Genomic DNA, 112817 nt, shown 5'->3' with positions numbered 1-112817 from the left:
CTCCTCGGGCCGGAGCACGGCGGCGGTCATGAGCGGCGCGGTCGGGAAGGCGTCGGCCATGGGGGTGACGGTCGAGCCCGCCGGAGGGTCGAAGGCCCCGACGAGCGATCCGCTGGTCCTGTTGACGTTCCCCTCGGCGTGAGCGGACGACACCGGGCGTTGTCAGGCGTTATCGGATGACATCGGGCGTCATCGGGTGACATGGGGCGCCGAGCCGCCGGTCCACGGGGCCTGGTGGGGTAAGGGAGAGGGATGAGCACGTCCCTCTCCGTCTTCACCTCCGATCTGCGGCTGTCCGACAACCCCGTGCTGCGCGGCGCGCTGCGCTCCGCCGAGCGGGTCGTGCCGCTGTTCGTCGTGGACCGTGGCCTGGCCGGGACGGGGTTCGCGGTCCCCAACCGGGTGGCGTTCCTCGCGGACGCGCTGGCCGATCTCGACGCGGGGCTGCGCGAGCGCGGCGGGCGGCTGGTGGTCCGCCGGGGGGACGCGGTGGCGGAGATCCTGCGGGCGGCGCGGCAGGCGGACGCGGACGAGGTGCACATCGCGGGCAGGGTGAGCGGCTACGCCACCCGCCGCGAGCGGCGGCTGCGCGAGGCGCTGGGGGCGGACGGACGGCGGCTGCGGGTGCACGGCGCGGTGGTGACGGCGGTTGAGCCGGGCGAGGTGACCCCGGCGGGCAAGGACCACTTCGCGGTCTTCACCCCGTACTTCCGCGCCTGGCGGCGGGCCGGGGTGCGGAAGCCGCTGAGCGCACCGCGCACGGTGAGCGTGCCGTCCGGGCCGCGCTCGGAGCCGGTGGCGGCGGTCGCCTCGCTCGCCTCCGGCAGCCCCTCCCCCGGGCTGCCCGAGGGCGGGGAGACGGCGGGCCGCCGCCGCATGCGCTCCTGGTGGCGGTCGGGCTTGAGGAGCTACGCCGACCGGCAGGACGATCTGGCGGGCGACGCCACCTCCCGGCTCTCCCCGTATCTGCACTTCGGCTGTCTGTCACCGGTGGAGCTGGTGCACCGGGCGCGGGAGGCGGGCGGCGCGGGCGCCGACGCCTTCGTACGGCAGCTGGCCTGGCGGGACTTCCACCACCAGGTGCTGGCCGCCCGGCCGGACGCCTCGTACGCCGACTACCGGCCGCGGGGCGACCGGTGGCGCGAGGACGCGGCCGAGGTCGCGGCCTGGAAGGCGGGGCGCACCGGCTATCCGCTGGTGGACGCGGGGATGCGGCAGCTGCGCCACGAGGGCTGGATGCACAACCGGGCGCGGCTGCTGGTGGCGAGCTTCCTCACCAAGACGCTCTACCAGGACTGGCGGATCGGCGCCCGGTACTTCCTGGAGCTGCTGGTGGACGGGGACGTGGCCAACAACCAGCTGAACTGGCAGTGGGCGGCGGGCACCGGCACCGACACCCGCCCGAACCGGGTCCTCAATCCGCTGGCGCAGGCCCGGCGGTTCGACCCGGACGGCGCGTATGTGCGGCGCTGGGTGCCGGAGCTGGCCGGGGTGACCGGCTCCGGCGTCCATACGCCCTGGCGGCTGCCGGAGGCCGAGCGGGACCGGCTGGACTACCCGGATCCGATCGTGGACCTCCAGGAGGGGCTGGCCCGCTTCCGGCACGCCCGGGGGTGACCTCGGGACCGTCGGCCGGTCTACGGGGTGTCCGACGGACCACGCGGGGCTCCGCCCCAGACCCCGGGGTCCAGGGGCGAAGCCCCTGCCACGCGGCGGAGCCGCATATCGAGGCTGCGGGAAGGGGCGGGGAGGGGGAAGCACCGATATGCGGCTCCGCCGCGTGGCCCGCCGCAGGCGCCAAGATCCGCCGGACACCCCTTAGTCGGCGCGGGCGCCGTGCCGCGGGGCGATCTCCTCGATCCGGCCGGCCAGCTCGAAGTCGAGCGCGGTCACCTTGCCGCCGACGCTGTGGGTGTTCACCGTGACGCCCACCTTGTTGTAGCCGAGGTTGAGGTCGGAGTGGTGGTCGAGCTCCTCCTGGATGGTGGCGATCTCCGCCACCAGCCCGGCCGCCTGTGGATGGCCCTTGAAGACATACGTCCGGGAAAGCCGGTCGTCCGCGAACGACCAGCCGGGAAGCTGCTCCAGACGTCGCTGGATCTCCTGGTCGGTGAGCGGCTCGACTGCCATGACACATCCCTTCGTCGCGGGTGACCGGTGGCCCTGCGCGGGTGACCGGTGGCCCTTCCACCCTGCCATGGCCCCCGCCCGGCGTCGGCTACCTTCGGGTCATGACGACTGCCGCGCCGCCCCGGGTGGGCACACTGCTGCGCGAGTGGCGGGACCGCCGCCGGATCAGCCAGCTGGAGCTCGCGCTGCGCGCCGACTCCTCGGCCCGCCACATCAGCTTCATCGAGACCGGCCGGTCGCGGCCCAGCCAGGAGATGGTGCTCCGGCTCGCCGACCACCTCGACGTCCCCGTCCGCGAGCGCAACGCCCTGCTGATCGCCGCCGGTTACGCCCCGCACTATCCGGAGCGGTCGGTGGACGACCCGTCGATGAGCGCCCTGCGCGACTCCCTGGAGCGGCTGCTGACCGGCTATGAGCCGTATCCGGCGCTCGTGGTGGACGGCACCTATGAGGTGCTGGCGGCCAACCGGGGCATCGCGGCGCTCCTGGAGGGGGTGGCGGAGCATCTGCTGCGGCCCCCGCTGAACGCGATGCGCCTCACCCTCCACCCCGAGGGGCTCGCCCCGCGCATCCGCAACCTCCGCGAATGGCGTGGCCATCTGCTGGACCAGATGGACCGGCAGCTGGCGCTGATGCGCTCCTCGCCGCTGCGTGCGCTGTACGACGAGGTGGCGGCCTATCCGCTGGCCGAGACCGGCGGCCGGGAGACGGCGACCGCCGGTGACACCCCGCCCTTCGCGCTGCCGATGATGATCGAGCACGGCGGGCGGGTGCTGTCGTTCATCTCGACGATCGCGACCTTCAACACCCCCATGGACGTCACGGTCTCCGAGCTGGCCATCGAGACCTTCCTCCCGGCCGACCCGGAGACCGCCGCCGCCCTGGGCCGGTTCAGCCGGCCGTAGGGACGCGGTTTCAGCCGGTCGTGGGAACCCGGTTTCAGCCGGTCGTGGGGACCCGGTCCAGGAAGCCGAGGACGGAGCGGATCCGGCCGTCCTCGGCCAGGGTGATCACATCGGTCGCGGCGACCGGGGCGGAGCCGTCGGCCGTGGAGACCAGCTCCCAGGTGAAGCGGGCCATGTCGTGATGGCCGTCCACGGCGCCGGTGAGCCGGAACTCATGGCCGGGGAACTGCTCCCGGGCCCCGGCGATGACGGCGGCCAGCTGCTCATGGCCGCGGGCCTCCGCCAGCGGGTCGGTGTAGCCGCCGTCCTCGGTCCAGGCGGCGGCCACGGCCTTGGCGATGGCCTCGGGGCCGGTGGCGTTCCACGCCTCGAAGTAGCGGGCGACGGCGGTGTCGTACTGCGTCATCTGGTCACTCCTCCATGAAATCCCCTGGTGGGAACGGATCCCGGACCGGAGGGCGCCGGCCCGGAACCCGATGCCTCAACCCTGCCGCCGCCGCGTGCGGGGGTCGATTACCGCCGAGGTAATGGGGGCGGGATGACTCAGGACCGCTGGGACTCCACGAGCGCGATGGCCTCCTCCTTGGTGGCCACGGCGGGCGGCGAGCCCTCCAGCGGCTTACGGGCCGTCTCCTTCATCACCGCCGCGGCGATGATGCCGACGACCGCCGCGAGCATCGTGTAGTAGGCGGGCATCAGATCGTCCCCGGTGCCGCTGATCAGGCCCTCGGTCACCAGCGGCGTGGTGCCGCCGAAGAGCGAGACGGAGATGTTGAAGGCGATGGAGAGCGAGCCATAGCGCACATTCGTCGGGAAGAGCGCGGGCAGCGAGGCGGACATCACGCTCACATACGGCAGCAGACACAGCCCCAGGAGCAGCAGCCCGGCGAAGACCGGGACGATCCCGCCCTGCTTGATGAGCAGGAAGGAGGGCACGGCGAGCACCAGGAAGCCGACCGAACCGGCCATCAGCACGGGCTTGCGGCCGACGCGGTCGGAGAACCGGCCGACGAAGGTGATGGCCGCCATCAGCACCACCATCACGATGATGATCGAGACCAGGGCGCTGGTACTGCTGTAGTGGAGGGTGTCCGACAGATACGTCGGCATGTAGGACAGCAGCATGTAGTCGGTGATGTTGTACGCGGCGACCAGCGCGATGCACAGCGCCATCGCACGCCACTGGGTGCGGAACACCTGCCAGAACGGCAGGCTTTCGCGCTCGGACGCGTTGGTGGAGCCCTCTTCCTCCAGCTTCTGGAACGCGGGGGTGTCATCCAGCTTCAGCCGCAGATACAGACCGACAAGACCGATCGGCGCGGCGACCAGGAACGGAATGCGCCAGCCCCAGGAATCCATCGAGGAGTCGGCGAGCGTCACGGTCAGGATGGTCACCAGTCCGGCCGCCGAGGTATAGCCGATCAGCGTGCCGAACTCCAGAAAGCTGCCGAAGTAGCCACGGCGCTTGTCCGGCGCGTATTCGGCGATGAAGGTCGAGGCGCCGCCATATTCCCCGCCGGTGGAGAAACCCTGGAGCATACGGAACAGGATGAGCAGCGCGGGCGACCAGAAGCCGATGGCGGCATAGCCGGGGATGAGTCCGATGGCGAGCGTGCTGGACGCCATCATGATCATGGTGAAGGACAGCACCTTCTTACGGCCGATCCGGTCACCCAGCGGCCCGAAGAACAAACCTCCCACCGGACGGACCAGAAACGCCACCGCGAAAGTCGCCAGGGAGGAGAGCACCTGCGCCGTGCCATTGCCGGACGGGAAGAACACTTTGCCGATGGTGACCGCGAGATAGCTGTAGATCCCGAAGTCGAACCATTCCATGGCGTTTCCCAGCGCGGCGGCCTTCACCGCTTTCCGGACGGTCCTCTCCTCGGTGACCGTGATGTCGCTCCGACGCAGTGGAGGGTTCTTGCGTCGCTGGACGGCACGCCAGAGCAGGCGGTGCCGGGAGGGCGCGGACACGGAGGCTTCGACATCGGATTGGACAGGCACAAGCAACTCTTTTCAGTGGACAGGCTTGTTGCGCATACCCGGCGATCGCCGTGGCATGCCCGGCGTGTCGCAGACCATCCAAGACGAGGGCCCCGGCGCTCAAGGAACGTTCGACCCCGACCCGAGCCGAGGCAGGCATCTTCAGGGAAAACCCGGCGGGTTGCTTTACCGATTCTTGGCCTTCGCCAGACCTATCCACCCAATCGCACAACCCGTCACACAGCGCCGAAAGGCGCCGAACTCAAGGGGACATCATGCTCTACGGCAATGCCCTCCGAAAGTCCGTCAGTTCCTCCCCCACCACTCCCCTCATCGGCATCTACGACATGTACTCGGCGTCCATCGCCGCACAGCACTACAACGGCTTCTTCGTATCCGGTTTCGGGTTCGCCGCATCGCATTACGGGCTCCCCGATATCGGCTTCATCGCCTGGCCCGACATGCTCGCCTTCGTGGAGCGGCTGCGGCTGGCCTTCCCCGAACACCATCTGCTCGTGGACATCGACGACGGCTATGTGGACCCCGAGGTCGCCTGCCATGTGGTGCAGCGGCTGGAGCGCACCGGGGCCTCCGGGGTGATCCTGGAGGACCAGCGGCGCCCGCGCCGCTGCGGCCACGCCGACGGCAAGCTGATCCTGCCGCTCGAGGAGTACCTCGAGAAGCTGCAGCTGGTGCTGAGCAGCAGGACGGACCTGGTGGTGGTGGCGCGTACGGACGCCACCGAGGAGTCCGAGATCCTGCGGCGGGCGGCCGCGCTGGCGGAGACCGACGCGGATGTCGTCCTCGTCGACGGGGTGCGCAGCGTGGAGTGGATCCGCAAGGTCCGTAAGGTCATCGGCGACAAGCCGCTGCTGTTCAATCAGATCGCCGGCGGGAAGTCGCCGAGGCTCTCCCTGTCTGAGCTGTCCGAACTCGGGGTGGACGTCGCCATCTACAGCACTCCGTGCCTGTTCGCCGCCCATGGCGCGATCGACGGTGCGCTGAGCGATCTCAAGACGGCGGACGGGCGACTGCCGGACAACCGTAAGACCGGGGCCATCGGGGTCAAGGGCGCCACGGAGCTGCTGGAGAGGAACATCAGCAGGCACCACGGGGACCGTCAGCCCGCCAGGGTCGGATGACGAGGGCCACGCGCATGCCCTCGGCCTTCCTCGGGCCCGGCCCCGGCCGGCGCCGTAAGCCCCGCAAGGACATCCTTGCGATCCGTCCGTCCACGGCGGGGCTCCTCCTCGCGGCCACCGCGAGCGTGCTGTGTGCGGGCCCCGCGGCCCCCGCCAGGGCGACGCCGCCGCCCGCGGGCACCCCGCACGACGAGGACCGCGAACCGGAGGACTCCGCACCGGTCTCCGACCAGCACAACGGCCTCGTGGTCATCGACAACTCCGGCGCCGACTCCTGGCTTGAGGTCGACCGGACCCTCAACACCCTGCTGCTGAGCCGTGGCACGGCGGGCAGCGACCACGACGGGGGCGGCGGCGCCATCGATGTCGTGGCACGCGGCATCCCCGGCGCGGATCGGGTGCTGCCGCAGATCGGCCATCCGCCGTGGCAGGCCGGAGGCGGTGATTGATGTGAGATGGAGGTCCTGGCCGCTGTCATGGCCGGGCCGGCTCGGGAGGGCGGTGGACCCCTATGTCGCCGCCCTCCTCGGGACGGTCGCGCTGGCGGCGCTACTGCCCGCGAGCGGGGCGGCGGCCACGGCCGTCGGCGACGCCGCGGACATCGCGATCGGGCTGCTCTTCTTCCTCTACGGTTCGCGGCTGTCCACCCGGGAGGCGCTGAACGGGCTGCGGCAGTGGCGGCTGCACCTGGTGGTGGGCGGGAGCACCTTCGTACTCTTCCCGCTGCTGGGGCTGGCCGCGGGCGGCCTCGCCCCGTTCCTCCTCACCGATCAGCTCTACACCGGTCTGCTCTTCCTGTGTGTGGTGCCCTCGACCGTCCAGTCCTCGGTCGCCCTCACCTCCACCGCCCGGGGCAATGTCCCGGCCGCGATCTGCGCGGGGACGTACTCCAGCCTGCTCGGCATGATCGTCACCCCGCTGCTCGCGGCGTGGCTGATCGGCTCGGACGTCCGCTTCTCGGCCGATGGGCTGCTGGCCATCGCCACCCAGCTGCTGCTCCCCTTCCTCGCCGGGCAGGCGCTGCGCCGCTGGACCGCGCCGTTCATCGGCCGCCACAAGAAGGTGCTCGCCCTGCTGGACCGGGGTTCGATCCTGCTCGTGGTCTATACGGCGTTCAGCCGGGGCATGACGGAGGGCATCTGGAACCAGATCACCCCGGCCCGGCTGCTCGCGCTGCTGGGGCTGGCCGCGGCCCTGCTGGGGCTGGCCCTCACCACAACGTCGTTCGCCGCGCGGCGGCTGGGCTTCCGCCGGGAGGACCGCGTCACCATCGTCTTCTGCGGCTCCAACAAGTCCCTGGCCACGGGGCTGCCCATGGCCGCGGTGCTGTTCGGGGACGCGGCCGGACCGGTGATCCTGCCGCTGATGCTCTTCCATCAGCTGCAGCTGATGGTGTGCGCGATCATCGCGGGCCGGTGGTCCCGGCGGGTGCCTGAGGCCGCCTCCGCACAGGGGGAGCGCGTCCAGATCACGGAGGCGAGGGGGTAGACCGGGGAGCGGGCGGCGGCTCGGCCGTGGCGGCTCGGGTGCAGCGGGCGATCACCACGATGGCGGCGTCGTCGTTGACACCACCGCCGGTGTGCCGGAGCAGATCGGCGTGGAGATGGTCCACCAGCGACTGCGGGCTGCCGCCCCTCCAGGCCGCGAGCCGTTCCGGGAGCGGATAGAAGGCGCCGCTCTCGCTCCGGGCCTCGACGACGCCGTCGGTGTGCAGCACCAGAAGGTCGCCGTACTCGAAGCGGAACGTCTCGACCTGGTAGTCCCCCTCCTTCGGCTCCTCAAGGCCCAGCGGCACCGCGGGCTCGTCCACCTCCAGCGTGGCGATCGCGCCCTTGTGGAGCAGGAGTGGTGGGGGGTGGCCGCAGTTCACCATCCCCGCCACCGAGCCGTCGTCGTAGACGTCGAGCACCACGGCGGTCACGAAGGACTCCAGGAAATACCGCTCCTCACCTCCGACGTGGCGCCAGTTCCAGCACATGGCGTTGCCCAGGTGGGCGGCGATGCCCGGCAGCGAGAGATTGCGGTAGGCGGCCCCCTGGAAGGCCCCGATCAGCACGGCGGCGTCACCGATCGCGGCCAGCCCCTTTCCCCGTACGTCCCCGATGACCAGCCGGGTCGCGTCCTGGGTGCGGACGGCCGCGTACAGATCACCGCCGATCTGCGCCTCCTCATCGGCCGCGAGATACAGCGAGGCGATCCTCAGCTCCCCGATCCGTTCGGGCAGCGGCCGCAGCAGGACCTCCTGCGCGGCCACGGCCACGGAGCGCACCTGGCTCAGTCGGCGCCGGTGCCGGTCGGTGGCGTAGCGGAAGCTGGTCACCAGTCCCGAGATCACGATCAGGGCGACGATCTGCGCCTGGTGGTTGGCGGTCGTCAGACCGCCGTGGAACACACCGATGATGATCTGAGCCCCCACGGCGAGGGCTCCGATCACGGCTGTTCCACCCGCACCCGCGAAGGACGCGGTGATCGCGGGTGCCGCGATCAGAAAGGGGCCGAGGTGGACGGTCGGCGGCGAGTTGAGGTCGATCACCGTGACCGCCAGGATGAGCACGAGCGGGACGGCGAACAGCGCCCTGCTCGACCGCGTTTCCCCACCGATGCGGGTGAGGTCGGGCGAAACGCGCATACCTCCTGCTTACACCTGATAAGGGCGCGGTGCGTTCAGACGGTGGTGTCGGCTGCGACGGCGGGATCCGCCGCCGTGACGTCGGCGGCCGACGCCCGGACAGCAGGAAGTACAGCTGCCCGAAAGTCACCGGGATTTGTTCGGCACGACCCGGCTGACCACGGTAAATGGTGCGGCGGGGGCGCCGTCCCACCGGGAATCCCGCGCGGTGCGCGCGGCGTCGGACGCCTTGGCCGGCTGCGGCTCGGCGGGCACCTCGGCCTCCGCCGGGGCCTGCGCCGCCGACGCCTCCGGTGCGGCCGGGGCGGCCAGGGCGGCCGGGGCCTCTGCCGCCGCGACCTCCACAGCGGCGGGCACCGCCTCCTGCTCCGGCACCTGGGGCCCGTCCGCCTCCTCCAGCCAGCGCCGCAGCACCTGGTGCACCCGCTCCGCCCCGACCAGCTCCTCCCCCGCCGCCACCGGCGGGGTCAGCCCGGCCGGCCACAGCAGAAAGGGGTGCCCCTGCTCCCCGCCGAGCCCGCCGTGCGAGCCGATCTGCTCCTCGAACGCGTGCACCGTGCCGCGCACCGGGTCGTAGGCGGAGTTGACCATGATGTCGGGGGTGTTCCGGAAGTGCGCGGTGCGCCGTACGGCGCTCTCGGCGCCCGGCCCGAAGACCGTAAGCGGGCTCGTCCCGAAGACCTCCCCGGTGTCCAGCCGGTGCTCGGCCCCGTCCGCGCCCAGCACCACCGCGCCGTGCGCCTCGGACCGTACGAGCACGAAGCCCACGCCGGGGTGGTCGGCGAGGGTGCGCAGCAGCGCGGGGTGGCGGGCGTCGATCTGCTCGCGGCTCATCCGCCCCGGTACGTCGGGGAAGGAGATCAGGCCGAGATTCCCGGAGGCGAGCACGATGGGATCGGAAACGGCGGTGTCACCGGCGCTACCGGCACTACCGGCACTACCGGCACTACCGCCACTACCGCCACTACCGCCACTACCGGCATCGGCGGAGGTCTCCCGCCCGCCACACCACCCGTCCCCGTCCACACCGGGCTTCTCCGGCCGGCGCAGCGCCGCCCGCCCCGCCTCGCGCGCCTCCGCCCCGCTCGGGGTCCGCCCGGCCCGCCGCGAGACGGGCAGACCGCAACCGGCCCGCACCAGGTCCTCCAGCCTCAGCCCGTACGCCCCCGCGAAGGTCTCGCCGGGGCTCTGCCCATGGTCGGACAGCAGCACGACGCGGTAGTCGCGCGGGGCGTGCTCGGCGACCTTGGCGATCAGCGCGATGGAGCGGTCGAGCCGGGCGAGCACCTGCCGGGCGTCCCGGCTGCGCGGCCCCGAGTGGTGGGCCACCTCGTCGTACGCCACGAGGTCGGCGTAGATCGCGGTACGGCCGGAGAGGATGTCCCCCATCACCGCCGTCACCACGACGTCCCGCTCCACGACGGTGGCGAACGCCCGGATGAACGGATACAGCCCGCCCCGCTTCACCCGGGGCGCCTCGCGGCGCAGCTTGGCACGCGTGGACTGGCAGATCTCCCGGACGACCTCGGCGAGGAACGACACGGCGGTGCGGGTGGCGTTGGCGGGGTCGGCGAAGTACGCGAAGTAGCCGGAGCGGGAGCGGTTGTGCTTACCGCGCCGCGCCGCGACCGAGAGGACCAGGGCCAGCTGGTCGGCGCCGCCGGTGAAGAGGTTGCCCCGGCTGGCCCCGTCCACCGTGAGGAGTCCGTCGTGTCTCGCCCGTGCGGCGGCGCGGCGCTGGAGCACCGCCGCGCTGGTCGGCCGGTTGCTCACCATCACCTCCCCGGTCTTCTTCTCGTACCAGCGGAAGGCGGGCACGTCCTCGTTGGAGCCGTGCAGGATGCCGAGTTGACTGGCGCCGGTCTGGCTGGACCAGTCGGTGCGCCAGGGCGTGACCTTGTGGGTGCTCTGGAGCCAGCCCGCGACGGTGGGCATCACCGGTGGCCGGTTCTCGCGCTCCCGCAGCGCCTCCCGGAGCACCGCGTGCCCCACCCCGTCGAGCTGCAGGAACACCGTCCCCGGGGGCTCGTCGCTCCCCCCGTCCTCACCGAGCCGCCGCCGGCGCCGCACGGCCAGCCGCGCCAGCCGCCGCCGGTAGGCGCCGTCGTCCCGCACGGTCAGAAAGGTGCTCGTGGCCGACGACGCGGCGGACATCACGGCCGCCACCACGACGGCGGTCTCCGGCTCGGCGGCGCCGCGCCCGCCCGGGTTCACACTGAGGGCGATCAGCAGCATCGAGCCGTTGAGTACGAACACCAGGAGCCCCAGCACCAACGCGGGCATCAGCAGCAACGCCCGTACGAGCAGCGGCCACACCAGCGCGCTGAGCACCCCGAAGGCCCCCGCGCCGCTGGCGGCCGTGACGGCGATCTGCGTCGCGCTGTCACCGTCACCCGACTTCAGGGAGAAGTCGGGGAGGATCCCGGCGAGCGCCAGCATCGTGAGCGTGGACACCGCCCACACCGCCGCCACCCGCAGCAGGGTTCCCCCCACGGTCTTCCATCGGGGCATCTGCACGCCGCGCCCTCACTTCGCATCACCGGCCCGCACCATGCGCGCGAACCGGCTTCAAGCGTGGCACAGCGCCCCCGCGACCCGGCGGCCGGCGGGTTACCAGGACGGATCGATTCCGCATCGTCCAGCCACCCCCGCTGACCGGCGGGCGCACGGCCCTCAGCTCGTCTGGGTCACACCGCACCATTCGGCGATGAAGAGGGCCATCGTCTTGGTGACCTTCCTCAAGGACTCCAGGTGAGTGCGCTCGTCGTAGCCGTGGATCTCTTCTGTCCGGGGTCCGTAGACCAGGGTGGGCAGTCCCGAGTAGAGGACGAAGAGCCGCGAGTCGATGTAGCCAGGTGTGGTGAAGGAGTCCAATGGCGAGCCGAACACCTTCTCGTGCTGCTCGCCGAGGGTGTGCTCCGCGTCCGAGCCCTCTTCGAGAACATAACCTTCCGCGTAGAACCCGGTCTTTTCGGCAGTGACACGGGCATCGCCGACCGGCAGAGCCGCCTCCGCGATCTTCAGATGGCGCATGATCTGCTCCCACGCCTCGTCCGCCGTGGTTCCCGGGTACAGGGCGGCTCGCAGGTCGAACTCGCACCAGGCGGGGACACTCGACGGCCAGTCGCCGCCCCTGATCTGTCCGATGTTGAAGTTGATCGGGTGGTCGAGGTCCTCGAAGTGGCGATGCCGACCGCGCTCAGCGTTCCATTCGGCTTCGAGGAGCCGGAGCTGGTTGACGACCGCGACCGCGGCGTCGATCGCGTTGAATCCGGATGTCATCTCGCGCGGATGCGTCGGTTTTCCGCCAACGCGGATCTTTGCCCAGATGACCCCTACGTTCGCACGGACCAGCATGTTCTCCTCGGGCTCGGGGATGAGCACCGCTTCTGCCGTGTATCCCCTCTGGATCGCGGCGAGCGTGCCGTTGCCGGTGCTCTCCTCCTCCACCACGGACTGGAAGTGGAGCGGCGCGGTGATCTCCAGCCCCGCGGCGCGGATGGCGTCGATGGCGAAGAGACCACCGGCCAGGCCCGCCTTCATGTCCCCGCAGCCGCGGCCGTAGAGCCAGCCGTCTTCCACGTGCGGATCCCAGGGCGACCTGGACCACTGCTCGCGGGGGCCGACGGGCACGACATCGATGTGCCCGTTGAGGATGAGTGAGCGTCCCGTGTGTTGAGCCGGCTGGAAGGTGCCGACCACGTTGGTCATTCCCTCGTAGGAGACGTTGATCCGTCCATGGCCGACATGCTCGCTCAGCTCGGCCGGGTCGAGCTGCCAGCGGTCGATCGTGAAGCCCCGCTCCTTCAGCGCCCGCTCCATGACGTCCTGTGCGGACGCTTCCCGGGTGCGGACGGAGGGATGCCTGATGAGCTCCTGGGTGAAGGCGATCTGCTGGTCGAACGCTTCGTCCACCCCATCGACGATGGCGGCGCGTTGGGTGTTCTTGAGCATGCTGTTCATTTCTCCGTGTAGGTGCTTTCCGTGACAGTGAAGGGGCCGATGCGGCGTGCGATCAGTCCACCCGCCGCGGTGATGGCCGAGATGCCGACCAGCACCAGGGCCGGAGCCCAGGAGTGGTTTCCCGCCGCCTTCAGTACGGCGAGGGACAGCAGCGGCATGAAGCCGGACAGTGCTCCGGCGAGGTTGTAGCCCAGGGAGACACCGGTGTAGCGGAGATTGGCGGGGAACAGGTCGGCCAGCGCCGACCCGGTGCCGGCGTACCCGATCGTCATGAGGACGATGCCGAGGACGATGGCGGCAACGACGGCGGCCGGGGCCTTGCTCTCCAGAAGCCAGAAGATGGGGAACGTGGCGAGTGCGGTGGTGGCACCGCCCAGGAACACCGTGAGGGCGGGCCCCCAAGCCACGGCCAGCTTCCCGGCGATCAGCGTCGCCAGGATCTGCACACCGGAGGCGATCAGCGTCGCGTTCACCATCAGTCCCCGGTCGAGACCGAGGACGCCGGTGCCGTATCCGATGGCGAAGGTGGTCATCATGTAGAACCCACCCACCGCGAGGAAAGCACACATCACGGCGACCATGAGTCGGCCACCGGTGCGGCGGAACACCTCCACGACCGGGACCTTTACCCGCTCTTCGTCCTCCAGCAGCTCTGCGAACACCGGAGACTCCTCAAGCTTCAGCCGCAGATACAGGGCGAGCCCCAGGAGAGGGAAGGCGGCGAGGAAGGGCAGCCGCCAGCCCCACGCGTCGAACTGCTCGCTCGGCAGCAGAAGCACCAGCGCGAACGCGCCGGAGGAGAACAGGGTGCCGACCGGTGAGCCGATCTGCACGAGCGCGGCATACCAGGCCCGCTTGCCCGGAGGCGCGTGCTCCACGGCGATGGTCATGGCACCGCCCCATTCACCGCCCACGGCCAGCCCCTGAATCAGACGCAGGATCGCGAGCGCGACCGGTGCCGCCAGACCGATGGCGTGATAAGTCGGCAAGAAGCCGACCAGCCCCGTCGCGATACCGATGGCCATGATCGTGATCAGCAGCGCCGGGCGGCGTCCGTAGCGGTCACCGACGTATCCGAACAGCGCGGCGCCGAGCGGGCGCGCGAGAAACCCCACGCCGAACGTGGCCAACGCGGCGAGCGCCGCCGCTGTCGCATTGAGCGACGTGAAGATCAGCCGGTCGAAGACCAAGGCGGCGGCGGTGCCGAAGAGAAAGTAGTCGTACCACTCGAGCGCCGTGCCGACGAACGCGGCGCGGGTGACCTGACCGGCCTGGCGTACGTCTAGAGGTGCGTGGGTGCTGCTTTGCAGGGTGCTCATACGGGGTCCTCTGGAGGGCGCGGTGTGCATTTGCTGCCGATAGGAGGTCCCCCCGAGCGCGCTTCACCATGGACCGCTACGGGCTTCGGGCTGACCTGCGTCGGATTCAGTATCTGCTCGCCAGGGCTCGCCTGCTAGGTACGTTGACTCCGTCTATGGTGTGCATATGCACACTCAAAGCGCCGAGGTGCCACCACCGCCAGAGCTGCGGGAGCTCGTCGGCTGGTGTCTGGGCAACATGGAGACCCTCGCCCAGGGATACCTGGATCAGCTCAGGGCCATCGAGGGGTACACACACGTGGACATCCCGGAGGACGACCTGCACGACACCACGACCGAGGCGCTGGAACTCATCCTCCGCAAGGTGGCGGGCCTGCCGGTCTCCACCCACCTCGAGACGGTCTCGGAGTCGATCGGACGCAGGCGCGCCGTCCAGGGCGTACCGCTTGAAGTCCTCCTCCAAGCGGTACGCATGGTTTTCCGCCTGCTGTGGACCACACTGCGCGGTCAGGCTGACACCGCCCAGCGGAATGCCCTCAACGATTCCGCCGTCCGGCTCTGGGAGGCGATCGAGTACCACACCGTCCGCGTTCACGCCGGCTACCTCAACGAGGTGTCACAGATGGCCAGGAACCGCGAGACACACATCGCTGTCATGCTCTCCGGATTCCTGGACCGGGAGCGGCCCGGTCCGGCGCTGACGATGCAGCTGAGCCACACGCTCGGCCTCCCCGGAGAGAGCCCCTACCTGGTCATGGCCGCGCCCTTGACGGCCATGTCCGATGTACGTCATCGCATCGCGAACGCGGGCAGCAGGGCACAGGTCCACGCGAGGGCGGACTCGGCCGTGATCCTCGTGCCGAATCCGCGTCCCCAGCGGCTTCTCCCCCACTGGGCGGAGGGGCTTCCGGTAACCATCGCGCCCGTTGCCCCGAGGCTGGCTGACGTTCCAGGCGCATGGCGCCTCGCCCATGACCTCTTCGTCACCGCGGCGCCCCGAGGGCCGCTTCCGCTGACCCTGTCCGAAGGATGGCCCGCGCTGGTGGCGGCATCCCTTCCCGAGCTCACCGCCGCCATCAGATCGGACGCCCTCGGAGGCATGGGAGTCCTGTCGGAGACCGGGCGCGGTCAGCTCTTCCAGACCGTGGAGACCTACCTGCGGTCGGGCTCGCTGTCCGGTACGGCGGAGGCCCTTGTCTGCCACCGCAATACCGTCCTCAAGCGCCTGTCCCGCTTCAAAGATCTGACGGGGCTCGACCCGGCCACGCCGTGGGACGCGGCGACCGTCCGTATCGCTTTGGCGGCACCCGATGGATACCAAGATCAGGGCGAAGCCGGGGAGTAGGCGAGGCCGGGAGTAGGCGAAGCCGGGAGTAGGGCCTGAACGGCGGGGGGATGCCTTCGTGTCTCGGCGCGGCGGAACTTACGGTTTGTGGGTTACCCAGAGCAGTTCCGCCGGCCAGCGGTGTGCCCAGTCGGGTGGGTCGGTTTCGTTGTAGCCGTTGGGTGTTCCGAGTTCGGGCCGCGGCTCGATGAGGTCGTCGATGATGAGACCCGCGCCGCGCAGGACCTTGACCCAGTCGCCGTAGGTGAGCTGATAGCTGGTCGCGCCGTCGCCTTCGGCGATGGTGTTCAGCCCGAAGTAGTCCTGCTGCAGCGTCGTGGTCACGCGGCCGGCGGCTTCGTCGTAGCAAGCTTCGAACCATGGGCTGGCGACGTTGAACACCAGGCGCCCGCCTCGGTCCAAGACGCGTGCGGCCTGCGGGACGGCCAGGTGCGGGGGCGCCCAGCTGAGCCCACCGAAGTCGCAGAACACCAGGTCGAAGCTATCGGCGGCGAAGGGGAGTTGTTCGGCGGCGCCTTGCACCAGCGGGTAGCGGGCCGCTCCCATCGCGCCGGCTGCTGCGGCGAGTTGGGCTTCGGACAGGTCGAGCCCGACCACGGTGGCGCCCTCGGCGGCGAGCGCCCTGGACCACTGGCCGGCGCCGCAGCCGAGTTCGAGGACGCGCTTGCCGGTGACGTCGCCCAGGGCGTGCAGGTGCGCGTCAGGGATGGAGTACATGCCCCACAGCCGGGGTGTGGCGCCGATTTGCGGGTCGTGCTTGTGCTGGTAGGCGCTGCTGATCTGGTTCCAGAGCCGCCGGTTGGCCGGGATGCTGTCCACGTGCCGACTCCAGCACTGCCTGTCGGGGCGGTCAACACGGTTAGGGGCTGGGGATTAGGTTGTGGGTTGTCTGCGGCGCCGTTTCGCGCCTTCGGCGCATTTGAGCATGGGGGCGGCAGGTGGGGGGCGCGGGTCCCGTCGCCGGCCGCCGGGCCGGTGGGAGGCTGGGCCCGGTGGCGGCTTCTGCGGACGGGGCTTGGGCCGACGCCGGACAGCTCTGCCGGGGGTGGGGTACCCGTCTGGAGGTTGCTTGACTTATTAGTTGCGATAGGTCAAGCGTTTTTAGAGGGGTGTCTGGGAGGGGCCAGGATGCCGCCACTCGCGCCGCGAAATGCGCATGCGCGGCCCGTCGGGATTGCGATACAACCTGGCCATGGAGGAGGAACGTCTGGCTGGTGGCCGGACCGTAGGTGCGGTGCGTATCGGTGATGCGGTCCATCGGCCCGCCCAGCCCTGGACGCCTGCCGTGCACGCGGTGCTGCGTCATCTGGAGGCCGCGGGCTTCGACGGGGCGCCCCGGGTGCTGGGGACTGACGGGCAAGGGCGTGAGGTCTTGACCCATCTCGTGGGCGAGACCACTGGTGAGGCGCTTCCCTGGCCTGCGTGGGTGTATTCGGACACCGCGCTGGTGGGCGTTGGCAAGTGGGCCCGTCGGCTGCACGATGCTACGGAGTCGTTTGTGCCGCCACCGGGCGTGCGCTGGCTCGCCGGGCAGACGTGGCGGCCGGGGCTGATCGTCGGGCACCATGACGCCGCCCCGTGGAACGCGGTGTGGCGCGACGGCGATCTGGCCGGGTTCTTCGACTGGGACACCGCTGGGCCCTCGTCGCGCGAGTTCGATCTGGCATTCATGGTGTTGACCTGGGTGCCGTTGCAGGCACGTCAATTGGTTGAGCGGACTGGATTCACCGCGTTCGAGGACCGGTCCCGGCGTCTGCACCTGCTGCTCGACGCCTATGGCTACGACGGCGACCGGTCGGCATTCGCGGACGTGGTGCCCGCACGGGCGCGGACCAACGCCGACGTCATCGACCGCCTGGCCGGTGGCGGCGACCCGGTGTACGCCGCGCTGCTGCCGGTTGCCGCCTACCTACGCCAAGCCGCCATCGAGGTCGAGGCGTTGCCCGCCTCCTTTTGGACGCCATGAGAGACTCGGGCGATGATTATCGAACGTGCGTACGCACACATTGACCCGGGGTCGCGTGAGGAGGGGTGGCCCTGGTCGGTGCCATGCGTGCGGGGGTTGCTGGCGGACGGGCTGCGGTTCACCGCGCCCGTGACGTTTCTCGTCGGGGAGAACGGGTCGGGCAAGTCGACGCTGGTCGAGGGCCTCGCGGAGGGGTTCGGGCTGGACTCGTACGGCGGCTCGCACGATTGGCGTTACGCCAGCCACCGGCCCAAGTCGGCGCTGGGCGAGCGGATCCGTTTCGACGCGGCGCCGCGCGGGCGGCGGATGCTGGGCAGTTGGGCGGCGCGCAAGGGGTTCTTCCTGCGCGCCGAGACCGCGCTGGACGCACTGGACCGGGAGGGTTTCGCCCCGCATTCGGTCAGCCACGGCGAGGGGTTTCTCGCGGCGTTCCGGGATAAGTTCCTCCAGCCCGGACTGTATGTCATGGACGAGCCCGAGGCGGCGCTCTCCTTCGCCTCCTGCCTTGAACTCATCGGCCATCTTGATGAGTTGGTGAAGAACGGCGCCCAGGTCATCTGCGCGACGCATTCGCCCCTGCTGACCGCGCTGCCCGGTGCGGACATCGTGGAGGTCGGCGAGCACGGGATGCGGCGGGTGGCCTGGAGCGAGCTGACCCTGGTCGACCACTGGCGCCGCTACCTCGCCGATCCGCGGAGCTATCTGCGGCATGTCCTGGACTAACAGCGTGTCCTCTGTGGTGAGGCGGCAGGAACCGCGTCGACTCGGCGCATCGTCCATTCCTGTAACGGGAGACGCGTGAGGAGCCGTACGATGCGGAGGGAAAGCGACGATGTGGGTGCTGTGGCTGTTTCTACTGATAGGTCTCGTCATCATCGGGCTCGGTATCCGCGAGGCCGCGCTCCAACGCCGCCTCCTACGCGAGGGGATCCGCACCGATGGCCTGGTGGTCCGCCACCGCGTCACACACAGCGTGGGCAAGAAGCCCGTCTACTTCGCGGTGGTCAACTTCAATGACGCACAGGGCCATCAGCACGAGTTCGAGTCCAACCTCTCCGGAGTCGGGGGCCTGCCCGTGAGCGGCCGGGCCCCGGTGTTCTACCTCCCCGGCGCCCCGAAGAGCGCACGACTCGACCTCTCCTCGAAACGGATAGGGGGCATCGTGCTCGTCCTCGCGATCGGCATCGTGTGGACGGCCCTCCCGATCTGGTTGCTCTCCCGCTAGAGGCGGCCAGGCCGCGTCCGGACTCGTCGTGGCGCGGACGTAATGCGGGCCCAGCTCAGGCATCTCATCGAGTGCGCCAAGCTACCGAACGTGACGATCCAGGTTATACCGCTGAGTCACGCCGAACACGCTGGCCTTCGCGGGCCATTTACAGTGCTCGAGACTGCCGACCAGACTGCCCTCGTCTACATGGAGAGCAACGGACGCAGGCTCTCGGGCCGAAGGAAGAGCGACTTGATGTGGTTCAAGAGCAGCTACAGCGACAACACGGGCGGCGAGTGCATCGAGGTCGCCACCACCCCCACCACCGTCCACATACGGGACTCCAAGAACCCCGACGGCCCCCACCTCCGCATACCCGCTACCGCCTGGACCGACTTCCTGACGACCTTCGCGAGGGCTTGAGAAGGGCCGTCGGCAGGAACACCGCGTCGCAGACGACCATCGCGGCCGACAGGAAGGGCAGGCCGAGCAGGACGGCGATTCCGACGTGTTCGAGGATCATTACCGCCAGCAGCGCGGTCTTGAGGCGTCGGTAGGCGAGCAGGAAGGGGAACGCAACCTGCATCACGACGGTCCCATAGCTCAGCAGGACGATCAGGAGCATATGGCTCGCGAGCAGGCTGCCGAGGCCGGGCCAGGGGCTGAAGTAGTCGAGGTGCAGGGCGTAGTGGAGCCCGCTGCCGTCCTGCCAGCGGGTGCCTTGGATCTTGTACCAGCCCGCTGTGGCGTAGATGAGACAGACCTGGGCCGCGATCACGAGCATCGCGCAGTTGTGCAGCATCGTGGCGGCCGCGTCGAGCAGTTCGCGCGACCACGCTCCCCGTGACCATCGGCGGGCCGCGTACCAGAGGCCCTGGCAGACCCAAGCCGTCCACAGGACCGCCGCCCAGGCGGTTCCCTGGAAGCCGTCCGACACCCACAGGAGGGCCACTCCGAGGATCTGCCACATCACGAACCCGGCCCTTTCGACCCGGCCGGCCCGGCGGTTGTGACGGGTGCGGCGGGCGTCGAGGGACCAGACGGCTCCGCATTGGGTGAAGGCGAGGTAGATGGCCATCACGCCGATCACGTTGTCCCCGCCGTCCCCGATGAGCGGGTTGCGGTTCTGGAGCGAGAGAACGGCGACCAGGAAGAGGACCGAGGTGGCCCGGGTGCGCCAGCCGAGCATCAGCAGGGCCGCCACCAGGATCGCGCCGTGGTAGACGCATTCGAACCACCAGCGTCCGGCGCTCCAGGTCAGCACGGTGAAGGCGTGGTTCTCCGTGACCAGGCGGGCCGCCAGGTCCAGCGCCCAGGGGCTGCGGTCCCCGTAGAGCACCCGCCGGTGCGGCCATTCCCGCAGCAGATAGGCCAGGACGAGTCCGCTCAGGCCGATTCGGAACAGGGCGCACTGATACCGCGCATGCGCATCGCAGGCGAAGGCGATCAGTCTCGCCGCCGCCTCCCGCCATCGCCCACGGGCGGCACCCGGCAAAGGAGCGGTGGCGGGCCGCGTCGTGGGGTGGGTGAGGTGGTCGATGCTCATGTCACAGTCCCCTGCGGTCCCGGTCCTTCACCGACCACCACGGCAATGTGCGGTGGCGGGTGCTCTGGGCGGATGCCCGGTCGCTCCAGCGGGGCGGGGGCACCGGCCTGGCGAGGACGCGCACCTGCACGGCGACGGCCCGCTCACCGCCGAGTCGCCCCTCGATGCGCTGGAGGGCAATCCGCTTGACATATTCGGCGAAGAGAATTCCCCGGGTGCCGAACGGAACGTCCCGCCGACTGTGGGAATTCTGGTAGAAGTCCCATGCCAGCCGGAGCATGTTCTGATGTGCGTGGCTGGGAACGGGATTGTGCCGGATAGCGGCGACATCCTGGGTCGTCAGGTTGATCCATTGCCCAGCGCGGGACTTTCCGGAATCCCGGTCGGTGCGCACCCTGGCCTCCACGACGACGTTCTCATGGAGCGGCTCGGGCGCGAACAGCTGCCAGCCCTGAGTGAATTCCGGATAGACATGCTCGTTGATCATATGTGCATACCGGCTCTTGACCGGGTTGTCCGGCGTAACGGCGAGAAAGAGCGTGGCGAGGTGCCAGCACGCGGCGCCGAGCAGCACCGCGGCGGTCACCGCCAGAACGACGAGGGACGGGAGGGACCGGCCAGGGCCGGGCCCTCCCGCGTCGGCGACGGTCACGCTCCCCCTAGCCGCGGACGTTCTGGCAGGTGGACCCCAGGCCGCCGGCCGGGACTGATTGGGCCGGGGCGTTGCTGCTGCCTCCGCCGCTCGTCCCGGGAGACCCCAGTGCCCCGAAACCGGAGCGGCACTCATTGTTCTGATTCGTCCCCGAGCCGGAGACGCCACCGAAGAACTCCTTGGGAAGGACTGGCCACTTCTGGGCCTGCGCCACGTTGACCCCACCGAAAACCAGGGCGCAGGCAACGGAAACACCCAGCACCACTACGCGAATGACCTTCTTCACCACACCACCTTTCTCGAAAAACTCGATAAATCCGCAGCCTGCCCAACGGCCGCGATCAGCGGCAAGAACGACACGACGGCTTAGTGCGAATGGACCCGCACCGGAATTCAGGCCCGGCCGTGGGCCCGCTGCGCTCGGCGGGAGAGGGTGTCGATCACGACGGCCAGCAGCAGCACACCGCCGGTGATCATGAACTGGACGGCGGTCTGGATGTCCATGAGGGCGACGCCCGAGGCGATCGACTGGATGACCAGCACGCCCAGCAGGGCGGACCAGGTGCTGCCGCGGCCGCCGAAGAGGCTGGTGCCGCCGATGACGGCCGCGGCGATGGCGTTCATCAGCAGGTCGGTGGAGACCGACGTCTGGCTGACCGAGTTGATCCGGGAGGCCAGGAAGAGGCCGCCGATGGCGGCCATCGTGCTCGACATCATGAACGCGGAGGTGCGCACCCAGGCCACGTTGATCCCGGCGCGGCGGGCCGCTTCGACGCCGCCGCCCAGGGCGAAGATCATCCGGCCGTAGGCCGTGCGGCGCAGGACGTAGTCGAGGATGACGAGGACGGCCAAGAAGATCAGGAGGGCGAGCGGCAGGCCCTGGAACTGGTTGAGCACATACGCGGCGGCGAAGGCGAGCACCGCGAGCACCCCCGTGCGGACGGCGATCCAGACCGGGGCGCGGGTGGGCACTCCGGCGGCGCGGCGGCGCTTGACGTCGCGCCAGGCGATGAGGAAGTACCCGGAGGTGCCGAGCGCCGCCAGGGCGTAGGCGGCGGCCACGTCGGAGAAGTAGTAGTTGGTCAGCTGGGCGACCAGGCCCTGATCGTCCAGGTTGATGGTGCCGTAGGCGCCCATGATGGAGAGCATCAGGCCGTACCACCCCAGCAGTCCGGCGAGGGTGACCACGAACGCGGGGACGCCCACCACCGCCGTGAAGAAGCCGTGGACGAAGCCGACCGCCGTACCGCAGAGGGCGCCCAGGACGATGGCGGGCGGTTCGGGCATGCCGAAGTTGACGTTCAACACGGCGAACAGGGCGGAGGCCAGGCCGCTCACCGAGCCCACCGACAGATCGATCTCGCCGATCAGCAGCACGAAGATCACGCCGACCGCGATCATGCCGGTGCCGACGATGTCCACGCTGAGGTTGGAGAGGTTGCGCGGGGAGAGGAAGTGCGGGTTGAGGATCTGAAAGGTGATCCAGATCGCGAGCAGCCCGAGCAGGACCGGGACGGCGCCGAACGTACCGCCGCCCACTCGGCGCCCGAACGCGCTGGTGAAGCGTTCGGCACCGTGGGCGCTGGAGCCGCCGGGGATGCTCACAGCTCCCCCTCCCGCGCCGCGCGCCGCGTGACCGCGTTGTCGGACGCGCCGGTGATGGAGGAGACGATCTGCTCCTGGGAGGTGGTGGTCACGTCGAAGAACCCGTTGTTGCGGCCGAGGCGCAGCACCGCGACCCAGTCCGCGACGGCCTTGACGTCGCCCAGGTTGTGGCTGATCAGCAGCACCCCGAGCCCGCGTTCACGGAGCCGTTCCACCAGGTCGAGGACTTGGGCGGTCTGCTCGATGCCGAGGGCGGCGGTGGGCTCGTCCAGCATCACCAGGCTCGGTGCGCCGAGCAGCGCCCGGGAGATGGCGACGGTCTGCCGCTGGCCTCCGGACAGGGACGCGACGGGCCTGTGGACGTCGGGGATGCGGATGGAGAGGGTGGCCAGCAGATCGCGAGTGCGGCGCTCCATCTCCACCTCGTTCAGGACGCCGATCCGGGTGATCTCGCGGCCGAGGAAGAGATTGCCGACGACGTCGAGGTTGTCGCAGAGCGCGAGGTCCTGGTAGACGGTGGCGATCCCCAGGTGCTGGGCGTCGTGCGGGCGGCCGATGTGGATGGGGCGGCCCTGCCATTCGAGGGTGCCCGTGTCGGCCGGTTCGACGCCCGCGATCACCTTGACCAGGGTGGACTTCCCCGCGCCGTTGTCGCCCACCAGGGCGATGACCTCACCGGCGTGGATCTCCAGCTCGACGTCCGTGAGCGCCTGGACCGCGCCGAAGCGCTTGAAGACGCCACTCAGCGCCAGCAGGGGCGGGGCCGACGGTCGGGCCATCCGCGCCTCCCTTCATTCCGCGTCGTGCGGTGCGCCGTCCCGGTCGATGAGCCCGGCCTTGCGGCAGTCATCCGCGTAGTTCTTGGTGCATATCTGATCGACGCGATACAGACCGTCCTTGATGACGGTGCTCTTGATGTTGTGCACGGTCACGGCCACCGGCTCGAGCAGCACCGCGGGGATGCCACGGGTGGTGGAGTTGTTGACCCGCTGCGTCGCGATCCCGTTGAGCGATCTGCCGTGTCCCACCGCGATGGCCATCTCCGCGGCGGTGTACGCCTCGGGCTTGAACGGCTTGTAGACGGTCATGTACTGCTCGCCCGCGAGGATCCGCTGAACGCCCGCGACCTCGGCGTCCTGGCCGGTGACCGGGGGGAGCGGATGGATCCGGGCCGCCTTGAGGGCGGTGATGACGCCCGAGGCCAGGCCGTCGTTGGCGGCGAGGACGCCGTCGATGCCGTAGGGGCCCAGGGCGGCGATGGCGGCGGACATGTTGCGGTTGGCGTTCTCCGGGCGCCAGCCGACGGTCTCGTAGGACTTGGCGATCTTGACCTTGCCCCGGAGGACGGACAGCGCGCCCCGCTCGAACCAGCCCGCGTTGGGGTCGGTCGACGAGCCGTTCATCATGACGATCTGGCTGCTCCTGGCCTTCGGGCCGAGTGCCCTCAGCAGCGCCTCGCCCTGGAGCCTGCCGACGCTTCCGCCGTCGAAGGAGACGTAGCCGGAGATGGGCCCCTCCGCGATGCGGTCGTAGGCGATGACCGGGACATGGGCCCGGTGGGCCTGGACCACGGAGTGACGGACGGCCTTGGTGTCCACCGCGTCCAGGATGAGCACGTCGATCCCGTTGGTGATCATGGCTTCGATCTGGAAGCGCTGGGCGGCCGGATCGTGCTGGGCGCTGGAGTAGCTCACCGTGCAGCGCGGGCACAGCTCCTTGACCCGCTGCAGGATCAAGGGCCTGTCGAAGCGCTCGAAACGGACGATCTCGTTCTCCGGGAGCAGCAGGCCGATCCGCAGCGGCCCGTGGTGGCGGGTCCCGGCCACGCTCATCGTCTCGCCGAGCTGGGCCGCCTTGCCGCAGGCGGCGAGGGACACGGCCAGGACGAGGCCCAGCGCGACGGCGACGGCCGCACGGAGGCGGTCGCGCGTACGGGAACGGCTCACCGTCCAGCGCGTACAAGAACGGCTCATCGCCTCGTCCTCCTCCTTCTCGGCCCCCTCCTCCCCGTGGCCCCCTCGTCCCCCTCCGCCCGCTCCCCGGGTCCCGCGTCGGGCGCCCCCTCCGGGAGCTCCGCCGGGGGCGAGGGCCCGTCCGGGGGCCCGCCCCCGGCACCCCCGGGCTCCTCCCGCGGGGCCGACAAGTTGATCTCGCCCCAGACCTGCTTGCCCCCGCTCAGCGGCACCGAGCCCCAGGTCTGCGACATCGCCTCGATCAGCAGCAGCCCCCGCCCGCCGGTGGCCTCCCAGTCCACGGTCGCCGGTTTGACGGGGGTACGCGGCGAGGGGTCGTTCACCGCGATCCGCAGCCGGTCGGCGGTCAGCGTCAGATTCAGCCGCACCTCGCCGCGGGTGTGCACCAGCGCGTTGGTGACCAGTTCGGAGGTGACCAGCAGGGCCACGTCCAACTCGTCCTCCAGCCCCCAGTTGCGCAGCGTGCGCGCGGTGAAGCGGCGGGCGTGCATCACCGCGTCGGGCAGCCGCCACACCGTCCAGCTCGCCCGGGTGGGCCGCACCCGCATCCCGTCGTAGCGCAGCAACAGCAGCGCCACGTCGTCGTCCCGGCGGCTGTCCCCGCCGAGCAGCGCGTCCGCGACCCCGCCGGGGTCGGACGGGTCGGCGCGGGCGAGCGCCTGGCAGGCCCGGCGCACCCCGTCGTCCAGGTCGAGCCGGGCGGACTCGACCAGGCCGTCGGTGACCAGGGCGATCAGGGTGCCGGAGGACAGCCCGGCCGCGGTCATCGGGAACTCGGCGTCCGCGACCACGCCCAGCGGCGGGCCGCCCTCGACGTCGAGCTCCGCGGTGGTGCCGTCCGGGTGGCGCAGCAGCGGCTGGATGTGTCCGGCCCGGACGAACCACGCCTCGCCCTCCTCCATGTCGAGGTCGGCGTAGCAGCAGGTCGCGAAGAGATCGGTCTCCATGCCGACGAGGAGGCGGTTGGCGTGCGCCACGACCACGTCGGGCGGATGGCCCTCCACCGCGTAGGCCCGGATGGCGGTGCGCATCTGGCCCATGATCGTGGCGGCGGCGGCGCTGTGGCCCTGCACATCGCCGATGACCAGCGCCACATGGCCGTCCGGCAGCGGGATGACGTCGTACCAGTCGCCGCCCACCTCCAGGCCCATCGTCGCGGGCAGATAGCGGGTGACGGCCACCCCGCCGGGCAGCTCCGGCAGCTTCCGGGGCAGCAGGCTCCGCTGGAGCATGGTGGCCAGCTCGTGCTCGGCGTCGAGGGCGTGGGCGCGCACCAGGGCCTGGCCCACCAGACCGGCGGTCGCGGTCAGCAGCGAGCGCTCCTCCGGGCCGAACTCATGCCGCTCCTCCCAGCCGATCAGGCATACGCCGACGATCCGGCCGTCCGCCGGGAGCGGGAGGACGGCGAGGCCGCCGGGGCCGATACCGGCGAGCCCGGGTTCGAGATCGGCGCCCTCGGGCCAGAGGCTGACCTGCCCCTCCCGCAGCGCCTCCGCCAGCGTGGGCAGCGCATGGCTGGGCGGCTCGGGCCATTCGGAGCGCCAGGCGGCCCGCCACACCTCGGGCCAGGCGGCGGGTTCGGCGGGGGCGAGGATGCCGACCACCAGCTGATCGGCCTGGAGTTCGGCGACCGCGAGCCGGCCCGCCCCCAGCGGATCGCGCAGTGCGCCGACCACGGCCCGGCCCACGTCGCGGACGGTGGTGGCCCCGGCCAGGGCGGCGGACAGCCGCTGCACCAGGGACACCTCGTCGGCGGTGGGCCGCAGGTACGAGGTCTCCGCGATCACGCCGAGCATGCGCCGGGGCGTGCCGTCCGCCCCCGTCTCGACCCGGGCGCGCAGGCCCAGCCAGCGCAGCTCCCCGTTGGGCCGGCGGATCCGGAACTCCAGCTGTGCGGTGCCGGAGGTCAGCAGGTCGGGCTCGAGGACCGACATCAGGGCGGGGATGTCGTCCGGGACGGCGACCGCCAGCAGGGTCTCCACCCGCCCGTCGAAGTCCGCCCCGGGGATGCCGAAGAGGTCGAGCACCTGGGTGTCGGCGGTCATCCGCCCGCTGTCGAGATGCAGCACGAACGAGCCGACCCGCAGCCGGTCCAGGGTGAGGCCGGGCAGTTCGGGTCTCCGCTGGGTGAGCGCCCGCGGCCCGGCCGCCTCGAACCCGGCGGCCACGTGGTGGGCGTAGAGCTCGATGAAGCCGCGGCGGTCGGCGTCGATTCCGTCGGGTGCCTCGTCCACTACCACCAGACACCCCAGCCCCTTGCCGTCCCCGCCGAGCGGCAGCGCCCCGAGCGAGACGCCGGGCGTGGTGGGGGTTTCGGGCGTGGTGGGCCCGATGGGGCCGTAGGCGGCGAGTTCGGTGGGGGTCAGCCACAGGGGGCGCCCGGCGCGGAAGGCGTCGGCGACGGGCGAGCGCCCGGACACGGGGTAGCGAGCCGGCAGCGCGTACGACCGTCCGGCGCCGCGCACCGTCTCGGCCAACCGCAGCTCGGCACCCTCCGCGTCCAGCACATAGACAGCCACCAACGCGGTCCCCGTGAACGTCAGCACATGCCCGGTCACAGCCCGCCTGCACCGCCTCCGTGCGTGGACCGCCGGTCTCGTGGGCGTACCCGGGCCCTTGATCGGCCTCCGCGCGGCGACCGGTCACGACCACCGGCGGGGCCTTCGCTGCCGCGCCCCCTCGAAAGGGATGGCGCCTCTCCTCAAAGCATGGCACAGCGGGGTGAACCCGGCCATCTCCCCTCGGGGCGACGGCGCTCGGCCGCGACCCGGCGGTGCGGGAGACTGGGCGGCATGGTGCGGCTGCGAGTGATCACGACGGACGACTGGCCACTGTGGCGGGACGTCCGCCGGACCGCGCTGGCCGAGGCGCCGCACGCCTTCAAGTCCCGGCTCGCCGACTGGCACCGCGGCGGCGAGGAGCGGTGGCGCGCCCGGCTGGAGGTCCCGGGCGCCTACCACGTCGTGGCCCTGCTGGACGGCCGTGCGGTCGGGATGGCGGGCGGCATGCCCGGGGGCGATGGCGGGGACGGGGGCGGGGATGGGGGCAGCGGCGGGGACGGGGACGGGCGGCCGCCGGAGCTGAGGTCGGTCTGGGTCAGCCCCGAGGCGCGCGGCCACGGCGTCGGCGCCCGGCTGATCACGGCGGTCGAGAACTGGGCGCTGCGGACGGGCGCCACGGCGCTGCGGCTGGCGGTGATCCCGGGCAACGCACCGGCGATCGCCCTCTACGAGCGGCATGGTTTCGCCGCCACCCGGGAGCCGGGGGAGCTGCTGGCCGACGGCGTGACCAGGGAGCTGGTCATGGTGAAGGCGCTGCGGCGGAGTTGACCCGACCAGCCACACCCGCCACCACAGTCGTGAATTCCGTTCATTGATATGGACACCCTATCGACTCTGCCCTACCTTGACTCTTGGTCTAGACCATGATCCAACAAGGGAACGGAACAGACCGGAGGTGGGTCGATATGCCCGCATTACGCACCAGACACACCAGAAGATCCCCCCGCGCCAGGGCGGTCATGGCGTTCGCAGCACTCGCCGGAGTCCTGTCGGCGGGGGTCGCGTCCGGGGAGACGGCCACGGCGAAGGAGGCCGCGGCGTCGCCGACCGATGGATGGACGCAGACGTCGTTCACATACTCGATGCACAAGCCGTGGAACCTCGACCTGAGCGAGCGCTACAGCTACAACTCGAGCACGAAGACCCACACCATGTGGGTCAACTCCACCGATGAGCCGTTCGAAGAGGGCAGCGGCACCGATCCGCGCACCGAAATGCGGTGGAAGCAGGAGTACACCTCGGGGCAGCACATGTGGGACGCCGATGTGTATGTGCCGGCCGGGACGAACGGCGCGGACATCATGCAGATCCTGCGGGTCAAGCATCCGAGCGGAACCCCGGCCACCGACATCATGTTCCGGGCGTCCAGTGAGAACGGGGGGACGCTCAAGCGCTATACGGACACGGTCATCAAGTCCGGTATCTACAACAAGTGGTGGAACCTGAAGGTCGCCCACAACGCGAGCACCGGAAAGATCCAGGTCTACGCCGACGACAAGCTCGTGCTGACGGTCGACGACCGGGGACCGGCGACCCGCCACTTCAAGAACGGCGTCTATCACCACGGCAGCGGCCGGGCCGAGGCCCGGTTCCGCAACATCCGCTATTGGGTCAAGTAGAGGAGTGGGACCGTGCCCAGGAAACACCGTGTGATCGCCGGGCTGTCCGCCGCCTGCGGACTGCTGCTCGCGGCGTCGGGCGTCGCGCACGCCGAGGTCGAACCGGGCGGCTGGTCGTCCGAGTCCCCGGGGTTCAAGGTGCAGGAGCGGGGGTGCGGAGAGGTCGACAACCTCACCTTCGAGCTCACCTGCTCCACCGCGAGCGGGGACCAGCGGGCCGAGCGGCGCTATGACACCTACACCGGCGGGACCCATCAGTTCGAGGGCTACTTCCGGGTCACCAGCATGGGCGGCACCCGGATCAGCCTGAAGCAGACGTTCAACGACACCGACGGCGACGCCGGTCCGTACTTCATGCTCGCGGTCGAGCGCGGCGGGAGGCTGTACGCCGTGCACGGCGGGGACACCCTGTCCAACGCGGGGACGGTCGGGGCCACGGTGCGCGTCAACACGGTGCACCAGGTCGGCAAGGAGCACCGTACATACATCAACGGCTCGCTCAAGCACACCGTGGACAGCCCCGGCGGCAGCTTCTACGACAAGTTCGGGGCGTACCGCACCAGCAGCGGCAACGGTCCGGCCACCGTGGTGTGGAGCAACGTCAAGTTCTGGCGCAAGTGAGCGGCTCGGTACGCGCCCTGGCGGCGGCGGTTCTCGTCGCCGCCGGGCTTTCCGGAATCAGCGGGTGTGCGGCGTCCACGGAAGCGCCGGACGCGCCGGAAGCCTCGAACGCCTCCCGGGAGGCCCGGACCGGGACCGTGCTCAGCGTCACCCGGGTCTCCCCCGTCGACGCCGAGCTGAGCTGGCACGGGAAGGCGCGGGGCGCCGCGGGGCGGATCGTGGAGTTCGCGACCGAGCCCGGCGGGCCCTGGACGGTCCTCACCTACGCCCCGCTCGGTCAGACCACCTACCGGCACCCGGATCTGATCCCGAAGACCCACTTCTACTACCGGGTGCGGCCGTACTACGGACCCGCGTCCCGGCCGGTCGACGTCGCCCTGCCCAGGGGGGCGTTCACCGAGGCGGAGCAGCGCCAGGAGCACACCTGGGCGCCGCCGCGCACCATCCGGCGGACGGGGGTGCGCACCAGCCCCGTCCGGCGGCCGTCGGCCACCCCGACCGATCTGCGCGCGACCGTCATGCACGCCAACGGCATCCGGTTCACCTGGACCGACCATGCCGAGGGCGAGCGGGGCTATCTGCTGGAGGACCGGCCCCGGGGCGGGGGCCCCTTCCACCCCGTCGCCGTGCTCGACCCGGACATCAACTCCTTCGGGCTGATCACCCTGCCGGACGAGAAGCGGGCCTCCTACCGGGTCCGCCCCTTCACCTACGGCGAGCGGTCCAACGTCGCCCGGATGACCACCGGCGAGCGGCCCGCCGGGCGCGGCTGAGCGCCACCGCCTCAGTCCCCGGTGCCCCGGGTGTCCCGGGCGTCCCGGGCGTCCACCGGGGACGGGGCGGGCGCCTCCGGCAGCGGGGTGTGCCGGGCCCCGGCGATGAGGACGTCGAACCCCCAGGCCAGCCGGTCCTGGGGGGATCCGGACAGCAGCCGCGGACCGAGCGCGGCGATATGCGGATGGGTCCGCGGTGAGACGTCCCGCACCACCGTGGCGAGCGCCTGCCAGTCCGCCTCGCTCTGGGGGGTGTCGCCGGGGGCCCGGTGGGCGTGCTCGGCCGCGGTCGCGGTGGCGAACTGCAGCAGCAGATCGAGCAGCCACGCGGCCCGGTCGGGTTCGAGGCCGCCCTCGTCCAGCAGCGCCAGCAGCGCCTCCACCAGCTTCAGATAGTGCTTGCCGAAGGGGCGGGCCACCAGGGCGGACTGGGCGAGACCGGGGTACTCGAACAGCACCGAGGTGTACGAGGTGAGGATCCGCACCAGCCGGCCGCGCCACTCTCCGTCCGCCTTCGCCGGGCTCAGGTCGACGGCCCCGAGGAGCTCGTCCAGGACGGCCGCGTGCAGCTCGGCCATATTGCGGACGTAGACGTAGAGCGACGCCGGCCCGGTGTCCAGTTCCTTGGCCAGGCGGCGCATCGTCACCCGCTCCAGGCCCTCGGCACGCATGAGGTCGACCGTGGTGGCGATGATGCCTTCCCGGGTCAGGGCCGGTTTCGCCGGACGTTCCCGGCGGCTCCGCGGGGCGGTGGGATGCGCTGTCATGGCGCCATCGTACCGGCCGACAAACGCGTTCGCCACGAACGCGTCTGTCACGAACGCGTTTGCCACGAACATGTTCGTCGCCCTACGCTCCTCCCATCCACGGCGCACCCGCGCCGAACCGGGGAGGCATCCATCGCCATGTCCACACAACGCCGTCAACGCCGTATCGCCATCGTCGGAGCAGGGCCGGGAGGGCTGACGCTGGCGCGCGTCCTGCACGTCCACGGCATCCCCTCGACCGTCTACGAGCTGGACACGTCGGCGACCGCACGCGACCAGGGCGGCACGCTGGACCTGGACGAGGAGTCCGGCCAGCGGGCGCTGCTGCACGCCGGGCTGCTCGAGGAGTTCCGGCCGCTGAGCCGTCCCGAGGGCGGGGAACTGCGCCTGCTCGGCAAGGACGCCGACGTCGGCTTCCACATCCCCCCGCCGCAGGACGGTGACGGCAACCACCGTCCCGAGATCGACCGCAGAGTGCTGAAGGAGCTGCTGCTGGGGTCGCTGCCGGAGGGGACCGTCCGCTGGGGCCAGAAGGTGAAGGCGGTCGCCATCGGCGCGGCGGGGCGGCCCACGCTCACCCTGGCCGACGGCACGACCGTCGCGGCGGATGTGCTGGTCGGCGCGGACGGGGCGTGGTCCAGGGTCCGGCCCCTGCTGTCCGACGCCGATCCGGTCTACACCGGAGTGTCATTCGTCGACGGCCTCCTGAACGACGTGGACACCCGGCACCCGGCCGTCGCCGAACTCGTGGGCCGGGGCTCGATGTTCGCCCTCGCGGACGAGAAGGGGCTGTTCGCCCAGCGCAACGGCGGCGGCCGGATCCGCGTCTACATCGCGGTCAAGACGCCGGAGGAGTGGAGCCGTTCGGCCCTCAACGACCCGGCGGATCCGGCGGCGACCAGGAAGCGGCTGCTGGACCTCTTCCCCGACTGGGACGAGGGGCTGCGCGCGCTGATCGCCGACAGCGACGGCCCGCTCGTCCACCGGCCCATCCACGCCCTGCCCACCGGCCACCGCTGGGACCGGGTTCCCGGCGTCACGCTCCTGGGCGACGCCGCCCATCTGATGTCCCCCTTCGCCGGGGCGGGCGCCAACCTCGCCATGCTCGACGGCGCGGAACTCGCCCTCGCCCTGGCCGCCCACGACGACCCGGAGACGGCGCTGAACGCGTACGAGACAGCCATGTTCCCGCGCGCCGAGGCGGCGGCCACGCAATCGGCCGCCCACCTCGTCGACTTCTTCCAGCCGGACGCCCTGCGGATCCTGCGGGACGCCTTCACCACGATGACCGCCGGAGGTGCGGACCGATGAGCACGCCCACCGAATTCACCGAACTCACGGGATCCACAGGATCCACTGTCGAGCCCTACCCCGGTCTGCCCCTGACGGTGCGGGACGTGGGCGCGGGCCGCCCCGTGCTCGTCCTGCACGGCGGCGCCGGACCCGCCAGTGTGAGCGGAGTGGTGGACCACTTCGCCGCCACCTCCCGGGTACTGGCGCCGACCCACCCGGGCTGGGAGGACACCCCGCGGCCCGAGTGGTTCACGGGCGTGGACGACCTCGTCGAGACGTATCTGGATCTGCTGGACGACCGCGATCTGCGCGATGTCCTGGTCCTCGGCAGCTCCTTCGGCGGCTGGATCGCCGCGGAGATGGCCGTGCGGGACCGTGGCCGCCGCATCGGCGGGCTGGTCGTCATGGGCGCGTTCGGACCGCGGCTCGAGGGGCACGAGGTGCGATTCCCCACGGCCCCGCCCGGCCCGCCGCCCGGTGAGGGCTCCGGGCCCGCCCAGGGCCCCCGACCCGGGGCAGGCTCCGGCGCACCGGCGCCGCGCCCGGGGCCCTCGCCCGCGGCACTCCAGGCGCTGGCCGCCTACGTCGGGCCGGCGAAGTCCGACCCGAAGCTGCTGCACCGGCTCGCCCGGGTGACGGTGCCCGCCCTCGCGGTGTGGGGGGAAGACGACACCGTCGTCCCGCCCGACTACGGCCGCGCGTACGCCGCCGCCATCCCCGGGGCGCGCTTCGAGCTGATCCCGGGCGCGGGCCACCTCCCCACCCGGGAGGCCCCGGAGGTCACGTTCGCCGCTATCGACGCGTTCCTGGACGCCGCCGGGCGGTAACGGCCGAACCGGATCTCAGCGGGGGCGTCCCAGCTCCTTGCGGAAGAGCTCCAGCACATTGCCGCCGAGGATCTTCTCGATGTCCGCCTCCGGGAGGCCCCTTCGGACCAGCGCCTCGGTCACCAGAGGCAGTCCGCGGGGGCCTTCGAGGCCGGGGACCACCAGCCGGGCGTACTCGACGTCCTCGCAGCAGGGCGGGGTGGTGTCATCGCTGACCTCCTTGATGAAGTCCGGCCCAAGACCCACATGCCCGACGCCGATCACCTCGGCGATGTGGACGATGTGATCGGCCAGCCGGTCCACCGTACGGTCGGCCGGGGCGGTGGCCAGGAACTCGCCGAGGAAGTTGACGCACACCGTGCCGCCGGTGGCCGCGATGCCGCGCAGCTGCTCGTCGGTGAGGTTGCGATGGTGATCCAGCAGGGCGCGGGCGGAGGAGTGGGTGGCCATCACCGGGCGGGTGGCCAGCTCCAGCACATGGGCCACCCCGGAGGCGCCGAGATGGGAGACGTCGAAGAGGATGCCCAGACGCTCCATCTCCTTCAGCGCCCGGACCCCGGCCTCGGTGAGCCGACTTCCGGTGGCGTCCTCACCGCTGCCGTCGGCCAGGGCGGTACGGCCCCAGTGGGCGAGCGAGGCGATGCGCACCCCGAGGCGGTGGAGGGTAGGGAGGAGCTCGACGTTGGCGTCCAGCCCGGGGGCGCTCTCCAGCGCCAGCACCAGGGCGATCCGGCCGTCGGCGAGCGCGGCGTCGATGTCGTCGCCGTCCAGGCACAGCCGTACCTCGTCGGCGTTGCCCTCGGCGAGGGTGTGGGCGCACTCGATCATCCGCAGCGTCTCGCGCAACGCGCCCTCGGGGCGGAACCGGTCGTCGATGAAGACCGGGAGCACCTGGAGATTCACCCCGCCCTCGCGCAGTTGCGGCAGCCAGCGCTCCCGGAAGTAGCCCGCCCAGCGGTGGGGTGGGCGGGCGGTGACGGCGATCAGCAGGTCGTTGTGGGCGTCGGCGACGACGGCGCGGTGGTGAAGTGCACGGCTCATACGGACGACGGTGGCCTTTCGTGTGAGCGGGACCCCGGGGGCCGGGGTTGGCGGCGGTCATCGTGGCGTACGGGCCGCCCGGCGGTCCACGGATTTTCGTCTGGCGGACGGGGATCGGCCCACGGCGCGGGGTGCGCGGGCCGGCCGTGATCGCCGTCGGTACGGTCCGCTCCCGCCTCTCCCGGGCCCGCGCCAAGCCGCGCTCAGCCGATGCGCACAGCGCCCGACGGGCAGGTGTCTGCTGCCTCCTCGACGGTCTCGCGCCGGGCCTCGCCGGGGTACTCCTGCAACACCAGGACGAGGCCCTCGTCCTCGTCCTGGTCGAATACATCGGGAGCGGCGAATACGCACTGACCCGCTCCGACACAGACCTCTCGGTCTCCGGTCACGTGCATCGTGGGCTCCGTTCTCACCAGGTGACAATCAGTTCGTCCACGCCCTGAATGGTGTCGGCGCGACGGGGCCGCAGTTCCGTCGCCGGGGTACCGAGCCGCAGCGTGGGGAAGCGTTCGAAGAGCAGTGGCAGCGCGATCTGCAGTTCGAGCCGCGCGAGGTTCTGCCCGAGGCACTGGTGCACGCCGTAGCCGAACGTGTTGTGCTTGCGCGAGTCCCGGTGAATGTCGAACTCTTCCGGCCCGGGGAACATCGCGGGATCGAAGTTCGCCGGCCCGTTCGGGATCAGCACCCCTTCGCCCGCACGGATGCGCTGGCCTGCGATGTCGATGTCCGCCGTGGCCACCCGAGCCCCTGCGGTGTCCGCGACGGAGGTGTAGCGCAGCAGTTCCTCGACGACGCCGGGCACCACATCGGGGTTGGCGCGGAACTCGGCGAGCTGATCGGGGTGTTCCAGCAGCATCAGGGTGCCCAGGGTGATCACGTTCGCGGTGGTCTCATGGCCCGCGACCAGAAGCAACACCGCGATACCCGTAAGGTAGTCCCGGGGCAGCTCGCCGCGGGCGAGTTCACCGTTGGCCAGCCTGCTGACCAGGCCGGGCCGCGGGTTCTCGATCGCGGCATCGACCAGCGAGTCCAGGTATTCCAACAGCTCTCTGCGGGCGACGCCGGCTCCCTCCGCGGTGGCGCTGCGCATCATCCGCCTGCTCGCGTCCTCGAAGAACTCGTGATCGGAGTACGGCACCCCGAGCACTTCGCAGATCACCAGGGACGGGATCGGCAGCGCGTAGTTGACGACCAGATCTGCGGACGGGCCGGCCGTGCACAGCTGCTCGGCGGCCCGTTCCGTGATCTTTTCGATCTTCGGGCGCAATTCATTCATCCGCTTGACGGTGAACTCGGGAATGGTCATGCGCCGGTAGTGGCCATGTTCCGGCGGGTCCATACCGATGAACGCGGGCGGCTGCTCGCGAGCGGCGGCCCCGCGTGACGAGATCAGCGGGAAGTTCGGGTCGGTTCGGTTGGACGAGAGCCGCGGATCGCTGAGCAGCGCGCGGGCCTCTGCGTACCGCGTGACCACCCAGCCGAGCTTGCCGTCGTAGAGCTCGACGCGGTGCAGCGGCCCCTGCGCGGTCAGTTCGGTGTAGCCGTGCGGCGGACGGTACGGGCAGGTACGGACCTGCGGGAAGGTAATCGTCTCTTCCATGTGGCACCTCAAGCGTGGGCAAATTTAGAGAACGTATCGTTCCCTAAAGGCCACAGTAGGCTTCTGGAACCGGCGAGCGCAACGCATTACCGTAAGCAGGCATGAGCAGCGCGACCGATCACCGCCGGGGGCCACGCAGGCGTGGCGCCGAGTTGGAGGACGCGATCCTTCGCGCGGCGCGTGAGGGTCTGATCGAACGTGGCTATGCGGCGCTGACCATGGACTGGATCGCCAGTAGGGCGCGCACCAGCAAGGCCGCGCTGTACCGCAGGTGGAGCAACCGTGCCGAGCTCGTGGTGTACGCGCAAGGGCAGCTGGTCCGCTCGCTGTTGTCCACGCCGGACACCGGGTCCTTCGCCTCGGACATGCACACGCTGCTACGTTCGCTCGCCGACCTGATGGATTCCGAGTACGGCGAGCTGCTTCGCGGAGTGCTCGCGGAGGTGACGAAGAACCCGGAACTTGCCGCCGAGACACGAAGGCAGCTCCTCGCGACGGGGCCATACCTGGTCGACGAGATCTACCAGCGCGGGATCGAGCGTGGTGAGGTGCGCCCCGAACTGCGGGGCACGCGTGCCATGACCGTCGCACACGACCTACTGCGCAACGAGTTCGTGATCCGCGGGACGCCGATCACGGACGCCGTGATCAAGGACATCCTCGACACCATCTACCTGCCACTGGTGCGGGTCCAGTAAATGTGAGCGCCGGGGGCGAGGGCCGGTCGCCGAGGAGGGTGATCCCCGCCGGCACCGGCAGGCCCACCGCCGTGACATCGCTGACCGGCACCACGACGCTCATCGGCCCCTGGTTCATCGACCAGTAGAGGCATGCCACGCCCACCCCGGTGCCGAGGCCCGAGAGCGCGGAGGCGACGGCCAGCAGCTCACCCATGGTCCGTGCGGGCCCCGTCCTCGGCCGCCGCACGGGCGGCCGGCTGTGCGGCGGCCGCCCGGTCCGCGGCCCCGACCGGGCACTCCACGCCGTCCGGGGTGCAGGCGGTCCGGTCGCACAGCCGGCACATCCGGTCGGCCGAGCCGCTGCCCTGGTAGAGCCCGTCGAGCAGCTTGGCCAGCAGTGCGCCGAGGTCGCGGACCTCCGTCTCGCCGAGGCCGTCCAGCACCCCGGTGAGCTGGGAGGTGCGCGAGGTCAGCAGCCGGTCCGCGGTCCGCCGGCCCTTGGCGGTGGGGTGGACCCCGGTCCAGTTGCCGATTCCGCGCCGCCGCTCGACCAGTGCGTCCCGCTCCAGCCCGTCGACCATGCGCACCGCCGCGGACTGGGTGAGCCCCACCCGGCGGCCGAGTTCGGTCACGCTCACCCCGGGGCCGGCGCGGAGCACGATGAGCGCGGCGGCCGCGCTCATGCTCAGGCGGGACGCGGCGGCCGGGGCGCCGAGCAGATCGTCGGTGATCGCCAGCGCCGTGGCCCCCAGCAGATTCGCTACGCGTTCCCTCTCATCATGCATGAGTCATGCATACCCGCATGGGCTGATTCCATGCACCACCCGGCGGGGTGAGAGGATCGGGGCGGGACGGCCCGAGGGAGGAGGCGGGAGATGTCGGTGGAGATCACCTGGTGGGGGCATGCCACCGCGACCGTGCGGGACTCCGGTGTGCGAGTGCTGACCGACCCCCTCTTCGTACGGCGGCTGGCCCATCTGCGGCGCCGCCGGGGAGCCGTGCCACCGGCCGCCGCGGCGGTGGCGGACGTGGCGCTGGTCTCGCATCTGCACGCCGACCATCTGCACCTCGGCTCGCTGGCCAAGCTGCTGCCCGGCACCCGGCTGATGGTGCCGCGCGGGGCCGGGCGGGCGGTGTCCGGGCTGCGGCGGGTGGTCGCGGCGCGGGGGCTGCGGGTGACCGAGATGGCGCCGGGGGACGTGTGCGTGGTCGGCGAGGTGCGCATCCGGGCGGTACCGGCCGCGCACGACGGGCGGCGGCTGCCGTACGGGCCGAGCCGGGTGCCCGCGCTGGGGTATGTGCTGAGCGGCGAATCGACCACGTATTTCGCGGGGGACACCGGGCTGTTCGACGGGATGGCGGAGACGGTGGGCGCGTGCGATGTGGCGCTGCTTCCGGTGGGCGGCTGGGGGCCGTACCTCGGCCCCGGCCATCTCGACGCGGGCCGCGCGGCCCAGGCGCTGGCGCGGCTGGGGGCGCGCTGCGCGGTGCCGGTGCACTACGGGACGTACTGGCCGATCGGGATGGACGCGATCCGTCCGCATGAATTCCACGCCCCGGGCGACGACTTCGTGCGCCACGCCGGACAGCTCGCCCCCGACACGGTGGTGCACCGGCTGGTGCACGGGGAGTGCGTGCGGCTGGAGCCCGCCAGGTGATAGGGGATCTCGCGGATCTGGCGGATCTGGCGCGGAGCGTGCCGTCCGAGTCGACACAGCAGGCGGTGGGGTACCCCTCGCTGTACCTGCTGGTGGTGTTCGGGTCACTGGTGCCGGTGATACCCACCGGGGCGGTGGTCTCCTCGGCCGCGGTGGTCGCCATCCACCAGACCGCTCCCCCGCTGTCACTGCTGGTGGTCTTCGGAGTGGCCTCGCTGGCGGCCTTCTCCGGCGACGTGATGCTGTACTGGCTCGGACGGCGCGGAGTGCGCTCGAAGAACGGCTCGCGGTGGCTGGAGCGGATCCACGACCACGCGGCGCCGGAACGGCTGGACCAGGCACAGGCCCGGCTGAACGAGCACGGGGTGGCGGTTCTGGTGCTGTCCCGGCTGATCCCGGCCGGGCGGATACCGGTGATGCTGGCCTGCCTGCTGGCGCGCTGGCCACTGCGGAGGTTCGCCCGGGGCGCCGGACCCGCGGCGCTGGCCTGGGCGGTGACGTATCAGCTGATCGGGATCCTGGGCGGCTCGCTCTTCCCCGAGCCGTGGGAGGGCGTGGCGGCGGCCGTGGTCCTGACGGTGGTGATCAGCACGGCCCCCGCGCTGTGGCGCCGCCTGCGCCGCCGTACGGCGGGCGACGCCCGGAGCGAAGCCGCAAGCTGACCACACCACCCTGATCGGGCTTCTCCCGCGTGCCGGGTTACTCGCTGTCGCGGCGCGGGGTTCCGGGCGCTCCCGGCTGTGCGTGGCGTCAGCGTGCGAACTTTTCGATGGCCGCTGGGGTGACGGGGGTGAAGAAGTTGACGAGGTTGCCGTCGGGGTCACGGAACAGCAGCGACCGGTTGCCCCAGGGCATCGTGGTGGGCTCGGTGACGAAGTCGGTGACGAAGCCGGTCAGGTTCTGGTGAACGCGGTCCACGTCGTCGACGAGGAACTCGGTGATCACGCTGTGGTTGTCCGCCGGGCGGGCAGAGCCCGGGGCGAACAGCGGGACGGTGCGGACGCCGGCGATCGCGAGGGTGGCGCCCGCGGTCCTGAGTTCGGCGAAGTCCTCGGTGGCCCACGTCGCCCGCGCCCCTGTGGCCCGCTCGTAGAACTCGACGAGGCGCGCCACGTCGCCGGTGATGATGCGGATCGAGACGAAGTCCATGGGAATCTCCTTGGCTGTGCTGGAGGCGTGCACGACGCAGGCTAGGAGAAATAGTGGACAGAATCGGTCCTGTATTCGCGTTAGGCTGCGAACATGCCTCGACCAACCGCCCGCGTGCTGACACTCCTGGAGCTGCTGCAGTCGGGCGGCACCCGGACGGTGGCCGAACTCGCCGGCCGGCTCGGCGTCGAAGGGCGCACCGTGCGGCGGTATGTGCACCAGCTGATCGACCTGGACGTGCCCGTGGAATCGGTGCGCGGCCGCTATGGCGGGTACCGGCTCGCCTCCGGGTACCGCCTGCCTCCGCTCATGCTCAGCGACGACGAGGCGCTGGCCGTGCTGCTCGGCCTGGTCGCCGGCCGCCGGTCAGGGTTGACGACGACGGAGCACACGGCGAGCGAGACGGCGTCGGCGAAGATCCGGCGGGTGCTGCCCAAGCACATCGCCCGTCGGCTCGACACACTCCTGGAAGCTCTCGCCTTCACGGATCAGCCCGGTGATTTCGACACCCCGGACGCCGGGGTCCTGCTCACCATCGCCGACGCGGTGCGCCACCGCCGACCGGTCTCGATCCGCTACACCGACCGTGACGGACGGCACAGTGAACGCACGCTGCACGCGTACGGGGTCGTCGCCCATGCGGGCCGGTGGTACGTCACGGGCGAGGACGCCCGGATCGCCGAGGACCGAACCTTCCGGCTCGATCGCATCGCGGACGCGCGGACCCTGCCCGGCTCATTCGAAGCGCCCGTAGGCGCCGGTCCGGCACAGCGCGTGTTGTCAGGGTTCGCCACGGCCGGGTACCGGCATGAGGTGACCTTGCGGGTCCACGGGACGGCCGGGCAGATCCGCGCCCACCTTCCCGCCAGTGTGGCGAGCCTGGAGGAGTACGCGCCCGTGGCAGGCGAGGACCGGGCGACCGAGCGCTGGCTGCGCGTCGAGCTGCGGGCGGAGCGGCTGGACTGGTTGCCTCCGGTACTCGCCTCACTCGACCGGCCGTTCGTCATCGAGCGCCCCGATGAACTGCGCGACCTCGTCACCGCGCTCGCCGGTCGCCTCGCGTCCTGCGCCCGCCAAGCCTGACAGCGAGGAACCAACGTCATGAGATGGCGCATCAGGCGTCCTTGGCCGGGGACCAGGGCGAGCCCGATGAACAGCCGTCCCCGGCCCGGCGCCCGGCGCCGCGTCCCACGGCCCCGGGCGGGTGGCACCCGGAACTGGGGTGGCGTCCGGACACCGATGGCTTCCGGGAAGAGCGGGGTCAGCCGTCCAGCCGCAGAACCTCTCGCAGCGCACGCGTCATCGCGGCTTCCGGATCGGGGACCGAGCGCTCCGCCCGCCAGGCGACGAAGCCGTCGGGGCGGACCAGGACCGCTCCGTCGGGAGCGGTGCCGTGGAGTTCGGCCCAGTCCATGCCCGGTTCTGGGGCGAGTTCATGGTCCGGGCCATCGCCCACCCGGTAGCAGTCCAGGGGGACGCCGAGCGCGTCGGCGGTGCGGCGGCCGGCCTCGTGCCAGGCGGCGCCGCCCGGCCCGGTGAGCAGCACACAGGTGCGCTCGTACAGATCGAGGGTGGACAGCCGCACCCCGCAGCGGTGCACCCACATATGGGGCGCGCGGCTGCCGGGCTCGGCCGAGACCGTGAAGTGGTCGGGGACCGCGGGGGCTGAGGGGTCGGCGCCCGCGACCGCGCCCCGCACATAGCGGTAGCCCATGGCGACGGCCATGACGTTGGACTGCGGGCCCTGGCCCTCGGTGGCGGGCGCCGAGTAGCCGGGGTGGCTGTGTTCGGCCGAACGGGCGGCGGCGCGGGCGCTGGTGGCCTGGGCGACCGGCCGCCGCTCCATGCCGTAGGTCTCCAGCAGCGCGGGGCCCGCCCAGCCGCCCATGACGGCGGCGAGCTTCCACGCCAGGTTGTGGGCGTCCTGGATTCCGGTGTTGGAGCCGAAGGCGCCGGTGGGCGACATCTCGTGCGCGGAGTCCCCGGCGAGGAAGACCCGGCCGTCGGAGTAGTGGTCCGCGACCCGCTCGGCCGCGTGCCAGGGGGCCTTTCCGGTGACCTCGACCTCCAGGTCGGGCATGCCGACGGCGGTACGGATGTGCTGGGCGCAGCGCTCGTCGTCGAACGCCTCCAGCGGTTCGCCCTGCTCGGGGTGCCAGGGGGCGTGGAAGACCCAACTCTCCTGGTTGTCGACGGGCAGCAGCGCCCCGTCGGCCTCGGGGTTGGTGAGGTAGCAGGCGATGAAGTGGCGGTCCCCGACCGCGTCCGCGAGCCGCTTGGCGCGGAAGGTGATGGACACGTTGTGGAACAGCTCACCGCGTCCGCTCTGCCCGATGCCAAGGGCCTCGCGCACCGGGCTGCGGGGGCCGTCGGCGGCGATGAGGTAGTCGGCGCGGACCGTGGAGCGCCGCTCGGACCTGCGGTCCAGGAGGGTGGCGGTGACGCCGTCCGCGTCCTGCTCGAAGGAGATCAGCTCGGTGGAGAACCGCAGCTCGCCACCGAGCCCCTGGGCCGCGTTCAGCAGCACCGGCTCCAGGTCGTTCTGGCTGCACAGGCACCATCCGGCGGGGCTGATCCGGGCGGCCCTGCCACCCGGGTCCATCTCCCGGAAGAGCCAGTTGCCCTCCGTACCGGTGAGGGACGGAGTCTGCAGGATTCCGTGGTTGTCGGCCAGGACGGACGCGGCCTCGCGGATCGCGGACTCCACTCCGGCGGTGCGGAACAGTTCCATCGTCCGGATGTTGTTCCCCCGTCCGCGCGGGTGGTGCGAGGTGCGCGGGTGTTTCTCGACCAGCAGATGACCGATCCCCAGTCGGCCCAGGAACAGTGAGGCGGACAGGCCCACCAGGGAGCCGCCCGCGATGAGGACGGGCACACGCTCAGCATTGTCGGCAAGACGGTTCATTTTGCTGCTATGCCCGCTGTTTCCGGGCTGCTCCGGGGCGCTGACCAGGCGTTCGCTCGGATGGCTCACATATCTCGCGCCATTGGTGGGAGCGCTCCACGATCGTCTAACGGGCGGGTGTCCTCGATGCCCGGAAGGACGCGTCCGCGAAATAAGGAGTGAAATATGAGCACCCTGTCCGACATGCCGGAGACCACGGTGAACCAGTCGCCGACGACCGTGGAATCCGCTCTCACGGACACCAGATTGCGCGTCGTGTTGCTGGTGCAGGTCAACAGCGGTGCCGAACAGCGATTTCTCCGTGCCTACGATCAGCTGTCCCAGCAGGTGGCCGCGGTACCCGGGCACATCAGCGACCAGCTGTGCCAGTCGATCGAGAACCCCTCGCAGTGGCTGATCACCAGCGAATGGGAAAGCGCCCCTCCGTTCCTCGCCTGGGTGGACTCCCCCGCGCACCGGGAGATGGTCAAGCCCTTCCACGGCTGTGTGGAGGACACCCGCTCACTGCGGTTCAGCATCCTGCGGGAGACCCTGACCGCCGGGTCCGCGCCGGTCGATGTGACCACCCGGGGCGTCGACGCCGCGCTACGGGTCGGTGACGGGCTGGTCCGGCAGGCGCTCACCTTCACCGTGAAGCCGGGCAGCGAGGATGCCGTCGCCAAGATCCTTACCGATTACGCCTCGCCCGAGGCCCGGGTCGACGAGACCACCCGGCTCTCCCGCACCTCGGTGTTCATGAGCGGCAACCGGGTGGTGCGGGCCGTGGAGGTCAAGGGCGATCTGACCGCGGCGCTGCGCTTCGTGGCCCGGCAGCCGGAGATCAGGGCCGCCGAGGAGGCCCTCAATCCGTATCTGGAGGAGGACCGCAACCTCGACGACCCCAGCTCGGCACGGGAGTTCTTCGCCCGCGCCTCGCTGCCGGTGGTCCACCACATGACGGCCGGCGGGCCGCGTCCCGCCCAGGGCGTCCACCGGCACGCCCTGCTCTACCCGGTCAAGACCGGCTGCGGCCCGGCGGTGGCCAGCCTGCTGGCCCGGCAGGACGAGCTCGCGGTGAACAAGGAGATGACCGCGGAGCAGACCGCCAAGACCCTGCTGAGCAGCACCATCTTCCAGCGTGACGACATCGTGGTGCGGCTGGTGGACCTGGCCGTGCCGCTGGACCGGAACCCCGCCATGGCGGCCGGTGTGAGCGGCCGGCGGGCCGCCGCCGTGCTGGGCCGCCTGCTGGACCTCGGGGCGGACGGGGCGGTGGTCGACCTGTCCATGGACGACGGGCAGCGCCGCTTCCTCGCCGACTGCGACATGGCCCCGGTCACCGACCGCAAGTCGGCGGACCACTGACGACGTCTCTCCCCCTTCGCACCTTTCCACCCCCGTGGCGCGGACCGCGCAACGCTACCTGGAGGAACTCATCATGACCACGCAGTCCCCTCTCGTCGTCGACCTCGCCGCGGTCGCCCCCAACCGCCGGCGCGGTGGCGATGTGCGCGCCATGCTCACACCGCCTCTGGTGGGCGCCACGAGCGGCTTCATGGGGATGGCCATCGTGGGGCCCGGTGAACGGGTCGCCGAGCACTACCACCCGTACTCCGAGGAGTTCGTGTACGTCGTCAGCGGCGACATGGAGGTGGACCTGGACGGCGAGCCGCATCCGCTCCGCCCCGACCAGGCGATCCTGATCCCCATCAACATGCGGCACCGGTTCCGCAATGTGGGGAGCACCGAGGCCCGGATGGTCTTCCACCTCGGGCCCCTGGCGCCGCGCCCCGAGCTCGGCCACGTGGACACGGAGGCCGCCGAACCCGCCGAGGCGACGTCGTGACCCGACGGGTGGTGGTCACCGGGCTCGGTGTCGTCGCCCCCGGGGGTGTGGGCGTCCCGGCGTTCTGGGACATGCTCACCGCGGGCCGTACGGCCACCCGCAACATCACGCTCTTCGACGCGGAGCGGTTCCGCTCCCGGATCGCCGCCGAATGCGACTTCGACCCGCTGGCCCGCGGTCTGAGCTTCGAGCAGATCGAACGCTCCGACCGCTATGTGCAGTTCGCGCTGGTGGCGGCCCAGGAGGCGGTACGGGACTCCGGTCTCGACCTCCAGGCGCTCAACCCCTGGCGGATAGGGGTTTCGCTGGGCAGCGCGGTCGCCGCCTCCACCCGGCTGGAGCAGGACTACGTCAAGGTGAGCGACGCCGGTGAGCACTGGGATGTGGACCACCGCAAGGCGGGTCCGCACCTTCAGCACGCGTTCTCGCCGAGCGCGCTGTCCTCCGGGGTGGCGGAGCTGACCGGGGCGCAGGGCCCGGTGCAGTCCGTCTCCACCGGCTGCACCTCCGGTCTGGACGCGATCGGATACGCCTTCCAGGCGATCGAGGAGCGCCGGGCCGATGTGTGCGTCGCCGGGGCCGCGGACTCGCCGATCACCCCGCTGACCGTGGCCTGCTTCGACTCGATCAAGGCCACCTCGGCGAACAACGACAACGCGGCCACCGCGTCCCGGCCGTTCGACGCCCACCGGGACGGCTTCGTCCTCGGCGAGGGCGCCGCCGTGCTGATCCTGGAGGAGCTGGAGCACGCTCGGGCCCGAGGGGCGCGGGTCTACTGCGAGTTCCGGGGGTTCGCCACCTACGGCAACGCGTACCACATGACCGGTCTGACCCGTGAGGGTCTTGAGATGTCCGAGGCGATCGACCACGCGCTCGGCCACGCCCGGGTCAACAGCTCCGAGGTCGACTACGTCAACGCGCACGGCTCGGGCACCAAGCAGAACGACCGCCATGAGACGGCGGCCGTGAAGCGGTCCCTGGGCGAGCACGCGTACAAGACCCCCATGAGCTCGATCAAGTCCATGGTGGGCCATTCCCTGGGGGCGATCGGCGCCATCGAGGTGGTCGCCTGCGCCATGGCCCTCGCCCATGGCGTGGTGCCGCCGACGGCCAACTACGAGACCCCCGACCCCGAATGCGACCTCGACTACGTCCCGCGCACCGCCCGCGCCCTCCCGCTGCGCAATGTGCTGTCGGTCGGCAGCGGATTCGGCGGCTTCCAGTCCGCGGTGGTGCTGAGCCGGGCGGACGGGAGTGCGGCATGACATCCGCGAAGAGCACCCGCAACCGGGGCGCGGCCGTCACGGGCCTCGGTGTGATCGCCCCGGGCGGAGTGGGCACCGACGCCTTCTGGAAGGCCACCCGGGAGGGGATCACCTTCCTGGACCGGATCTCCCGCGAGGGCAGTGAGCACTTCCCGGTCCGGATCGGCGGCCAGGTACGCGGCTTCGACCCGGGCTCGATGATCGAGGAGCGGTTCCTCGTCCAGACCGACCGCTTCACCCACTTCGCGATGGCCTCGGCCGATCTCGCGCTGGACGACGCCAAGCTGCCGGTGGACGACATGTCGCCGTTCGCCGTGGGCGTGGTGACCGCCGCCGGCTCCGGGGGCGGTGAGTTCGGCCAGCGCGAGCTGCAGCAGCTGTACGGCAAGGGGCCGCGCTATGTGGGCCCGTACCAGTCCATCGCCTGGTTCTACGCGGCCAGCACCGGCCAGGTCTCCATCCGCGGCGGGTTCAAGGGCCCCTGCGGAGTGGTGGCGAACGACGAGGCCGGCGGTCTGGACGCGCTCGCGCACGCCCGCCGGTCCATCCGGCGGGGGGCGGACGCGGTGGTGGCGGGCGCCTCCGAGGCGTCGCTGGCGCCGTACTCCATCGTCTGCATGCTCGGCTGGGACGAGCTCAGCCGGGCCCGCGACGCGGGCCGGGCCTATCTGCCGTTCACCGAGGACGCCTGTGGATTCGCGCCCGGGGAGGGCGGGGCGATGCTGGTCGTGGAGGAGGAGGGGGCCGCCCGGCGCCGCGGGGTGCGGATCCGGGGCTTCATCGCCGGTTACGGCTCGACCTTCACCGGGCCGTCCCGGTGGGAGCGGTCCCGGGAGGGGCTCGCCCAGGCCATCCGCGTGGCCCTGGAGGACGCGGAGTGCGCGCCGGAGGAGATCGACGTGGTCTTCGCCGACGCGCTGGGGGTGCCCGAGGCGGACCGCGCCGAGGCGCTGGCGATCGCCGACGCCCTCGGGCCGCACGGCACCCGGGTCCCGGTGACCGCGCCGAAGACCGGCTTCGGCCGGGTGCACTGCGCGGCTCCCACGCTGGACGTGGCGGCCGCGCTGCTCTCCATGGAGCACCGCGTGGTGCCTCCGACCCCGTACGTCACCGACGTCTGCCATGACCTCGACCTCGTCACCCGCAGCTCCCGCCCCGCCGAGCCGCGGACGGCGCTGGTGCTCAGCAGAGGACTCATGGGTTGCAACGCGGCGCTCGTGCTCCGCGGACCGGAAGGAGATTACTGATGTCCAGTCAACTGTCCTACGGGGAGCTGGCCACGCTGATGAAGCGGTGCGCCGGACTCACCGTCGACCCGGACATGATGCGGACCCGGCCGGACTCCACCTTCGAGGAGTACGGCCTGGACTCGCTCGGTCTGCTCGCCATCGTGGGCGAGCTGGAGAACCGGTACGGCTCCCCGATCGAACCGGGCGCCGAGAGCTGCAAGACCCCCGGTGACTTCCTCGACGTCATCAACACCTCACTTACCTCAGGAGCATGAAGATGGCAGGCCACACCGACAACGAGGTCATGATCAAGGCGCCGTTCGACCTCGTCTGGAACATGACCAACGACCTGGAGAACTGGCCGCAGCTGTTCAGCGAGTACGCCTCGGTCGAGGTGCTGCAGCGGACCGGGGACACCACCACCTTCCGGCTGACCATGCACCCCGACGAGGACGGCAAGGTCTGGTCCTGGGTCTCCGAGCGGGAGACGGCCCGCGATGTGCGCACGGTCTGGGCGCGCCGCGTGGAGCCCGGTCCCTTCGCCTACATGAACATCCGCTGGGAGTACGAGGAGGAGTCCGAGGGCACCCGCATGCGCTGGACCCAGGACTTCGAGATGCGGCCCGACGCGCCGGTCGACGACCCCACGATGACGGACCACATCAACCGCAACTCCCGTATCCAGATGGATCTGATCCGGGACAAGATCGAGCAGCGGGCCCGGGAGACGGTGGGCGCATGACCATGTACCGCACCATGATCGTCGCCAAGATGCAGCGGGACGCGGCGCCGCAGGTCGCCAAGATCTTCGCGGACTCCGACCGCGGCGAACTGCCCAAGCTGATCGGCGTCACCGGGCGCAGCCTCTTCCAGTTCGGCGATGTGTATCTGCATCTGATCGAGGCGGAGCGGCCGCCGGCCACGGAGGTCACCAAGTACTCCAAACACCCGGAGTTCCGCGACGTCAGCGCCCGCCTCCAGCCGTATATGCAGGCGTACGACCCGGAGACCTGGCGCGAGCCCAAGGACGCCATGGCCCACGAGTTCTACCGCTGGGACCGCGACCACGGCTAGCGCACGCATCGCACCGCACGGGGCCGCCGACGGAGTTCACCTCCCGGCGGCCCTTTCGTATGGCGTCTTCCGTACGGCGTCCTTCGTACAGCGCCTTTCGTGTGGCGCCTTTCGTGTGGCGTCTTTCGTGTGGCGTCTTTCGTGTGGCGCCGCCAGTCGGTTATGCACCGGGCGCGAAAATCTCACACTACTGGGCTCATCGGAATGATGTCTGCCGAAAAGGTGAAAGGGCATCAGTCCATTCGCGCGGCAAATGAGTGATCATTGCGCTTATCTCCACCCAGAGGGCTTACAACCGAGCAGATCGCAGGCCGCGCCGAGTGGCAGGGGGAGCCCTCTTCGCTGACGGTGGACAAGACGCCGCTGCGATCCCTTTATCTGGCAAATAGTCAGTATCGCGACGGCGCCGGAAGGAATGTGGCTCATGCGATCTACTCGCGCACTCTTCACCGGGGCGGCGATTGCCGCCACCCTGACCCTGGGCGCCCCCGCCGCCGCGTTCGCCGCCGACGTCTCGGACCCGGGCGGTCACGGCGGGTACTCGAGCAGCCAGGAGTCCTCCGAGGACGGCTACGGCCAGGGCGGCAGCTCCTGGAAGGACAAGGACGACCACGGCCGCGAGGAAGGCCGGGAGGACCACGGCAAGGAAGAAGAGCACGGCAAGGAGGAGATGAAGGGCAAGGACGAGGGCGGCGAGCGCGACTGGTCCTCCTCCCACGGCAAGGACGAGGACGACTGGTCCCACGGCAAGGACGAGGGCCGGGAGCACGAGTGGTCCGGCAAGAAGGACCACGACTGGTCCGGTGGCGACTGGAAGGACCACGAGAAGGGCGACAAGCCGCGCGGTGGCGTCCACACCGGTGGTGGCGGCATGGCCACCACGGGCAGTGGCATGGCCGCCGGCTCGGTCCTGCTCCTCGGTGGCCTCGGCGCCGGCGCCTACGCCCTGCGTCGCCGCAAGCCGACCGGCACCGCGATCTGAGCCTGACTCTTCGTATTCAGTGCTGCCGTGGCACCTCCGCCGAGCGGTGGTGCCACGGCAGTTCCACGAGCGCTGTGAGAAAAGCGCCCGTGAGAAAGGCGCCTTGAGCTGAGGAGCTGAGGCGCCATGAGACAAGGCGCTGTAAGAAAGGCGAGCACCCCTATGGGAAAGCCGGCCAAGCAGGGCGCTGCCGATGGCAACACCCGCATTCTCCGCTGGGCCGCCGCGTCGGCCCTCATCGGCGTATTCCTCATCTACAACTCCGTGGACGCCGCCTCCCAGAACACCCCGTCGGCCCGGCCCGCGGCCAGTGCCCCCGCGTCCATCTCCGAACCGGAGAGCGACACCTCCAACGAGGACGCGTACGCGGATTCCCCGGAGTCGACGACCGCCCCCGAGTCCCGTCCGGGACCCGCGCTGCCGCGCTCCCCCGCCTCCCATCTGGACATCCCCTCGATCGGGGTGAGCGCGCCCTTCACCCCGCTGTCGCTGGACGCCGCGGGCGTGCTCGTCCCGCCCCCGGACACCGACCAGAACCTGGTGGGCTGGTACGAGGGCGGCCCCTCGCCCGGTGAGCGCGGCAACGCCATCGTGGCCGGGCATGTGGACACTAAGATCGGCCCGGCGGTGTTCTACGGCCTCGGCCAGCTCAAGCCGAAGAGCAAGGTGGCCATCACCCGCGAGGACGGGATCGTGGCGACCTTCGTGGTCGACAAGGTCAAGACGTTCAAGAAGAACGCCTTCCCGGACAAGCAGGTCTACGGGGACACCCCGAACGCCCAGTTGCGGCTGATCACGTGCGGCGGGGCCTATGACCACACGGCCAAGGACTACACGGCCAATGTGGTGGTGTTCGCGCACCTCACCACGTACCGGTACAGCTGACGGAGAAACGCCACGGTGCCCGCGTCGTCGAGGACGGACGACGCGGGCACCGTGGTGGCGTTTTCCCCTCCCCGCCCCTTCCCACGGTGTGGGGGAGATTGAGGGGCGGGGTCTGGGGCGGAGCCCCCCACGCGGCGGAGCCGCATATCGATGCTGCCGGGAAGGGGCGGGGACGGGGGGGGGGCCGCCGCGGGCGTCACGGGGCGCCGGGCACCCCCACCGTGGAGTCGAAGGCATGCAGAGCCCCGTTGACGGGCCGGATGTCGGTCACGTTCAGACCGGCCTCGGTCATCCGCGCCACCATGCTCTCCTCGGTGTGCTTCCGGCCGCCCACATTGAGCAGCAGGAACAGGTCCATCGCCGTGGTGAAGGAGGACAGGCTGTTGTCGACGAGGTTCTCGATGACGACCACCCTGGCGCCGGGGCGCGCCGCCGCGACCACGTTGGCGAGCGTCCGGCGGGTGCTCTCGTCGTTCCATTCGAGGATGTTCTTGATGATGTAGAGGTCGGCCTCGACGGGGACCTCGCGGCGGCAGTCACCGGGCACGAGCGTCGCCCGCGAGGCCAGTGCCCCGCCGTCCCGCAGCCGCGGGTCGGCGTGCGCCACCACCTGCGGCAGGTCCAGCAGCGCGCCGTGCAGCGCCGGGTGCTTCTCCAGCAGGCTGGCCAGCACATGCCCCTGGCCGCCGCCGATGTCCACCACTTCCTTGACCCCGTCGAGGTCGAGGAAGGCGGCGACGTCGGTGGCGGACTGCCGGCTGGAGGTGGTCATCGCGGCGTCGAACACCCGGGCCGACTCGGGCGCGTCCTCATGGAGATAGGCGAAGAAGTCCTTGCCGTAGATCTCGTTGACGACACAGCCGCCGGTGCGCACCGCCCGGTCCAGCAGCGGCCACGCCTCCCAGGTCCACGGCTCGGTGCACCACAGGGCGATGTTGCGCAGGCTGCCCGGGGTGTCCTCGCGCAGCAGCCGGGACATCTCGGTGTGCCGGAAGCGGCCGTCCTCGGTCTCGGCGAAGATCTGACAGCAGGCCAGGGAGCGCAGCAGCCGGCGCAGCGGATCGGGCTCGACGTCCACGGCGGAGGCCAGCTCGCCGATGGAGGCGGGCCGGTCGCCCAGCGCGTCGGCGACGCGCAACCGGACCGCGGCGCGCACCGACGCCGCCCGTGCGGCGCCGAAGACGACTTCGCGCAGCCGCATGGGCGGCGGGAGCGCGGCCGGTGGGGGCTGTGCCGCGGCGGCTCTGTCGGTGTCCACAGTGGTCATGTCGCAGCCTCTCAGCACCGGCCCGTGGGCGCGGACAGCTCACATACGTTGTCGGTGAAGGTGTTGTCGGGGCCCTTGTCGCGGTCGGCGAGGTCGGCGGGCTTGTTGCCGCTCATCACGTTCCGGCTGATGGCGTTCTTGGCGTTGGGGGCGCCGACGACGCTGGTGAAGAGCACGATCCCGCCGGACATGGGCGAGGTGCCCACGTTGTCGTTCACCTGGTTGCCCGTCACCCGGGTGCCCTCGGTGCCGGTGAGCACGATGCCGGCGCCCTGGATGAAGGGGAGCCGGTCGGTGGCCGCGCAGTAGGCGTTGTTCTCGTAGACGGAGTTGTGGCGGACGTTCAGGTCCCCGGCGCGCGGGGTCGACTCGTCGCCGACGATGAACACCCCGGCGCAGTTGGCGGTGATGGTGTTCCCCTCGACCGAGAGGTCGCGCAGCCGGCGGACCACGACACCGGTCCGGTTGCCGCTGAGCTGGTTCCCGGCCACCAGGGTGCCCAGGGCCTCGGTGGCACCGCCCTCGGCGTCGATGGTGTTGGCCAGGAAGACGCCGGACTGCTTGTTGTTCCGCGAGACGTTGTCCACGAAGGTGCCGCGGGTGGACATCTCCTGGCCCATGCCCTGCTGGCCGTTGTCCTCGGTGGTGGTGTTCCGTACGGTCATCCGGTCGGTGCCGGAGCCCCAGATGCCGTTCTTGGCGAAGCCGGTGACCTTCAGTGAGCCGATCCGGACATCCGAGACGGGGTCTTCGGCCGTCCCGGTGACGCAGATGCCGTGACCGGCCTCGCCGCAGGCGTTGGCCGACGGCTTCGCGGCCGGGGAGAGCACGGTGGACTCGCCCGCGCCGACCAGGGTCAGCCGGTCGGTGGTGATCTGGAGGTTCTCCCGGTAGGTGCCGGGCCGGATCTCGATGGTGTCGCCGGGCTCCGCGGCGTCCACGGCGGCCTGGATGGACTGGCCGGGCTGGACCACATGGCGGGTCGCGGCCTGGTCGACGGGGGCGGCGTGGGCTCCGGGGAGCTGGGCGAGTTCGATGACGAGGACGGCCGTGAGGCCGGCGAGGTGGCGAAGTTTGGGTGTGCGCATGAAAAGGAAGTTAGGTGCGCTCCGCACCACTCGCCACTTATGTTCCACTCATCACTTACGCCCCGGATTAGCCCACTTGGCCGTCTCATGGCCCGGCTGACCGGGGCACGACCGCGAAGCGGCCTATTCGAGCACGCGGGACGCCCCGACCGGCAGATCCCACAGCTCCTCGCGCGGCCGCCCGGTGGCCTCCCAGGCCGCGCGGATCCGGTGCAGCGGCTCCAGGGGCGGTTCGGCCGAGAGCAGGAAGGTGGACCAGTGCATGGGCGCCAGCACCCGCGCCCCCAGGTCCAGATGCGCCTGTACGGCCTCCTCCGGATCGGCGTGCACCCCGCCCAGCATCCAGCGCGGCTCGTACGCGCCGATGGGCAGCAGCGCGACATCGATGCCCGGGTAGCGGCGGCCGATCTGCCGGAACCAGTGGCCGTAGCCGGTGTCCCCGGCGAAGTACACCCGCCGGCCGTCGGGCGCGGTGATGACCCATCCGCCCCACAGCGAGCGGCAGGTGTCGGTGAGAGTGCGCTTGCTCCAGTGGTGGGCCGGGACGAAGTCGAAGCGGACCGGGCCGTCCTCGCCGGGCAGTTCGGCCGCCTCCCACCAGTCCAGCTCGGTCACCCGGATGAATCCGCGCGCCCGGAACCAGCGGGCGAGCCCGGCGGGCACGAAGACCGGCGTCGCCTTCGGCAGCCGTTTCACCGTGGGCGCGTCCAGGTGGTCGTAGTGGTTGTGGCTGATGACGACCGCGTCGACGGGCGGCAGGTCCTCCCAGCGGACCCCCACCGGAGTGACCCGGGCCGGGGTGCCGAGGATCTTACGGGCCCAGACGGGGTCGGTGAGCACGGTGAGCCCGCCGATCCGCACCACCCAACTGGCGTGCCCGGCCCAGGTGAGCGCGGTCCGGCCGGGGCCGGTGAGCGGCAGCGGCCCCGGCTCGAAGGGCAGCTCGGGGATCTGGCGGAGCGTCTCCACGGGCGGTCTGAGCCGCCCCTCCCGGGCCAGCCGGGCCAGCGCCCGCACCCCCGGCAGCGGGGAGGTGAGCCGGTCGGCGAACGACGGCGGCCAGCCGCGGATCTCACCCGGCGGACGCGGGGCGCCCGGCACCGGGGCGCCCGGCACCGGGGCGGTCGGCTGAGGGCCACCCGGCTCGGGCGCGCCCGGCTCAGGGGCGGCCGGGGCCAGCCGGGGCCGGGCGGCGGCACCGGGCCGGGCGCGGCGCCGCCCGGCCGGTTCCACCGGTCCCGCCGGTTCCGCGGGTCCCGCCGGTTCCGCCGGTTCCGCCTGCTCGGCGTGGTCGGTCATGGCCTGGCTCCCTTCCGTATCTGGGCCGTGTCCGGGCCGGCCCTTCGGTGCCGGCGCGCCATGGAGGTCCGTGGCTGGGGTCCGGGGCGGCTCAGGTCACCGGACTGCTTTCGATCAGGTCGCGGAAGGCCGCCTCGAAGGCGCCCAACGCCGTGGCCACATGGGGCAGTTCCAGCGGATCCGGCGCCTGGAGCGCCCGTAGCCGCGACTCCTCCGCCGCGCCGAGCAGCGGCAGGGTCGCCAGCCGGAGCCGCAGGGTGTGCGGGGGGTCGCCGAAGCGGTGGCCCCCGGCCACGCTCGGGCCGATCCGCCGCACCAGCTCGCGCTCCAGCTCCACCGAGTCGGTGATGCCCCGGGCGGCGAGCACCCCGCGCAGCTCGTCGAGGTCGGCGTAGAGGTGCCGGCCGACCTGCGGCGGTCGGGCCAGCGCCCCGACGGCGGTCAGCGCGCGGTAGGCGGCCACGGCCACGGCCCCGTGCGCCCGGACGGCGGCCGCCATCCGGTCCCGGACCGGCTCGGGCTCGTCGAGGGCGTACGCGGCGGCCGCCGCGATGGGTGCGGGCAGCCCGGAGCGTACGGCGGTGAGCAGGGACAGCACCCGGCCGCGCAGCTCCGCGCCGCGCTCGGTAGCGGGGAACCGGGCGATCGCGGCGGGCCAGCCCGCCGGGGTGAAGGCGCCCGCCAGATCGGAGAGCACGATCACGTTCTCGAAGGACATCTCGGCGGGGCTGAGCAGCACCGTGCCCTGCGGATGGTGGACGGTGTCCCGCCAGGTCTCGTCGCTGACGATCAGCAGCCCCTCGGCCACGGCCGCCTCGCACACCTCGTGCAGCAGCTCGGGCGGGGCCACCGTGCCGGTCGGGTCGTCGGCCGCCGACAGCAGCAGGACCCGGGGCACCCCGCCCTCGGCGCGGATCCTGTGCACGATCTCCAGCAGCGCGAACGGATCGGGCAGCCCACCGCACTCGGCCGGGACGGGCGCGTGGTGGGCGCGCCGGTCCACCAGCCGCACCAGCGGCGCGTACCAGGCGGCGCAGGGGCGGGGCAGCAGCACATCGCCGCCGGGGGCCGAGGCGAGCAGCGCCAGCAGCAGCGGCTCGGCGCCGGGGGCGACCACGACATGCTCCGGGTCGGTCCACAGCCCGCGCCGCGACCAGTAGCCGCAGGCCGCCGAGCGCAGCCCGGCCGAGCCGCCGACCGGCCCCGGCGCGGTGTGGCCGGCCGCCGCGACGAAGCTGTCGAGCAGCTCCGGGAGGACCGGCAGTCCGCCGTCGTCCCGGTCCGCCGGTGCCGGGGCGGTCCACTGCCGCTGCATTCCGTCCACACCTCCGCCCGTGTCCGGCGGGTCACCGGCCACGTATGTCCACCTTCGCAGATCTCCGGCGCCGTTTCGCGGAAGGGGCCCTGGGGACCCGGGCGCCATGACAGCGACGCCGGAACAACACGATGTGGTGGCCCTGCTCACCGCGGACCACCGCGTGGTGCGCGACCTCTTCGAGGGGTACCGCACCACCACCGACCCGGAGCGGCGGCGGCAGCTGGTCGACCGGATGACGGTGGAGGTGGTGCGGCACTCCGTGGCCGAGGAGGTCCATCTGTACCCCACGGTCCGCAAGGCGCTGCCGAACGGCGACCGGATCGCCGACGAGGAGATCGAGGAGCTGACCGAGGCCGAGCGGATCCTGGCCGACCTGGACGCCGTGGACCCCCGGGACCGGCGGTTCGACCCGCTGGTCCGGGAGCTGATGGACGTGGTGTCCATGCATATCCGCGGCGAGGAGGACCTGGTCTTCCCCGAGCTGCGGGAGCGGCTCACCCCCGAGGAGCGGATGGCGCTGGGCCTGCGGGTCGGCGAGGCGGCGGCCGCGGCGCGAGGGGTGTCCCCGGTCAGCCCGGAAGGTCCCGGTCCGGGCCGGACTCTCGCCGACCGGGTCCGGGAGCAGCTGACCGGCCGAACTCGATGAGGTTCCGCTCCAGGCCCCGGCCGCGGGTGCGGACCACGGTCTCGGCGAGCTCCGCCAGCTTGCGGTTGGTCCGCTGGGAGAGCCGGCGCAGCAGGTCGAACGCCTGGTCCGGGTCGCAGCCCAGGACGTACATGACGATTCCGCACGCCTGGTCCACCACCGGCCGGCTGCGCAGCGCCGTGTCCAGCTGGTCGACCTGGACCAGGGCGGCGCGGTAGAGCCGGTCCCGGGCCATGCTCTCGGTGGCCAGGTCGCCGAGCAGCCCGGTGGCGCCCTGGGCGGCCTTCCTCAGCGGCCCCGGGCGCAGCCCGTAGACCGAGACGGTCACGGTGAGCCCGTCGCAGGCGAACGGCAGGGCGGCGGAGGACCGCACGCCCGCGTCCAGCGCGCGGGCCCGGTAGCGCGGCCAGCGGTCGTCGTGGAGCAGATCGTCGGCGCCCGCCGGGCGGCCGGTGTCCAGCGCCGCCAGGATCGGGCCCTCCCCCACCCGCAGCTGGACCGACACCAGCGCGGACAGGTCGGGGTGGGTGGCCGCCGTGGTCCGCTCGGCGTCCACGGCGCCGGGGGGCTCCTCGGCGAGTACGGCGGTGGCGGTGGCCCCGCAGCTCTCGGGTGTGCCCGCGGCGGCCTGCTCCGCCAGTTCGGCCAGACCGCGCCCGAGGGAGGGTGCGTCGGGCTGGAAGGCCGCGCGGACGTGCGTACGGTCGGGCATCGCCGAGTTCACTCCTTTCGCTCCGGTGCGATGTGCTGTCCGGCCCCGTCCTTCCGGGGCCCGATTTTTTCGGCCCTCCACCCCCTTGAGTGGAAAACACCACCCATGCGGCCCCACGAGTGCGGGCAGGCTACGGTGTGCCCATGCCAGACGCACAGGAGTTTGGGGCGGAGCTCTCAGACTTCCGCAGACGGGTGGACGAGTTGCGGACCGCGCGGGCGCTGCCCTCGCAGGAGCGGCCTTCCCTGCTGGACGCCGCTCTCTTCGAACTCCAGCATGTGGTGGACGTACTGTGGCCACGGTACGAGGAGTTGACGGCCGGCTCGTCCCGGGGCCCCGGCGGCGGCCGGGGCGATCCGCAGGAGCAGCAGCTGCTGCGGGCGCTGTTCCAGCGGCTGCCGATCGCCACGGTGCTGCTGGACCGCGATGCCGTGGTGCGGCGCATGAACTTCACCGCCACCCAGTTGTTCCACACCCGGGCCGGATACGCCACCGGCCGCCCGCTCACCGCCGCGCTGCGGCGCGACGGGCAGGCGGCGCTGCGCTCACAGGTCGCCGCGGTCGCGCGCGGCGAGGGCGACCGCAGCCTGACGGTGTGGCTGTCGCAGCCGCCCGTCCACGGTGAGGTGCGGGTGACCCTGGCCGCGCTGCGGCCGCCGGGCGAGCCCCATCCGGCGGTGCTGGCGGCGTTCCAGCCCGGGATGGCCGGCCCGTCGGCGGACGAGGGGACGGCCGGGGCGTGGGCCCAGGAGTCCCGGCCGGATCTGGGCGAGGTGTCCCGCCACGCCGAGCTGCTGGACCTGGTGGACGACATGACGGCGGCGCTGCTGAGGGCGGCGCCGGCCGGGGACGGCCCGGAGGGGGTGCTGACCGCGGCCGCGGAGGTGCTGCACGGCCGGTTCGCGGACTGGGTGATCGCCGACCTGGCCCCGGAGAACGGCCCCGGCAATCCGCGCCGGGTGGTGGCGCTCGGCCCGGCGGACGCGGTGGGCGAGCGTACGGCGCCCCTGGCCGAGCAGGACCCGGCCGACTGCCCCCTGGTGGTGGACGCGCTGTACGACGGGGCCTCCGCGCTGCGGGTGAGCCCGGTCGACGCCGACGCCTTCGGCCGGGACGCGACGGGCGCTCCGGTGCTGGTGCGGGAGGAGGTCACCTCGCTGCTGTGCGTACCCCTGCGCGCCGGCGCGGGCCCGGTCCTGGGGGCGCTCACACTCTTCCGTACGGGCGGGCGCGGTGCCTTCGAGATGGCGGAGGCGGGCGTGGCGGATCGGGTCTCCCGCCATCTCGCCCTGGCCATGGGGCGCACGGCCGAGCGCGCCCCGGCCCCCGGGGCGTGACCCGCGTACGGCACCGGCTCAGGCGGCACGGGCACCGGCCTGCCTGCCCGGACGGGCGCAGGCGTCGCTGAGCAGGCGGGAGACCCGCATCTGGGAGGTGCCGAGCCGCCCGGCGATCCGGCGGAGCTCGGCGGAGGTGTCCGGGGCGTCGTCGTGCGGATGCCTGGGGTGTGCTCGGTGATGTGCCCGTACGGACGCCATACGCCGTATCTCCCTTGAGCTGTCGTCGGTCTCACCACGGGGCAGAACCGGCAGAAAGGGTGATCCGGTGGTCACGCCTCTGGCAGTCGGGCCGCTCTCGTGGCGTGCCTCCGGTCCGAAGCACTTACGGCACGCGTGCCCGTACCGGGCACGATCAAACGAGGTTTCCTTCCCCGGGCCCCGGTTACCCGTCGCATCCGCCGGAATCCGCGCTCGAGGAGGGCCCCATGACCGAGTACGGCTATTTCCTGGCCGCCGAAGAACACGGGCCCGCGGACCTTGTCGAGCAGGCCCGGATGGCGGAGCAGGCCGGTTTCAGTCATTTGTGGATCTCGGACCACTACCACCCCTGGAACGACGCGCAGGGCCAGAGCTCCTTCGTCTGGTCGGTGATCGGCGCCCTCGCACAGGCCACCAGCCTGCCCGTGCAGACCGCGGTGACCTGCCCCACCATCCGCATCCACCCCGCCATCGTGGCCCAGGCCGCCGCGACCAGCGCGGTGCTGCTGGAGGGCCGCTTCCGGCTGGGCGTGGGCAGCGGCGAGGCGCTGAACGAGCACATACTGGGCGACCGCTGGCCGCCCGCGCCGATCCGGCTGGAGATGCTGGAGGAGGCCGTGATGCTGATGCGCCAGCTGTTCGAGGGGCGTCGCGTCACCCATCACGGCAAGCACTACACGGTGGAGAACGCCCGGCTGTACACCGTCCCCGAGGAGCCGGTGCCCATCGACATCGCGGCCTTCGGATCGGCCGCCGCCGCGCTGGCCGGACGGGTCGGCGACGGCTTCATCACCATGACCCCGGACGCGGAGCTGGTGGCGCGGTTCCGGCGCGGCAGCGGCGCCGGGGGCAACAGCAAACCGGCCCGCGGCGGCCTGAAGGTGGCTTACGGCCCGGATCCCGACGAGGCCCTGCGCACCGCCCACCGGCTGTGGCCGACCGAGGGGCTGCCCGGAGAGGTGCGCTCGACGCTGACCACCCCGGGCCAGTTCGAACAGGCCGCCCAGCTCGTCACCCCCGAGCGAATGGCCGGGGAAGTGGTCTGCGGGGATGACGCGGAGGCGCACGTGGCCGCGCTGAACGCGTACGCGGCGGCCGGGTTCGACACCGTCTACGTCAATCAGATCGGCCCCGACCAGCGCGGTTTCTTCGACTTCTACCGCACCAAGGTGCTGCCGCAGGTGGCCGGTTGACAGCGATCGCCGACCAGAGCGATCGCCGAGAGGAGAGATGACCCACCATGACCATGAAAGTGGCCGACTACATCCTCGCCCGACTGTCGGAGTGGGGTGTCGAGCATGTGTTCGGCTACCCGGGGGACGGAATCAACGGCCTGCTCGCCGCATGGGGGCGGGCCGAGAACGAGCCCCGGTTCATCCAGGCCCGGCACGAGGAGATGGCCGCGTTCCAGGCCGTCGGCTACGCCAAGTTCAGCGGCCGCCTCGGCGTCTGCGCGGCGACCTCGGGCCCCGGCGCGATCCACCTGCTGAACGGGCTGTACGACGCCAAGATGGACCACGTCCCGGTGGTGGCACTGGTCGGCCAGACCCATCGCAGCGCGATGGGCGGCTCGTACCAGCAGGAGGTGGATCTGCACAGCCTCTTCAAGGACGTGGCCTCCGACTTCCTGGAGACGGTCACCGTCCCCGAGCAGCTGCCCAACGTCCTGGACCGGGCCATCCGCACCGCCTACGCCCGCCGCGCCCCCACCGCCGTGATCATCCCGGCGGATGTGCAGGACCTCGACTACTCCGCGCCCACCCATGACTTCAAGATGGTGCCCTCCAGCCTGGACCGCAGCGGCTGGTCCGCGGTGCCCTCCAACAGCGCGGTGGAGCGGGCCGCGGAGGTGCTGAACGCGGGCGAGCGGGTGGCGATCCTGGTCGGCCAGGGCGCGGCCGGGGCGCGCAAGGAGGTCCAGCGGGCCGCCGAGACCCTCGGCGCCGGGGTCGCCAAGGCGCTGCTCGGCCTGGATGTGCTCAGCGATGAACTGCCCTATGTCACCGGGTCCACCGGACTGCTGGGCACCCGGCCCTCGTACGAGCTGATGCGGGACTGCGACACCCTGCTGACCATCGGCTCCAGCTTTCCGTACAGCCAGTTCCTGCCGGAGTTCGGCAAGGCGCGCGGGGTCCAGATCGATCTCGATCCGCACATGATCGGGATGCGCTATCCGTACGAGGTCAATCTGGTCGGCGACGCGCGCGAGACCCTGCTGCGGCTGCTGCCGCTGCTGGAACGCAAGGAGGCCCGGGACTGGCAGGAGGAGATCGTCGCGGGCGTACGGCGCTGGCGCGAGGTGATGGGCTCCCGCGCGGAGGTGTCCGCCGACCCGGTCAACCCCGAGTACGTGGCCCACTGCCTGGACCCGCTGCTGCCCTCGGACGCCATCGTCACCTGCGACTCCGGCTCCGTCGCCAACTGGTACGCCCGCCACCTGCGGATGCGCGGCGAGATGCGCGGCTCGCTGTCGGGGACGCTGGCCACGATGGGCTGCGGGGTGCCGTATGCGATCGGCGCCAAGTTCGCCCGTCCGGACCGGCCGGCGGTGGCGCTGGTCGGGGACGGCGCGATGCAGATGAACGGCCTGGCCGAGCTGATCACGGTGGCCAAGTACCGCCAGTTGTGGGAGGACCCCCGGCTGGTGATCGCCATCTGGAACAACCAGGACCTCAACCAGGTCACCTGGGAGATGCGCGCCATGGGCGGGGCACCGCAGTTCCTGCCCTCGCAGGCGATCCCCGACGTCTCCTACGCGCGCTTCGCCGAATCGCTCGGCATGACCGGCATCCGGGTGGAGAAGCCCGAGCAGGTCGAGGGGGCGTGGCGGGAGGCGCTGAGCGCGGACGGCCCGGCGGTCGTGGAGTTCCTCACCGACCCGGACGTCCCCCCGATCCCGCCGCATGCCACCCGGGAGCAGATGGAGGCCACGGCCGAGTCGATCATCAAGGGCGACTCGGACCGGGCGGGCATGGTCCGGCAGGGCCTGAAGGCGAAGGTGCAGGAGTTCCTGCCGCACCGGAAGAAGACGTCGGACGACGCCTGATGCACCTGACGTTCCCGTTTCGACCCCGTCCGCGCTGGCTACCCGCCGCACCGGACGGATGGACACCCGGACCGGAAGAGACCGGAAGAGACCGGAAGGACGTGAGCAGCAATGAAGGTCGCCTTTCTCGTCGCCCCGGAAGGCGTGGAACAGGTCGAGCTGACCGACCCCTGGCAGGCGGTCCGGGACGCCGGGGGCACCCCCCGTCTGGTGTCCACCAAGCCCGGCCGTATCCAGGCGTTCAACCATCTCGACAAGGCGGACACCTTCGAGGTCGACCAGGTCGTGAAGGACGCGACGGTCGAGGAGTACGACGCCCTGGTGCTGCCCGGCGGGGTGGCCAACCCCGACTTCCTGCGCCTGGACAACAAGGCCGTCGCCTTCGCCAAGGGGTTCTTCGACGCGGGCAAGCCGGTGGCCGCGATCTGCCACGCCCCCTGGACTCTGGTGGAGGCCGATGCCGTACGCGGCCGCACCCTGACCTCCTGGCCGAGTCTGCGCACCGATATCACCAACGCCGGCGGGACCTGGGTGGACGAGCAGGTCAAGGTCTGCACGGGCGGCCCCAACGCCCTGATCACCAGCCGTAAGCCGGATGATCTCAAGGCGTTCCGCGAGGCGTTCCTGGAGGAGTTCGCGAAGACGACGAAGGGATCGGCACGATGACGGAGGACCGCAAGGAGCGGCAGCGCGACATGTACCGCGCGCCCGACCCCGCCGAAGGGCCGCTGACCACCGACCAGGGCGTGGCCGTCGACCACACCGATGACTCCCTCACGGTGGGCGAGCGCGGCCCGACCCTGATGGAGGACTTCCACTTCCGCGAGAAGCTGACCCATTTCGACCATGAGCGCATCCCGGAGCGGGTGGTGCACGCGCGGGGCGCGGGCGCGTACGGCTACTTCGAGCCGTACGAGTCCTGCGCGGAGTTCACCCGCGCCGCCTTCCTCCAGGATCCGTCCGTGCGCACCCCGGTCTTCGTGCGGTTCTCCACCGTGCAGGGGCCCCGGGGCTCGGCGGACACGGTGCGGGACGTGCGGGGCTTCGCGACGAAGTTCTACACCTCGGAAGGCAACTACGACCTGGTCGGCAACAACATGCCGGTCTTCTTCATCCAGGACGGGATCAAGTTCCCCGACTTCGTGCACGCGCTCAAGCCGGAGCCGCAGAACGAGATCCCGACCGGTGCCTCCGCCCATGACACCCTGTGGGACTTCGTCTCGCTCCAGCCCGAGACCATGCACATGATGATGTGGCTGATGTCGGACCGGGCGATTCCGCGCAGCTACCGGATGATGCAGGGCTTCGGGGTGCACACCTTCCGCTTTGTGGACGCCCAGGGCCACGGCACCTTTGTGAAGTTCCACTGGAAGCCGAAACTGGGCGTCCACTCGCTGGTGTGGGACGAGGCGCAGGAGTGCCAGGGCCGCGACCCGGACTTCAACCGGCGCGATCTGTGGGACGCGATCGAGGCGGGTCAGTACCCCGAGTACGAGCTGGGGGTGCAGCTGATCCCGGAGGAGGACGAGTTCAACTTCGAGGTCGATCTGCTCGACGCCACGAAGATCATTCCGGAGGAACAGGTGCCGGTGCGGCCGATCGGCCACATGGTCCTGAACCGCAACCCGGACAACTTCTTCGCGGAGACCGAGCAGGTGGCCTTCCACACCGCGAACGTGGTCCCCGGCATCGACTTCACCAATGACCCGCTGCTGCAGGCCCGGAACTTCTCGTATCTGGACACCCAGCTGATCCGGCTGGGCGGGCCCAACTTCTCGCAGCTCCCGGTCAACCAGCCGGTCGCCCCCGCCCGGACCAACCAGCGGGACGGCTACCACCAGTCCATGATCCACAGGGGGACGAACTACTCCCCCAACTCACTCGGCGGCGGCTGCCCGGCCCTCGCGGGGGCGGACGGCTACGCCTTCTCGCACTACGCGGAGCGGGTCGAGGGCCACAAGATCCGCAAGCGGAGCGAGTCCTTCAAGGACTTCTACAGCCAGGCCGCGCTGTTCTGGAACAGCATGAGCGACTGGGAGAGGCACCATATCGTCGACGCCTTCCGCTTCGAGCTGGGCAAGGTCGGCGCGGTGCATGTGCGGGAGCGCACGGTCGAGCAGCTGGCCCAGGTCGACTACGACCTGGCCTCGCAGGTGGCCCAGGGCATCGGCGTGGCGCTGCCGGAACCCGGCGCCAACAACCACAAGCCGCAGGCCTCGCCCGCGCTGAGCTTCGAGAACCTCCAGGGCGACGGCTCGATCCGCACCCGCCAGATCGCGGTACTGGTCATGGACGGCGTGGACACCGGCCAGCTCACCCAGGCCCAAGAGGCCCTCACCGCCCAGGGCGCCATCGTCGAGGCCCTCGCCGCGCACGACGGCAAGGTCCGCGGCGCCGACGGCAACGGCTACGCGGTGGACCGCGCCCTCCCCACAGTCGCCTCCGTCCTCTACGACGCCGTCCTCCTCCCCGGCGGCCCCACCGGAACCCCCGGCCTGGCCTCCGACAGCGAGGCCATGCGCTTCGTCCGCGACGCCTACCGCCACGGCAAACCCATCGCGGCGCTCGGCTCCGGCGTCGGCATCCTCTCCTCCCTCGACCCGGAGGGCCTCCACATCGCCTCCGGCCACGGCCACGTCTGCACCGACCGCGGCGTCGTCACGGACACGACGACGGGCACGGCAAGCGAGGAATTCACCCAAGCCTTCACCGAAGCCATAGCCGCCCACCGCCACTGGGACCGGCCCCGGGTCCGCTGCTGAATTCCGCGGGGCGCGGTGGGCCGATATGCGGGTGGGGGTGTTGGTGCGGGTGCGGAGGGTGCGGCCGGAATTCGCCTCCGCCCACACCCTCCACACCCTCCACACCCTCCACACCCACACCCACACCCACACCCACACCCACACCCACCCGCTCCGTTGGCACGTGCGGGGGCGGGTGCGCTGGCGCGCGTGGGCCCGACGGAGCGGAAGCCCACTGGAGCGGGCCCGGCGGGGCAGGGGCGGCCCGCCGCGTGGGCACACCCGCCGTGGGCCACGTCCGCGCATTCGGCACACCCGGGCTCGGGCGGTCGCATGTGGGCCCGCCCGAGCCCGGGTTACGTTCGCTCGTTTTCGGTACGCCCAGGCCCAGGCCGCGCCTGCCCGCGCGTTGGGGACCCACCCGACCGGCCGGATCCTGCCCGCGCGCGGGCAGGTCCAGCTCGCGTGTGGGCACACTCGGCCCCCGGCCACGTTCGCTCCTTCGCGACGCCCCGGCCCCGGGGCCGCATCCGCGCTTTGAGGACCCGCCCAGGGCCGGACCTCCCCCGCGCGTATAGGCACATCCAGCTCCCGGGCCCACGTCCGCCCGTGGGCGCACTCGGATCCCGGCCACGTTCGCTCGCTCGGCACGCTCCGGCCTCGGGCCACGTCGGCCACGTCGGCGCGGGCCGCCCTGCGGCAGGGGTCCCTGTCGTCGGGGCTGTGTGACGACCGCAGGGACGCGGGGCGGGGTGCCCCAATCCAGCCCCTCCGCCGTATGAGGAGCCAGGTCCGGGGCGGAGGCCCCAATCCAACCCCTCCGCCGTATGAGAAGCCGGGCCCGGGACGGGGCGCCCCAACCCAGCCCCTCCGCCGTATGAGAAGCCGGGCCCGGGACGGGGCGCCCCAACCCAACCCCTCCGCCGTATGACGAGCCAGGTCCGAGGCGGGGCGCCCCAATCCAACCCCTCCGGCGTTGAGGAGCCCGGTTCGAGGCGGGGTGCCCCAATCCAGCCCCTCCGCCGTTTGAGAAGTCGAGTTCGGGGCGGGGGGCCCAAATCCAGCCCCTCCGGCGTTTGAGGAGCGGGGTTCGGGGCGGAGCCCCGCGGGGGTGTGGGGGCGGAGCCCCCGCTTTCGGGAAGGGGCGGGGTGGGGAACTGCCTACGGCTCACGGCCCAGCAGAGCCAGGAGCCGAGCCTGCGCATCCGCCCCCGCCGGAGGCTCAACCGGCGCCGCAAACAGCCCGCTCTCCTCCAAATCCGCCGCGTACGGCGCGACCTCCCGCACCGAAAAGTCCACCAACGGCTTAGGAATGCGCTCATCCGCCCCAATGGCCCGAGCCAGATCCCACGCGTGCACCGCCGCGTCAGCCGTCATCTGCGCGCAGTAATGCGTTGCGGGGCTCTCCCCGTACGAGAGGTCGACCATCCGGTCGAGCGCCCCCGGCTCGCGGAAGGCGTCCCGCGCCGCGGTCGCAACCACGTCCCACGTGGCGACGGGGTCGTCACCGAGCAGGTCGCCCTCCAGCGCGTCGCTCTGTTCGCCGGCGCCCGCCCCCTCCCGGACCAGCGGCGGCACCCACATCTGCTCGACCGCGAGATGGTTCACCAGGTCACGTACGGTCCACTCGGTGCAGGGCGTCGGGTCGTCCCACTGATCGGGCCGGATCGCGTGCACCCGTTCGGTGAAGAGGTCCAGCGCCTCGCCGTGCCTGGTCAGCAGCGGATTCTCCGCCATGGGCGATCACCCCGTGTGAGGAGGATGAGGAGGCTGAGGAGGCGCACCCGGCCCCGGCGCGGCGGGCCCGCCAGGACCACCGGGCCCGCCAGGACCACCAGGACCACCGGCAGGCCCGGCAGGACCGCCAGAAGGACCGGGAGGAGCCACGGGCCCCGAAGAGGCGGAAGGCCCGGAAGGAGCCGAGGGCGCCGAAGGCGCACCGGGCCGCCGCCCCACCCCCTGCCCCGCCGCGTTCTTCAGCCACCCCGCCACCACCAGCAGCAGCGCGAACACGACCAGCGCCGCCGCCCACCCCGGAAGCGCCAACGCGAACAGCAGCACCAGGCACGCCGTGAGCGCGCCCCCCGCGTAGAGCGCGGCCGCCGCCGCGCCCCCGTAGAGGCGGACCGCGCGCCGCCCGGACTGCTCACGCAGCTCCCGGCGGACCTCTTCGCGGACGGCTCGTGCGACCGGCTCCGCCAGGTCCCCGGCCGAGGGTATGCCCGCCTTCGGATAGGCCGATTTATCAGTCATGCGCCGCCGGGTACCCGTGCCCCACCCTCGTTAACAGTCCTCAACTGCTCCTCGTCAACACGGACAGACCACGGGTACGCGGGCACTTCCGCAGGGCACTTCCGCAGGGCATTTCGGCAGGCCACGGCGCCGGACCCGGCCCCTGATGTCCCGTGTCCGGCGCCGCTCCTCACTCCCTACGGGCCGCTCGGCCGCACAACGGGTCCCCCTCCCCCACGAGCCCCAAACGCCGGCTCGAACGTCGGCTTCGAACCGCGGCTTCGAACCGCGGCTTCGAACGTCGGCCCCAATCGTCCCGACGACTTCGTGTCGACGCCGTCGTCATGGGTACGCGTGGGGGACGCGAAATCTGGAGGGAGTACATGCGACTCGGACATCTCCAACCGCTCTACGACCGTCCGGGCCCCTGGGCCAGTGTCTATTTCGACACCACACACCCGGACGAGTCCGCGGCCGAGGAGCAGGAACGCGCCGCCCGCGAGGCGAGCCGCCGACTGGAAGGGCAGGGCGCCGACCAGGCCACCTGCCGTGCGGTGTACGAGAGGCTGGCCGCGCTGCCGCCCGGCGCGGGACCGGCCGGGTGGGCCGTCTTCGCCACGGCCGGTGAGGTGGTCCTCGACACCCCGCTACTGACCCCGCCGCCGATGAGCGAGCCCCCGTGCTGGTCGGCGCTTCCACATGTGGGACCGCTGCTGGAACTGACCGGCGAGGACCCGTCCTGCCTGGTGGCGTACATCGACCGCACCGGCGCGGACGTCGAGCTGCGTGACGCACACGGCGGCGACCGGGTCGGCTCGGTGGAGGGACGGCAGTGGCCGGTGCACCGGACCGCCACCGGCGACTGGTCGGAGCGCCACTTCCAGCTCAAGACGGAGAACACCTGGGAGCGGAACGCGGCGCTGATCGCCGATGAGCTGGGCGCCTGCCAGCAGGAGACCGGCGCGGATCTGGTGGTGCTGGCCGGGGATCGGCGCGAGCGGCGCGCGGTCCACGAGCAGCTGCCCAAGGAGCTGCGCTCGGCGGCGGTGGAGACCGCACGCGGGGGCCGCGCCCCCGGTTCCGCCCCGCCCGGCAGCCACGCCGCCCGGCTGCTGGACCAGGAGGTGGACGAGGCGCGCGCCCGGTGCGCGCATGAGCGCGGCGAGGAGGCGCTGGAGCGGTTCCGGGCCGGCCGGATGCCATCCGGTGGGCGCGTGGAGGCCGCCGAGGGGGTTCCGGCGCTGGTCGACGCGGCGCGTGAGCACCGCATAGGCTCGTTGCTGATACGCCCGGACGGGCCCGATCTGTACCGCGAGGTATGGGTGGGCACCGAACCCGACCAGCTGGCCTTGCGCCGCACCGATGTCCAGTACCTGGGCGACACCAGGCCGTACCCGGCCCGCGCCGACGACGCGCTGATCCGCTCGGCCGTGGCCACCGGCGCCGAAGCGCTGACGGTGGCACCGGCCGGGGCGGAGCCGAACGGCGACGACACCCCGGTGGGCGGCCTCGGCGCACTGCTCCGCTGGCCGTACGAGGGCGGCGCGAATTGAACATCCCGGGAGCGGATTTGACCGTCCCGGACGCCAATTGACATATCCCGGGAGATGACCGACCCGGGAGCCACACGGACCCGCTGAGGAAGGGGACCGACATGCAGCGAGGCAGCGACCGGCTGAGCGTCCACAAGGACGATGAGATGAAGCATGAGCTCCAGGGGCTGATCCGCTCCGGGCACCCGACCCGCGCCGAGGAGTGGCACGACCCGGAGCCGGGCGCCGACGACGACCCGGACGTCGCCCTGGGGCCGGTCCCGGCGCGGGGGACGACCGGTGAGGCCGAGGCGGTGCGGTTCGAGTTCGCCCGCCGGCTGGGACGCACCTCGTTCCCGGCGGATCGTGAGGGGCTGCTGCGCGTCCTGGAGGACCGGCACACACCGGACGGGCTGATCGCTCTGGCCGAGGAACTGCCCACGGATCAGACGTTCCACACGGTGCAGGAGGTGGTCTCGGCGCTGGGGCTGCACCCGAGCACGTAGGGGATCGCTCAGGGATCGCGGACGACGCGTATCCGTCGCGCATACCCCCCGCCCCGGCTGGGTACTGCGGGCAGCACATCCCCAGCACATCGCCCAGGAAGGGGAGGTGGACAAGTGTCCCAGGACCCACCTCGCGACCCGACGCGCCCCGTGCGGGAGGTCATGACGCGGCCCGCGATCTGGGTACGCCCCGACGCATCGCTGGTGGAAGCCGCGCAGCTGATGCGCGCACAGGACATCGGCGATGTGCTGGTCGCCAGCGAGGGGGAGGTGCTCGGCGTCCTCACCGACCGCGACATCACCCTCCGCGCGGTCGCCGAGGGCATCGACCCCCTCGCCGTCACCTGCAATGCCGTATGCACCCCGGACCCGGTCACGATCGGGCCGGACGAGGAGGTGGCCGAGGCTGCCGCGCTGATGCGGCGGCATGCGGTGGGGCGGCTCCCGGTGGTCGAGGCGGGGCGTGCGCTGGGCGTGATCAGCCGGGGCGATGTGACGGGACCGCCCATGTGACGGAGCCGCCCTGAACTCCCGCATCGCCGTTTCCGCATCGCCGTTTCCGCGTCACATTCCGCCGAAGGGGCGGTGGGGTTCATCTCCCCACCGCCCCTTCGGCGCCCTGGCAACTGCTCGCATACTGAGACGGTTCTTCTCGTGATGCGAGATGCCTTCTACGGTGGAGTCACCCGTTCACCGGTCCCGAAGGGGGAGTTCCGCCATGCCGAAGGACGCCGCCGTCTACACCCACGGCCACCATGAGTCGGTGCTGCGCTCGCACACCTGGCGCACAGCTGCCAACTCCGCCGCGTATCTCACCGGCCATCTGCGGCCCCATATGCGGATCCTGGACATCGGCTGCGGCCCCGGCACCATCACCGCGGACCTGGCGGAGCTGGTTCCCCAGGGGCAGGTCACGGGCGTCGACGCCGAGGGCGCCATCCTGGAGCGGGCGCGCGCGGTGGCCGACGAGCGCGGGCTGGCCAACGTCTCCTTCGCGGTCGCCGACGTCCACGCGCTGGACCACGCCGACGACTCCTTCTGCGTGGTCCACGCCCATCAGGTGCTGCAGCATGTCGGCGACCCGGTGGGGGCGCTGCGCGAGATGCGGCGGGTGTGCGCGCCGGGCGGCATCGTGGCGGTGCGCGACTCCGACTACGCCACCATGACCTGGTACCCGTCCGTCCCCGGGCTGGACGGCTGGCTGGACCTCTACCACCGGGTCGCGCGGGCCAACGGCGGTGAGCCGGACGCCGGTCGCAGGCTGCGCTCCTGGGCCCTGGAGGCGGGGTTCACCGACATCACCTCGACCGCCACGGCGTGGTGCTACGCCACCGAGGAGGAGCGGGCGTGGTGGAGCGGGCTGTGGGCGGACCGCACGGTCGCCTCCTCCTACGCCCGGCTCGCGGTGGACGGCGGCCATGCCACGGAGGAGGAGCTGCGGTCGATCGCGGAGGCGTGGCGGACGTGGGGCGAGGCCCCGGACGGTTGGTTCGCCGTCCTGCACGGTGAGATCCTCTGCCGCGTCTGAGCAGTTCAACTAGGCTCGCCCGCATGGATATTCTGGGGACTTCACTCCGCGTGTGCGTCGACGACCTGGACTCGGCGATCGCCGTCTACGAGAAGCTGACGGGAGCCGAGGCGGTGCGCTTCCAGCGCGGCCCCGTCGAGGTCGCGGCGGTCGGCTGCTTCTTCCTGATGAGCGGGCCGGAGTCGGAGATGTCGATTCTCCGCAAGATCACGGCGACGATCGCGGTGAAGGACGTGGACGAGGCGATCGCCGATCTCACGGCGGTCGGCGGGCAGATCGTCGCCGGGCCGCTGCCCGCCCCCGTGGGCCGCACCCTGGTGGCCCGCCACCCCGACGGCTCGATCTTCGAGTACGTCGACCGGAACCCGGCGTGACCCGCCCGTGAACACACCGTCCGGCAGACCCGTCAGGAGGGCGGTCCCGGATCCACGATGGCCTCCTCGTCGTCGACCTCCTCGTAGAGATCGTCCACATCCCGGAGCTCATCGCTCTTGATCCGGACCGCCTCCTCCTCGGCGGACAGCCCGCTGATCGAGCCCTCCTGGGAGTAGACGTCCTGCTCACGCGGGGCATCGGGGTCCGGCTCGTCGTGCAGCAACCCCGCCGGTTCCGCCATCGCGCCGACCGGCTCCCCCGCCTCCGGCTCCTCATCGGTCAACCGCTCGTCGAGCGACTCCCGCTCACGCGTCTCCGCGCTCGTGGTGTCCCGGTATACGGCGATCGTCGGCTCGTCCCCGGCCACGGGCAACTGCTCAGGATCCTCGGCCCACTGCTGCTCGGGCGTCCCGTCCTGCAGATCGGGAATCCCCTCATCCTCCGGATCCGCCCCAGGATCATGCGGTGTCCTCACGGTACGCGGTTCCTTTCCGCTGATGCGCCATGCCGACGTCCGTGCCCGGGTGCCCGCCATGGGGGATCGCTATGCGGATGCGACCCGGCTTGCCCTCTGCGAGCCGTGGGCCCGCCACGCGGGCACGGGCCCGTCAGTCCGCCAAGCGCCCTGCGGGGCGCGGGCCACCGACGGGCGCAACCCGGGCAACCCGAGCTCGCCGCGCGGGCGCACAGCGGTCAGCGGTCACCGATGCGGGCCACAGAGCGCTTGCGGGCGCAGGACGCCTGCGGGCGCAGGACGCCTGCGGGCGCACCCCAGGTCGCCCCGCCTCCGCGGGACCGCCTGCGGGCGCGACCCGGTCAAACCCGCCTCCAGGCAAGACCACCCGCGAGCCGACCCAGCAGGCCACCCATTTGCACCCAGACCACTTGCAGGGCGCGGCCGCGACCCGGCCAAGGTCCCACTACACGCGCACACACCGGCCAGGCAGGCCACCGCACGGACCAGACCACTTCCCGGGCACAGGACGCCTGCGGGCGCGGCCGGGTCGGGCCGCTCGCCAGGTGGGCGCGTCCCGGGCAGACCACCTGCGGGCCGTAGGCCCGCTAGGCGGGGCGCATGCGGAATTCGTAGTGGGCGGGGAGGGGGTGGTCGGCGTGGGTCCGGGCGCGGGCCTCCTCGGTGAGTGGGTCCTCGGTGCCGGTCGCCAGCCGTTCCACGATCGCGTACCAGGTGTCGCTCAACGCCTCGTCGCCCTCGCGCAGATCGCAGACCTCGAAACCCTCGTCGAAGACGGCGCGGGCGGCCAGGGCGTCGCCCTGGGCCAGCAGGACCCGGGCGCGCAGCAGCCGGAAGCGGCCCCGTGCGCGGATGGCGGGGCGCAGTGCGTCGAGGACCGCTCGTGCGTCGTCGGCGCGGTCGGCCGCGAGCAGCACGAGGATCGCCTCCCGGCCGAGCGCCGCCTCGGCCGTCTCCAGGGCGAGCGGGTCGGTGGCTACGGGCGGCGCGGCCACTGAGACGGCCGCCCCCTGCCCAGCGCCCTCCCGCTGCGCCGCGCCCTCCCGCTGCGCCGTGCCCTGCCCCGTTCCCGCCGTTTCGAGCACCGGGGGCGCCTCGGGCTCCGGGGCGGCGGCCGAGGTGAGGAGGAGCCGTACGGCGCGCAGCAGCCGTTCCGCCGCGCGCGCCGGATGGCCGGAGGCGGTGTCGGCGACGGCCAGACAGCGCAGCGTCCAGGGCGTCTCCGCGCACCGCAGCGACCGCTCCCAGCTGCGCTCGGCCTGGGCCCGGTCGCCCGCGTGCCACTGGGCGACGCCCAAGTGGTACTCGGCGGCGGCGGTCGAAGGCGCCGCTTCGAGGAGGTCGCGCCACGCGGGCGCGACCACGGAGGCGCCGGGGTCGGCCCGGGAGGGGCCCGGCTCCCAGTCGGGCAGGGCCCCCGTGCGCAGCAACCGGCGCCACGGCTCCTGCTCCTCCCCCAGCGTGTCCGGGTCGAACGGCGTCCCGGGCAGCTGGAATCCGCCGCGCTCGATCTCCAGCGCGCCCCAGCCGGAGCCGGTCGCGAGGCGCTCCGCCGGTTCCGCGTCGGCGTACGGGCGCCAGGCGGCGTAGGCCGCGTCGACCTCGTCGCGCGGCAGTGCCGCCTCCAGCCGGGTCTCGGTCTCGCGGCGGGCGGCGGCCCAGTCCGCGCCGTGGACGGCCGCCGGATCGGCGGTCAGCGGGCCGTACGCCTCCAGCCAGGCGAACTCCTCCCCGGCCTCCAGCGGGATGTGCTCCAGCTGGGTGCGGGCGAGCCCGGCCTGGATCTCGGCGTAGCCGCCGGTGCCGGGCTCGGTCAGCCACTGCTGCCAGCGCCGTCCGCCGGGGCCCGCGCCCCAGACGAAGAGCTTGCGGCCGCGCAGCAGATCGGTCGAGGTCTGGACGAGGCCGCCGCCGTCGGCGTCGAGCGAGGCGATCCAGCGGCGGGCGCCGTCGGGCACCTCGTAGAAGTAGTCGGCGGGGTAGTCGCCGCGCAGCGGATAGGTGCGGTCGGCGCCGTCCCACTCCGGGACCGGGACCTTGCTGAGGGTGCGGGCGTAGCCGAAGTGCCAGGCGTCGTCGGCGGGGGCGAGGACGCGGGTGTGCTCGTCCTCGGGGACCGCGATGTTGGACCACCAGTAGACGGGGGCGGGAAGGTGGTGGGGGTTGCGGATCCTGACGCCCACGTAGAGGAACGCGGAGTCGGCGGGCAGCCACAGATCCACCTGGAAGGGCAGATCGCGCAGCCGCTCCCACTCCCACAGCCGCACCATCGCGCCCCCCTCGGCGGCGTCGGGGGCGGGGACACGGGCGGCGTGCAGGGGTGAGCAGGACAGCGTGGTGTGGCCGGTGGCGCCGATGTTCCACTCGATCCCGCCGGAGAACCAGGCGCCGTTGAGGGCGAAGTCGGCGGGCTGGAGCACCGGGTTCCGGTACAGCAGCTCACGGCCGGTCGGCTTGTGGACCAGTGAGTGGACCCGGCCGCCGAGCCCGGACAGCACCGTGGCCCGCAGCCGGCCGTTCTCCAGGACGATGGCGTCGAGCGCGGCGGGGGCGCGGTCGCGGCCATAGCCGTCGCGCAGCCGCACCGGCAGCACCGACCGCAGTGGTGCGTAGGCGACCTGACGGGCCATGTCGGTGGGGAGGGTGGCCCGGGTGCGGTCGTCCACGCGGTGCACCTCGTCGAGGGGGCGCAGCGCGGGCAGGGGATTGTCGGGCCCCACGGGGGCGGTGGGAAGGGTCAGGGTGGTACGTCGCACGCTCGTGGCCACGGGCTGCCTCGTTCCGACTGCCTTGGGTCACCTCGGTGCGGCGACCGTCCGATGACCATGGAACAACGCGGACGGGCCCGCTGAACAGAGCCGCTTCGGACCGATCATGGTGACCCGTCAGCCGCACCGGCCCCCGGCACCCGGCACCCGGCCCCGGCCCCGGCCCCGGCAAGGTCGGGCGGCACCCCGTAACGTCGCCAACCCCCGGCACCGTCGGGCGGCACCCGGCCCGTCGGGCGGCACCCGGCACCGTCAGCCAGGGTCGGTCCGCTGGTTCAGCATGTCGCTGGTCATGGCCCAGCGCTCGTGGTCGCGCCAGGCGCCCTCGATGTAGAGGAAGTCGGGGGAGAACCCCTCCAACCGGAAGCCATGGCGCTTCACCAGCCCGATCGACGCCTTGTTGCCCGGCTGGATGTTGACCTCGACGCGGTGCAGCCCCAACGGCCCGAAGGCATGGCGCAGTACGAGCCCGAGCCCCTCGGACATATAGCCCTGTCCGGCGGCGGGCGGAAAGGCGCCATAGCCGATCGAGCCGCACTGGAAGGCGCCGCGCACGATGTTGTTGATGTTGATGAATCCGGCCATGTCACCGGTCTCCAGGGCATGGACCAGGAAGCCCTCGCGGTCCTCGCGCTCCAGCTGGGCGATGTAGTGCTGAAAGGCCGACTCGGAGGTGGGGAGGGTGAGCCAGGGGCGGTGGAACGGCATGCTCTCCCGGGCGCGCCTGGTGAACTCCGCGGCGTCCTCGCGGCGGGTGTGGCGGATGGCGGCCCGGGTTCCCTCGGCGACGTACCGGACGTCAGGCATGCGGCGATGATGTCAGCAGCGCCATGGCGGCCGCATAGCCGGAGCTCCCGGATATGGCCCCGTCCACGGGGATGTCGGTCATCGCCCACGGGCCGACCGGCACGGCGGAGAGCCCGGTGCCGACATAGTTGACCGCCGGGTCCCGGGACAGGCCGGTGCCCAGGCCCTTGAGATAGGCCTCCTTGCGGGTCCAGCAGCGGGCGAAGGCGGCGGGCCGGTCGGCGGCCGCCAGCGCGTCCAGCTCGGCGCGCTCCTTGGGGTGCAGGCTCTCGGCGACCTGCTCGACCACCGAGGCGGGCTGCAGCTTCTCCACGTCCACACCGACCGGGGAGCCCGCGAAGGCGAAGAGCACCAGATCACCGGCGTGCGACATATTGAAGTGCAGTGGGGTGCCGGACACGGCGGGGCGGCCGTGCGGACCGCCGCAGCCGGGGCACGCCTCGCGGGTGAACGGCACATCGGCCGGGGCCATGCCCAGATACGCGCCGAGCAGCTCCCGCAGCCCCAGATGGGCCGCCGTATAGCGCTCGCGGTCCTCCGCCCGCAGGAACTTCGAGGCCCGCTCCCGCTCCTCGGCGTCCAGGATCGTGCCGGGCGCGCCCGCGTCCATGGCCGCGGTGTACCGCGAGACGCTGAGCAGCCAGGTCTCGGGCTCGCCGCCCTGCGGCCAGGCATCGGCGACGGTGGTGGGCAGCGGATCACGACCGACGATGCGCGGGGCCGGTGGGGGTGTCAACTCGCTCCTCCAGTGGAGTTCGGAACCGCTGACTTCAGCAGCTCCAGGGTGGGCACATCGGATCTGATCAGCCCGAAGGTCTGGATGTACAGCGACAATTCGGCCTCCAGGGCGCGGATCATCGTATCGGCGCGGCGGAAGCCATGGCCCTCGCCCTCGAAGGTGAGATAGGCGTGCGGGACGCCGCGCCCGGCGACCGCCTCCAGGAAGCGCTCGCACTGCTCGGGCGGGCAGATGGTGTCGTCCAGCCCCTGGAGCAGTACGAAGGGCGAGCCGACGCGGTCGGCCCGGTGCAGCGGGGAGCGCTCGCGGTAGCGGTCGGCCACCTCATCGACCGGGCCCACCAGCGATTCGGTGTAGCGCGACTCGAAGTCATGGGTGCCGCCGGTGGCCCAGGAGACCAGGTCGAGGATGGGGTAGCTGACGGTGGCGCACGCGTAGAGGTCCGTGGCGGTGAGGGAGGCCGCCGCCGTCCAGCCACCCGCGCTGCCGCCGCGGATCGCGAGCCGGGCCCGGTCGGCGATGCCCTCGTCGGCGAGCGCCCCGGCGACGGCGGCGCAGTCCTGGACGTCGACCACGCCCCACTGCTCACGCAGCCGCTCGCGGTAGGCGCGGCCATAGCCCGTGGAGCCCCCGTAGTTGACCTCGGCGACGCCGATGCCGCGCGAGGTGAAGTAGGCGATCCCCAGGTCGAGCACGAGCGGGGCACGGCCGGTGGGCCCGCCGTGGGCCCAGATCACATACGGCGGAAGCTCACCATCCGGTGCGGAGTGGCCGGGATGGTGCGGTGGGTAGAGCTGGGCGTGGATCTCCCGGCCGTCCGGTCCGGTGAAGGTGCGGGCCTCCGGCCGGGGGTAGTACGCGGGGTCCACGGGGTCGCTGTGGACGCTGCCGATGACCCGGGAGCGACCGGTGCACACGTCCAGCTCCACCACCTCATGGCCGCTGTGCGGGCTCGCCGCGACGCCGACCACGCGGGTGCCGTTGACCGCCAGCGTCGGCTCCCATTCGGTCCAGGGGCCCGGGACATCGGCCAGCTCGCCGGTCCGTGGGTCGAGGATGCCGAGGGCCGCCGCGCCCCGGCCGTGCAGCACCGCGATCAGACCGCCGGTCAGCGGGGCGAACCAGCGGTGGCCCAGCTTCCAGAGCGGCCCGCCGAACTCCTCCTCGCGGGGGCACAGTTCCACCGGCCGCCCGGCCGTGGCCCGTTCCCGCGCACCGGCCGCCTCCTCCGGCGGCTGAAGACGGTGCAGATTCCACCATCCGGTGCGGTCGGTGGCCGCGAGCAGCGCGCCGTCCTCGGCCCACTCGATCTGGGCGACCGACTCCTCCGGCCCGCCCAGCACCGTCCGGGCGCCGGTGAAGGAGCCGTCCTCCGCGACATCGGCCAGCATCACCTCCGTGCCGTCCCAGGGCATCCGGGGGTGGTCCCAGACGATCCAGGCGGCCCGCCGGCCGTCGGGCGAGAGCCGGGGCCCGGTGAGGAAGCGATGGCGGCCGTCGGTCAGCTCGCGCACCGCCGCACGGTCCTCGGCGGCCGAACCGTCCAGCGGTACGGCGGCGATGACCCGCCGGACATCCGTCGGCCCGGCGCCGGTGAACTCCTCCAGCACACACCACACCTCGCCGCGCTCCGGGAGGAGCACCGGGTCGGCCCAGCGCAGCCCCTCCCCCACCGCCGACAGCGGGGTCAGCGGGCGCGGCGCGGCCCCGGCCGGGGCGTCCGGCTCATGGACGTACAACCGCTGGTCGGCGAAGTGGACGAAGACCACCAGCGGGCCGCCGCCCGCGCGGTCCACCGCGGCCCAGGGCATTCCGCCGTACCCCATCACCTTGCCGCGCACATTCCACGGCGGGGCCAGCACCGGGACCTCGGCGCCGTCGGTGCGCCGCCGGATCAGGGCGCGGCGGCCGCCCTCGCCGGGGCGCGGCGCGGTCCACCACACCTCCTCGCCGACCGTGCCCACATACTCCGGATGACCGTCGTGGGAGGCGACGAGCGCGGCGTCGACCGGGGAGGGCCAGTCGCCGTAAGGGGCCGTGACGGCCGTCTGCTGCTGCACCGTGTTCCTCACGCCCTCTGCAGGAAGTGGTCGAGCACGCGGACGCCGAAGTGCAGGGCCTCCACCGGCACCCGCTCGTCCACGGCGTGGTAGAGCGCCTGGTAGTCGAAGCCCTCGGGCAGGCGCAGCGGCGAGAAGCCGTATCCGGCGATGCCGAGCCGGGAGAACTGCTTGGCGTCGGTGCCGCCCGACATGCAGTACGGCACGGCGCGGGCGCCCGGGTCGAAGTGCTCGACGGCGGCGCGCATCGCCCGATACGTGGGGGTGTCGACCGGCGCCTCCAGCGGGCGCTCCCGGTGGTGGAACTCCCACTCCACATCCGGGCCGGTGAGCCGGTCGAGGGTGTCGTGGAACTCCTCCTCGCCACCGGGCAGCATCCGCCCGTCCACATAGGCGGTCGCGCTGCCCGGGATCACATTGACCTTGTAACCGGCCTCGAGCACCGTGGGGTTGGCGCTGTTGCGCACGGTGGGCTCGATCAGGGCGGCGGCGGGGCCCAGCTTGGCCAGCAGGGCGTCGACGTCGAAGTCCGGGGCGTCCACCTCGGCCGAGATGCCCTGGAGCGCGGCCAGTTCGGTGAGCGCGGACTTCACCGTGGGCGTCAGCCGGACCGGCCAGCTGTGCTCACCGATGCGGGCGACGGCGGCGGCCAGCCGGCTGACCGCGTTGTCCCGGTTGACCTTGGAGCCGTGTCCGGCGCGGCCGTGCGCGGTGAGCTTCAGCCAGGCCGTGCCGCGCTCCCCCGCCGCGATCGGGTAGATCCGCATCCCGGACCCGGCGTGGAAGGTGAAGGCTCCGGACTCGCTGATGCCCTCGGTGCAGCCCTCGAAGAGCCCGGCGTGACGGTCGGCGAGGAAGCCCGCGCCCCAGGCGGCGCTGTCCTCCTCGTCGGCGGTGAAGGCCAGCACTATGTCCCGGCGCGGCCGCACACCCGTCCGCGCCCAGGCCCGGACGACGGCGAGCACCATCGCGTCCATGTCCTTCATGTCGATGGCGCCCCGGCCCCAGACGACCCCGTCGCGCACCTCCCCGGAGAAGGGGTGCACGGTCCAGTCGGCGGGCTCGGCCGGGACCACGTCCAGATGGCCGTGGACCAGCAGCGCGGGCGCGGACGGATCGGTGCCCTCGATCCGGGCGACGACATTGGTGCGCCCCGGCGACCGCTCCAGCAGGGTGGGCTCGATCTCCACGTCGCCGAGCATCTCCGCCACGTACTCGGCGGCCGGGCGCTCCGAGCAGTCACCGCCGCCGCGGTTGGTGGTGTCGATCCTGATCAGATCGGAGGTGAACCGCACCACCTCCTCCAGCGCCTGGGCGTCGATCGCCTCGGCACGGTCCGCGTCAGCCATATTGCTCCTCCACCGCGGCCGAGACGACCGTCGTGACGGCCTTGAAGCAGCGGATCCCCTCGTACATGGTCGGTGAGGTGTACGCGACGCGACGCTCGCCGCTGCGCTCCACGCCCGGTACGACGCTCGCCGCCCCCACCAGATGCTCGGCGTCGAACTCCAGCTCCAGCGTGAACGGCCCGCCGTCGGCGGGCTCATGGCGCACCGCCAACACCGCCGCCTCCCGCGCCGCCTCCCTGATGTCCGCGGCCGTGCGGGCGGGGGTGCGGCACACCGCCGCATAGCGCGAGACATAGTCCTTGACCGCGACGCACCGGGCGTCGGGCACATAGTCCTTGGCGTCCTCGCAGGTCTTGTCGTCCCCGGTGATCAGCACCACCGGCACTCCGTACTCGGCGACCACCAGTGCGTTGAGCCGGCCTTCGCTCGCCCGCGCGCCGTTCACCCATACACCGGTGATGGAGTTGGCCAGGTAGGTGTGGGCGAGGACGCCCTCGGTGCCCGCGCCGGTGTGATAGCCGACGAACGCCACCCCGTCCACATCACCGTGCTGCACGCCCTCGACCATGCTCAGGGTCTTGTGCCGCCCGGTGAGCATCTGCGCGCGGTCGTCCAGCTCCTCCAGCAGCAGATTGCGCATGCTCCAATGCGCCTCGTTGATGAGCACCTCGTCCGCACCACCGTCGAGGAACCCGGCGACGGCCGCGCTCACATCGGAGGTGAACAGACGGCGGCAGCGCTCCCACTGCGGCGTGCCGGGCAGCACATCAGCCGGCCAGGTCACGCCGGTGGCGCCCTCCATGTCGGCGCTGATGAGGATCTTCATGCCTCGTCACGTTACGCGCCGCGCCCGACCCGAACCACCCCTGTGGATAACTGGTCCAGTCCACCGTTCCCGCCTGCGGCGCGCGGGGTCCGCCCGCCACGTCGGACTACGCCCGCGAGACCACGAACCAGCGGGCCGGCAGCTCGACCCGGGAGCCGTCCGGCCACTGCTCTGTTTGGGCCAGCGCCGTCGGGCCGTCGGCCAGGATCTCAAGACCGGCCTCCGCCAGCACCTCCGGAACCTCCTTGTCCGCCGCGTCGGCCGGCCGCAGCCCGTGGTCGAAGACCCGGCGCAGCTTCGGCGGCGGACCGCCCGGACTCGCCGCCAGCTCCCCCAGCACGGCCTTGGACCGGGCCGTCAGCTCCACGACGAACCCCCGCCCGCGCCGCCCCAGCAGCGTGGCCACCGCCTCCGCGACCGGACGCCGGTCGGCGGCGTCGCTCTGGTGGATCACGGCCCGCATGTACACATTGGCGTCGCCGAGCCGCCGGGCCAGGTCCGCCACCGCGGCCGCGTCCGTCAGGCTCAGCCGCCGGTACTCCGCCGCGCCCGCCGGGTCGGCGCGCCGTGCGTGCTCCACCGCGGCCTGGGACAGGTCGACGCCCAGCGCCCGCCCGAAGCGGGCGGCCAGATAGCGGGTCTGGGTGCCGTTGCCGCAGCCCAGGTCGACGATCGGCAGCGAGGTGTCGGCGTGCGGGGCGAGCAGGTCCAGATGCGGGGCGGCGCTCAGCGAGGGGTCCGCGTCCCAGATGGCGTCCCCCGGGGCGTCCGAGGTCTCCCGCCAGTAGCTCTCCCACGCCTGCCGGTAGCGCTCCGAGACGCTCATCGCCGCTCCCCTGGGTGTGCCAACGCCTGCTCGGGCGAATGTGCCGACGCCTGCTCGGCCGGATATGCCAACTCCTGCTCAGCAGGATGTGCCAACGCCTGCTCGAACCACACCGTTTTACCGCGCCCCGTGCGGCTCGTCCCCCACTCCCGCGCCAGTTTGCTGATCACCCGCAGCCCGCGCCCGCTCTCGTCGTCGCGGTCCGCGCTCAGCAGCGCCGGGAGTTCGTGGTCGTCATCGGTGACCTCGCACAGCAGGGCGTCGGTGCGCACCAGACGCAGCCGCACATGGTGGGTGTGAGCGTGCCGTATCGCGTTGGTCACCGCCTCGCTCACCAGGAGCTCGGCGGTCTCCACGGACCCCGGCAGCCCCCACCGCAGCAGCCGTTCGCGGACGAGCCGCCGCGCCCGCCCGACCTCGCTGGGGTCCAGTGCGAGCCGCCACTGGGCGACGTCCTCGGCCGGTACGCCGTTCAGCCGGGCCATCAGCAGCGCCACGTCGTCCTTACGGCCCCCACGGCCGTCCGTGTCGCGGGACGCGGCGGCCAGCGCCCGGATGATGGTGTCGCACGCGTCGTCCATGGACGCCGCCGGATGCGCCGCGGACTCGCACAGCGCGGCGATCCCGGCGCCGATGTCCTGGCCCCGCACCTCGACCAGGCCGTCCGTGCACAGCACCAGCCGGTCGCCGGGCGCCACCCGCACCGTCACCGTCTCGAAGGGCACCCCGCCCACGCCGATCGGCGCCCCGGTGGGCAGTTCCAGCAGCTCGCTGCGGCCGTCCTGGGCCCGCACCAGCACGGGCGGGATATGGCCCGCGTTGGAGACCACCAGCTCGGAGCCGACGGGGTCGTAGACCGCGTACAGACAGGTGGCCAGATAGTGCTCACCGAGCCGCTGGGCCAGATCGTCGAGGTTGCGCAGCAGCTGGGCGGGCGGCAGGTCGAGCGCGGCCATGGTCTGCACGGCGGTGCGCAACTGCCCCATCATCGCCGCCGAGGTGAGCCCGTGCCCCATGACGTCGCCGACCACCAGCGCGGTGCGCGACCCCGGCAGCTTGATGGTGTCGAACCAGTCTCCGCCGACCCGGCCCAGCCGGGTCCCGGGCAGATAGCGGGTGGCGGTGTCGCAGCCCGCCATGCGCGGCGTCACCTGGGGCAGCATGCTGTCCTGGAGCGTCTCGGCGACGTTCTCCTGGTAGGTGTACATCCGGGCGTTGTCGAGCACGAGCCCGGCGCGGGCGGCCAGTTCGGCGCCGGTCGTACGGTCCATGTCGTCGAACGGCTCACGCCCGGGGCGCCGCAGCAGCACCATGAAGCCCAGCACCACATCGCGCGCCTTGAGCGGCACGATCAGAATCGACCGGCCGTTGATCAGGGGCCTGAGGTCGCGCTTCTCGAACTGCCCGGCGATCCGGTCGCCCACCTCGTCGCTGATGTGCGGGATCAGCACCGGTTCGCCCGTGACCATGCACTGGAAGAACGGGGTGTGCTCGGGGAACGCGATGCTCTCGCCGACCGGCACGGTGTCGTCCCAGCGGCCCGGTTCGTCATTGTGCTCGACCCAGACGCGGTGCCAGACGGTGGTGACGTCGGGCGGGCCGTCGGGGAACCCCTCGCCCGCCAGGACCTGGGCGCACAGATGGGTCCCGGCGAAGTCCGCGAAGCGCGGGACGGCGGCGCTGGTCACCTCGCGGATGGTGCGGGCGAGGTCGAGCGAGGTGCCGATGCGGCCGCTGACCTCGTTGAGGAACTCCAGCCGCTCACGGACCGCCGCGTACTCCAGGTCCACCTCGTCGGGGTCCGGCGAACGCTCGGGGGCGTGCGCCCCATCCGGTGCGCCCTCCGCCGCGATCGCGCTCCGGCGTACGGCCTCCTGGCGCGCCCGGCGCTCGCGGTAGCGGGGCATCCCCCAGTCCGGCGTCACCGGGACGCGCTCGTGGTGGCTGATCTCCAGTACCGGATAGCCCAGTTCCAGCACCTGGGCGACGATCCGGCCGGCCGTGGCCGGGCCCATGTTGGGCAGGATGTCCGGCAGCCGGCCGGCCAGCCGCTCGGCGCCGGGGAACTCGGTGTGCAGCGCGAATCCGGGCCCGATCCGCTCATCGCGCCCCAGCGCGCCGCCGCCCACCCCCTGGGCGTCCGCCGCCAGCACCAACAGCCGCTCCGGGCCGGGGCCCAGCAGCGGATACGCCCACCACAGGACATCCACCCGGCCATGGCCCGGCTCCGCCATACGGGCCCGCCCCGCGGTGGGGTAGTACACGGTGCCGAGCCGCGACTCTTCGAGCTCCGGGCTGCCCGTCGCGTCGGTGCGCACCTCGGCGCCGCGTAACGCCCCCGAGACCGGCATCAGGTCGACGGCGGGACGGCCGACGGCCTGTTGGCGCGTGGCTCCGAAGAGCCTGCGCGCCCCCGAACTCCAGTGTGTGACCCGCCCCTCGGCGTCGATGACGACGACCGCGAGCGGCATCCTCCCGTGGACACCCCTGCGCTGCTCCGGCACCACGGGTGGCTCGCCCTGGCCGTCGTCGCAGCGCGACGTGCCGTACTCCATAGGCGGAAGACTCCTTCGCACGCAAGATCTGCGACAGCGCTACCCACGGTACGGCTGTTGCGGGTGACCGCGGGAGGCAATACCCGAATAGGTGTCATGTGCGGGTACGTGCGAGGAAGTCGCCGTCTGGAGGCGCCTTCGCGCGCGCCTCCCGGCGTGGGGCCTACGGGGCGCCTGGCGAATCTTTCCCCTCCCCGCCCCTTCCCGATACCAGGGGCTCCGCCCCTGGACCCCGGCACTCGGGGCAAAGCCCCACCACGCGGCGGAGCCGCATATCGACGCTGTGGGAAGGGGCGGGGAGGGGAGCAGTTCGCCGCAGGCGTCATGGTCCGTCGGGTGCCCCCAGTCCTCAGTCCTCGTAGCCCAGTTGGAGATCGCGCTCCGTACGGCCGCCGCCCGCGATCTGGAGGACCGTCGCCACCGGTGGGTAGCCGGCCGCGATGACCGTGTACTCGCCCGCCGACAGGTCGATGAAGCGGAACGCGCCTTCGGGGCCCGTGGTCGCCGTGTCGACCACGTTGCCCGCCGCGTCCAGCAGCGTGACCCGGGCGTCCTCCACCACCCGGCCGCCGGTGGCCCGGACGACTCCGCGCAGGACCGCGCCACCGGCCAGTTCGATGTCCTGCCGGGTCTCGCGGGCGGCCTGGACGGTGACGGGGAGGGCGGCGGGGCGGAACGCGGGGGCGCTGGCGGCGAGGGTGTACTCGCCCGCCACCAACTCGTCCATCACATAGTCCCCTTCGCGGCCGCTGCGGGTGGCCGCGACGACCTCGCCGCGCACATCGGTCAGGGTGACGGTCGCCTCCCTTACGGGCGTGCCGTCCGCCGTAAGGACGGCACCGGCGAGCCGTCCCGCGCCGCCGAGCACCACGTCCAGTTCGACCGGCCGGTCCCCGACGGTGACGCTGACCGCCCGCGGCTGGTGGCCGCCGGCCGCCGCGATCAGGACGTACGATCCGGCGCCGGGTGTGCTCAGCGCGTACCGCCCGTCCTCCCCGGTGGCGCCGCGCCCGATCTGGCGTCCGCCGACGTCGATGAGGGTCAGGGCCGCCCGTGGGACCGAGGTGCCGTCGTGGTGCTGGACCGTGCCGCAGACCGGGACGCCCGCGGTGGGTGGCGGCGCGGTGGGCGAGGCGGCCGCGGCGTGCCGGGGCCGGGCGCCCGCGCGCGCGGCCGGCACCACGGGGTCGTGCAGATCTTGCGGGTCTTGCTGGACGGCATAGTCGGTGTGGGACACCAGAGGTTTCTCCTTCAGGAGGAAGGCGAGCAGGAAGCCCAGGACGAGCACCGGCACGAGATAGAGGAAGATCCGCGGTATGGCGTGGGCGTACGCCGCGATGTAGCCGTCCCGCAGGGCGCCCGGCATGGCGTGCACCATCTGCGGGGTGACCGAGTCGGGGTCGGGCAGACCGGTTCCGTCGCCGCCGCTCCCGTACGCCGCCCCGGAGGGCAGGTCGACCTGGAGGCGGTCGGTGAGCCGGTTGGCGAAGAGCGTGCCGAAGACGGCCGCGCCGACGCTGCCGCCGATCTGCCGGAAGTAGTTGTTGGCGCTGGTGGCCGAGCCGAGGTCGGCCGCGGGCACGGAGTTCTGCACGGCGAGGACGAGCACCGGCAGGACGAGCCCGATGCCGAGCCCGAGGACGCCCATCCACAGGCTGTAGTCCTGGCGGGAGGTGTCCTCCTCCAGCCGGGAGAGCAGCCACATGCCGGCGATGGAGATCAGCCCGCCGACGACGGGGAAGACCTTGTAGCGGCCGGTGGTGCTGATGAGGTGGCCGGAGAGGATGGAGGCCAGCACCATGCCGCCCATCATGGGCACCATCAGCAGCCCCGACTCGGTGGCCGAGACGCCGTCGACCATCTGGAGGAAGGTCGGCAGATAGCTGGCGGCACCGAAGAGGGCGACGCCGATGACGGCGCCGATCAGCCCGCTGACGCAGAACACCGAGTCGCGGAACAGCCGCATGGGGATGATGGGTTCGGGGACGACGCACTCCACGACGACGAAGAGGATCGCAGAACCCGCCGCCCCCAGGGCGAGCCCGAGGATGACGCGGGAGCCCCACGCGTACTCCGTGCCGCCCCAACTCGTCAGCAGCACCGCGCAGGTGGAGAACAGGGACAGGAACAGCGCGCCCAGATAGTCGAAGCGGGCCCGCCGCGGCGGCTCCGGCACCTTGAGGACGGCGGCCACGACGGCGAGGGTGAGCAGTCCGAGGGGGACATTGACGTAGAAACACCAGCGCCAGGAGGCATGGTCGGTGAAGAACCCGCCGAGCAGCGGCCCGGCCACCGAGGCGAGACCGAACGCGGCGCCGATGAGCCCCATATAGCGGCCACGTTCCCGCGGGGGAACAATATCGGCCATGATCGCCTGGACGCCGATCATCAAACCGCCGGCGCCCACGCCCTGCACGGCCCGGAAGGCGATCAATTCCTCCATCGTGCGTGACCAGCCCGCGAGCGCGGATCCGGCGATGAAGACGACGATCGCGAAGACGAAGACGCTCTTACGGCCGATGAGATCGCCCAGCTTGCCGTAGAGCGGCAGCACGACGGTGACCGCGAGGAGGTAGGAGGTGACGGTCCAGGACATCTTGCCCAGGCCATGGAGTTCGCCGACCACCTCGGGGAGGGCGGTGGCGACGATGGTCTGGTCGAGCGCCGCGAGCAGCAGCGCGAGCATCAGCCCGAAGAAGACCATCCGCACCCGGGCCGGGCTGAGCGCGGCGGGCGCCGGGGCGGCGCCGCCCGCCGGGGGCGGCGCCGCACCCGCCCCGGCGCCGCCGGCTTCGGTTCCGTCGTCGGTGGCGTGGGCGGGAGGGCCCGCCGGTTCGTATCCGCCGTGCTCGTGGCTCTCTCGCCGCTTCGGCACGGTGGCGCCGGTGGTCCCGGTGGTGCCGCCCACGTCCTACTCCCCTCGTCACGTCTGCGCCGCCCATTTCTCGCATCACACGCAACGGGGGGCAAACAGCGACGAATCGCCGACGAGGGGGCGCGGACGGCATTCGCCCCGGTGAGAGTGTGTACGGGGATATGCGGGACCGCGGAGAAAACCACCCGAACCGGTGAGTGCGACGTTCAGTCCGGGAGACGGGGCCGGGGACGAAATCAGGACGCCATGGGCGCCGTGGGCACTACGGGTGCCACGGGCACTACGGGCGCCGTGGGCACTACGGGCGCCATGGGCACTGCGGGGCCACGGACACCATGGGCACTACGGGCGCTGTTCCGCCGTCTCGGCGGCGAGCTTGGCCAGCAGTTCGTCGTAGATCCGGGCCAGCCCCTTGGGGGCGAAGGTCCGCTCGAAGAAGCCGCCGATGCCGGTCGCGCCGGTCCAGGTGGAGGTGACGACGACCCGCGACTTCCCCTCCCCCGCCGGGGTGACGGTCCAGGTGGTGACCATCGAGGAGTTGCGGTCCTTCTCGACAAGTTGACCGTCGGACGGCTCGGAGACCTCCAGCAGACAGTCGCGCACCCGCTTGCTCGTGGCCTGGAGTTTCCAGTGCACGACGGTGCCCTCGCCGTCGCCGCCCTCGCGCACCTCGTACTCGCTGAACTGCTGCGGGAGGAGCCGAGGACGGGTGTCGCGGTAGTCGGCGATTGCGTCGAACACGTCCTCGGGCTTACCCGTGACGATCCGCTCCGTGGTGGCCTCGACCTGCCCCATCGCATTTCCTTCCGCCCTCGACGTGGCGCCTTCAGCCCATGACGCCCTGACAGGCGCAAGCCAACCACCTCAGCGGCACCGGCCCAAATCCGGGGTTGACTAAAATCAATCAAACATGTGTTCTATTGTGGTAACGAGCGAGACCCGGAGGTGCCTGCGATGCGCTGGGACAACCTGACGACCCGAGACGACACGGCGGCCACCCCGGCCCTCTTCGCCGCGGACGCGGTGACCACCCGGACCTTCGACACCCCGGAGTTCCGCGGGATCACCTTCCACGAGATCCGGGCGCGCTCGATCGTCAATCGGGTGCCCGGGGCCTCCCGGATGCCGTTCGAGTGGACGGTGAATCCGTACCGCGGCTGCAGCCACGCCTGCGTCTACTGCTTCGCGCGCAAGACCCACAGCTATCTCGACCTGGACACCGGGATCGGCTTCGACTCCCAGATCGTGGTGAAGACCAACGCGCCGGAGCTGCTCCGCCGCGAGCTGGCCTCCCGCCGCTGGACCGGTGAGCACATCGCCATGGGCACCAACGTGGACTGCTACCAGCGCGCCGAGGGCCGGTACCAGCTCATGCCCGGCATCCTTACGGCGCTCACGGAGCGCGCCAACCCCTTCTCGATCCTCACCAAGGGCACCCTGATCCTGCGCGACCTGGAGCTGCTGCGGCGGGCGTCACGCGTCACCGACATCGGCGTCTCGGTCTCGGTCGGCTTCACCGACGGCGAGCTGTGGCGCACCGTCGAACCGGGCACGCCCTCGCCCGAGCGGCGCCTGGACGTCGTAAGGACGCTGTCCTCCCACGGGATCCCGTGCGGTGTGCTGATGGCCCCGGTGATCCCCTTCCTCGGCGACTCCCCCGAGCAGCTGCGGGCCACCGTAAGGGCGATCGCGGAGGCCGGCGCCAGCTCCGTGACCCCGCTGGTGCTCCATCTGCGTCCGGGCGCCCGCGAGTGGTTCACCGCCTGGCTCACCCACCACCACCCCCGGCTGCTGCGGCGGTACGACGCGCTGTACGAGGGCGGGTCCTACGCCCCGAAGTGGTACCAGCGGCGGATCACCGGGATGGTGCACGACTTCGCCGCCGAGTACGGCATCGGCCCGTACGTGTCGGGCGCCCACCGCAATGTGTCCGGGAAGCCGGACGCCCGGACCGAAGAGGAGCCGGACGCCCGGACCGACACACCACCGGCCCAGCTGTCACTGCTCTGAATCGGCCCAGCTGTCACTGCTCTGAAAACCCGCCCCCGCTCCCTCTCACGGCACCCGCGCCTCACCCACCTTCTCCGCCGCGCCGCCCTGGCCCGCCGGCTCCGGCGCGCCCCCGCCCGTGACGGCGCCCTCGCCGGTGATCCGGGCCAGCGCGGCGGCTGCCGCCGCGCTGAGGCGTATGTGCTGGGCGGCGGCGGTCAGGGCGGGGATGGCGCGCTCGTCGCCGATCGCGCCCAGGCCCTCCACGCAGGCGCGGGCGATCGCCCAGTGCCGGTCGCGGGCCGCCAACTGCCGTTCCAGGGCGGCCACCAGGGCCGGTACGGACTCGGGGGCCCGCAGCTCCACCAGCAGCCGGATGGGGTGCAGGGAGTACGCGGTGCGCAGCGGATTCGTGGCCAGGGCGGCGGCGGCCCGCGCGGTGCGCGGATCGCCGAGCCGGGCCAGCACCCGGGCGGCGGTCGCACAGCGGGCCGGCTCGCGGTAGTTGAGCAGGAGGACAAGGGTTTCGAAGGCCCGGCGGTCCTTGGCGCTGCCGAGCACGAAGGCGGCCGTCTCCCGGGCCCACAGCGGCTGCTCCGGCGCGACGAGGATGCGGGCCAGCTGTTCGCGCGCGGCGGGGGTGCCCTGGCGCACGAGCGCGAGCAGCGAGGCATGGGCCGCGGTTTCCTGCGGGGTTGAGAGCGAGGCCCGTACCCGCTCCGTCAGCGTCCGGAATTCATCGTCCATACGAGGTCTCCCCTCCCCGGTGGGCCGCGTTCCGGCACGGCCTCACTTTGAGCTCTGGCATCTTGGTTACCCGCGAGTTAATATGGCGACACGAGCAGCACCCCTGCTCCGGCGGCCTGGTGACGCAGCCGCCTTGTGTGACGTCGGTTCGGCAGTTCCAGAACAGCAGTTGAGGCATGGCCCCGGGACAGGGCCGGCCGCGTGTCTCCCACGGGCAGTTTCCTCCGTACGGCGCTGTCCGTAAGGGAGCGTGCAAGCCCTTCCATCGGGGATTTGTGTCAGCCGCGTCAGCCCCCCGCGCATGCGTGGCGTGAACGGCAGCAGTGGCATGGCACGAGCTCCCCTCAGTCGTCACTTCATCCCCGTTTCCGGGGAACACCCTCTGGAGTCCGCGATGGACCGTCTCCCACACACCGGCGTCAGCACTACGTCCCCCTCTGATCTCTCCCCCTCCCGGGCCCCGCTCACTACTGTCGCCGTCGTCGGGCTCGGCACGATGGGCACCGGCATCGCCGAAACCCTGGCCCGAGCGGGCCGCGAGGTGATCGGCATCGACATCGACGAAAGCGCCTGCCGCCGAGCCGTCACCGCGATCGAGGTCGCCACCGCCCGCGCCGTGCACCGCGAGCGGATCAGCGAACGGGAGCGGGCCGGGATCCTCGACCGCTTCCGCATCTCCACCGATCTGCGCGCCGCCGCCGACGCCGAGCTGGTGATCGAGGTGGTGCCGGAGGACTACGACACCAAGCACGAGGTCTTCGCCGAGCTGGACACCGTGGTCAGTCCCTCCGCGATCATCGCGACCGGCACCAACGCGCTGTCGGTGACCCGGCTGGCCGCCGAGTCCGCACATCCGGAGCGGGTCCTGGGCCTGCACTTCTTCAATCCGGCGCCCGCGATGAAGCTCGTCGAGATCGTCTCCAGCGTGCTGACCGCCCCCGCGGCCGTCGAGGCGGTCACCGCGCTCGCCCGCGACCTGGGCAAGGAGCCGGTGGCGCTCGGCGACCGGCCCGGGTTCGTCGCCGACGGGCTGCTGTTCGGCTATCTCAACCAGGCCGCCGCGATGTACGAGGCCAAGTACGCGGCGCGGGAGGACATCGACGCCGCGATGAAGCTCGGCTGCGGGCTGCCGATGGGCCCGCTGGCCCTGCTCGACCTGATCGGCGTCGACACCGCCCGCACCGTCCTGGAGGCCATGTACGCCGCCTCCGGCGACCGGCTGCACGCGCCCGCGCCCATCCTGGGGCAGCTCGCCCAGGCCGGTCTCACCGGCCGTAAGGCGGGCCGCGGCTTCTACACGTACGAGGCGCCGGGCAGCGGCACCATCGTGCCCGATGCCGCGACGGCCGAGGTGGGGCACTCCACGGAAGGGGCGCGCCCCGTGCGCGCCGTCGGCGTCGCCGGTTCGGGCACGATGGCCTCCGGGATCGCCGAGGTCTTCGCCAAGGCGGGCCTGGAGGTGGTGCTGGCCGGCCGGACCCTGGAGAAGGCCGCGGCGGCGAAGGCCCGCATAGGGAAATCCCTGCAAAGGTCGGTGTCCAAGGGGCGGATGACGGAGCGGGCCCGGGAGCAGACGCTGGCGCGGATCACCCCGGCCGACGCGCTCGACGCGTTCGCCGACGTGGACTTGGCCGTGGAGGCGGTGGCCGAGGACCTGGTGGTCAAGCAGGAGCTCTTCCGGGTGCTGGACAAGGTCTGCAAACCGGGCGCGGTGCTGGCCACGACCACCTCCTCGCTCCCGGTCGTCGCCTGCGCGCGGGTGACCTCGCGCCCGCAGGACGTGGTGGGCCTGCACTTCTTCAACCCGGCGCCCGCGATGAAGCTGGTCGAGGTGGTGCACACCGTGCTGACCGCGGACGATGTGCGCGCGACCGCGCACGCCGTGTGCGCGGCGGTGCGCAAACACCCGGTGGACTGCGGCGACCGGGCGGGATTCATCGTGAACGCCCTGCTGTTCCCGTACCTCAACAACGCTGTGAAGATGGTCCAGGAGCACTACGCCACCCCGGACGCCATCGACGCCGCGATGAAACTGGGCGGCGGCTATCCGATGGGCCCCTTCGAACTGCTCGACGTCGTGGGGCTGGATGTGTCGCTGGCCATCGAGCAGGTGCTGCACCGGGAGTTCCGCGAGCCGGGCCTGGCGCCGGCGCCGCTGCTGGAGCATCTGGTGGCCGCCGGGTGCCTCGGCCGCAAGACCGGGCGCGGCTTCCGCGAGTATGCCAAAGCCTGAGTACGCCTCCGGGTGGGGCGGACCGTCTGACTCCGGTACCCGGTGGGGCGGGCTGCTGGAGCCCTCCGTCGGTCTGCCCCCGCACCGGCACTCACAAGCGTGTTACGTTCCCCACATGTCCCAGCCCGTGAAGGCCACGCGTACGGAGCGTACGAAGCGAACCCCCTCATCCGGCGGCGGTGAGAGCGCGGGAAGCCGCCGCGCCGCAGCTCAGCGTCTGTCCATGCGCCGCAAACTCGCGGCCGCGGCAATGGAGTTGTTCGCGACGCAGGGGTACGAGGCGACGACCGTCGACGAGATCGCGGCCAGGGCGGGGGTGGCCCGCCGCACCTTCTTCCGGCACTTCCGCTCCAAGGAAGAGGCGATCTTCCCGGACCACGACGACACACTGGTGCGGGCGGCGGCGGTACTGGACGCGGCGCCTCCGCATGAGAACCCCCTGGACACCGTGTGCCGCGGGATCAAGGAGGTCATGCGGATGTACGCGGCCTCGCCGGGCGTCTCCGTGGAGCGCTACCGGCTGACCCGTGAGGTACCGGCGCTGCGGGAGCGGGAGATCGCCTCGGTGGCCCGCTACGAGCGGCTTTTCACCCGCTATCTGCTGGGCCACTTCGACGAGGGCGCCCACCATGACGGCGACGACGATCCGCTGCTGGCCGAGGTCGCCGCGTCGGCCGTGGTCACGGCCCACAACCATGTGCTGCGGCGCTGGCTGCGGGCGGGCGGCCAGGGCGAACTGGAGTCCCAGCTGGACCACGCCTTCGCGATCGTCCGCGAAACGTTCGGGAGCGGCATCGGGGACCGTCCCGCCGTGGCCGGCGGGCGCCCCGCGGCGGCGGTCTCGGCGAAGGAGGAGGACGAGGTGGTGGTGATGGTGGCGCGGACGGACGCGCCGCTGACGGAGGTCATGCGGACGATCAAGAAAGCATTGCAGCGCTAGCGCTGCGGTTTGGGGTTCGCCGGTTCTGGGTTCGCCGCCACGCTTGGCGGACCTCGTCCTGGGCTGAGGCTGCCCGCCCATGCGGATGGTTCGGCACCGCCGAACTCCGCCGTCGGGCGTCCCGCCGTCGCGGCGGGAGGGGAGGGCGGCACCCGCCACCGCAGGCAGACCCCGCGCGCCATCGCGGTCGGCAGGGAGCGGCGGCACCCGCCCCCCCACACACACAAGCCGACCCCGGGCCCGGTGGCCCGCCGAACAGGCGGTTCGGCACCGCCGAACTGCACCGTCGGACGTCCCGCCATCGCGGCGGGGAGGAAGGGCGGCACCCGCCACCGCAGGCAGACCCCGCGCGCCGTCGCGGTCGGCAGGGAGGGGCGGCACCCGCCCCCCACAAGCCGACCCCGGGCCCGGTGGCCCGCCGAACAGGCGGTTCGGCACCGCCGAACTGCACCGTCGGACGTCCCGCCGTCGCGGCGGAGACGAGGGGCGGCACCCGCCCCTCCGACCTCGCCGTCGCGGCGGGGAGCGGGGAGCGGGGCCCGCCCCCCACAGGCGGGCCCCGCCCTGGCCGCGCCTGCGCCGCCCCGGTGCGGGGCGGCGCGGGCGCCCTAGCCCGTCTTCGTCAGCTTCGCGGCGAAGCCGCCGTTCTTGGGGACGTCCACCTTGAGCCGTGAGGTCGCCGTGACCTCCTGGGTCTCGGTGACGACCTTTCCGTCCGGGCCGTCCTTCCACATCTCGATCCGCCAGCCGCCCTTGCCGAGGAAGCTCAGCGGCTCGTCCAGCGTGCGGGCCGCGCCCGAGGTGATCGCGCCCAGGTACCAGGTGTCGCCGGAGCGGCGGGCCAGGACGGCGCGGTCGCCGGGGTCGCCGTCGACCAGCTTTGTCTCGTCCCACACCGTGGGCACCTGGTTCAGGAACTTCAGCTCGAGCGGTCTGCTCTCGTAGGACTCCACGCTGTCGGCGAAGTGCTGCACCCCGGATTCGTAGACGACCGAGAGCGCGAGTTCGGCCGCGTCACTCGTGGGCCGCACGCCGGTGAAGGTCACCGGTGTGAAGTCCATGGGCCCGATGAGGTTCCGTGTGAACGGCAGGGTCGTGTAGTGCGCCGCCGGGAAGGGCTGGCGGCCCGGCTTGGGGCGGGTGCCCTCGGCGCCCTTGACCGCCTCGGTGCTCATCAGCTGCGGCCAGGTGCGCTCCTGGCCGCGCGGGATCGTGGCGCCGTGGAAGTTCAGCATCAGCTTGTGCCGGGCGCTGTCCTTGAAGACCGCGTCGTACCAGCGCATCCGGTCCTGGCCGTCCGACTCCAGGAAGTCGATCTTCAGTCCGGCGATCCCCCAGGACTTCCACAGCGGGAACAGCCGGTCGCGCTCGCTCTGCGCGTCGATGGTCTGCCAACGGGCCCACACCCAGACGCCGACGCCCTTCTCCTTGGCGTACGCGGTCAGCTCGGGCATCCAGGAGTCGCTCCAGCCGGAGTCCACCAGGATGTACTCCCAGCCCTCGCGCGCCGCGAAGTCCACGAACTTCTTCTGGGCGTCCAGGCTGGTCGGGCTCTGTCCGTCCGACCACCAGGACCACGCCGCCTTGCCCGGCTTGATCCAGGAGGTGTCGGCGACCTTGGAGGGGGCGGCCAGATCGGTCGGCAGATCGCTCTCGGTGACGGTGGCGAGGTCTCCGATGACCATGGTCCGCCAGGGGGTGGTCAGCCCGGGGCCACTGACCTCGGCGGGGTCGGGGAGGGTGAGCTTGAAGCGGTCGGTGGCGGAGTCGAGGGTGAGCCGGGAGCCGCCGTAGGAGCTGTTGAGGTCCGCCTCCTCGATCAGCATCCAGCTGGAGCCGATGTGGAAGAGCGACGGATAGCCGTAGTCGCCCGCCTTGGCGTCGGCGACCTTGCCGTGGTCATGGGCGGACTCGTAGTCCTGGCGGCCGTTGTCGTACGGCAGGAGGAAGGAGTCGGCGGACGGCGGGACGGCGTACTCGGTGCTCTCGCCGAGCACCGTGACCGTCCCCTTGTCCGGCAGCACATAGCGGTAGGCCAGCCCGTCGGCGGAGACCCGGATGACCACCTTCAGAGTCCGCCCGTCCTTGCGGAAGGTGAAGGTCGACTCGGAGGCGTCGGAGGTGTGGTGGGTGCGGCGGCCGGTGGTGGTCGGGTAGGTCTCGTGGACCTTACGGTCGCTGCGCCCCGCGAACCGCAAGCCCTTGCTGAAATCGGTCTCGGCGGTGCGGATGCCCAGGCCCGACGGCCGCAGCACGGCGGTGGAGCCATGGCGCGCGGCCAGCGTCAGCGCGCCCTCATTGTTCAGCTTGAGCTCGCCGCTGACCTGCCCCTTTCCGGTCAGCCGCCAGTCCTGCGCACGACCGTCCGATGCCGCCGCCGCCCGGAGCGGCACCAGCACGGCGGCCGCGCAGGCGAGGGCGGCCACGGCTCTGGTGACCTTTGATCGTGCCGTTCGCATCGTTCCTCCTCGTTCACCGCATCCTCGACACGGCGCTCGATACATCAGAGCAATCGGGTGCCTTGACGCATCATCAGCCCGTTTCTACGCTCCCGTCTAGCCAAATCATCGGAGCAATCTAGTCGCTTCGGGGACGGGAGAAGATCGGGATGCCAGTCAGCAGACGTGGATTCCTGGGCCGGGTGGCGGCGGGCGCGGCCGCGAGCACGGCCGTCGGTGCGGCCCTCCCCGAACAGGAGGCGGCGGCCCAGCCACAGCATTCGGTGACCCTGCGGGGCATGCGCACCGACCAGGAGTGGGAACGCTTTCTCAGCGGTCAGGATCTGCTCTGGAAGCGCTTGCCGAGAACGTGGTACGAGGGGCCGTTCCTCGGCAATGGCCTGCTCGGCTCGATGATCTATCAGGAGCCCGGGGAGAACGCGCTGCGCTTCACGGTCCACCACAGTGAGGTGCAGGACCACCGGCCCACCGAAGGCGGCAGCGACTGGGGCGTGGCGCGGCTCCCGGTCGGCAATCTGCTGCTGCGCCCGGTCGGCGCCATCACCGGCGTCGATCTGCGGCTGGATCTGTGGAACGCCGAGTTGCGCGGCACGGTCACCACGGACAAGGGGAAGCTGAAGCTCCGCGCGCTGGTGCACAACGACCGCACCATGCTGCTGGCCACCGTCGAGGCGAGCGCCGGCGAGGAGGGGTTCCGCTGGGAGTTCAAGCCCTCACCGGCGGTCAGTCCGCGCATCGTCCGCGAGGATCCGCCGAAGGGTTTCGAGCCCAACCCGGCCCCGGTCAGCCGCACCGAGGACGGGCTGGGCGTCACCGTCCAGTCGCTGGTGGCGGGCGGGCAGACGGTGAGCGCGTACAAGCAGCGCGGCAGCGGCCGGGAGCGCACGTACTACCTGGCCGTGGCGCACTCCTACCCCGGTACGGACGCGGAGGGCCGGGCGCGGACCACCGTGCGCAAGGCGTCGGCGCTGCCGGTCTCCACCCTGCGGCGCACCCACTACGAGTGGTGGCACCGCTTCTACCGCAAGAGCTTCATCTCGGTGCCCGACGGGATGCTCCAGAGCTTCTACTGGATCCAGCTCTACAAGCTGGCCTGCGCCGCCCGTGAGCACGCCCCCGTCATGGCCACCACCGGCCCGTGGGTGGAGCCGACCCCGTGGCCCGGGGTGTGGTGGAACCTCAACGTCCAGCTGGAGTACTGGCCGGTGCACGGCTCCAACCACCTGGAGCTGGACGCGATTCCGCGCACCCTCGCCGAGAACACCGACGTGCTCATCAGCGGTCTCAAGCCCGAGTACCGCGCCGACTCGGCCGGGCTGCGCCGCTCCACGGACGCGCAGTGCGAGGACAACGGCACGGTGCCGGTACCGGGCGTCGGGGACTCCCCCGAGGTGGGCAATCTGCCCTGGGCGCTGCACAACGTCTGGCTGAGCTACCGCCACACCATGGACCGGGGCCTGCTGGAGGACGTGCTCTATCCGCTGCTGCGCCGCTCCACCAACTACTACCTCCACTTCCTCACCCAGCAGCCGGACGGCAGGCTGCATCTGCCGAAGACCTTCTCCCCCGAGTACGGCGCGGCCCCGGACTGCAACTACGACCTGGCGCTGCTGCGCTGGTCCTGCCAGACCCTGCTGACCACGGTCGAGTTGCTGGACAAGGACGATCCGCTGGTGCCCAAGTGGCGCGAGGTGCTGGAGAAGCTGGTCGACTATCCGGTGGACGAGAACGGCTTCATGGTCGGCACCGGTGTCCCCTTCGCCAAGTCCCACCGCCACTACTCCCATATGCTCTCGGTCTACCCGCTCTACCTGGTCAACTGGGACCAGAAGGAGCACCGGGACCTGATCGCCCGCTCGCTGGAGCACTGGATCAGCTTCGAGGGCGCGCTGCGCGGCTACAGCTTCTCGGGCGCGGCCTCGATCTCGACGCAGATGGGGCGCGGCGATGACGCGCTGAAGTATCTGCGGGAGCTGGTGGCGCGGTTCATCCAGCCCAATACCCACTACTACGAGGCGGGTCCGGTGATCGAGACCCCGCTGTCGGGCGCACAGGCGATCCACGACATGCTCTGCCAGAGCTGGGGCGGGACCATCCGCTTCTTCCCCGGGGTGCCGGGCGAGTGGAAGGACGTCACGCTGCACGACTTCCGCACCCAGGGCGCGTTCCTGGTCAGCGGGGTGCGTACGGGCGGTACGACGCGCTGGGTGCGGGTGCGCAGCCTGGCCGGGGAACCCTGCCGCGTCCGCCATTCGATCGGCGGCCGGGTCGCGGTCGCCGGGGTGGGCGGCCCCGCCCCGAAGTGGCGTGACCTGGGGAACGGCGAGATCGAGCTGGAGCTGGACCGGGAGGACGAGGCGGTGATCTACCCGGCCGGCGCCCGGCCGGACTTCCGGATCGCCCCGGTGAAGGTCACCACCCCGGCCGAGCCCTGGGGCCTGCCGGAGCTGCCGCAGGCGGGCGGCGTCACCCAGATCGATCTGACCGGGCACTTCGACAACGACGCCATCACCACCGAGATGTACTACGGGGACGGCGACTTCGACGGTACGGGCCGCACCTATCCGATGGCGCAGCTGCCGCAGACCGGGCAGACCGAGGACGACGGGATCGCCTTCGCGTTCAGCAACGGCAGCGAGGGCTCCAACAACAATGTCATCGCCGCAGGTCAGAAGGTCACGGTCGCGGCGGGCGGCTATACGAAGCTGCATGTGCTGGGCGCGGGCGACACCGGCAATGTGTCCGTCCCCGCCGAGGCCATGTACGCCGACGGCTCCACGGGCAGGCTGACCATCCAGCTGACGGCCTGGATGTCGGGTCCGGCGTACGGGGAGACGGAGGCGGTGCGGACGAGTCAGATCCACACCCGCACCGGCCCGTTGGGCACCAAGGCCGCGATCTTCCACCAGGTGGTGGAGCTGGACCCGGGCAAGGAGCTGTCGGCGATCACCCTGGGCGCCCCCTCGGGCACCGCACGGGCGCACATCTTCGCCCTCTCGCTGGAGAAGGACGACTGACGAAGGACACGCACTACGGGATCCACACCGCGACGGCCGCCCCGCTTGGGGCGGCCGTTGTTGCTCATGTGTGCACTGGAGATGACAACTGAGGGAAATTGTTGGCACCCAGTGTCTTGCGAGGTGGCACAGAGTGCCATACGGTGATGTTGTCCGGGCGGCCGGCGCACTGCCAACCATCGTGCGTCGGCTGTCCCCGCAAACCGCTTTGCGCGCCCGGACAACGCCTGCGTCACCAGGCACCCGGCGCCACCCGCGCCGCATCGAGCACCACCTCCGCCGAACCGACGGCACCGCATCAACATCACCCGTCACGAGCCCAGCGTTCCCTCAGGCGTCCCCCCGTGGACGCTTCGCCGGAGGCACCGATGAACGAGATACTTGACGCGATCCTGGCGTCGGACACAGCACCCGAGGAGTTCGCGGCACTGCGCGTCCCCGAGTCGTACCGCGCGGTGACCGTGCGCAAGGACGAGGCCGAGATGTTCGCGGGCCTCACCACCCGGGAGAAGGACCCCCGCAAGTCATTGCACGTGGACGAGGTGCCGGTGCCCGAGCTGGGCCCCGGAGAGGCGCTCGTCGCCGTGATGGCCAGCTCGGTCAACTACAACTCCGTGTGGACCTCGATCTTCGAGCCGCTGCCGACCTTCGGCTTCCTGGAGCGGTACGGCAAGCTCTCCCCCCTGGCCAAGCGGCACGACCTGCCGTACCACATCATCGGCTCCGACCTCGCGGGCGTCGTGCTGCGCACCGGCCCCGGCGTGAACTCCTGGAAGCCGGGCGCCGAGGTCGTGGCGCACTGTCTGTCGGTCGAGCTGGAGAGCGCCGACGGCCACAACGACACCATGCTCGACCCCGAGCAGCGCATCTGGGGCTTCGAGACCAACTTCGGCGGACTCGCCGAGATCGCGCTGGTCAAGTCCAACCAGCTGATGCCCAAGCCAACCCATCTGAGCTGGGAGGAGGCGGCCGCCCCGGGTCTGGTCAACTCCACCGCCTACCGGCAGCTGGTCTCCCGCAACGGCGCCGGGATGAAGCAGGGCGACAACGTCCTGATCTGGGGCGCGAGCGGCGGGCTCGGCTCCTACGCCACCCAGTTCGCGCTGGCCGGCGGGGCCAACCCGGTCTGTGTGGTCTCCTCGCCGCAGAAGGCCGAGATCTGCCGGCGGATGGGCGCCGAGGCGATCATCGACCGCACCGCCGAGGACTACAAGTTCTGGAAGGACGACGGCACCCAGGACCCGCGCGAGTGGAAGCGGTTCGGCAAGAAGATCCGCGAGCTGACCGGTGGCGAGGACGTGGACATCGTCTTCGAGCACCCGGGCCGGGAGACCTTCGGCGCGTCCGTCTATGTCACCCGTAAGGGCGGCACGATCGTCACCTGCGCCTCGACCTCCGGCTACACCCACGAATACGACAACCGCTACCTGTGGATGTCGCTGAAGCGGATCCTCGGCTCGCACTTCGCCAACTACCGCGAGGCGTGGGAGGCCAACCGTCTGATCGCCAAGGGCAAGATCCACCCGACGCTGTCCAAGACGTACCGGCTGGAGGACACCGGCCAGGCCACGTACGACGTCCACCACAACCTCCACCAGGGCAAGGTCGGCGTGCTGTGCCTGGCCCCCGAGGAGGGCATGGGCGTGCGCGACCAGGCGATGCGCGAGCAGCACATCGACGCCATTAATTTGTTCCGTGACGACTTGTCGGAGCGGACCGACAAGCGCAGCCGGGACGTGCGATGAGTGGCACACCGCGGCCCAAGGACCGCCCCTGGCTGATGCGCACCTACGCCGGGCACTCCACCGCCGAGGCGTCCAACGAGCTGTACCGGCGCAACCTGGCCAAGGGCCAGACCGGGCTCTCGGTCGCCTTCGACCTGCCCACCCAGACCGGCTACGACCCGGACCACATCCTCGCCCGTGGCGAGGTGGGCCGGGTCGGGGTCCCGGTCTCGCACCTGGGTGACATGCGGCGGCTGTTCCAGGAGATCCCCCTGGAGCGGATGAACACCTCCATGACGATCAACGCGACGGCGATGTGGCTGCTGGCGCTGTACCAGGTCGTCGCGGAGGAGCACGGCGCCGATATCGCCAAGCTCCAGGGGACGACGCAGAACGACATCGTCAAGGAGTACCTGTCGCGGGGGACGCATGTCTTCCCGCCGGGCCCGAGCCTGCGGCTGACCACCGACATGATCGCGTACACGGTCAACCACATCCCCAAGTGGAACCCGATCAACATCTGCAGCTACCACCTGCAGGAGGCCGGGGCCACTCCGGTGCAGGAGATCGCCTTCGCGATGTCCACGGCGGTCGCCGTACTGGACGCGGTGTTCGCCTCCGGCCAGGTTCCCGAGGACCGTAAGGGCGACGTGGTGGCCCGGATCTCCTTCTTCGTGAACGCGGGCGTCCGCTTCATCGAGGAGATGTGCAAGATGCGCGCCTTCGGCCGCATCTGGGACCGGATCACCCGCGAGCGGTACGGCATCGAGAACCCCAAGCACCGCCGGTTCCGCTACGGCGTCCAGGTGAACTCGCTCGGCCTGACCGAGGCCCAGCCGGAGAACAACATCCAGCGCATCGTCCTGGAGATGCTGGCCGTCACCCTCTCCAAGGACGCCCGCGCCCGCGCCGTCCAGCTCCCGGCCTGGAACGAGGCGCTGGGCCTGCCCCGCCCCTGGGACCAGCAGTGGTCGCTGCGCATCCAGCAGGTCCTCGCCCATGAGAGCGATCTGCTGGAGTACGACGACGTCTTCGAGGGCTCCCATGTGATCGAGTCCAAGGTCGCCGCGCTGGTGGAGGAGGCCGAGGCCGAGATCGAGCGGATCCAGGAGATGGGCGGCGCGATGGCCGCCGTCGAGTCCGGCTACCTCAAGGCGCGGCTGGTGGCCTCCCACTCCGAGCGCCGGGCGCGGATCGAGGCGGGCAAGGAGAAGATCGTCGGCGTCAACTGCTACGAGTCCACCGAGCCCAATCCGCTCACGGCCGACCTCGACACCGCGATCATGACGGTGGACCCGGAGAACGAGGCGCGGGTGGTCTCGGCCCTGCACACCTGGCGCGAGCAGCGCGACGAGGGACCCGCCCAGGAGGCCCTCGGTGCCCTCCGTAAGGCCGCCGTGGGGACCGACAACCTGATGGAGGCCACCCTGCGCTGTGCCCGCGCGGGGGTGACCACCGGGGAGTGGGCCTGGGCGCTGCGCGATGTCTTCGGCGAGTACCGCGCCCCCACCGGGGTCGGTGGAGCGCCCCTGTCCGTCGCCCCGGAGGCGGGCTCCCTGCTGGTCTCGGTCCGCGAGAAGGTCGGGAAGACCGCGGCCGAGCTCGGCGGCGGAAGGCTGCGGCTGCTGGTCGGCAAGCCGGGTCTGGACGGGCACAGCAACGGCGCGGAGCAGATCGCCGTACGGGCCAGGGACGCCGGTTTCGAGGTGGTCTACCAGGGGATCCGGCTCACCCCGGAGCAGATCGTCTCGGCGGCCGTGGCCGAGGATGTGCACTGCGTCGGGCTGTCCATCCTGTCCGGGTCGCACGCCGAGCTGGTGCCGGACGTCCTGGAGCGGATGCGCACCGCGGGTGCCCAGGACATTCCCGTCATCGTCGGCGGGATCATCCCGTCCTCGGACGCGGCGGCCCTGCGCGCGGCGGGTGTCGCCGCCGTTTTCACCCCCAAGGACTTCGGTATCACGGAGATCATCGGCCGTATCGTCGATGAGATCCGCGCCGCGAACACGCTTCCCCCTCTGGAGGTTCTCGTATGACCGCCCCCGACCGCGCCGATGCCGCCAGCCGCCTTCGGCCGCGCCGTTCGTGCCTCGCCGTCCCCGGCTCCAATCCGCGCTTCCTGGAGAAGGCCCAGGGGCTCCCGGCCGACCAGGTCTTCCTGGACCTGGAGGACGCCTGCGCCCCGCTGGCCAAGGAGGACGCCCGGCACACCATCGTCAAGGCGCTGAACGAGGGCGACTGGACCGGCAAGACCCGAGTGGTGCGGGTCAACGACTGGACCACCCACTGGACGTACCGGGACGTCATCACGGTGGTCGAGGGCGCGGGCCCGAACCTGGACTGCATCATGCTGCCCAAGGTGCAGGATGCCCAGCAGGTCATCGCGCTGGACCTGCTGCTCACCCAGATCGAGAAGACGATGGGCTTCGAGATCGGGCGGATCGGCATCGAGGCGCAGATCGAGAACGCCAAGGGCCTGGTCAACGTGGACGAGATCGCCGGAGCCTCGCCGCGTCTGGAGACCATCGTCTTCGGCCCGGCCGACTTCATGGCGTCCATCAACATGAAGTCGCTGGTCGTGGGCGAGCAGCCGCCCGGCTATCCGGCGGACGCCTATCACTACATCCTGATGCGGATCCTGATGGCGGCCCGCATGCATGACCTCCAGGCGATCGACGGCCCGTACCTGCAGATCCGGAACGTGGACGGCTTCCGCGAGGTGGCCGGGCGCGCGGCCGCCCTCGGCTACGACGGCAAGTGGGTGCTGCACCCCGGCCAGGTGGAAGCGGCCAATGAGGTCTTCTCGCCGTCGCAGGAGGACTACGACCACGCCGAGCTGATCCTGGACGCCTATGACTACTGCACTTCGGCGGAGGGCGGTATGAAGGGCTCGGCGATGCTCGGGGACGAGATGATCGACGAGGCCAGCCGCAAGATGGCCCTGGTCGTCGCGGGCAAGGGCCGCGCCGCCGGGATGAGCCGTACGTCCACCTTCCAGCCCCCGGAGGCGTGAGCCATGCAGTTCGGCCGTACCTATGAGGAGTTCACGGTGGGCGACGTCTACCGGCACTGGCCGGGGAAGACGGTCACCGAGTACGACGACCACCTCTTCTGTCTGCTCACCATGAACCATCACCCGCTGCACATGGACAGCAACTACGCCGAGAAGACGACCGATTTCGGCAAGAACGTGGTGGTCGGTAACTACATCTACTCACTGCTGCTGGGCATGTCCGTCCCCGATGTCTCCGGAAAGGCCATCGCCAATCTGGAGGTCGAGTCACTGCGGCATGTGGCGCCCACCTTCCACGGCGACACCATCTACGGCGAGACCACGGTCCTGGACAAGACGCCGTCGAAGTCCAAAACCGACCGGGGCATCGTGTATGTGGAGACCAAGGGCTACAAGCAGGACTCCACTCTGGTCTGTGTCTTCCGGCGCAAGGTGATGGTGCCGACCGCCACGTACATCAAGGAGCGGGGCGGCGAGCAGCCGGGCCGCCCGGAGCTGGGAGAGCAGTGATATGAGCCGCCTCGCGCAGACGGAGGGCCTGACCGACATCCAGCGGGAGATCCTCTCCACGGTCAGGGATTTTGTCGACAAGGAGATCCTGCCGGTCGCGACCGAGCTGGAACATCGCGATGAATATCCGACGGCGATCGTCGAGGGACTGAAGGAGCTCGGCGTCTTCGGGCTGATGATCCCGGAGGAATACGGCGGCCTGGGTGAGTCACTGCTCACCTACGCACTGTGCGTGGAGGAGATCGCCCGTGGCTGGATGAGCGTCTCGGGCATCATCAACACCCACTTCATCGTGGCGTACATGCTCAAGCAGCACGGCACCGAGGAGCAGAAGGAGTACTTCCTTCCCAAGATGGCGCTGGGCGAGATCCGGGGCGCCTTCTCGATGTCCGAGCCGGGGCTGGGCTCGGACGTGTCGGCCATCACCAGCAAGGCGGTACCGGACGGCGACGAGTACGTCCTGAACGGGCAGAAGATGTGGCTGACCAACGGCGGCAGCGCCACCCTGGTGGCGGTCCTGTGCCGGACCGGCGAGACCCGGGAGGGGGTCGCGCCGCACAAGGCGATGACCACCTTCCTGGTCGAGAAGGAGCCCGGCTTCGGGGAGGTCCGGCCCGGTCTGACCATCCCCGGCAAGATCGAGAAGATGGGCTACAAGGGGGTCGACACCACCGAGCTCATCATGGACGGACTGCGCATTCCGGCCGATCGGGTGCTCGGCGGGGCGCCGAACCGAGGTTTTTACCAAATGATGGACGGAGTCGAGGTCGGCCGGGTGAATGTCGCCGCCCGCGGCTGCGGTGTGGCGCGGCGCGCTTTCGAGCTGGGCGTTGCATACGCACAGCAGCGGCATACCTTCGGCAAACCGATCGCCCAGCACCAGGCCATCCAGTTCAAACTGGCCGAAATGGGAACAAAGGTCGAGGCGGCGCATGCGATGATGGTCAATGCGGCCCGGAAGAAGGATTCGGGCGCGCGCAACGACCTCGAGGCGGGAATGGCGAAGTACCTGGCGTCCGAGTACTGCAAAGAGGTCGTGGAGGACGCCTTCCGCATCCACGGCGGCTACGGCTTCTCCAAGGAATACGAGATCGAGCGGCTCTACCGAGAGGCACCGATGCTTCTCATCGGCGAAGGGACCGCTGAGATTCAGAAAATGATTATTGGACGGAGGCTTCTGGAGGAATACCGAACCCAAGACTGAACGTCCCTTTTGGGGTGGTATCCGAGAGAACAAGGTCACACCGCGCCGAGGGTCTTCGGTCACTGACAAGCCACCGACGGGCCCTGGCGCTTGCCCAGTTACCGCTCGCAACCGATACCATCCCGTAAAGCCGCCGTCCCCAGTCTTGCGTCGCGGCATCCTCCGCTACGAAGGTCATCCATGCCCCACAGCCAATCCTCTGCACAACGCGGCCGCGTCCGCCTCGCGCGCGGAGCGTCGCCGTGGCTCCTCCCGACCGTCGCCACCGCGGCGGTCAGTCTTGCTCGATCCCGCCGCTCCGGACGCTGGACGGCGGTCGCCGTGCCCGCCACCGCGCTCGCGGCGGGCATGCTGTGGTTCTTCCGCGACCCCGAGAGAGAGATCACGCAGGGCCGTGTGATCTCCCCGGCCGACGGTGTGGTGCAGAGCATCATGCCGTGGAAGGACGGGCGCACCCGCGTCGCCATCTTCATGAGCCCGCTCAACGTCCACGTCAACCGCGCTCCGCTGGCCGGCACGGTGACCTCCGTGGAGCACATCCCCGGCGGCTTCGTTCCCGCGTTCAACAAGGAGAGCGAGAACAACGAGCGGGTCGTCTGGCACTTCGACACCGAGCTGGGCGACATCGAGATGGTCCAGATCGCCGGCGCCGTCGCCCGGCGTATCGTGCCTTATGTGCCACAGGGCACGAAGGTCGAACAGGGTGAGCGGATCGGTCTCATCCGCTTCGGCTCGCGGGTCGACGTATACCTCCCCGAGGGTGTCGATGTCGCGGTCGAGGTCGGCCAGGCCACCACCGCGGGGGTGACTCGCCTTGACCGTGATTGATCCCGATGCGCAGGCCGCCTGGGTCCCCGAGGCCGAGGTGGACGCGACCTGCGTCGACGAGACCGACGACATGCCGCTGTCGACGCGACTGTCGATAGCCGACACGCTGACCCTGGGCAACGCCACATGTGGCTTCCTGGCGGTCTACTTCACCACCACCGGCGTCCTCATCCCGCACCTCACGGGCAGCGAGGACGGCGGGATGACCCGGCACAGCGCCGCCTCCGCGGTGATGCTGATGCTGCTCGCCTCCGTCTTCGACCTCTTCGACGGGCTCGTCGCGCGGAAGCTGCGCAGCTCGGCGATGGGCGCGGAGCTGGACAACCTCTCCGACCTGATCAGCTTCGGGCTGGCCCCCGCGTACTTCGTCCTCGTCTGGGGGATGGTGTCCGACGACGCGTATCAGCGGGTCTCGGTGGTGGGCGCGATCGTGGTGCTGCTGGCGGTGGTGCTGCGGCTTGCCAGATTCTCCTGTGTGACGCTGCGTGACGGCGTCTTCCAGGGCATGCCGAGCCCGTTCGGCGCCCTGACGGTCGTCTCGGTGGTCCTGCTGGGGCTGCCGTTCGTGCCGACGCTGCTCGCGATCGTGGGCGTCGCGTGGCTGATGGTGAGCCGGGTGGAGTACCCCAAGCCGCGCGGCCGGCTCGCGGTGGCCATGCTCGGCTGGATCGTCACCAGCATGGCGCTGCTGGCCGCCTGGGCCTTCGAGGCCCCCGGCGGTGAGCTCCTCCTCCAGTCGGCCTGCGCCCTGCAGGTCGTCATGGGCGCGGTGATCCCCCTCTTCGCCACGGCCCGCCGGGTGAACGCGTTCCGCGACAACCGCCGCGAGGCGAGGGCAGCGCAGCTGCCGTAGCGGCCGTCGGCCGCACCTGCCGGATGGGGTGGGCCCGAGCGTTGTGCTCGGGCCCACCCCATCCGCCTTTCCGGAACCGCTCCAGGCCCCACGAGGCCCCGACCGGCCCGGGTGGACCTGCCGGGGGCTTATTCCCCGCCCCGCCCCTTCCCGAATCCGGGGGCAGGCCCCCGGCCCCCACCGGGGCTCCGCCCCAAACCCCGCATGGCTACGCCCCCTGACCTCGCCGCGTCGGCCCGAGCCCCTGCGGGGCGAGGGCCGGGGCCGGTGCCCCCAGGCCCCTGCAGGCCGGAGCCCGGAGCCCCCAGGCCCAGGGGGCACAGCCGCAGAGCCGACCCACGGAGCGAGGGCAGGGGCGCCGCCCCCTGGGTCCTGGAACCGAGCCCCCGCGCGTCCGAACGCAGGCCCGCGGGGATCGGAGCACAGCCCCACAGGGGCCCGGGACGCAGCCCCGGTGAGGGGCCGGGGGCCTGCCCCCGGATTCGGGGAGGGACGGGGCGCGGGGCAGGGAGCAGGCCCCCGGTGGGGCGCGCTGTCAGCCGAGAAAGTCCGCCGCCAGGCGTTCTGCGGTGCGTTCCAGGAGGGGGCCCGCTTCGGCGATGCAGCGGGCCGGGTCCGGTTCCAGGTCGGTGAGGGCGTAGGCGCGGCGGATGCCCGCGTTGCCCAGGGCCGCCGGGGCCAGGGACAGGCGGCCGCAGACCGCGACCACCTCGATGCCCCGCGCGCGAGCCGCCGCCGCGACGCCCGCCGGGGCCTTGCCGTGGAGGGTTTGCTCGTCCAGCGAGCCCTCCCCCGTGATCACCAGATCCGTGCCCTCCAGCGCGGCCGGGAAGCCGAGGACGTCGAGCATCACCTCGATGCCGGGGCGAAAGGCCGCGCCCAGGCCGACGAGGGCGCCGAAGCCGATGCCGCCCGCCGCGCCCGCGCCGGGCGCGAGGGCGTACTCGGTGGCCGAGGTGGCCGAGGTGGCCGACGCCCCGACCGCGTGTTCCAGGACGCGTACGTAGTGGGCGAGGGCGGCGTCCAGGGCCGCCACATCGTCCTCGCCCGCGCCCTTCTGCGGGCCGTACACCGCCGCCGCGCCCTTCGGCCCGGTCAGCGGATTGTCGACGTCGCTGGCCAGAACCGTCTCGGTCTCGGCGAGGCGCGGGTCGAGGCCGGACAGATCGGCCGTCGCGAGATCGCGCAGCGGGCCCCCGCCCGGTGCGACAGGGGTGCCGTCCTCCCGCAGGAAGCGCGCCCCCAGCGCGCTGAGCATCCCCGCACCGCCATCGGTCGTGGCGCTGCCGCCCACGCCGAACACGATCGTGCGGGCGCCCGCGTCCAGTGCCGCGCGCAGCAGCTCCCCGCTGCCGTACGTGGTCGCGGTGAGCGGCGCGAAGACCCCCTTCGGCAGATGGCGCAGCCCGGACGCCTCGGCCATCTCCACCACGGCCGTGGTCCCGTGCAGCGCGTACGCCGCCGTCACCGGCGCGCCCAGCGGCCCGGTGACCCGCGCCTCGCGCCGTTCGAAACCGGCCGCGACCGCCGCGTCCACCGTGCCGTCCCCGCCGTCGGCGACGGGCAGCGCCGCGATCCGCAGGCCCTCGCCGCCCCGGGGCGCGCCGCGGCGCAGGCCCGCCGTGACGCGCTCGGCGACCTCCACCGCCGTGAGCGAGCCCTTGAACTTGTCCGCGGCGATCAGGACGCGCTTAGGGGGCGTCGCTTGGCCCTCCGCCCATGTCCTGGTCCCGGTCCTGGCCCTGGTCCTGGTATCGGTCCCGGTAGCGGTCCCGGCAGCGGTCCCGGTCCCTGCCGCGGATTCCGTCTTCGAGTCCTCCGAAGCCTCCGTCGAAGCGTCCGTCACCTTCGTAACCCCTCGCATTCGCACAGGTGGTCGCGCCGCTGTGACCTTATCCGGCGCGGCCGCACCGGTACACCCACCTCAGATGGGTACACCTGACCCATGGCCCTCAGCGGGAGCGCACTCGCGGACCGGATCCTCGGCGGCTGGCTCGGCCGGATCGCCGGGAACATGCTCGGCAAACCCGTCGAGAACGGCGAGTATTGGACGCGCGACCGCATCGACCGGTATCTCCGCCGCGCCGACGCCCTCCCGCTGACCGACTACCTCCCCGCGCTGGAGCCGCCGCCCGACCCGGTGGAGTTCGAGCTGCGCCCCGAGTGGCAGAGTTGCGTACGCGGCCGGATCCACGGCAGTTGCCGCGACGACGACGTGGACTACTCCGTCCTCGGCCTGTACCTGCTGGAGACGCACGGCCCCTGCTTCAGCACCGAGCAGGTCGGCGAGGTGTGGCTGCTGCGGCTGCCGTATCTGCAGACCTTCACCGCCGAGCGGGCCGCCTACCGCAATCTCACGGCCGGAGTGAAGCCGCCGCTCAGCGCGACCCTCGACAACCCCTACCAGGAGTGGATCGGCGCCCTGATCCGCGCCGATGTCCACGGCTGGGTCAACCCCGGCGATCCGCGGCGCGCCGCCACGATGGCCCGCCGCGACGCCGTCCTCTCCCATACGGGCAACGGGGTGTACGGGGCGATGTGGGCGGCCGCGCTGATCGCGGCCGCGTTCGCGGCGAACGGTCCGCGCGCCGCCGTCGACAGCGCCCTGGACTGGATCCCGCCGCGCTGCCGACTGGCCCGTACGGTGCGCCGGGTCGCGTCCCTGTACGACGCGGGCGTGGCGTGGGCGGACGCGCTCGCCCAGCTGGAGCGGGAGACCGCCGGACTGCCCTGGATCCATGTGGTCCCCAACGCCGCCGTCCTCACGGCCGGGCTGCTCTACGGCGCGGGAGACTTCACGACGACGATCGCCCTGACGGTACGCGGCGGCCTGGACACCGACTCCAACGGCGCCACGGCCGGGTCGGTCGCGGGGGTGCTGTGCGGCGCGGCGGCCATCCCACCGCAGTGGACCGAGCCGCTGGAGGACCGGGTGCGCAGCGCCGTCTTCGGTTTCGACGGGGCTCGCATCAGCGACCTGGCGGCGCGTACGCACCGGCTGGCGGTTTCGGGTAGGAGCGTTTCAGCCTAGGGGGTTTCAGCCTGGGGGGTTTCAGCCTGGGGGGTTTCAGGCCGCCGACGGTCCGGATCGGCGATCCGGTCCAGCCACTCGCGCAGGAGGCCGCGTTCGGGCGCGGTCAGCGCGTCCGTCCGGGGCAGCGCGGCGCGCAGGGTGACGGCGGCCGCGACGGGTCCGGGCTCGGCGGCGGCGGGCGCGTCCGTGGTGATCGCCGCGATGGCCGCCTCGCGGGCGGTACGGGACAGCTCTGGATCGCGGCGGTCCTCGGGCGTGGCGATGAGCGTGAACGTCGTACCGCAGCCCGCCGCGTGGATCAGCGCCGCGGCGCGCTCCTCGGGGATGGCGAGCCGCCCCGCCTCGGCGATGCGCCGGACGAGCCGGGCGAGCATCTCGAAGGCGGTGACGGCGGCCGGTGAGGACACCCCGGGGCGGTGCCCGCCATACATCAGCGAGTACAGCGCCGGGCTGGCCAGGCCGAGGCCGATGTGCAGATCCCAGCCGGCGCGCAGATCCTCGACCGGGTCATCGGTGGGTTCCTGGGCGTTCTTGCTGCTCAGGTACTCCGTGAAGCCGTATGCGACGACCGCGTCCAGCAGGCCCTGTTTGTCGCCGAAGAGCCGGTAGATGGTCGGCGGCTGCACCCCGGCCGCGGAGCTCACCGCCCGGGTCGAGACCGCGTCGGGGCCGCCGTCGGACAGCAGCCGGGCGGCGGCCGCGACGATGCGGTCGCGATTTCCGTCGCGGTTCCCGTCGCGGTTCCCGTCACGGTCTCGGTTCGCCTCGTGGCTTGCGTCGTGGTTTGCGTCCGGCGCGATGACGTCCTCCCTCTCCATGCTTCCAACGATAACAGGATCCCGTTAGCGACCCTTCGTTTCCAGTGCTACGTTGACAGCGATAGCACTGGAAACACGCGGAAACACGCAGGGGAGATCACCGTGATCATCGTTACCGGAGCCAATGGCCAGCTCGGCCGGATGGTCGCCGAACGGCTGCTGGAAGCCGTCCCCGCCGAGGAGATCGGCGTCAGCGTGCGCGACGTGGAAGCGGCGCGGGACCTCGGCGCGCGGGGTGTGCGCGTCCGCCGGGGCGACTTCGCCGACCCGGACACCCTCCCCCACGCCTTCGAGGGCGCCTCGAAGGTCCTGATCGTCTCGACGGGCACCACGGGCGAGGCCGCCGTCCGAGGCCACCGCACGGCCATCGCGGCCGCGGCGGCGGCCGGGGCCAAGCGGATCCTCTACACGAGCCACATGGGCGCGAGCCCGTCCTCGCAGTTCGTCCCGATGCCGGACCACGCCGCCACCGAGGAGGCGCTGCGGCACTCCGGCGTCCCCTTCACCTCGCTGCGCAACGGCTTCTACATCTCATCGGCCGTGGAACTGGTCAGGGGCGCGCTGGAGACGGGCGTCCTGGCCGCGCCCGAGGACGGGCCGGTCGCCTGGACCGCCCACGCCGACCTCGCCGACGCGGCCGTCCTCGCCCTCACCGGCGAGGTTCTGGACGGCCTGAGCCCCGCGCTCACCGGTCCCGAGGTGATCGACATGGCCGGTATCGCGGAGATCCTCACGCGGCTGACGGGCCGCCCGATCCGCCGGGTGGTCGTCTCCGACGACGACTACCGCGCGCAGTTGGTCACCCATGGCGTGCCCGAGCCGTCGGCCGACCTGCTCGTCGGCCTCTTCGCCGCCGCCCGCGACGGCGACTTCGCACCGGTGGACCCCACGCTCGCCGAGCTGCTCGGCCGCCCTACGGTGCGCATGGAGGACTACCTCAAGTCGGCTCTCACACCGCCTCGGTGACGTACCGTACGAATCGGGCCCAGTCGGCCCGGCCCACGGCGAGGCCGGGTCGCGTGGTGTCCTTCGAGTCGCGTATGAGGACTCGGCCCAGCGCGCGGAACGGATCCACCGCGCCACATTCCCCACCGAGAGGGTGAACCCACGCGGGCGTCAGCGCTCGGCGGTGTCCCATTCGCTGCCCAGCCAGCCGCTGTGGCTTTCGAGGAGGGCGACGAGGGAGGCGGTCACCCGGTCGTCCCACCAGTCCGCCACGACCTCGAGCTCGAAGGCGCCGCCGGGGCCGCTGTGGAAGTCGAGGACGATCCGGCGGTCGGCGCGCCACTTCGTACGGCGCGGGGTGCGGGCGACGTCGCCGCCACCGATGATGCTGCCGATCGCGATGGCCACCTGGACGGGCGAGATCAGCCACCACATGAACCACCAGAAGGCCCGCCCCTTCAGTCCGACGGCGGGCGGCGCGCCGGTCTGCCGGACGGTCCAGCGGGTGCGGATCCTGCCGCCCCTCATGGCCGGTTCGCGGGTGATGAGGGCGAGGGATTCACCGGCGGCGCCCAGCACCTCGTACGTGGCCGGACCACCCTTGGCCGCCGACGCGGTGACCACCTGCGCGAACACCCGCCCGCGGTAGGGGTCGGCCCAGAGGGTGAACACGCGGGTGCCGTCCTTACGGGCGGCGCGGTATGCCTTCACATCGCCGCCGGGCGGGTCGCGGCGCTCGGGGAAGGCGAGGGGCCCAAAGGCTCGGCCGGGCTGGGGGGCGGTGTCGGAGATCCGTATCTGCCGGGTGAGGCCTCCGTCCGGCGGCGGTTGCTCCTTTCCGCTCGGGGACTGCCCGTTCAGGGTTTGCCCGCTCAGCCAGAGAAACCGTCCCATCCCCGTACTCTCCCCGTATGCCGTGGCTGACCTGTGCCGGGCCGGACTCTACCCGTCCGGTTAAAGGCGCTCGCCACCGGCGGCAACGCGTGCGTACGCTCGCCGCATGAGCAGTGAGACGACGCACCGGCCGCTGGTGGCGATCCTGAGCGGGGCGGGCATCTCCACCGACTCCGGGATCCCCGACTACCGCGGTCCGCAGGGGCTGTGGCGGCGCGATCCCGAGGCCGAGAAGCTCGTGACGTACGAGTACTACATGACCGACCCCGAGATCCGGCGCCGCTCCTGGGAGATGCGGCGCGACAGCGAGGCGTTGCACGCCCGGCCCAACGGGGCACACGAGGCCGTCGCCCGGCTGGAGCGCTCGGGGGTGCCGGTGCGGGTGATCACCCAGAACGTGGACGGGCTGCACCAGATCGCCGGGATGCCCGCGCGCAAGGTGCTGGAACTGCACGGCACCGCGCGGGCCGTCCAGTGCACCCACTGCGAGGCGCGGTCCGGGATGGACGAGGCGCTGGAGCGGGTCGCGGCGGGTGAGGCGGATCCGGCGTGCCGGGAGTGCGGCGGGATCCTGAAGTCGGCCACGGTGATGTTCGGGGAGAGCCTCGATCCGGAGGTGCTGACGGAAGCGGTCGCGGTGGCGCGGGCGTGCGAGATCTTCATCGCGGTCGGTAGCAGCCTCCAGGTTCAGCCCGCGGCCTCGCTTGCCGGGCTGGCCGCCGAGCATGGGGCCCGGCTGATCATCGTCAACGCGGAGCCGACGCCGTACGACGAGCTCGCGGACGAGGTCGTTCGCGAGCCCATCAGTGCGGCGCTGCCTGCTCTGCTGGATCGCGTCGCCGCGGGCTGATCACTGAGTTCAGCGTCGAGCGTCAAGCGTCAAGCGTCAGAATCAGAAGAGGCCGGGCAGTTCCTGCCGTGCCTCGAACTCCAGCAGCCGCCGCTTGCGGTCCAGGCCGCCGCCGTAGCCGGTGAGGCTGCCGGACGAGCCGACGACACGGTGGCAGGGGACGATGATGCCGACCGGGTTCTTGCCGTTGGCCAGGCCCACCGCGCGGGAGGCGGTCGGCTGCCCGATGCGGTCGGCCAGCCGGCCGTACGACCAGGTCTCGCCGTACGGGATGGCCCCCAGCTCGGCCCAGACCCGGCGCTGGAAGGGCGTGCCGTCCAGGTACAGCGGCAGGTCGAACTCGGTCAGCTCGCCCGTGAAGTACGCCGTGAGCTGGGCGATGGTCTCGGCGAAGGGGGTGTCGGCTGGGTCGCCGGGGCCGCCGAAGGTCTCCTCGGGTGGGCGGTGGCGCTGCTCGACCATGTAGAGGCCGGACAGGTCGGTGCCGGTGGCCACGAGGGTCAGGGGGCCGTAGGGGCTGTCGATGGTGGTGTGGGTGCGGCTCATGTGTTCCTCGGCGGGGTCTGGGTGATGCGGTGCGGGTCGGTCGGCTCGGCTATGTGCGGGCCATCGTTTCGTTGCCGAGTGCGGCCCGGTGGCCCGTCATGCTGCGGGTAGGCGGTTGATGGCGTGGGCGGCGTCTGTGGCCCATAGGTATTGGACGGCGTAGGCGCGCCAGGGGCGCCAGTGGGTCGAGTGGCGGGTGAGGGCGCCGGGCGTGGCGGGCAGGCCCAGTTCGGCGGCGGCGCGGCGCACTCCGAGGTCGGTGGGGAGGAAGGCGTCCGGGTCGCCGAGGGCGCGCATCGCGATCACCTCGACGGTCCAGGGGCCGAGCCCCGGCAGCGCGCCGAGGCTCGCGCGGGCCTCGTCCCAGTCGCTGCCGACGCCGAGCGCGACCCGGCCCTCGGCGAGCGCGCCGATCAGCCCGGTGAGGGTGGTGCGGCGGGTGCGGGGCATGGCCAGCTTCTCGGGGTCCAGCCCGGCGAGGGCCTGGACGGTCGGGAAGAGGTGGGTCAGACCGCCCGCCGGGTCCTCCACGGGCTCGCCGTGCGCCGTCACCAGGCGCCCGGCGTGGGTGCGGGCCGCCGCCGTGGACACCTGCTGTCCCAGCACCGCGCGCACCGCGAACTCGTCCGCGTCCACCGCGCGCGGCACCCGCCGCCCCGGGGCCTTGTCGACCAGTGGGGCCAGCTGGAGGTCCGTACGGAGCAGGTCGTCCACGGCGGCCGGGTCCGCGTCGAGGTCCAGCAGCCGTCGGCAACGGCTGATCGCCCCGGCCAGGTCGCGCAGGTCGGCGAGGGAGAGCTGGCAGGCGATGTGGTCCGGCCGGGGGCTGAGGGTGACCACCCCGGGCCCGTACGGCAGCCGCAGGGTGCGCCGGTACGCGCCGTCGCGCCACTCCTCGACGCCGGGGACGGCGGTGGCGGCGAGGTGGCCGAAGAGGTTGTCGGGGCACAGCGGCGCCCGGAACGGCAGCCGCAGCGTGAGGGCGCCCGGCACGCTGGTCCGCGGCCCTCGGCCGACCCGCTGCCGCAGCTCGGTCGGGGAGAGCGCGAAGATCTCCCGTACGGTCTCGTTGAACGCGCGGACGCTGGCGAACCCGGCCGCGAAGGCGATGTCCGCCATCGGCAGGGCGCTGGTCTCGATCAGCAGCCGCGCGGTCTGCGCCCGCTGGGCCCTGGCGAGCGCGAGCGGGCCCGCGCCGAGCTCGGCGAGCAGCTGCCGCTCGATCTGCCGGGTGCTGTATCCCAGCCGGGCCGCGAGGCCCGGCACCCCGTCCCGGTCCACCACACCGTCGGCGATCAGCCGCATGGCGCGGGCCACCAGATCCGCCCGCTCGTTCCACTGCGGCGAGCCGGGGCTGGCGTCCGGACGACACCGCTTACAGGCCCGGAACCCGGCCTGCTGGGCGGCCGCGGCGCTGGGGTAGAACCGCATGTTCTCGGGCTTGGGCCCGACGACCGGGCAGCTCGGCCGGCAGTAGATCCCGGTGGTCACGACGGCGATGAAGAACCACCCGTCGAAGCGGGCGTCCTTCGCCTGTGCGGCGCGGAGGCACCGGTCGGTGTCGGTGTGCATGGGTCCAGCATCCGCCAGCGGGGCGGGGGCAGGCTCGCGGGAATCCGACATCGACGTTGCGACGCAAGGTGCGGGGGCCCTGGGCAAGGGCGGGGGCCCGGGGCAAGGGGCTCGGCCCCTGAGGCGAGGGCGGGGGCCCGGGGCGAGGGCGGGGGCCCGGGGCAAGGGCGGGGGCCCGGGGCAAGGGCTCGGCCCCCGGGCAAGGGCTCGGCCCCCAGGCAAGGGCTCGGCCCCTGGGCAAAGGCTCGGCCCCTGGGCGAGGGCGGGGGCCCGGGGCAAGGGCGGGGGCCCGGGGCAAGGGCGGGGGCCCGGGGCGAGGGCACGGCCCCCGGGCAAGGGCGGGGGTCCGGGGCAAGGGCACGGCCCCCGGGCAAGGGCGGGGGTCCGGGGCAAGGGCACGGCCCCCGGGCA

General features: G+C 71.6%; 102 protein-coding genes and 1 pseudogene (1 of these 103 running past the window's edge). 55 read left to right on the top strand and 48 right to left on the bottom strand.

The window, feature by feature from the left end; all coding sequences use genetic code 11:
* Together J2Z30_RS10695 and J2Z30_RS10690 are read left to right on the top strand one after the other, a co-directional pair.
* Positions 1-142, top strand: the 3' end of a protein-coding gene (locus tag J2Z30_RS10695) for an anti-sigma factor (protein ID WP_044568963.1). 635 nt of this gene lie to the left of the window's left edge; 142 of the gene's 777 nt are visible here — the last part of the coding sequence; the start codon falls outside the window, past its left edge; it ends in the stop codon at positions 140-142.
* A 110-nt stretch (positions 143-252) separates the two neighbouring features.
* Complete coding sequence (locus J2Z30_RS10690) at positions 253-1617, top strand: cryptochrome/photolyase family protein (RefSeq protein WP_044568965.1); 1365 nt, start codon at positions 253-255, stop codon at positions 1615-1617.
* Positions 1618-1818: 201 nt separating this feature from the next.
* Here the strand turns inward: J2Z30_RS10690 and J2Z30_RS10685 are convergent, their stop codons facing one another.
* Entirely contained in the window at positions 1819-2130 is a 312-nt protein-coding gene (locus tag J2Z30_RS10685) for a 4a-hydroxytetrahydrobiopterin dehydratase (protein ID WP_044568966.1), read from the bottom strand.
* Between the two features lie 101 nt (positions 2131-2231).
* On the opposite strand from J2Z30_RS10685, the gene J2Z30_RS10680 reads away from it, so the two are divergent.
* Positions 2232-3035, top strand: a complete 804-nt coding sequence (locus J2Z30_RS10680; protein WP_044581217.1) for a helix-turn-helix domain-containing protein — start codon at positions 2232-2234, stop codon at positions 3033-3035.
* Positions 3036-3069: 34 nt separating this feature from the next.
* Here J2Z30_RS10680 and J2Z30_RS10675 read toward each other — a convergent pair whose 3' ends face one another.
* Positions 3070-3441 carry a nuclear transport factor 2 family protein gene (locus tag J2Z30_RS10675; RefSeq protein WP_044568967.1) on the bottom strand — a complete coding sequence of 124 codons (372 nt, stop codon included), beginning with the start codon at positions 3439-3441 and terminating at the stop codon, positions 3070-3072.
* A gap of 137 nt (positions 3442-3578) precedes the next feature.
* Positions 3579-5042 carry a glycine betaine/L-proline transporter ProP gene (gene proP, locus J2Z30_RS10670; protein ID WP_044568968.1) on the bottom strand — a complete coding sequence of 488 codons (1464 nt, stop codon included), beginning with the start codon at positions 5040-5042 and terminating at the stop codon, positions 3579-3581.
* Positions 5043-5296: 254 nt separating this feature from the next.
* Here proP and J2Z30_RS10665 point away from each other — a divergent pair, with 254 nt between their 5' ends.
* Genes J2Z30_RS10665 through J2Z30_RS10655 form a run of 3 tightly spaced genes read left to right on the top strand, consistent with a single transcriptional unit; the run spans position 5297 to position 7651 of the window.
* Positions 5297-6163 (top strand): isocitrate lyase/PEP mutase family protein, encoded by an 867-nt coding sequence (locus tag J2Z30_RS10665; RefSeq protein ID WP_044568970.1) that lies wholly within the window; start codon positions 5297-5299, stop codon positions 6161-6163.
* Positions 6164-6177: 14 nt separating this feature from the next.
* Positions 6178-6612 (top strand): hypothetical protein, encoded by a 435-nt coding sequence (locus J2Z30_RS10660; protein ID WP_044568971.1) that lies wholly within the window; start codon positions 6178-6180, stop codon positions 6610-6612.
* A 52-nt stretch (positions 6613-6664) separates the two neighbouring features.
* Positions 6665-7651: a bile acid:sodium symporter family protein gene (locus tag J2Z30_RS10655; protein WP_372453258.1), complete on the top strand. Its 987-nt coding sequence runs from the start codon at positions 6665-6667 to the stop codon at positions 7649-7651.
* Here the strand turns inward: J2Z30_RS10655 and J2Z30_RS10650 are convergent.
* The 4 genes from J2Z30_RS10650 to J2Z30_RS10635 form a co-directional block, all read right to left on the bottom strand.
* Complete coding sequence (locus J2Z30_RS10650; protein ID WP_044568972.1) at positions 7632-8792, bottom strand: PP2C family protein-serine/threonine phosphatase; 1161 nt, start codon at positions 8790-8792, stop codon at positions 7632-7634. The two genes, J2Z30_RS10655 and J2Z30_RS10650, sit on opposite strands and share 20 nt — an antisense overlap.
* Positions 8793-8918: 126 nt before the next feature.
* Positions 8919-11303 (bottom strand): phage holin family protein, encoded by a 2385-nt coding sequence (locus J2Z30_RS10645; protein ID WP_044581219.1) that lies wholly within the window; start codon positions 11301-11303, stop codon positions 8919-8921.
* A gap of 162 nt (positions 11304-11465) precedes the next feature.
* Complete coding sequence (locus J2Z30_RS10640) at positions 11466-12755, bottom strand: ArgE/DapE family deacylase (RefSeq protein ID WP_044568973.1); 1290 nt, start codon at positions 12753-12755, stop codon at positions 11466-11468.
* Positions 12752-14074, bottom strand: coding sequence for an MFS transporter (locus J2Z30_RS10635; RefSeq protein ID WP_044568975.1), 1323 nt, complete (start codon positions 14072-14074; stop codon positions 12752-12754). Before J2Z30_RS10635 ends, J2Z30_RS10640 begins: the two co-directional genes overlap by 4 nt.
* Positions 14075-14240: 166 nt before the next feature.
* On the opposite strand from J2Z30_RS10635, the gene J2Z30_RS10630 reads away from it, so the two are divergent.
* Positions 14241-15419: a PucR family transcriptional regulator gene (locus J2Z30_RS10630; RefSeq protein WP_078956561.1), complete on the top strand. Its 1179-nt coding sequence runs from the start codon at positions 14241-14243 to the stop codon at positions 15417-15419.
* Positions 15420-15497: 78 nt separating this feature from the next.
* Here J2Z30_RS10630 and J2Z30_RS10625 read toward each other — a convergent pair whose 3' ends face one another.
* On the bottom strand, positions 15498-16238 hold the full coding sequence (locus tag J2Z30_RS10625) for a class I SAM-dependent methyltransferase (protein WP_044568978.1): 741 nt from the start codon (positions 16236-16238) through the stop codon (positions 15498-15500).
* A 373-nt stretch (positions 16239-16611) separates the two neighbouring features.
* On the opposite strand from J2Z30_RS10625, the gene J2Z30_RS10620 reads away from it, so the two are divergent.
* The 4 genes and pseudogenes from J2Z30_RS10620 to J2Z30_RS50840 form a co-directional block, all read left to right on the top strand.
* A complete protein-coding gene (locus J2Z30_RS10620; RefSeq protein ID WP_044581220.1) occupies positions 16612-17385 on the top strand; it encodes a phosphotransferase in 774 nt (257 codons plus the stop codon).
* A gap of 12 nt (positions 17386-17397) precedes the next feature.
* Positions 17398-18108 (top strand): AAA family ATPase, encoded by a 711-nt coding sequence (locus J2Z30_RS10615; protein WP_044568979.1) that lies wholly within the window; start codon positions 17398-17400, stop codon positions 18106-18108.
* 109 nt (positions 18109-18217) lie between these two features.
* A complete protein-coding gene (locus tag J2Z30_RS10610) occupies positions 18218-18610 on the top strand; it encodes a DUF3592 domain-containing protein (RefSeq protein WP_044568980.1) in 393 nt (130 codons plus the stop codon).
* A gap of 33 nt (positions 18611-18643) precedes the next feature.
* Positions 18644-19015: pseudogene (locus J2Z30_RS50840) on the top strand (DUF397 domain-containing protein); the annotation flags it as partial.
* Here J2Z30_RS50840 and J2Z30_RS10600 read toward each other — a convergent pair.
* The 6 genes from J2Z30_RS10600 to J2Z30_RS10575 all read right to left on the bottom strand — a co-directional run bounded on the left by J2Z30_RS10600 (position 18972) and on the right by J2Z30_RS10575 (position 26926).
* Positions 18972-20138: an HTTM domain-containing protein gene (locus tag J2Z30_RS10600; protein ID WP_052701298.1), complete on the bottom strand. Its 1167-nt coding sequence runs from the start codon at positions 20136-20138 to the stop codon at positions 18972-18974. The pseudogene J2Z30_RS50840 and the gene J2Z30_RS10600 overlap by 44 nt on opposite strands.
* Before the next feature lies 1 nt (position 20139).
* Positions 20140-20724, bottom strand: coding sequence for a DUF5819 family protein (locus tag J2Z30_RS50835; RefSeq protein ID WP_209468636.1), 585 nt, complete (start codon positions 20722-20724; stop codon positions 20140-20142).
* Positions 20725-21183: 459 nt separating this feature from the next.
* Positions 21184-22395, bottom strand: a complete 1212-nt coding sequence (locus J2Z30_RS10590; RefSeq protein ID WP_107073267.1) for a sugar ABC transporter permease — start codon at positions 22393-22395, stop codon at positions 21184-21186.
* Positions 22392-23174 (bottom strand): ATP-binding cassette domain-containing protein, encoded by a 783-nt coding sequence (locus J2Z30_RS10585; RefSeq protein WP_044568984.1) that lies wholly within the window; start codon positions 23172-23174, stop codon positions 22392-22394. The genes J2Z30_RS10590 and J2Z30_RS10585 overlap by 4 nt, the downstream gene beginning before the upstream one ends.
* A 12-nt stretch (positions 23175-23186) precedes the next feature.
* On the bottom strand, positions 23187-24368 hold the full coding sequence (locus J2Z30_RS10580; RefSeq protein ID WP_044568986.1) for a sugar ABC transporter substrate-binding protein: 1182 nt from the start codon (positions 24366-24368) through the stop codon (positions 23187-23189).
* Positions 24365-26926 (bottom strand): SpoIIE family protein phosphatase, encoded by a 2562-nt coding sequence (locus tag J2Z30_RS10575; RefSeq protein ID WP_044568988.1) that lies wholly within the window; start codon positions 26924-26926, stop codon positions 24365-24367. Before J2Z30_RS10575 ends, J2Z30_RS10580 begins: the two co-directional genes overlap by 4 nt.
* Positions 26927-27160: 234 nt before the next feature.
* Here J2Z30_RS10575 and J2Z30_RS10570 point away from each other — a divergent pair, with 234 nt between their 5' ends.
* The 4 genes from J2Z30_RS10570 (at position 27161) to J2Z30_RS10555 (ending at position 29942) form a co-directional block, all read left to right on the top strand.
* The gene (locus tag J2Z30_RS10570) at positions 27161-27697 is read left to right on the top strand and encodes a GNAT family N-acetyltransferase (protein WP_044568989.1); all 537 of its coding nucleotides are present in this window, start codon (positions 27161-27163) and stop codon (positions 27695-27697) included.
* A 191-nt stretch (positions 27698-27888) separates the two neighbouring features.
* Positions 27889-28548 (top strand): hypothetical protein, encoded by a 660-nt coding sequence (locus J2Z30_RS10565; RefSeq protein ID WP_044568990.1) that lies wholly within the window; start codon positions 27889-27891, stop codon positions 28546-28548.
* 12 nt (positions 28549-28560) lie between these two features.
* Positions 28561-29169, top strand: coding sequence for a hypothetical protein (locus tag J2Z30_RS10560; RefSeq protein WP_107073268.1), 609 nt, complete (start codon positions 28561-28563; stop codon positions 29167-29169).
* A complete protein-coding gene (locus J2Z30_RS10555; protein WP_308279907.1) occupies positions 29166-29942 on the top strand; it encodes a fibronectin type III domain-containing protein in 777 nt (258 codons plus the stop codon). The genes J2Z30_RS10560 and J2Z30_RS10555 overlap by 4 nt, the downstream gene beginning before the upstream one ends.
* A gap of 11 nt (positions 29943-29953) precedes the next feature.
* Here J2Z30_RS10555 and J2Z30_RS10550 read toward each other — a convergent pair whose 3' ends face one another.
* On the bottom strand, positions 29954-30709 hold the full coding sequence (locus tag J2Z30_RS10550) for a TetR/AcrR family transcriptional regulator (protein WP_044581225.1): 756 nt from the start codon (positions 30707-30709) through the stop codon (positions 29954-29956).
* 138 nt (positions 30710-30847) lie between these two features.
* Here J2Z30_RS10550 and J2Z30_RS10545 point away from each other — a divergent pair, with 138 nt between their 5' ends.
* The gene (locus J2Z30_RS10545) at positions 30848-32020 is read left to right on the top strand and encodes an FAD-dependent oxidoreductase (RefSeq protein ID WP_044568991.1); all 1173 of its coding nucleotides are present in this window, start codon (positions 30848-30850) and stop codon (positions 32018-32020) included.
* A complete protein-coding gene (locus J2Z30_RS10540) occupies positions 32017-32829 on the top strand; it encodes an alpha/beta fold hydrolase (RefSeq protein ID WP_078956562.1) in 813 nt (270 codons plus the stop codon). Before J2Z30_RS10545 ends, J2Z30_RS10540 begins: the two co-directional genes overlap by 4 nt.
* 15 nt (positions 32830-32844) lie before the next feature.
* Here J2Z30_RS10540 and J2Z30_RS10535 read toward each other — a convergent pair whose 3' ends face one another.
* The 3 genes from J2Z30_RS10535 to J2Z30_RS10525 all read right to left on the bottom strand — a co-directional run bounded on the left by J2Z30_RS10535 (position 32845) and on the right by J2Z30_RS10525 (position 35470).
* Complete coding sequence (locus J2Z30_RS10535) at positions 32845-33870, bottom strand: dipeptidase (RefSeq protein WP_044568992.1); 1026 nt, start codon at positions 33868-33870, stop codon at positions 32845-32847.
* A 203-nt stretch (positions 33871-34073) separates the two neighbouring features.
* Complete coding sequence (locus J2Z30_RS10530; protein ID WP_044568993.1) at positions 34074-34265, bottom strand: ferredoxin; 192 nt, start codon at positions 34263-34265, stop codon at positions 34074-34076.
* Between the two features lie 14 nt (positions 34266-34279).
* Complete coding sequence (locus J2Z30_RS10525; RefSeq protein ID WP_044568996.1) at positions 34280-35470, bottom strand: cytochrome P450; 1191 nt, start codon at positions 35468-35470, stop codon at positions 34280-34282.
* A gap of 101 nt (positions 35471-35571) precedes the next feature.
* Between J2Z30_RS10525 and J2Z30_RS10520 the strand changes: the two genes are divergently transcribed.
* Positions 35572-36168 (top strand): TetR/AcrR family transcriptional regulator, encoded by a 597-nt coding sequence (locus J2Z30_RS10520; protein WP_044568997.1) that lies wholly within the window; start codon positions 35572-35574, stop codon positions 36166-36168.
* Positions 36169-36356: 188 nt separating this feature from the next.
* On the opposite strand, the gene J2Z30_RS10515 is transcribed toward J2Z30_RS10520, so the two are convergent.
* Positions 36357-36935, bottom strand: a complete 579-nt coding sequence (locus tag J2Z30_RS10515) for a MarR family winged helix-turn-helix transcriptional regulator (protein WP_044568998.1) — start codon at positions 36933-36935, stop codon at positions 36357-36359.
* Between the two features lie 90 nt (positions 36936-37025).
* Between J2Z30_RS10515 and J2Z30_RS10510 the strand changes: the two genes are divergently transcribed.
* Entirely contained in the window at positions 37026-37808 is a 783-nt protein-coding gene (locus J2Z30_RS10510) for an MBL fold metallo-hydrolase (RefSeq protein WP_044568999.1), read from the top strand.
* Positions 37808-38470 (top strand): DedA family protein, encoded by a 663-nt coding sequence (locus tag J2Z30_RS10505; RefSeq protein WP_078957280.1) that lies wholly within the window; start codon positions 37808-37810, stop codon positions 38468-38470. Before J2Z30_RS10510 ends, J2Z30_RS10505 begins: the two co-directional genes overlap by 1 nt.
* Positions 38471-38558: 88 nt before the next feature.
* Here J2Z30_RS10505 and J2Z30_RS10500 read toward each other — a convergent pair whose 3' ends face one another.
* A complete protein-coding gene (locus J2Z30_RS10500; RefSeq protein WP_044569001.1) occupies positions 38559-38957 on the bottom strand; it encodes a VOC family protein in 399 nt (132 codons plus the stop codon).
* Between the two features lie 93 nt (positions 38958-39050).
* Here J2Z30_RS10500 and J2Z30_RS10495 point away from each other — a divergent pair, with 93 nt between their 5' ends.
* The gene (locus J2Z30_RS10495) at positions 39051-40040 is read left to right on the top strand and encodes a helix-turn-helix transcriptional regulator (RefSeq protein WP_044569002.1); all 990 of its coding nucleotides are present in this window, start codon (positions 39051-39053) and stop codon (positions 40038-40040) included.
* Positions 40041-40218: 178 nt separating this feature from the next.
* On the opposite strand, the gene J2Z30_RS10490 is transcribed toward J2Z30_RS10495, so the two are convergent.
* Entirely contained in the window at positions 40219-41862 is a 1644-nt protein-coding gene (locus J2Z30_RS10490) for an FAD-dependent oxidoreductase (RefSeq protein WP_044569003.1), read from the bottom strand.
* Between the two features lie 165 nt (positions 41863-42027).
* Between J2Z30_RS10490 and J2Z30_RS10485 the strand changes: the two genes are divergently transcribed.
* The 9 genes from J2Z30_RS10485 (at position 42028) to J2Z30_RS10445 (ending at position 49122) form a co-directional block, all read left to right on the top strand.
* Positions 42028-43206: a SchA/CurD-like domain-containing protein gene (locus J2Z30_RS10485; protein WP_044569004.1), complete on the top strand. Its 1179-nt coding sequence runs from the start codon at positions 42028-42030 to the stop codon at positions 43204-43206.
* Between the two features lie 73 nt (positions 43207-43279).
* On the top strand, positions 43280-43687 hold the full coding sequence (locus J2Z30_RS10480; protein ID WP_044581228.1) for a cupin domain-containing protein: 408 nt from the start codon (positions 43280-43282) through the stop codon (positions 43685-43687).
* Entirely contained in the window at positions 43684-44952 is a 1269-nt protein-coding gene (locus J2Z30_RS10475) for a beta-ketoacyl-[acyl-carrier-protein] synthase family protein (protein ID WP_044569005.1), read from the top strand. Before J2Z30_RS10480 ends, J2Z30_RS10475 begins: the two co-directional genes overlap by 4 nt.
* Positions 44949-46199: a ketosynthase chain-length factor gene (locus J2Z30_RS10470; protein WP_044569006.1), complete on the top strand. Its 1251-nt coding sequence runs from the start codon at positions 44949-44951 to the stop codon at positions 46197-46199. The genes J2Z30_RS10475 and J2Z30_RS10470 overlap by 4 nt, the downstream gene beginning before the upstream one ends.
* Positions 46199-46456: an acyl carrier protein gene (locus tag J2Z30_RS10465; protein ID WP_044569007.1), complete on the top strand. Its 258-nt coding sequence runs from the start codon at positions 46199-46201 to the stop codon at positions 46454-46456. The genes J2Z30_RS10470 and J2Z30_RS10465 overlap by 1 nt, the downstream gene beginning before the upstream one ends.
* 2 nt (positions 46457-46458) lie before the next feature.
* Positions 46459-46923: an SRPBCC family protein gene (locus J2Z30_RS10460; protein ID WP_037962524.1), complete on the top strand. Its 465-nt coding sequence runs from the start codon at positions 46459-46461 to the stop codon at positions 46921-46923.
* A 2-nt stretch (positions 46924-46925) separates the two neighbouring features.
* Positions 46926-47255, top strand: a complete 330-nt coding sequence (locus tag J2Z30_RS10455; RefSeq protein ID WP_044581229.1) for a TcmI family type II polyketide cyclase — start codon at positions 46926-46928, stop codon at positions 47253-47255.
* 424 nt (positions 47256-47679) lie between these two features.
* Complete coding sequence (locus J2Z30_RS10450; protein WP_044581230.1) at positions 47680-48237, top strand: hypothetical protein; 558 nt, start codon at positions 47680-47682, stop codon at positions 48235-48237.
* A 162-nt stretch (positions 48238-48399) separates the two neighbouring features.
* Entirely contained in the window at positions 48400-49122 is a 723-nt protein-coding gene (locus tag J2Z30_RS10445) for a class F sortase (protein WP_044569008.1), read from the top strand.
* A gap of 196 nt (positions 49123-49318) precedes the next feature.
* On the opposite strand, the gene J2Z30_RS10440 is transcribed toward J2Z30_RS10445, so the two are convergent.
* The 4 genes from J2Z30_RS10440 to J2Z30_RS10425 form a co-directional block, all read right to left on the bottom strand.
* Complete coding sequence (locus tag J2Z30_RS10440; RefSeq protein WP_044569009.1) at positions 49319-50389, bottom strand: methyltransferase; 1071 nt, start codon at positions 50387-50389, stop codon at positions 49319-49321.
* Positions 50390-50400: 11 nt separating this feature from the next.
* Positions 50401-51477, bottom strand: a complete 1077-nt coding sequence (locus tag J2Z30_RS10435) for a right-handed parallel beta-helix repeat-containing protein (protein WP_044569010.1) — start codon at positions 51475-51477, stop codon at positions 50401-50403.
* Positions 51478-51600: 123 nt separating this feature from the next.
* Positions 51601-52776: an MBL fold metallo-hydrolase gene (locus J2Z30_RS10430; protein ID WP_245387850.1), complete on the bottom strand. Its 1176-nt coding sequence runs from the start codon at positions 52774-52776 to the stop codon at positions 51601-51603.
* Positions 52777-52867: 91 nt separating this feature from the next.
* Positions 52868-54091, bottom strand: a complete 1224-nt coding sequence (locus J2Z30_RS10425; protein ID WP_044581232.1) for a pyridoxal phosphate-dependent aminotransferase — start codon at positions 54089-54091, stop codon at positions 52868-52870.
* A 106-nt stretch (positions 54092-54197) separates the two neighbouring features.
* Here J2Z30_RS10425 and J2Z30_RS10420 point away from each other — a divergent pair, with 106 nt between their 5' ends.
* Positions 54198-54740, top strand: coding sequence for a hemerythrin domain-containing protein (locus J2Z30_RS10420; RefSeq protein WP_044569011.1), 543 nt, complete (start codon positions 54198-54200; stop codon positions 54738-54740).
* Here the strand turns inward: J2Z30_RS10420 and J2Z30_RS10415 are convergent.
* On the bottom strand, positions 54664-55452 hold the full coding sequence (locus J2Z30_RS10415) for an ANTAR domain-containing response regulator (protein WP_044569013.1): 789 nt from the start codon (positions 55450-55452) through the stop codon (positions 54664-54666). The two genes, J2Z30_RS10420 and J2Z30_RS10415, sit on opposite strands and share 77 nt — an antisense overlap.
* A 143-nt stretch (positions 55453-55595) precedes the next feature.
* Here J2Z30_RS10415 and J2Z30_RS10410 point away from each other — a divergent pair, with 143 nt between their 5' ends.
* Positions 55596-56789, top strand: coding sequence for a PAS domain-containing protein (locus J2Z30_RS10410; RefSeq protein ID WP_044581233.1), 1194 nt, complete (start codon positions 55596-55598; stop codon positions 56787-56789).
* A gap of 18 nt (positions 56790-56807) precedes the next feature.
* On the opposite strand, the gene J2Z30_RS49450 is transcribed toward J2Z30_RS10410, so the two are convergent.
* Positions 56808-56990, bottom strand: a complete 183-nt coding sequence (locus J2Z30_RS49450) for a hypothetical protein (protein ID WP_044569014.1) — start codon at positions 56988-56990, stop codon at positions 56808-56810.
* Positions 56991-57217: 227 nt separating this feature from the next.
* On the opposite strand from J2Z30_RS49450, the gene J2Z30_RS10400 reads away from it, so the two are divergent.
* From J2Z30_RS10400 to J2Z30_RS10385, 4 genes are all read left to right on the top strand, one after another.
* The gene (locus J2Z30_RS10400; RefSeq protein WP_044569016.1) at positions 57218-58183 is read left to right on the top strand and encodes a TIGR03557 family F420-dependent LLM class oxidoreductase; all 966 of its coding nucleotides are present in this window, start codon (positions 57218-57220) and stop codon (positions 58181-58183) included.
* Positions 58184-58230: 47 nt separating this feature from the next.
* Positions 58231-60036, top strand: a complete 1806-nt coding sequence (locus J2Z30_RS10395) for a thiamine pyrophosphate-requiring protein (protein WP_044569018.1) — start codon at positions 58231-58233, stop codon at positions 60034-60036.
* Between the two features lie 111 nt (positions 60037-60147).
* The gene (locus tag J2Z30_RS10390) at positions 60148-60702 is read left to right on the top strand and encodes a type 1 glutamine amidotransferase domain-containing protein (RefSeq protein ID WP_044569020.1); all 555 of its coding nucleotides are present in this window, start codon (positions 60148-60150) and stop codon (positions 60700-60702) included.
* Positions 60699-62798 (top strand): catalase, encoded by a 2100-nt coding sequence (locus J2Z30_RS10385; protein WP_044569021.1) that lies wholly within the window; start codon positions 60699-60701, stop codon positions 62796-62798. Before J2Z30_RS10390 ends, J2Z30_RS10385 begins: the two co-directional genes overlap by 4 nt.
* 1140 nt (positions 62799-63938) lie before the next feature.
* On the opposite strand, the gene J2Z30_RS10380 is transcribed toward J2Z30_RS10385, so the two are convergent.
* Both J2Z30_RS10380 and J2Z30_RS10375 read right to left on the bottom strand, forming a co-directional pair.
* Positions 63939-64514, bottom strand: coding sequence for a TIGR03086 family metal-binding protein (locus J2Z30_RS10380; protein WP_044569023.1), 576 nt, complete (start codon positions 64512-64514; stop codon positions 63939-63941).
* Between the two features lie 6 nt (positions 64515-64520).
* On the bottom strand, positions 64521-65030 hold the full coding sequence (locus tag J2Z30_RS10375; protein ID WP_078956564.1) for a phage holin family protein: 510 nt from the start codon (positions 65028-65030) through the stop codon (positions 64521-64523).
* A gap of 362 nt (positions 65031-65392) precedes the next feature.
* Between J2Z30_RS10375 and J2Z30_RS10370 the strand changes: the two genes are divergently transcribed.
* From J2Z30_RS10370 to J2Z30_RS10350, 5 genes are all read left to right on the top strand, one after another.
* Positions 65393-66562 carry a baeRF2 domain-containing protein gene (locus J2Z30_RS10370; protein WP_044569024.1) on the top strand — a complete coding sequence of 390 codons (1170 nt, stop codon included), beginning with the start codon at positions 65393-65395 and terminating at the stop codon, positions 66560-66562.
* Positions 66563-66663: 101 nt separating this feature from the next.
* Positions 66664-67047, top strand: a complete 384-nt coding sequence (locus tag J2Z30_RS10365) for a DUF2795 domain-containing protein (protein ID WP_044569025.1) — start codon at positions 66664-66666, stop codon at positions 67045-67047.
* A gap of 162 nt (positions 67048-67209) precedes the next feature.
* Positions 67210-67560 (top strand): CBS domain-containing protein, encoded by a 351-nt coding sequence (locus J2Z30_RS10360; protein ID WP_044569026.1) that lies wholly within the window; start codon positions 67210-67212, stop codon positions 67558-67560.
* 205 nt (positions 67561-67765) lie between these two features.
* The gene (locus J2Z30_RS10355; protein WP_044569027.1) at positions 67766-68575 is read left to right on the top strand and encodes a class I SAM-dependent methyltransferase; all 810 of its coding nucleotides are present in this window, start codon (positions 67766-67768) and stop codon (positions 68573-68575) included.
* Positions 68576-68598: 23 nt separating this feature from the next.
* Positions 68599-68949 (top strand): VOC family protein, encoded by a 351-nt coding sequence (locus tag J2Z30_RS10350; protein WP_044569028.1) that lies wholly within the window; start codon positions 68599-68601, stop codon positions 68947-68949.
* A gap of 32 nt (positions 68950-68981) precedes the next feature.
* Here the strand turns inward: J2Z30_RS10350 and J2Z30_RS10345 are convergent, their stop codons facing one another.
* The 11 genes from J2Z30_RS10345 to J2Z30_RS10295 form a co-directional block, all read right to left on the bottom strand.
* Entirely contained in the window at positions 68982-69425 is a 444-nt protein-coding gene (locus J2Z30_RS10345; protein WP_044569029.1) for a hypothetical protein, read from the bottom strand.
* A gap of 587 nt (positions 69426-70012) precedes the next feature.
* Positions 70013-72193: a DUF5107 domain-containing protein gene (locus J2Z30_RS10340; protein WP_044569032.1), complete on the bottom strand. Its 2181-nt coding sequence runs from the start codon at positions 72191-72193 to the stop codon at positions 70013-70015.
* A gap of 252 nt (positions 72194-72445) precedes the next feature.
* Complete coding sequence (locus J2Z30_RS10335; protein WP_044569033.1) at positions 72446-73000, bottom strand: GNAT family N-acetyltransferase; 555 nt, start codon at positions 72998-73000, stop codon at positions 72446-72448.
* The gene (locus J2Z30_RS10330; RefSeq protein WP_052701299.1) at positions 72993-73736 is read right to left on the bottom strand and encodes a 4'-phosphopantetheinyl transferase family protein; all 744 of its coding nucleotides are present in this window, start codon (positions 73734-73736) and stop codon (positions 72993-72995) included. The genes J2Z30_RS10335 and J2Z30_RS10330 overlap by 8 nt, the downstream gene beginning before the upstream one ends.
* Complete coding sequence (locus J2Z30_RS10325) at positions 73733-75799, bottom strand: S9 family peptidase (protein WP_044569034.1); 2067 nt, start codon at positions 75797-75799, stop codon at positions 73733-73735. The genes J2Z30_RS10330 and J2Z30_RS10325 overlap by 4 nt, the downstream gene beginning before the upstream one ends.
* Before the next feature lie 8 nt (positions 75800-75807).
* Complete coding sequence (locus J2Z30_RS10320; protein ID WP_044569035.1) at positions 75808-77148, bottom strand: M20/M25/M40 family metallo-hydrolase; 1341 nt, start codon at positions 77146-77148, stop codon at positions 75808-75810.
* Positions 77141-77974, bottom strand: a complete 834-nt coding sequence (locus tag J2Z30_RS10315; RefSeq protein ID WP_044569036.1) for a M55 family metallopeptidase — start codon at positions 77972-77974, stop codon at positions 77141-77143. Before J2Z30_RS10315 ends, J2Z30_RS10320 begins: the two co-directional genes overlap by 8 nt.
* Positions 77975-78080: 106 nt before the next feature.
* The gene (locus J2Z30_RS10310) at positions 78081-78800 is read right to left on the bottom strand and encodes a class I SAM-dependent methyltransferase (RefSeq protein WP_044569037.1); all 720 of its coding nucleotides are present in this window, start codon (positions 78798-78800) and stop codon (positions 78081-78083) included.
* Positions 78797-81355: a SpoIIE family protein phosphatase gene (locus tag J2Z30_RS10305; RefSeq protein ID WP_245387848.1), complete on the bottom strand. Its 2559-nt coding sequence runs from the start codon at positions 81353-81355 to the stop codon at positions 78797-78799. The genes J2Z30_RS10310 and J2Z30_RS10305 overlap by 4 nt, the downstream gene beginning before the upstream one ends.
* Positions 81356-81704: 349 nt before the next feature.
* The gene (locus J2Z30_RS10300) at positions 81705-84263 is read right to left on the bottom strand and encodes an MFS transporter (protein ID WP_044569038.1); all 2559 of its coding nucleotides are present in this window, start codon (positions 84261-84263) and stop codon (positions 81705-81707) included.
* A 309-nt stretch (positions 84264-84572) separates the two neighbouring features.
* Positions 84573-85025: an SRPBCC family protein gene (locus J2Z30_RS10295; RefSeq protein WP_044569039.1), complete on the bottom strand. Its 453-nt coding sequence runs from the start codon at positions 85023-85025 to the stop codon at positions 84573-84575.
* A gap of 159 nt (positions 85026-85184) precedes the next feature.
* Here J2Z30_RS10295 and J2Z30_RS10290 point away from each other — a divergent pair, with 159 nt between their 5' ends.
* Positions 85185-86240 carry an Rv2578c family radical SAM protein gene (locus tag J2Z30_RS10290; protein ID WP_044569040.1) on the top strand — a complete coding sequence of 352 codons (1056 nt, stop codon included), beginning with the start codon at positions 85185-85187 and terminating at the stop codon, positions 86238-86240.
* A 45-nt stretch (positions 86241-86285) separates the two neighbouring features.
* Here J2Z30_RS10290 and J2Z30_RS10285 read toward each other — a convergent pair whose 3' ends face one another.
* The gene (locus J2Z30_RS10285) at positions 86286-86966 is read right to left on the bottom strand and encodes a HEAT repeat domain-containing protein (RefSeq protein ID WP_044569041.1); all 681 of its coding nucleotides are present in this window, start codon (positions 86964-86966) and stop codon (positions 86286-86288) included.
* Between the two features lie 394 nt (positions 86967-87360).
* On the opposite strand from J2Z30_RS10285, the gene J2Z30_RS10280 reads away from it, so the two are divergent.
* Together J2Z30_RS10280 and J2Z30_RS10275 are read left to right on the top strand one after the other, a co-directional pair.
* On the top strand, positions 87361-89199 hold the full coding sequence (locus J2Z30_RS10280; protein WP_078956566.1) for a 3-hydroxyacyl-CoA dehydrogenase family protein: 1839 nt from the start codon (positions 87361-87363) through the stop codon (positions 89197-89199).
* A 115-nt stretch (positions 89200-89314) separates the two neighbouring features.
* Positions 89315-90139 carry a TetR family transcriptional regulator gene (locus tag J2Z30_RS10275; protein WP_044569042.1) on the top strand — a complete coding sequence of 275 codons (825 nt, stop codon included), beginning with the start codon at positions 89315-89317 and terminating at the stop codon, positions 90137-90139.
* 608 nt (positions 90140-90747) lie between these two features.
* On the opposite strand, the gene J2Z30_RS10270 is transcribed toward J2Z30_RS10275, so the two are convergent.
* Positions 90748-92598 carry a glycoside hydrolase family 97 protein gene (locus J2Z30_RS10270; protein ID WP_044569043.1) on the bottom strand — a complete coding sequence of 617 codons (1851 nt, stop codon included), beginning with the start codon at positions 92596-92598 and terminating at the stop codon, positions 90748-90750.
* A gap of 149 nt (positions 92599-92747) precedes the next feature.
* On the opposite strand from J2Z30_RS10270, the gene J2Z30_RS10265 reads away from it, so the two are divergent.
* The 8 genes from J2Z30_RS10265 to pssA all read left to right on the top strand — a co-directional run bounded on the left by J2Z30_RS10265 (position 92748) and on the right by pssA (position 103747).
* Positions 92748-95615, top strand: coding sequence for a glycosyl hydrolase family 95 catalytic domain-containing protein (locus J2Z30_RS10265; protein ID WP_044569045.1), 2868 nt, complete (start codon positions 92748-92750; stop codon positions 95613-95615).
* A 368-nt stretch (positions 95616-95983) separates the two neighbouring features.
* Positions 95984-97360, top strand: a complete 1377-nt coding sequence (ccrA, locus tag J2Z30_RS10260) for a crotonyl-CoA carboxylase/reductase (RefSeq protein ID WP_044569046.1) — start codon at positions 95984-95986, stop codon at positions 97358-97360.
* The gene (locus J2Z30_RS10255) at positions 97357-99375 is read left to right on the top strand and encodes an ethylmalonyl-CoA mutase (RefSeq protein ID WP_044569047.1); all 2019 of its coding nucleotides are present in this window, start codon (positions 97357-97359) and stop codon (positions 99373-99375) included. Before ccrA ends, J2Z30_RS10255 begins: the two co-directional genes overlap by 4 nt.
* Positions 99372-100352, top strand: coding sequence for an HpcH/HpaI aldolase/citrate lyase family protein (locus J2Z30_RS10250; RefSeq protein ID WP_044569048.1), 981 nt, complete (start codon positions 99372-99374; stop codon positions 100350-100352). Before J2Z30_RS10255 ends, J2Z30_RS10250 begins: the two co-directional genes overlap by 4 nt.
* 3 nt (positions 100353-100355) lie before the next feature.
* Positions 100356-100862 carry a MaoC family dehydratase gene (locus J2Z30_RS10245; RefSeq protein ID WP_044569049.1) on the top strand — a complete coding sequence of 169 codons (507 nt, stop codon included), beginning with the start codon at positions 100356-100358 and terminating at the stop codon, positions 100860-100862.
* 1 nt (position 100863) lies between these two features.
* Positions 100864-102066 carry an acyl-CoA dehydrogenase family protein gene (locus tag J2Z30_RS10240; protein WP_044569050.1) on the top strand — a complete coding sequence of 401 codons (1203 nt, stop codon included), beginning with the start codon at positions 100864-100866 and terminating at the stop codon, positions 102064-102066.
* 180 nt (positions 102067-102246) lie between these two features.
* Complete coding sequence (locus J2Z30_RS10235; RefSeq protein WP_044569051.1) at positions 102247-102894, top strand: phosphatidylserine decarboxylase; 648 nt, start codon at positions 102247-102249, stop codon at positions 102892-102894.
* The gene (gene pssA, locus J2Z30_RS10230) at positions 102881-103747 is read left to right on the top strand and encodes a CDP-diacylglycerol--serine O-phosphatidyltransferase (RefSeq protein ID WP_209468635.1); all 867 of its coding nucleotides are present in this window, start codon (positions 102881-102883) and stop codon (positions 103745-103747) included. The genes J2Z30_RS10235 and pssA overlap by 14 nt, the downstream gene beginning before the upstream one ends.
* Positions 103748-104282: 535 nt before the next feature.
* Here pssA and J2Z30_RS10225 read toward each other — a convergent pair.
* Positions 104283-105593, bottom strand: a complete 1311-nt coding sequence (locus J2Z30_RS10225; protein WP_372453257.1) for a glycerate kinase — start codon at positions 105591-105593, stop codon at positions 104283-104285.
* 99 nt (positions 105594-105692) lie between these two features.
* On the opposite strand from J2Z30_RS10225, the gene J2Z30_RS10220 reads away from it, so the two are divergent.
* Positions 105693-106778, top strand: coding sequence for an ADP-ribosylglycohydrolase family protein (locus tag J2Z30_RS10220; protein WP_044569052.1), 1086 nt, complete (start codon positions 105693-105695; stop codon positions 106776-106778).
* Here J2Z30_RS10220 and J2Z30_RS10215 read toward each other — a convergent pair.
* Complete coding sequence (locus J2Z30_RS10215; protein WP_078956568.1) at positions 106775-107599, bottom strand: TetR/AcrR family transcriptional regulator; 825 nt, start codon at positions 107597-107599, stop codon at positions 106775-106777. The two genes, J2Z30_RS10220 and J2Z30_RS10215, sit on opposite strands and share 4 nt — an antisense overlap.
* Before the next feature lie 102 nt (positions 107600-107701).
* Here J2Z30_RS10215 and J2Z30_RS10210 point away from each other — a divergent pair, with 102 nt between their 5' ends.
* On the top strand, positions 107702-108565 hold the full coding sequence (locus J2Z30_RS10210; protein ID WP_044569053.1) for an NAD(P)H-binding protein: 864 nt from the start codon (positions 107702-107704) through the stop codon (positions 108563-108565).
* On the opposite strand, the gene J2Z30_RS10205 is transcribed toward J2Z30_RS10210, so the two are convergent.
* Both J2Z30_RS10205 and J2Z30_RS10200 read right to left on the bottom strand, forming a co-directional pair.
* On the bottom strand, positions 108549-108674 hold the full coding sequence (locus J2Z30_RS10205; protein WP_308279902.1) for a DUF397 domain-containing protein: 126 nt from the start codon (positions 108672-108674) through the stop codon (positions 108549-108551). The genes J2Z30_RS10210 and J2Z30_RS10205 overlap by 17 nt on opposite strands.
* A 41-nt stretch (positions 108675-108715) precedes the next feature.
* Positions 108716-109438 carry a hypothetical protein gene (locus J2Z30_RS10200; protein WP_078956570.1) on the bottom strand — a complete coding sequence of 241 codons (723 nt, stop codon included), beginning with the start codon at positions 109436-109438 and terminating at the stop codon, positions 108716-108718.
* A gap of 106 nt (positions 109439-109544) precedes the next feature.
* Between J2Z30_RS10200 and J2Z30_RS10195 the strand changes: the two genes are divergently transcribed.
* Positions 109545-110288 (top strand): SIR2 family NAD-dependent protein deacylase, encoded by a 744-nt coding sequence (locus J2Z30_RS10195; RefSeq protein ID WP_044569054.1) that lies wholly within the window; start codon positions 109545-109547, stop codon positions 110286-110288.
* Between the two features lie 42 nt (positions 110289-110330).
* Here the strand turns inward: J2Z30_RS10195 and J2Z30_RS10190 are convergent, their stop codons facing one another.
* Together J2Z30_RS10190 and J2Z30_RS10185 are read right to left on the bottom strand one after the other, a co-directional pair.
* Positions 110331-110834 carry a methylated-DNA--[protein]-cysteine S-methyltransferase gene (locus tag J2Z30_RS10190; RefSeq protein WP_044569055.1) on the bottom strand — a complete coding sequence of 168 codons (504 nt, stop codon included), beginning with the start codon at positions 110832-110834 and terminating at the stop codon, positions 110331-110333.
* A gap of 96 nt (positions 110835-110930) precedes the next feature.
* Positions 110931-112406: a DNA-3-methyladenine glycosylase 2 family protein gene (locus J2Z30_RS10185; RefSeq protein WP_044569056.1), complete on the bottom strand. Its 1476-nt coding sequence runs from the start codon at positions 112404-112406 to the stop codon at positions 110931-110933.
* Positions 112407-112817: the final 411 nt, after the last annotated feature.

It is taken from the genome of Streptomyces iranensis (assembly GCF_017874715.1).
Classification (GTDB): Bacteria; Actinomycetota; Actinomycetes; order Streptomycetales; family Streptomycetaceae; genus Streptomyces; species Streptomyces iranensis.
Note: the sequence above shows the minus strand (reverse complement) of the source record. Positions and strands in the feature narration are given on the sequence as shown.

Excerpts from the sequence above, each read along its gene's own strand:
- J2Z30_RS10355 (WP_044569027.1), top strand. The coding sequence starts at position 67,766 with ATGCCGAAGGACGCCGCCGTCTACACCCACGGCCACCATGAGTCGGTG.
- J2Z30_RS10395 (WP_044569018.1), top strand. The coding sequence starts at position 58,231 with ATGACCATGAAAGTGGCCGACTACATCCTCGCCCGACTGTCGGAGTGG.
- J2Z30_RS10350 (WP_044569028.1), top strand. The coding sequence starts at position 68,599 with ATGGATATTCTGGGGACTTCACTCCGCGTGTGCGTCGACGACCTGGAC.
- J2Z30_RS10495 (WP_044569002.1), top strand. The coding sequence starts at position 39,051 with ATGCCTCGACCAACCGCCCGCGTGCTGACACTCCTGGAGCTGCTGCAG.
- J2Z30_RS10690 (WP_044568965.1), top strand. The coding sequence starts at position 253 with ATGAGCACGTCCCTCTCCGTCTTCACCTCCGATCTGCGGCTGTCCGAC.
- J2Z30_RS10465 (WP_044569007.1), top strand. The coding sequence starts at position 46,199 with ATGTCCAGTCAACTGTCCTACGGGGAGCTGGCCACGCTGATGAAGCGG.
- J2Z30_RS10645 (WP_044581219.1), bottom strand. The coding sequence starts at position 11,303 with ATGCCCCGATGGAAGACCGTGGGGGGAACCCTGCTGCGGGTGGCGGCG.
- J2Z30_RS10510 (WP_044568999.1), top strand. The coding sequence starts at position 37,026 with ATGTCGGTGGAGATCACCTGGTGGGGGCATGCCACCGCGACCGTGCGG.
- J2Z30_RS10430 (WP_245387850.1), bottom strand. The coding sequence starts at position 52,776 with ATGACCGACCACGCCGAGCAGGCGGAACCGGCGGAACCGGCGGGACCC.
- J2Z30_RS10375 (WP_078956564.1), bottom strand. The coding sequence starts at position 65,030 with ATGACTGATAAATCGGCCTATCCGAAGGCGGGCATACCCTCGGCCGGG.
- J2Z30_RS10245 (WP_044569049.1), top strand. The coding sequence starts at position 100,356 with ATGCAGTTCGGCCGTACCTATGAGGAGTTCACGGTGGGCGACGTCTAC.
- J2Z30_RS10255 (WP_044569047.1), top strand. The coding sequence starts at position 97,357 with ATGAGTGGCACACCGCGGCCCAAGGACCGCCCCTGGCTGATGCGCACC.
- J2Z30_RS10620 (WP_044581220.1), top strand. The coding sequence starts at position 16,612 with ATGGAGGAGGAACGTCTGGCTGGTGGCCGGACCGTAGGTGCGGTGCGT.
- J2Z30_RS10440 (WP_044569009.1), bottom strand. The coding sequence starts at position 50,389 with ATGACCACTGTGGACACCGACAGAGCCGCCGCGGCACAGCCCCCACCG.
- J2Z30_RS10195 (WP_044569054.1), top strand. The coding sequence starts at position 109,545 with ATGAGCAGTGAGACGACGCACCGGCCGCTGGTGGCGATCCTGAGCGGG.
- J2Z30_RS10650 (WP_044568972.1), bottom strand. The coding sequence starts at position 8,792 with ATGCGCGTTTCGCCCGACCTCACCCGCATCGGTGGGGAAACGCGGTCG.
- J2Z30_RS10360 (WP_044569026.1), top strand. The coding sequence starts at position 67,210 with ATGACGCGGCCCGCGATCTGGGTACGCCCCGACGCATCGCTGGTGGAA.
- J2Z30_RS10660 (WP_044568971.1), top strand. The coding sequence starts at position 6,178 with ATGCCCTCGGCCTTCCTCGGGCCCGGCCCCGGCCGGCGCCGTAAGCCC.
- J2Z30_RS10235 (WP_044569051.1), top strand. The coding sequence starts at position 102,247 with ATGCCCCACAGCCAATCCTCTGCACAACGCGGCCGCGTCCGCCTCGCG.
- J2Z30_RS10305 (WP_245387848.1), bottom strand. The coding sequence starts at position 81,355 with ATGGAGTACGGCACGTCGCGCTGCGACGACGGCCAGGGCGAGCCACCC.
- J2Z30_RS10240 (WP_044569050.1), top strand. The coding sequence starts at position 100,864 with ATGAGCCGCCTCGCGCAGACGGAGGGCCTGACCGACATCCAGCGGGAG.
- J2Z30_RS10520 (WP_044568997.1), top strand. The coding sequence starts at position 35,572 with ATGAGCAGCGCGACCGATCACCGCCGGGGGCCACGCAGGCGTGGCGCC.
- J2Z30_RS10570 (WP_044568989.1), top strand. The coding sequence starts at position 27,161 with ATGGTGCGGCTGCGAGTGATCACGACGGACGACTGGCCACTGTGGCGG.
- J2Z30_RS10450 (WP_044581230.1), top strand. The coding sequence starts at position 47,680 with ATGCGATCTACTCGCGCACTCTTCACCGGGGCGGCGATTGCCGCCACC.
- J2Z30_RS10530 (WP_044568993.1), bottom strand. The coding sequence starts at position 34,265 with ATGCACGTGACCGGAGACCGAGAGGTCTGTGTCGGAGCGGGTCAGTGC.
- J2Z30_RS10285 (WP_044569041.1), bottom strand. The coding sequence starts at position 86,966 with ATGGACGATGAATTCCGGACGCTGACGGAGCGGGTACGGGCCTCGCTC.
- J2Z30_RS10540 (WP_078956562.1), top strand. The coding sequence starts at position 32,017 with ATGAGCACGCCCACCGAATTCACCGAACTCACGGGATCCACAGGATCC.
- J2Z30_RS10185 (WP_044569056.1), bottom strand. The coding sequence starts at position 112,406 with ATGCACACCGACACCGACCGGTGCCTCCGCGCCGCACAGGCGAAGGAC.
- J2Z30_RS10470 (WP_044569006.1), top strand. The coding sequence starts at position 44,949 with ATGACATCCGCGAAGAGCACCCGCAACCGGGGCGCGGCCGTCACGGGC.
- J2Z30_RS10610 (WP_044568980.1), top strand. The coding sequence starts at position 18,218 with ATGTGGGTGCTGTGGCTGTTTCTACTGATAGGTCTCGTCATCATCGGG.
- J2Z30_RS10665 (WP_044568970.1), top strand. The coding sequence starts at position 5,297 with ATGCTCTACGGCAATGCCCTCCGAAAGTCCGTCAGTTCCTCCCCCACC.
- J2Z30_RS10420 (WP_044569011.1), top strand. The coding sequence starts at position 54,198 with ATGACAGCGACGCCGGAACAACACGATGTGGTGGCCCTGCTCACCGCG.
- J2Z30_RS10425 (WP_044581232.1), bottom strand. The coding sequence starts at position 54,091 with ATGCAGCGGCAGTGGACCGCCCCGGCACCGGCGGACCGGGACGACGGC.
- J2Z30_RS10500 (WP_044569001.1), bottom strand. The coding sequence starts at position 38,957 with ATGGACTTCGTCTCGATCCGCATCATCACCGGCGACGTGGCGCGCCTC.
- J2Z30_RS10410 (WP_044581233.1), top strand. The coding sequence starts at position 55,596 with ATGCCAGACGCACAGGAGTTTGGGGCGGAGCTCTCAGACTTCCGCAGA.
- J2Z30_RS10265 (WP_044569045.1), top strand. The coding sequence starts at position 92,748 with ATGCCAGTCAGCAGACGTGGATTCCTGGGCCGGGTGGCGGCGGGCGCG.
- J2Z30_RS10580 (WP_044568986.1), bottom strand. The coding sequence starts at position 24,368 with ATGAGCCGTTCTTGTACGCGCTGGACGGTGAGCCGTTCCCGTACGCGC.
- J2Z30_RS49450 (WP_044569014.1), bottom strand. The coding sequence starts at position 56,990 with ATGGCGTCCGTACGGGCACATCACCGAGCACACCCCAGGCATCCGCAC.
- J2Z30_RS10370 (WP_044569024.1), top strand. The coding sequence starts at position 65,393 with ATGCGACTCGGACATCTCCAACCGCTCTACGACCGTCCGGGCCCCTGG.
- ccrA (WP_044569046.1), top strand. The coding sequence starts at position 95,984 with ATGAACGAGATACTTGACGCGATCCTGGCGTCGGACACAGCACCCGAG.
- J2Z30_RS10490 (WP_044569003.1), bottom strand. The coding sequence starts at position 41,862 with ATGAACCGTCTTGCCGACAATGCTGAGCGTGTGCCCGTCCTCATCGCG.
- J2Z30_RS10390 (WP_044569020.1), top strand. The coding sequence starts at position 60,148 with ATGAAGGTCGCCTTTCTCGTCGCCCCGGAAGGCGTGGAACAGGTCGAG.
- J2Z30_RS10365 (WP_044569025.1), top strand. The coding sequence starts at position 66,664 with ATGCAGCGAGGCAGCGACCGGCTGAGCGTCCACAAGGACGATGAGATG.
- J2Z30_RS10515 (WP_044568998.1), bottom strand. The coding sequence starts at position 36,935 with ATGCATGATGAGAGGGAACGCGTAGCGAATCTGCTGGGGGCCACGGCG.
- J2Z30_RS10675 (WP_044568967.1), bottom strand. The coding sequence starts at position 3,441 with ATGACGCAGTACGACACCGCCGTCGCCCGCTACTTCGAGGCGTGGAAC.
- J2Z30_RS10335 (WP_044569033.1), bottom strand. The coding sequence starts at position 73,000 with ATGCCTGACGTCCGGTACGTCGCCGAGGGAACCCGGGCCGCCATCCGC.
- J2Z30_RS10565 (WP_044568990.1), top strand. The coding sequence starts at position 27,889 with ATGGCGTTCGCAGCACTCGCCGGAGTCCTGTCGGCGGGGGTCGCGTCC.
- J2Z30_RS10380 (WP_044569023.1), bottom strand. The coding sequence starts at position 64,514 with ATGGCGGAGAATCCGCTGCTGACCAGGCACGGCGAGGCGCTGGACCTC.
- J2Z30_RS10315 (WP_044569036.1), bottom strand. The coding sequence starts at position 77,974 with ATGAAGATCCTCATCAGCGCCGACATGGAGGGCGCCACCGGCGTGACC.
- J2Z30_RS10295 (WP_044569039.1), bottom strand. The coding sequence starts at position 85,025 with ATGGGGCAGGTCGAGGCCACCACGGAGCGGATCGTCACGGGTAAGCCC.
- J2Z30_RS10220 (WP_044569052.1), top strand. The coding sequence starts at position 105,693 with ATGGCCCTCAGCGGGAGCGCACTCGCGGACCGGATCCTCGGCGGCTGG.
- J2Z30_RS10250 (WP_044569048.1), top strand. The coding sequence starts at position 99,372 with ATGACCGCCCCCGACCGCGCCGATGCCGCCAGCCGCCTTCGGCCGCGC.
- J2Z30_RS10275 (WP_044569042.1), top strand. The coding sequence starts at position 89,315 with ATGTCCCAGCCCGTGAAGGCCACGCGTACGGAGCGTACGAAGCGAACC.
- J2Z30_RS10640 (WP_044568973.1), bottom strand. The coding sequence starts at position 12,755 with ATGAACAGCATGCTCAAGAACACCCAACGCGCCGCCATCGTCGATGGG.
- J2Z30_RS10415 (WP_044569013.1), bottom strand. The coding sequence starts at position 55,452 with ATGCCCGACCGTACGCACGTCCGCGCGGCCTTCCAGCCCGACGCACCC.
- J2Z30_RS10545 (WP_044568991.1), top strand. The coding sequence starts at position 30,848 with ATGTCCACACAACGCCGTCAACGCCGTATCGCCATCGTCGGAGCAGGG.
- J2Z30_RS10525 (WP_044568996.1), bottom strand. The coding sequence starts at position 35,470 with ATGGAAGAGACGATTACCTTCCCGCAGGTCCGTACCTGCCCGTACCGT.
- J2Z30_RS10320 (WP_044569035.1), bottom strand. The coding sequence starts at position 77,148 with ATGGCTGACGCGGACCGTGCCGAGGCGATCGACGCCCAGGCGCTGGAG.
- J2Z30_RS10310 (WP_044569037.1), bottom strand. The coding sequence starts at position 78,800 with ATGAGCGTCTCGGAGCGCTACCGGCAGGCGTGGGAGAGCTACTGGCGG.
- J2Z30_RS10480 (WP_044581228.1), top strand. The coding sequence starts at position 43,280 with ATGACCACGCAGTCCCCTCTCGTCGTCGACCTCGCCGCGGTCGCCCCC.
- J2Z30_RS10445 (WP_044569008.1), top strand. The coding sequence starts at position 48,400 with ATGGGAAAGCCGGCCAAGCAGGGCGCTGCCGATGGCAACACCCGCATT.
- J2Z30_RS10215 (WP_078956568.1), bottom strand. The coding sequence starts at position 107,599 with ATGGAGAGGGAGGACGTCATCGCGCCGGACGCAAACCACGACGCAAGC.
- J2Z30_RS10635 (WP_044568975.1), bottom strand. The coding sequence starts at position 14,074 with ATGAGCACCCTGCAAAGCAGCACCCACGCACCTCTAGACGTACGCCAG.
- J2Z30_RS10385 (WP_044569021.1), top strand. The coding sequence starts at position 60,699 with ATGACGGAGGACCGCAAGGAGCGGCAGCGCGACATGTACCGCGCGCCC.
- J2Z30_RS10535 (WP_044568992.1), bottom strand. The coding sequence starts at position 33,870 with ATGAGCCGTGCACTTCACCACCGCGCCGTCGTCGCCGACGCCCACAAC.
- J2Z30_RS10400 (WP_044569016.1), top strand. The coding sequence starts at position 57,218 with ATGACCGAGTACGGCTATTTCCTGGCCGCCGAAGAACACGGGCCCGCG.
- J2Z30_RS10455 (WP_044581229.1), top strand. The coding sequence starts at position 46,926 with ATGTACCGCACCATGATCGTCGCCAAGATGCAGCGGGACGCGGCGCCG.
- J2Z30_RS10290 (WP_044569040.1), top strand. The coding sequence starts at position 85,185 with ATGCGCTGGGACAACCTGACGACCCGAGACGACACGGCGGCCACCCCG.
- J2Z30_RS10680 (WP_044581217.1), top strand. The coding sequence starts at position 2,232 with ATGACGACTGCCGCGCCGCCCCGGGTGGGCACACTGCTGCGCGAGTGG.
- J2Z30_RS10190 (WP_044569055.1), bottom strand. The coding sequence starts at position 110,834 with ATGAGCCGCACCCACACCACCATCGACAGCCCCTACGGCCCCCTGACC.
- J2Z30_RS10435 (WP_044569010.1), bottom strand. The coding sequence starts at position 51,477 with ATGCGCACACCCAAACTTCGCCACCTCGCCGGCCTCACGGCCGTCCTC.
- J2Z30_RS10270 (WP_044569043.1), bottom strand. The coding sequence starts at position 92,598 with ATGCGAACGGCACGATCAAAGGTCACCAGAGCCGTGGCCGCCCTCGCC.
- J2Z30_RS10550 (WP_044581225.1), bottom strand. The coding sequence starts at position 30,709 with ATGACAGCGCATCCCACCGCCCCGCGGAGCCGCCGGGAACGTCCGGCG.
- J2Z30_RS10485 (WP_044569004.1), top strand. The coding sequence starts at position 42,028 with ATGAGCACCCTGTCCGACATGCCGGAGACCACGGTGAACCAGTCGCCG.
- J2Z30_RS10585 (WP_044568984.1), bottom strand. The coding sequence starts at position 23,174 with ATGGCCCGACCGTCGGCCCCGCCCCTGCTGGCGCTGAGTGGCGTCTTC.
- J2Z30_RS10460 (WP_037962524.1), top strand. The coding sequence starts at position 46,459 with ATGGCAGGCCACACCGACAACGAGGTCATGATCAAGGCGCCGTTCGAC.
- J2Z30_RS10600 (WP_052701298.1), bottom strand. The coding sequence starts at position 20,138 with ATGAGCATCGACCACCTCACCCACCCCACGACGCGGCCCGCCACCGCT.
- J2Z30_RS10630 (WP_078956561.1), top strand. The coding sequence starts at position 14,241 with ATGCACACTCAAAGCGCCGAGGTGCCACCACCGCCAGAGCTGCGGGAG.
- J2Z30_RS10200 (WP_078956570.1), bottom strand. The coding sequence starts at position 109,438 with ATGGGACGGTTTCTCTGGCTGAGCGGGCAAACCCTGAACGGGCAGTCC.
- J2Z30_RS10280 (WP_078956566.1), top strand. The coding sequence starts at position 87,361 with ATGGACCGTCTCCCACACACCGGCGTCAGCACTACGTCCCCCTCTGAT.
- J2Z30_RS10615 (WP_044568979.1), top strand. The coding sequence starts at position 17,398 with ATGATTATCGAACGTGCGTACGCACACATTGACCCGGGGTCGCGTGAG.
- J2Z30_RS10685 (WP_044568966.1), bottom strand. The coding sequence starts at position 2,130 with ATGGCAGTCGAGCCGCTCACCGACCAGGAGATCCAGCGACGTCTGGAG.